General features: G+C 71.0%; 92 protein-coding genes and 2 pseudogenes (1 of these 94 running past the window's edge). 70 read left to right on the top strand and 24 right to left on the bottom strand.

What is annotated here, in order from left to right:
- On the top strand, positions 1–23 hold the 3' portion of the coding sequence (locus AQJ27_RS34850) for a diacylglycerol/lipid kinase family protein (RefSeq protein WP_067377487.1). The gene continues 1,321 nt to the left of window position 1, outside the view; the window shows 23 of its 1,344 coding nt (coding positions 1,322–1,344); the start codon falls outside the window, past its left edge; the stop codon is at positions 21–23.
- A 118-nt stretch (positions 24–141) separates the two neighbouring features.
- Here the strand turns inward: AQJ27_RS34850 and AQJ27_RS34845 are convergent, their stop codons facing one another.
- Positions 142–369: a DUF5133 domain-containing protein gene (locus tag AQJ27_RS34845; RefSeq protein ID WP_067377485.1), complete on the bottom strand. Its 228-nt coding sequence runs from the start codon at positions 367–369 to the stop codon at positions 142–144.
- Between the two features lie 270 nt (positions 370–639).
- Here AQJ27_RS34845 and AQJ27_RS34840 point away from each other — a divergent pair, with 270 nt between their 5' ends.
- Positions 640–1,161 (top strand): DinB family protein, encoded by a 522-nt coding sequence (locus AQJ27_RS34840; protein WP_079065476.1) that lies wholly within the window; start codon positions 640–642, stop codon positions 1,159–1,161.
- 87 nt (positions 1,162–1,248) lie between these two features.
- Positions 1,249–1,731, top strand: coding sequence for a helix-turn-helix domain-containing protein (locus tag AQJ27_RS60220; protein ID WP_067377482.1), 483 nt, complete (start codon positions 1,249–1,251; stop codon positions 1,729–1,731).
- Between the two features lie 69 nt (positions 1,732–1,800).
- Here AQJ27_RS60220 and AQJ27_RS34830 read toward each other — a convergent pair whose 3' ends face one another.
- The 3 genes from AQJ27_RS34830 to AQJ27_RS34820 form a co-directional block, all read right to left on the bottom strand.
- On the bottom strand, positions 1,801–2,403 hold the full coding sequence (locus AQJ27_RS34830; protein WP_067377479.1) for a ClpP family protease: 603 nt from the start codon (positions 2,401–2,403) through the stop codon (positions 1,801–1,803).
- Position 2,404: 1 nt separating this feature from the next.
- Positions 2,405–3,058 (bottom strand): ATP-dependent Clp protease proteolytic subunit, encoded by a 654-nt coding sequence (locus AQJ27_RS34825; RefSeq protein WP_054233834.1) that lies wholly within the window; start codon positions 3,056–3,058, stop codon positions 2,405–2,407.
- Between the two features lie 232 nt (positions 3,059–3,290).
- Positions 3,291–4,517: an epoxide hydrolase family protein gene (locus AQJ27_RS34820; protein WP_067377476.1), complete on the bottom strand. Its 1,227-nt coding sequence runs from the start codon at positions 4,515–4,517 to the stop codon at positions 3,291–3,293.
- Positions 4,518–4,676: 159 nt separating this feature from the next.
- Between AQJ27_RS34820 and AQJ27_RS34815 the strand changes: the two genes are divergently transcribed.
- Positions 4,677–5,159, top strand: a complete 483-nt coding sequence (locus tag AQJ27_RS34815; RefSeq protein ID WP_067377473.1) for a VOC family protein — start codon at positions 4,677–4,679, stop codon at positions 5,157–5,159.
- Between the two features lie 51 nt (positions 5,160–5,210).
- Here AQJ27_RS34815 and AQJ27_RS58990 read toward each other — a convergent pair.
- Positions 5,211–5,497, bottom strand: a pseudogene (locus AQJ27_RS58990) (ABC transporter ATP-binding protein); the annotation flags it as partial.
- A 285-nt stretch (positions 5,498–5,782) separates the two neighbouring features.
- Here AQJ27_RS58990 and AQJ27_RS34805 point away from each other — a divergent pair.
- The 9 genes from AQJ27_RS34805 (at position 5,783) to AQJ27_RS34765 (ending at position 16,469) form a co-directional block, all read left to right on the top strand.
- Entirely contained in the window at positions 5,783–7,366 is a 1,584-nt protein-coding gene (locus AQJ27_RS34805; RefSeq protein ID WP_067377467.1) for an ABC transporter substrate-binding protein, read from the top strand.
- 3 nt (positions 7,367–7,369) lie between these two features.
- Positions 7,370–8,326: an ABC transporter permease gene (locus AQJ27_RS34800; RefSeq protein ID WP_067377464.1), complete on the top strand. Its 957-nt coding sequence runs from the start codon at positions 7,370–7,372 to the stop codon at positions 8,324–8,326.
- A complete protein-coding gene (locus AQJ27_RS34795; protein ID WP_067377461.1) occupies positions 8,323–9,216 on the top strand; it encodes an ABC transporter permease in 894 nt (297 codons plus the stop codon). Before AQJ27_RS34800 ends, AQJ27_RS34795 begins: the two co-directional genes overlap by 4 nt.
- Positions 9,216–10,943, top strand: a complete 1,728-nt coding sequence (locus AQJ27_RS34790) for a dipeptide ABC transporter ATP-binding protein (RefSeq protein WP_067377458.1) — start codon at positions 9,216–9,218, stop codon at positions 10,941–10,943. Before AQJ27_RS34795 ends, AQJ27_RS34790 begins: the two co-directional genes overlap by 1 nt.
- Positions 10,940–12,946: a CocE/NonD family hydrolase gene (locus tag AQJ27_RS34785; RefSeq protein ID WP_067377455.1), complete on the top strand. Its 2,007-nt coding sequence runs from the start codon at positions 10,940–10,942 to the stop codon at positions 12,944–12,946. Before AQJ27_RS34790 ends, AQJ27_RS34785 begins: the two co-directional genes overlap by 4 nt.
- Positions 12,943–13,584: a TetR/AcrR family transcriptional regulator gene (locus tag AQJ27_RS34780; RefSeq protein ID WP_235613693.1), complete on the top strand. Its 642-nt coding sequence runs from the start codon at positions 12,943–12,945 to the stop codon at positions 13,582–13,584. The genes AQJ27_RS34785 and AQJ27_RS34780 overlap by 4 nt, the downstream gene beginning before the upstream one ends.
- Before the next feature lie 55 nt (positions 13,585–13,639).
- Positions 13,640–14,035, top strand: a complete 396-nt coding sequence (locus tag AQJ27_RS34775) for a nitroreductase/quinone reductase family protein (RefSeq protein ID WP_067377897.1) — start codon at positions 13,640–13,642, stop codon at positions 14,033–14,035.
- Positions 14,036–14,404: 369 nt separating this feature from the next.
- Positions 14,405–15,934: an MFS transporter gene (locus AQJ27_RS34770; protein ID WP_067377450.1), complete on the top strand. Its 1,530-nt coding sequence runs from the start codon at positions 14,405–14,407 to the stop codon at positions 15,932–15,934.
- 106 nt (positions 15,935–16,040) lie between these two features.
- Complete coding sequence (locus tag AQJ27_RS34765) at positions 16,041–16,469, top strand: winged helix-turn-helix transcriptional regulator (protein ID WP_079065458.1); 429 nt, start codon at positions 16,041–16,043, stop codon at positions 16,467–16,469.
- Positions 16,470–16,475: 6 nt separating this feature from the next.
- On the opposite strand, the gene AQJ27_RS34760 is transcribed toward AQJ27_RS34765, so the two are convergent.
- The 3 genes from AQJ27_RS34760 to AQJ27_RS34750 form a co-directional block, all read right to left on the bottom strand.
- Positions 16,476–17,417, bottom strand: a complete 942-nt coding sequence (locus AQJ27_RS34760; RefSeq protein WP_067377447.1) for an SGNH/GDSL hydrolase family protein — start codon at positions 17,415–17,417, stop codon at positions 16,476–16,478.
- A gap of 96 nt (positions 17,418–17,513) precedes the next feature.
- Entirely contained in the window at positions 17,514–18,740 is a 1,227-nt protein-coding gene (locus tag AQJ27_RS34755) for a PP2C family protein-serine/threonine phosphatase (protein ID WP_067377444.1), read from the bottom strand.
- Positions 18,741–18,804: 64 nt separating this feature from the next.
- Positions 18,805–19,821: a zinc-binding alcohol dehydrogenase family protein gene (locus AQJ27_RS34750; protein ID WP_067377890.1), complete on the bottom strand. Its 1,017-nt coding sequence runs from the start codon at positions 19,819–19,821 to the stop codon at positions 18,805–18,807.
- 145 nt (positions 19,822–19,966) lie between these two features.
- Between AQJ27_RS34750 and AQJ27_RS34745 the strand changes: the two genes are divergently transcribed.
- The 5 genes from AQJ27_RS34745 to AQJ27_RS34725 all read left to right on the top strand — a co-directional run bounded on the left by AQJ27_RS34745 (position 19,967) and on the right by AQJ27_RS34725 (position 25,960).
- A complete protein-coding gene (locus AQJ27_RS34745) occupies positions 19,967–20,764 on the top strand; it encodes a VOC family protein (RefSeq protein WP_067377441.1) in 798 nt (265 codons plus the stop codon).
- A gap of 176 nt (positions 20,765–20,940) precedes the next feature.
- The gene (locus tag AQJ27_RS34740) at positions 20,941–21,996 is read left to right on the top strand and encodes an ArsR/SmtB family transcription factor (protein ID WP_067377439.1); all 1,056 of its coding nucleotides are present in this window, start codon (positions 20,941–20,943) and stop codon (positions 21,994–21,996) included.
- Entirely contained in the window at positions 21,977–22,696 is a 720-nt protein-coding gene (locus tag AQJ27_RS34735) for a ribonuclease H family protein (RefSeq protein WP_067377436.1), read from the top strand. The genes AQJ27_RS34740 and AQJ27_RS34735 overlap by 20 nt, the downstream gene beginning before the upstream one ends.
- Before the next feature lie 160 nt (positions 22,697–22,856).
- Positions 22,857–24,929 (top strand): outer membrane protein assembly factor BamB family protein, encoded by a 2,073-nt coding sequence (locus AQJ27_RS34730; protein ID WP_235613692.1) that lies wholly within the window; start codon positions 22,857–22,859, stop codon positions 24,927–24,929.
- 65 nt (positions 24,930–24,994) lie between these two features.
- Entirely contained in the window at positions 24,995–25,960 is a 966-nt protein-coding gene (locus AQJ27_RS34725) for a hypothetical protein (protein ID WP_067377433.1), read from the top strand.
- A gap of 87 nt (positions 25,961–26,047) precedes the next feature.
- On the opposite strand, the gene melC2 is transcribed toward AQJ27_RS34725, so the two are convergent.
- Together melC2 and melC1 are read right to left on the bottom strand one after the other, a co-directional pair.
- On the bottom strand, positions 26,048–26,872 hold the full coding sequence (melC2, locus tag AQJ27_RS34720) for a tyrosinase MelC2 (protein WP_067377430.1): 825 nt from the start codon (positions 26,870–26,872) through the stop codon (positions 26,048–26,050).
- 34 nt (positions 26,873–26,906) lie between these two features.
- A complete protein-coding gene (gene melC1, locus AQJ27_RS34715) occupies positions 26,907–27,296 on the bottom strand; it encodes an apotyrosinase chaperone MelC1 (RefSeq protein WP_067377427.1) in 390 nt (129 codons plus the stop codon).
- 339 nt (positions 27,297–27,635) lie between these two features.
- Between melC1 and AQJ27_RS34710 the strand changes: the two genes are divergently transcribed.
- The 3 genes from AQJ27_RS34710 (at position 27,636) to AQJ27_RS34700 (ending at position 30,980) form a co-directional block, all read left to right on the top strand.
- On the top strand, positions 27,636–28,838 hold the full coding sequence (locus tag AQJ27_RS34710; RefSeq protein ID WP_201264385.1) for an FAD-dependent monooxygenase: 1,203 nt from the start codon (positions 27,636–27,638) through the stop codon (positions 28,836–28,838).
- Between the two features lie 100 nt (positions 28,839–28,938).
- Positions 28,939–30,384, top strand: coding sequence for an MFS transporter (locus tag AQJ27_RS34705; RefSeq protein ID WP_067377420.1), 1,446 nt, complete (start codon positions 28,939–28,941; stop codon positions 30,382–30,384).
- Positions 30,381–30,980 carry a TetR/AcrR family transcriptional regulator gene (locus tag AQJ27_RS34700; protein WP_067377884.1) on the top strand — a complete coding sequence of 200 codons (600 nt, stop codon included), beginning with the start codon at positions 30,381–30,383 and terminating at the stop codon, positions 30,978–30,980. The genes AQJ27_RS34705 and AQJ27_RS34700 overlap by 4 nt, the downstream gene beginning before the upstream one ends.
- Positions 30,981–31,019: 39 nt before the next feature.
- On the opposite strand, the gene AQJ27_RS34695 is transcribed toward AQJ27_RS34700, so the two are convergent.
- Together AQJ27_RS34695 and AQJ27_RS34690 are read right to left on the bottom strand one after the other, a co-directional pair.
- Positions 31,020–31,646: an alpha-ketoglutarate-dependent dioxygenase AlkB gene (locus AQJ27_RS34695; protein WP_067377416.1), complete on the bottom strand. Its 627-nt coding sequence runs from the start codon at positions 31,644–31,646 to the stop codon at positions 31,020–31,022.
- A 43-nt stretch (positions 31,647–31,689) separates the two neighbouring features.
- A pseudogene (locus AQJ27_RS34690) lies at positions 31,690–32,574 on the bottom strand (aminoglycoside phosphotransferase family protein).
- Between the two features lie 292 nt (positions 32,575–32,866).
- Here AQJ27_RS34690 and AQJ27_RS34685 point away from each other — a divergent pair.
- From AQJ27_RS34685 to AQJ27_RS34675, 3 genes are all read left to right on the top strand, one after another.
- Positions 32,867–33,925, top strand: coding sequence for a tetratricopeptide repeat protein (locus AQJ27_RS34685; RefSeq protein WP_067377413.1), 1,059 nt, complete (start codon positions 32,867–32,869; stop codon positions 33,923–33,925).
- Entirely contained in the window at positions 33,922–34,977 is a 1,056-nt protein-coding gene (locus AQJ27_RS34680; protein WP_096240173.1) for a polyprenyl synthetase family protein, read from the top strand. The genes AQJ27_RS34685 and AQJ27_RS34680 overlap by 4 nt, the downstream gene beginning before the upstream one ends.
- A 201-nt stretch (positions 34,978–35,178) precedes the next feature.
- Positions 35,179–36,954 carry a M4 family metallopeptidase gene (locus AQJ27_RS34675; protein WP_067377411.1) on the top strand — a complete coding sequence of 592 codons (1,776 nt, stop codon included), beginning with the start codon at positions 35,179–35,181 and terminating at the stop codon, positions 36,952–36,954.
- A 118-nt stretch (positions 36,955–37,072) separates the two neighbouring features.
- On the opposite strand, the gene AQJ27_RS34670 is transcribed toward AQJ27_RS34675, so the two are convergent.
- Together AQJ27_RS34670 and AQJ27_RS34665 are read right to left on the bottom strand one after the other, a co-directional pair.
- The gene (locus tag AQJ27_RS34670; protein WP_067377408.1) at positions 37,073–37,750 is read right to left on the bottom strand and encodes an AIM24 family protein; all 678 of its coding nucleotides are present in this window, start codon (positions 37,748–37,750) and stop codon (positions 37,073–37,075) included.
- Between the two features lie 132 nt (positions 37,751–37,882).
- The gene (locus AQJ27_RS34665) at positions 37,883–38,446 is read right to left on the bottom strand and encodes an NAD(P)H-dependent oxidoreductase (RefSeq protein ID WP_067377405.1); all 564 of its coding nucleotides are present in this window, start codon (positions 38,444–38,446) and stop codon (positions 37,883–37,885) included.
- A 128-nt stretch (positions 38,447–38,574) separates the two neighbouring features.
- Between AQJ27_RS34665 and AQJ27_RS34660 the strand changes: the two genes are divergently transcribed.
- Entirely contained in the window at positions 38,575–39,234 is a 660-nt protein-coding gene (locus AQJ27_RS34660; protein ID WP_067377878.1) for a TetR/AcrR family transcriptional regulator, read from the top strand.
- A gap of 14 nt (positions 39,235–39,248) precedes the next feature.
- Here AQJ27_RS34660 and AQJ27_RS34655 read toward each other — a convergent pair whose 3' ends face one another.
- Positions 39,249–40,445 carry a glycoside hydrolase family 64 protein gene (locus AQJ27_RS34655; RefSeq protein WP_067377402.1) on the bottom strand — a complete coding sequence of 399 codons (1,197 nt, stop codon included), beginning with the start codon at positions 40,443–40,445 and terminating at the stop codon, positions 39,249–39,251.
- 1,095 nt (positions 40,446–41,540) lie between these two features.
- Here AQJ27_RS34655 and AQJ27_RS34650 point away from each other — a divergent pair.
- From AQJ27_RS34650 to AQJ27_RS34550, 21 genes are all read left to right on the top strand, one after another.
- Positions 41,541–43,040, top strand: coding sequence for a sugar transferase (locus AQJ27_RS34650; RefSeq protein ID WP_079065456.1), 1,500 nt, complete (start codon positions 41,541–41,543; stop codon positions 43,038–43,040).
- Between the two features lie 70 nt (positions 43,041–43,110).
- On the top strand, positions 43,111–44,427 hold the full coding sequence (locus tag AQJ27_RS34645) for a nucleotide sugar dehydrogenase (protein ID WP_067377398.1): 1,317 nt from the start codon (positions 43,111–43,113) through the stop codon (positions 44,425–44,427).
- Positions 44,417–45,682, top strand: coding sequence for a glycosyltransferase family 4 protein (locus AQJ27_RS34640; protein WP_067377395.1), 1,266 nt, complete (start codon positions 44,417–44,419; stop codon positions 45,680–45,682). The genes AQJ27_RS34645 and AQJ27_RS34640 overlap by 11 nt, the downstream gene beginning before the upstream one ends.
- Positions 45,679–47,049: a Wzz/FepE/Etk N-terminal domain-containing protein gene (locus AQJ27_RS34635; RefSeq protein ID WP_067377392.1), complete on the top strand. Its 1,371-nt coding sequence runs from the start codon at positions 45,679–45,681 to the stop codon at positions 47,047–47,049. Before AQJ27_RS34640 ends, AQJ27_RS34635 begins: the two co-directional genes overlap by 4 nt.
- A complete protein-coding gene (locus tag AQJ27_RS34630; RefSeq protein WP_067377389.1) occupies positions 47,046–48,566 on the top strand; it encodes a Wzz/FepE/Etk N-terminal domain-containing protein in 1,521 nt (506 codons plus the stop codon). The genes AQJ27_RS34635 and AQJ27_RS34630 overlap by 4 nt, the downstream gene beginning before the upstream one ends.
- Before the next feature lie 3 nt (positions 48,567–48,569).
- On the top strand, positions 48,570–50,504 hold the full coding sequence (gene asnB / locus AQJ27_RS34625; protein WP_067377386.1) for an asparagine synthase (glutamine-hydrolyzing): 1,935 nt from the start codon (positions 48,570–48,572) through the stop codon (positions 50,502–50,504).
- A gap of 15 nt (positions 50,505–50,519) precedes the next feature.
- Positions 50,520–52,712 (top strand): bi-domain-containing oxidoreductase, encoded by a 2,193-nt coding sequence (locus tag AQJ27_RS34620; protein ID WP_067377383.1) that lies wholly within the window; start codon positions 50,520–50,522, stop codon positions 52,710–52,712.
- Complete coding sequence (locus tag AQJ27_RS34615; RefSeq protein ID WP_067377381.1) at positions 52,709–54,661, top strand: alginate lyase family protein; 1,953 nt, start codon at positions 52,709–52,711, stop codon at positions 54,659–54,661. Before AQJ27_RS34620 ends, AQJ27_RS34615 begins: the two co-directional genes overlap by 4 nt.
- Before the next feature lie 8 nt (positions 54,662–54,669).
- Positions 54,670–56,220 carry a right-handed parallel beta-helix repeat-containing protein gene (locus tag AQJ27_RS34610; RefSeq protein WP_067377377.1) on the top strand — a complete coding sequence of 517 codons (1,551 nt, stop codon included), beginning with the start codon at positions 54,670–54,672 and terminating at the stop codon, positions 56,218–56,220.
- Positions 56,213–57,502 carry a hypothetical protein gene (locus AQJ27_RS34605; RefSeq protein WP_067377875.1) on the top strand — a complete coding sequence of 430 codons (1,290 nt, stop codon included), beginning with the start codon at positions 56,213–56,215 and terminating at the stop codon, positions 57,500–57,502. The genes AQJ27_RS34610 and AQJ27_RS34605 overlap by 8 nt, the downstream gene beginning before the upstream one ends.
- A gap of 2 nt (positions 57,503–57,504) precedes the next feature.
- Positions 57,505–58,743 carry a glycosyltransferase family 4 protein gene (locus AQJ27_RS34600; protein WP_067377374.1) on the top strand — a complete coding sequence of 413 codons (1,239 nt, stop codon included), beginning with the start codon at positions 57,505–57,507 and terminating at the stop codon, positions 58,741–58,743.
- Positions 58,740–59,975: a class I SAM-dependent methyltransferase gene (locus AQJ27_RS34595; protein WP_067377371.1), complete on the top strand. Its 1,236-nt coding sequence runs from the start codon at positions 58,740–58,742 to the stop codon at positions 59,973–59,975. Before AQJ27_RS34600 ends, AQJ27_RS34595 begins: the two co-directional genes overlap by 4 nt.
- 13 nt (positions 59,976–59,988) lie before the next feature.
- The gene (locus tag AQJ27_RS34590; RefSeq protein WP_067377368.1) at positions 59,989–60,783 is read left to right on the top strand and encodes a glycosyltransferase family protein; all 795 of its coding nucleotides are present in this window, start codon (positions 59,989–59,991) and stop codon (positions 60,781–60,783) included.
- Positions 60,780–61,427, top strand: a complete 648-nt coding sequence (locus tag AQJ27_RS34585) for a PIG-L deacetylase family protein (RefSeq protein ID WP_067377366.1) — start codon at positions 60,780–60,782, stop codon at positions 61,425–61,427. Before AQJ27_RS34590 ends, AQJ27_RS34585 begins: the two co-directional genes overlap by 4 nt.
- A 3-nt stretch (positions 61,428–61,430) precedes the next feature.
- Complete coding sequence (locus AQJ27_RS34580) at positions 61,431–62,456, top strand: NAD-dependent epimerase/dehydratase family protein (RefSeq protein WP_067377364.1); 1,026 nt, start codon at positions 61,431–61,433, stop codon at positions 62,454–62,456.
- Entirely contained in the window at positions 62,453–63,727 is a 1,275-nt protein-coding gene (locus AQJ27_RS34575) for a DUF4910 domain-containing protein (RefSeq protein ID WP_201264384.1), read from the top strand. Before AQJ27_RS34580 ends, AQJ27_RS34575 begins: the two co-directional genes overlap by 4 nt.
- Positions 63,724–65,031, top strand: a complete 1,308-nt coding sequence (locus AQJ27_RS34570; RefSeq protein ID WP_235613691.1) for an MATE family efflux transporter — start codon at positions 63,724–63,726, stop codon at positions 65,029–65,031. Before AQJ27_RS34575 ends, AQJ27_RS34570 begins: the two co-directional genes overlap by 4 nt.
- Positions 65,028–65,975, top strand: coding sequence for a glycosyltransferase family 2 protein (locus tag AQJ27_RS34565; RefSeq protein WP_067377354.1), 948 nt, complete (start codon positions 65,028–65,030; stop codon positions 65,973–65,975). Before AQJ27_RS34570 ends, AQJ27_RS34565 begins: the two co-directional genes overlap by 4 nt.
- Positions 65,972–67,204, top strand: a complete 1,233-nt coding sequence (locus tag AQJ27_RS34560; protein ID WP_067377350.1) for a polysaccharide pyruvyl transferase family protein — start codon at positions 65,972–65,974, stop codon at positions 67,202–67,204. Before AQJ27_RS34565 ends, AQJ27_RS34560 begins: the two co-directional genes overlap by 4 nt.
- A complete protein-coding gene (gene rfbC / locus AQJ27_RS34555) occupies positions 67,201–67,752 on the top strand; it encodes a dTDP-4-dehydrorhamnose 3,5-epimerase (protein ID WP_067377347.1) in 552 nt (183 codons plus the stop codon). Before AQJ27_RS34560 ends, rfbC begins: the two co-directional genes overlap by 4 nt.
- 6 nt (positions 67,753–67,758) lie before the next feature.
- Positions 67,759–69,084 carry a glutamate-1-semialdehyde 2,1-aminomutase gene (locus AQJ27_RS34550; protein WP_067377338.1) on the top strand — a complete coding sequence of 442 codons (1,326 nt, stop codon included), beginning with the start codon at positions 67,759–67,761 and terminating at the stop codon, positions 69,082–69,084.
- Positions 69,085–69,096: 12 nt separating this feature from the next.
- On the opposite strand, the gene AQJ27_RS34545 is transcribed toward AQJ27_RS34550, so the two are convergent.
- Positions 69,097–69,783, bottom strand: coding sequence for a phosphatase PAP2 family protein (locus AQJ27_RS34545; protein WP_067377335.1), 687 nt, complete (start codon positions 69,781–69,783; stop codon positions 69,097–69,099).
- Positions 69,784–70,267: 484 nt separating this feature from the next.
- Here AQJ27_RS34545 and AQJ27_RS34540 point away from each other — a divergent pair, with 484 nt between their 5' ends.
- Positions 70,268–71,629: a beta-1,3-glucanase family protein gene (locus tag AQJ27_RS34540; protein WP_067377332.1), complete on the top strand. Its 1,362-nt coding sequence runs from the start codon at positions 70,268–70,270 to the stop codon at positions 71,627–71,629.
- A gap of 73 nt (positions 71,630–71,702) precedes the next feature.
- On the opposite strand, the gene AQJ27_RS34535 is transcribed toward AQJ27_RS34540, so the two are convergent.
- Complete coding sequence (locus AQJ27_RS34535; protein ID WP_067377329.1) at positions 71,703–75,974, bottom strand: discoidin domain-containing protein; 4,272 nt, start codon at positions 75,972–75,974, stop codon at positions 71,703–71,705.
- Positions 75,975–76,515: 541 nt separating this feature from the next.
- On the opposite strand from AQJ27_RS34535, the gene AQJ27_RS34530 reads away from it, so the two are divergent.
- From AQJ27_RS34530 to AQJ27_RS34515, 4 genes are all read left to right on the top strand, one after another.
- On the top strand, positions 76,516–77,202 hold the full coding sequence (locus tag AQJ27_RS34530; protein ID WP_067377325.1) for a FadR/GntR family transcriptional regulator: 687 nt from the start codon (positions 76,516–76,518) through the stop codon (positions 77,200–77,202).
- Positions 77,199–78,581, top strand: coding sequence for a hypothetical protein (locus AQJ27_RS34525; RefSeq protein ID WP_096240171.1), 1,383 nt, complete (start codon positions 77,199–77,201; stop codon positions 78,579–78,581). Before AQJ27_RS34530 ends, AQJ27_RS34525 begins: the two co-directional genes overlap by 4 nt.
- The gene (locus tag AQJ27_RS34520) at positions 78,578–80,413 is read left to right on the top strand and encodes a GMC family oxidoreductase (protein ID WP_067377315.1); all 1,836 of its coding nucleotides are present in this window, start codon (positions 78,578–78,580) and stop codon (positions 80,411–80,413) included. The genes AQJ27_RS34525 and AQJ27_RS34520 overlap by 4 nt, the downstream gene beginning before the upstream one ends.
- Before the next feature lie 97 nt (positions 80,414–80,510).
- A complete protein-coding gene (locus tag AQJ27_RS34515) occupies positions 80,511–81,146 on the top strand; it encodes a hypothetical protein (RefSeq protein WP_067377311.1) in 636 nt (211 codons plus the stop codon).
- A gap of 57 nt (positions 81,147–81,203) precedes the next feature.
- Here AQJ27_RS34515 and AQJ27_RS34510 read toward each other — a convergent pair whose 3' ends face one another.
- A complete protein-coding gene (locus tag AQJ27_RS34510; protein ID WP_067377308.1) occupies positions 81,204–83,312 on the bottom strand; it encodes an alpha-galactosidase in 2,109 nt (702 codons plus the stop codon).
- A gap of 183 nt (positions 83,313–83,495) precedes the next feature.
- On the opposite strand from AQJ27_RS34510, the gene AQJ27_RS34505 reads away from it, so the two are divergent.
- From AQJ27_RS34505 to AQJ27_RS34475, 7 genes are all read left to right on the top strand, one after another.
- Positions 83,496–84,674: an ROK family transcriptional regulator gene (locus AQJ27_RS34505; RefSeq protein ID WP_067377305.1), complete on the top strand. Its 1,179-nt coding sequence runs from the start codon at positions 83,496–83,498 to the stop codon at positions 84,672–84,674.
- A 122-nt stretch (positions 84,675–84,796) separates the two neighbouring features.
- The gene (locus AQJ27_RS34500) at positions 84,797–86,110 is read left to right on the top strand and encodes an ABC transporter substrate-binding protein (RefSeq protein ID WP_067377303.1); all 1,314 of its coding nucleotides are present in this window, start codon (positions 84,797–84,799) and stop codon (positions 86,108–86,110) included.
- A gap of 26 nt (positions 86,111–86,136) precedes the next feature.
- Entirely contained in the window at positions 86,137–87,075 is a 939-nt protein-coding gene (locus AQJ27_RS34495) for a carbohydrate ABC transporter permease (RefSeq protein WP_060900619.1), read from the top strand.
- The gene (locus tag AQJ27_RS34490) at positions 87,072–87,998 is read left to right on the top strand and encodes a carbohydrate ABC transporter permease (RefSeq protein ID WP_096240169.1); all 927 of its coding nucleotides are present in this window, start codon (positions 87,072–87,074) and stop codon (positions 87,996–87,998) included. Before AQJ27_RS34495 ends, AQJ27_RS34490 begins: the two co-directional genes overlap by 4 nt.
- 36 nt (positions 87,999–88,034) lie before the next feature.
- Entirely contained in the window at positions 88,035–89,852 is a 1,818-nt protein-coding gene (locus tag AQJ27_RS34485) for an alpha-galactosidase D (protein WP_067377300.1), read from the top strand.
- 211 nt (positions 89,853–90,063) lie between these two features.
- Positions 90,064–92,481 carry a glycosyl hydrolase family 95 catalytic domain-containing protein gene (locus AQJ27_RS34480; protein WP_067377869.1) on the top strand — a complete coding sequence of 806 codons (2,418 nt, stop codon included), beginning with the start codon at positions 90,064–90,066 and terminating at the stop codon, positions 92,479–92,481.
- Entirely contained in the window at positions 92,478–93,728 is a 1,251-nt protein-coding gene (locus tag AQJ27_RS34475) for an SGNH/GDSL hydrolase family protein (RefSeq protein WP_067377297.1), read from the top strand. The genes AQJ27_RS34480 and AQJ27_RS34475 overlap by 4 nt, the downstream gene beginning before the upstream one ends.
- Before the next feature lie 22 nt (positions 93,729–93,750).
- On the opposite strand, the gene AQJ27_RS34470 is transcribed toward AQJ27_RS34475, so the two are convergent.
- The gene (locus AQJ27_RS34470) at positions 93,751–95,559 is read right to left on the bottom strand and encodes a coagulation factor 5/8 type domain-containing protein (protein ID WP_067377294.1); all 1,809 of its coding nucleotides are present in this window, start codon (positions 95,557–95,559) and stop codon (positions 93,751–93,753) included.
- Between the two features lie 309 nt (positions 95,560–95,868).
- On the opposite strand from AQJ27_RS34470, the gene AQJ27_RS34465 reads away from it, so the two are divergent.
- From AQJ27_RS34465 to AQJ27_RS34450, 4 genes are all read left to right on the top strand, one after another.
- A complete protein-coding gene (locus AQJ27_RS34465; protein ID WP_067377291.1) occupies positions 95,869–96,909 on the top strand; it encodes a LacI family DNA-binding transcriptional regulator in 1,041 nt (346 codons plus the stop codon).
- Between the two features lie 110 nt (positions 96,910–97,019).
- Entirely contained in the window at positions 97,020–97,892 is an 873-nt protein-coding gene (locus AQJ27_RS34460; protein WP_067377289.1) for a universal stress protein, read from the top strand.
- 238 nt (positions 97,893–98,130) lie between these two features.
- Complete coding sequence (locus AQJ27_RS34455; RefSeq protein ID WP_067377286.1) at positions 98,131–99,126, top strand: LacI family DNA-binding transcriptional regulator; 996 nt, start codon at positions 98,131–98,133, stop codon at positions 99,124–99,126.
- A gap of 177 nt (positions 99,127–99,303) precedes the next feature.
- A complete protein-coding gene (locus tag AQJ27_RS34450) occupies positions 99,304–101,187 on the top strand; it encodes a discoidin domain-containing protein (protein WP_067377284.1) in 1,884 nt (627 codons plus the stop codon).
- 92 nt (positions 101,188–101,279) lie between these two features.
- Here the strand turns inward: AQJ27_RS34450 and AQJ27_RS34445 are convergent, their stop codons facing one another.
- Positions 101,280–101,633, bottom strand: coding sequence for a hypothetical protein (locus tag AQJ27_RS34445; RefSeq protein ID WP_067377281.1), 354 nt, complete (start codon positions 101,631–101,633; stop codon positions 101,280–101,282).
- Positions 101,634–101,740: 107 nt separating this feature from the next.
- Here AQJ27_RS34445 and AQJ27_RS34440 point away from each other — a divergent pair, with 107 nt between their 5' ends.
- Complete coding sequence (locus AQJ27_RS34440; protein ID WP_067377277.1) at positions 101,741–102,409, top strand: NUDIX domain-containing protein; 669 nt, start codon at positions 101,741–101,743, stop codon at positions 102,407–102,409.
- 58 nt (positions 102,410–102,467) lie between these two features.
- On the opposite strand, the gene AQJ27_RS34435 is transcribed toward AQJ27_RS34440, so the two are convergent.
- A complete protein-coding gene (locus AQJ27_RS34435) occupies positions 102,468–103,385 on the bottom strand; it encodes an alpha/beta hydrolase (RefSeq protein WP_067377274.1) in 918 nt (305 codons plus the stop codon).
- Positions 103,386–103,613: 228 nt separating this feature from the next.
- On the opposite strand from AQJ27_RS34435, the gene AQJ27_RS34430 reads away from it, so the two are divergent.
- Positions 103,614–104,501, top strand: coding sequence for a helix-turn-helix domain-containing protein (locus AQJ27_RS34430; protein WP_067377271.1), 888 nt, complete (start codon positions 103,614–103,616; stop codon positions 104,499–104,501).
- A gap of 10 nt (positions 104,502–104,511) precedes the next feature.
- Here the strand turns inward: AQJ27_RS34430 and AQJ27_RS34425 are convergent, their stop codons facing one another.
- Positions 104,512–107,055, bottom strand: coding sequence for a SpoIIE family protein phosphatase (locus AQJ27_RS34425; protein WP_067377266.1), 2,544 nt, complete (start codon positions 107,053–107,055; stop codon positions 104,512–104,514).
- 256 nt (positions 107,056–107,311) lie between these two features.
- Positions 107,312–108,220, bottom strand: a complete 909-nt coding sequence (locus AQJ27_RS34420) for a LysR family transcriptional regulator ArgP (protein WP_067377264.1) — start codon at positions 108,218–108,220, stop codon at positions 107,312–107,314.
- Positions 108,221–108,286: 66 nt separating this feature from the next.
- Here AQJ27_RS34420 and AQJ27_RS34415 point away from each other — a divergent pair, with 66 nt between their 5' ends.
- Together AQJ27_RS34415 and AQJ27_RS34410 are read left to right on the top strand one after the other, a co-directional pair.
- Positions 108,287–108,898, top strand: a complete 612-nt coding sequence (locus AQJ27_RS34415; RefSeq protein WP_067377263.1) for a LysE/ArgO family amino acid transporter — start codon at positions 108,287–108,289, stop codon at positions 108,896–108,898.
- 37 nt (positions 108,899–108,935) lie between these two features.
- Positions 108,936–110,339 (top strand): MFS transporter, encoded by a 1,404-nt coding sequence (locus AQJ27_RS34410; RefSeq protein ID WP_067377260.1) that lies wholly within the window; start codon positions 108,936–108,938, stop codon positions 110,337–110,339.
- Between the two features lie 16 nt (positions 110,340–110,355).
- Here the strand turns inward: AQJ27_RS34410 and AQJ27_RS34405 are convergent, their stop codons facing one another.
- On the bottom strand, positions 110,356–111,252 hold the full coding sequence (locus tag AQJ27_RS34405) for a Gfo/Idh/MocA family protein (protein ID WP_067377866.1): 897 nt from the start codon (positions 111,250–111,252) through the stop codon (positions 110,356–110,358).
- A 180-nt stretch (positions 111,253–111,432) separates the two neighbouring features.
- On the opposite strand from AQJ27_RS34405, the gene AQJ27_RS34400 reads away from it, so the two are divergent.
- From AQJ27_RS34400 to AQJ27_RS34385, 4 genes are all read left to right on the top strand, one after another.
- On the top strand, positions 111,433–111,888 hold the full coding sequence (locus AQJ27_RS34400; RefSeq protein WP_067377257.1) for a MarR family winged helix-turn-helix transcriptional regulator: 456 nt from the start codon (positions 111,433–111,435) through the stop codon (positions 111,886–111,888).
- Positions 111,885–112,805: an ABC transporter ATP-binding protein gene (locus tag AQJ27_RS34395; protein ID WP_079065455.1), complete on the top strand. Its 921-nt coding sequence runs from the start codon at positions 111,885–111,887 to the stop codon at positions 112,803–112,805. Before AQJ27_RS34400 ends, AQJ27_RS34395 begins: the two co-directional genes overlap by 4 nt.
- A complete protein-coding gene (locus AQJ27_RS34390; protein WP_067377254.1) occupies positions 112,765–113,625 on the top strand; it encodes an ABC transporter permease in 861 nt (286 codons plus the stop codon). The genes AQJ27_RS34395 and AQJ27_RS34390 overlap by 41 nt, the downstream gene beginning before the upstream one ends.
- 239 nt (positions 113,626–113,864) lie before the next feature.
- Positions 113,865–115,229: a M1 family metallopeptidase gene (locus AQJ27_RS34385; protein WP_096240165.1), complete on the top strand. Its 1,365-nt coding sequence runs from the start codon at positions 113,865–113,867 to the stop codon at positions 115,227–115,229.
- Positions 115,230–115,343 lie beyond the last annotated feature (114 nt).

Genomic DNA, 115,343 nt, shown 5'->3' with positions numbered 1-115,343 from the left:
AGAAGGACCAGTGGCTGCGCTGAAGGGGCTGAAGGGGCTGAAGGGTCGGGAGGGCTCGCTCGCGGGCCCGCCCGACCCGGCTCGGATCACTCACTGAGTTCGGACATCAGGGCTTCTCGGGCACCAGGTCCGCGCCTCGGGTCAGGTGGTGAGGGCGGAGTCGTCCGTCGTCCGAGCACCGGGCAGCCGGTGGCGGGCCGCGACGAGCGCCGCGTCGACGTCGCTCGTACCGGTCGAGACGCACAGCGTGTAGGCCACGTCGTCCATGCGCCGCCGGACTTCCGTGTCGCCGTCCTCGGCGTGGAGCGTGCGCAGGGTGACGTACTGCTCGACGAGGTTGCGCAGTACCGCGGGGTGGGCCATCAGCACGGGAGTCCTCCGGTGGGGTGAGCCGACCGGTCGGTCGTGACCGGTGATCGTTCCTGACCCCGGCTACCCGGTTTCTCCCGATCTACGCGGGCCGGGTCTCGTCCCGACTCCGGGGCACGGCGGGTGACTTGACAGCGTTTCGGGGCGGTGGAAAACCGGTGGCGGATCGCGGTCGGGGCGCCGATGCTCGTAGGCATGGCCGACCCCACACTTCCCCAGCCTCCCCAGTCCGGGAACACCCCGTCCGAGCGGAGCTTCGGGTGGTGGGACATGTTCGTGCACCCGGACGACGATCCGCGCTCCGACGGGGGGTTCGTGGGGGAGCGGGACACGCTCGTCGGGTATCTGCGCGACCAGCGGCTGACGTTGGAGATGAAGTGCGCGGGTCTGGACGCCGAGGCGATGGCCTGGCGTTCCGTCGAGCCCTCGAACATGTCGCTGCTCGGGCTGGTGCGTCATCTGGCGGGGGTCGAACAGGCCTGGTTCCGCGGGGTCCTGGCCGGCCAGGACGCGCCGCGGCACTACCGCTCGGACGGCGACCCGGACGGCGACTTCAACGGCGCGGTGCCCGACCCCGAGGTGGTGGCGGATGCCTGGGACACCTGGCGCTCCGAGGTGGCCTTCGCCGAGCGGTTCGTGGACGAGGCCCGCGACCTCGACATCACCGGCACCCACGACGACGAGCCGATCGCGCTGCGGGAAGTGCTGGTGCACCTGATCGAGGAGTACGCCCGGCACAACGGCCACGCGGACTTCCTGCGCGAGCGGATCGACGGGCGCGTCGGGCAGTGACGCGCGTGTGGTGCGGCTCGATTTCCCCCAGAGCGGAATGCCGAGCCGATCCCTTCCCTCGCGGCTCGGCGCTTCTAGGCTGAAGGGGTGAGCAACCAAGCGCCGAACGAAGCCCGCGTCATTCCCCTCCGCCCGGCGACCGCACCGGGTCCGGCCACCGGCCCGGCAGCCCGTCCCACCGGTCCCGCCGCCCCCGTGGCCGACGTGCCCCAACGGCCCCGCCCGGCCCTCGAGCCCCGGCAGACGCCACCGGCGCCCAGGCACAGGGAGCCGCTGTGGCGCGACCTGGTGGGTGACGTCCTGCGGCGCGAGCGGCTCGCGCAGGAGCGGACGCTCAAGGACGTGGCCGACGCGGCCCGGATCTCGATGCCCTACCTCTCGGAGCTGGAGCGCGGACGCAAGGAGGCCTCGTCCGAAGTCCTCGCGGCCGCCGCGCGCGCCCTGGGCCTCGGGCTCACCGATCTGCTCTCGCTGGCCCAGGGCGAGCTCACGCGCCTCGCCGAGGTGCGGCCCGCCCGCCGCCGCACCCCGTCGGCCTCGCGCCACGACGGCATGTGCCTCGCCGCCTGACCGGGCCGACCGGCCAGGGCCTGCCCGGCGGACCACGCCGCAGTCGCGGGCCCTGGCGGTGGTCCGGTCTCAGACCATCGCGAGCCGTCGGCTCAGGACCTCGTCCGCGAGCCCGTACGCCACGGCCTCCTGTGCGGTGAACACCTTGTCGCGGTCCATGTCCGCACGCAGGGTCGGCACGTCGTGGTGCGTGTGCCGGGAGAGGACCTCCTCGACCTGAGCGCGGATACGGAGCATCTCCTTGGCCTGGAGGGCGAGGTCGGACACCGTCCCCTGCCGGCCGCCGCTCGCGGGCTGGCCGAGCAGCACACGCGCGTGCTCCAGCACGAACCGCCGTCCGGGATCGCCGCCGGCCAGCAGCACCGCCGCCGTGGAGGCCGCCTGGCCGACGCAGAACGTCGAGATCGGCGCCTGTACGAACGTCATCGTGTCGTAGATCGCCATGAGCGAAGTGAACGACCCGCCGGGCGAGTTGATGTAGATCGCGATCTCGCTCTCCGGGTTCGACGACTCCAGATGGAGGAGTTGCGCGATGACGACGTTGGCGACCCCGTCGTCGATCTCGGTGCCGAGAAAGATGATCCGCTCGGACAGCAGCCGGCTGAAGACGTCGTAGGACCGCTCGCCCTGCGGGGTCCGCTCGACGACGTTGGGAATCGTGTACGTACCCATGTCAGAGCCCCATCCGTCGCCGTGACGCGGCCGGGCGGACGTCGTCGAGCGACTCCACGACCCGGTCCACCATGCCGTACTCCTTGGCCTGCTCGGCCGTGAACCAGCGGTCGCGGTCGCCGTCCCGGGAGATCGTCTCCTCGCTCTGGCCGGTGTGCTCCGCGGTGATCCGCTCGATGGCCTGCTTCGTGAACTCCAGGTTCTGCGCCTGGATCTCGATGTCGGCGGTGGTGCCGCCGATGCCCGCCGACGGCTGGTGCATCATGATCCGCGCGTTGGGCAGCGCGTAACGCTTGCCGTGGGTGCCGACGCTGAGCAGGAACTGCCCCATGCTCGCGGCGAATCCCATGGCGAGGGTCGAGACGTCGTTGGGGATCAGCCGCATGGTGTCGTAGATCGCGAGCCCCGCGGTCACCGATCCGCCCGGACTGTTGATGTACAGGCTGATGTCGGTGCGCGGGTCCTCCGCCGACAGCACGAGCAACTGGGCGCAGACCCGGTTCGCGGACACCTCGTCGACCTGGGTGCCGAGAAGGACGATCCGCTGCGCGAGCAGCTGCGCGGCCAGATGGTCGTCGAAGCGGGTCGCGGGGGTGTCGCCGTCCTCGGCGCGCGGTGCGTGGGCCGGGTACCGGCCGGTGATGAGTGGAGTCATCGGTCCTCCTGGTGGTGGCGCGGCTGTCGTCGCCGCGATCCCCACTCTCGGACCGAAGGCCCTTGCGGATCAGCTTTCTCGGCCCGCAGCAGATTCGCCACGGGCAGAGGGGATACGGGGTTGCCGCCACCGCCACCGCCACCGCCACCGCCACCGCCACCGACGCCACGGACGGCCCCGGCGTCACCGACGGCCCCGGCGGGGGACCGGGGCCCAGATGTCCGGCCCGTGCTCAGGCGTCGGTGCGCAGGTCCCGGAAGAAGGACCGCACATCCTCGACCAGCAGCGCGGGCTCCTCCGCCGCGGCGAAGTGTCCGCCCCGGTCGAATTCCGTCCACCGCACGATGTTGTTCGTACGCTCCGCGACGTGCCGCAGCGGTACGAGGGGCTCGTGCGGGAAGACGGCCAGCGCGGTCGGCGCCGTCGACGGCTCGGGCGCGGTGCCCCAGTAGTCCGCGTGCGCCCGCTCGTAGTAGATGCGGGCGGAGGACCCCGCCGTGGCGGTCAGCCAGTACAGCATCACGTTGGTCAGCATCAGGTCCCGGTCGACGGCTTCCTCGGGGCGGTCCTTCGCATCCGTCCACGCCCTGAACTTCTCGGCGATCCAGGCGAGTTGACCGACGGGGGAGTCCGTCAGCGCGTAGGCCAGGGTCTGTGGCCGGGTGCCCTGGAGCTCGGCGTACCCGGCCTCCTCGCGGCGCCATTCCAGACCCCGCCGCCACGACAGCAGCGCGCGCTCGCGCTCCTCGGGGCTCAGCGCGGCCAGTTCCTCGGGAGTCGGCTCGGTGGCCGCGGACGATCCGGGCAGCAGGTTCAGGTGGACGCCCACGAGCCGCTCGGGGTACGCCCGGCCCAGCTCCCGGGAGATGGCCCCGCCCCAGTCACCACCCTGGGCGCCGAACCGCTCGTAGCCGAGCCGTGTCATGAGCTCGGCGAAGGCGGCGGCCACCCGTTGGAACTCCCAGCCGGTGTCCCGGGTGGGCCCGGACAGCCCGAACCCGGGAATGCTCGGTACGACGAGATGGAAGGCGTCGGCCGGATCGCCGCCGTGTGCGCGCGGGTCGGTCAACGGGCCGACGACGTCGGTGAATTCGACGATCGAGCCGGGCCAGCCGTGCGTGATGACCAGCGGGGTCGCGTCCGGCTCCGGGGAACGGACGTGCGCGAAGTGGATCCGCGCCCCGTCGATCTCCGTCGTGAACTGCGGCCATGCGTTCAACCGCGCCTGCGCCGCCTGCCAGTCGTAGTCGTGCCGCCAGTACCGTACGAGTTCGCGCAGGTACTCCCGCGGGACGCCGTAGGCCCAGCCGACCCCCGGCAGTTCGTCGGGCCAGCGGGTGCGGTCGAGGCGTTGGTGCAGGTCGTCGAGGTCGCTCTGCGGGAAGTCGATACGGAACGGCTCGATGCGCGCGCTGTCCGAGGCGGAGGAAGGGCTGGAGGACTCAGCGGAGGAAGTCATGTCCGCGCATGCTATAGCGCCCCTTGAGGGGGCTCGAGGAACGACGCGATCGGCCGCCACCGCCCCCTCCGCGCAAGGATCCCGCGCGACGCCGATGAGTTTTGGGACGACGATCGGTCAACAGAGGTGACGAAACTCTTCCCGCCGCAGGAGGTACGTATGTCCGCCGACGGATTCACCACGTGTCTGTGGTTCGACGGTCAGGCCGAGGAGGCCGCGCACTACTACGTCTCGATCTTCAAGAACTCCCGGCTCGGCAGGATCGCCCGCTTCTCCGAGTCCGAGCACGGCACCGCCGGTTCCGTGATGGCCGTCGACTTCGTGGCCAACGGACAGAAGTTCGTCGCGCTGAACGGCGGCCCGCAGTTCACGTTCGACGAGGCCATCTCGTTCCAGATCCACTGCGACGACCAGGAGGAGGTGGACCACTACTGGGACAAGTTCGTCGAGGACGGCGGCGAGGCGGGCCCTTGCGGCTGGGTCAAGGACCAGTACGGCCTGTCCTGGCAGGTCGTCCCGAGCAGGCTCATCGACCTGATCAGCGACCCGGACACCGAGAAGGCGGCCCGGACGGCCCAGGCGATGTACAAGATGTCCAAGCTGGACATCGCGGCCCTGGAGAAGGCGTACGCGGGCGAGTAGCGGACCGCCGGCACGACGGCCGGCCCGCGTCTCATCGCCCCGGGGGGATCGGGCGAGCCGGCCGCTGTGCAGCGCCGTGTGCGCGTCACCCCGGCGCAGCGACCTCGCGCGAGCCGACCCTCCGGAGGCCTCCGCGCGCGTGTCCAGGGCTGGAGGTGGCCTGGCGCAGGCCCAGGCCCCGGGGGCCACGGATCGGTCCCCGTGATCGCGAGCCGCCGCCGTTGTCCTACGGAGAGCCGGGCACCGTGCTCGCCCACCCGGGTGTCGAGCCCCTGCGGCAGCCGGTCCACGAAATCCAGCGCGTCGGCGTCCCGCAGCGCCGCCCGCACGGCGGCGTCCCGAACGGCACACAAGTCCCGAACGGCACACCAGCGGAGCGCGTGCCGCTCCCCAACGGCGCGAGCCTGTCCGCCCAGGGCCTCGGGGTGACTTGATCCGGTCCGCCCGGCGCCCCCGAACGGCCCGAGTCTGCGGGTTCGACATCCTCACCCACCCCGTAACGAGTGGGTTTCCGAGGTTAATTTCCGGGTTCCAAGGGTTGGCGTGGAACCATCTCCTCGTTATCGTTCACGCACTTCACTCAATCGTTCCGCTGAACGAATAGCGAGAAGGACGGTCGGTCCATGTCCGACATCCACCACCCGGGACGGCGATCGGTCCTCGCCGCGGGAGCCGCGAGCGCCGCGGCGCTCGGTGCGTCCTGGCTGCTCACCGGCTGTTCGGGTCCCGCCGCGGCACCCGTGCTGCCCGCGGCGGCGAAGAAGGGCGCCCCCGACCGCGGCGGCACCCTCCGTATCGCCCGGCCGCCCGCCTCCGAGGCCGAGACGCTGGATCCGGCCAGCGCGCTTTCCGCGTACGAATACCTCGGTGCCCTCTACAACCGCCTCGTCCGGGTCGACGCGAACGGCGACCTCGCCCCCGACCTCGCCGAGTCCTGGGAGCCCGACGCCCAGGCCCGCACCTGGACCTTCCGCATCCGCGAGGGCGTCACCTTCCACGACGGCCGAAGGCTCACCGCCGCGGACGCCGCGTACACCCTGCGCCACATCCTCGACAAGGCGACCGCCTCGCCCCAGGCCGCCGTCCTCGCCCCGCTGATCGACCCCAAGACGCTCCGCACTCCCGACGAGCACACCCTCGTCGTGCCGCTGAAGACCCCCAACGCGGAGTTCCCGAGCCTGCTCACGCACTACAACTGCTACGTCGTGCCCGACGGCAGCGCCCGTTCCATCGGGCGGACGGGCATCGGCACGGGCCCCTTCAAGCTGGAGTCCTTCGCCCCGGCGGGGCCCGGCCGTGTCACCGCGTACACGGACCACTGGCAGGGCCGCCCCGTCCTCGACGCGATCGCCTTCTACTCCGTCGCCGACATGTCCGCCCGCTCGAACGCACTGCTGGCGGGGCAGGTCGACCTGCTCTCCCAGACCAATCTGGACTTCGCGACCGCCCGGGTCGTCGCCGCCTCCAGCCGGGCCACCGTGGCCCGCGTGAAGAACGCCCAGTGGTACGTGCTCCCGATGCTCACCACGGAGAAGCCCTTCACAGACGTACGGGTGCGGCAGGCGATGAAGCTCGCCTACGACCCCGAGCACGTCGTGAAGGTCGCGCTCCAGGGCGCGGGCACCGCCGGCTGGGACAACCCCGTGCCGCCCAGCGACCCCGCGCACATCGCCGCGCACCCCGCGCACGACCCGGAGAAGGCCAGGTACCTGCTGAAGCAGGCCGGACACGAGGGCCTCGCGACAGACCTCTACACCTCCTCGTACGACCCGATCTTCACGCCGATGGCGCTCGCCTACCAGGACTCGGCCAAACGCGCGGGCATCCGGATCAAGGTGAAGACGGCCGCGGCGGATTCGTACTACACCCAGATCTGGATGAAGAAGCCGCTCATGGCGACCTACTGGTACACCGGCAGACCCGTCGACCAGCTCTTCACGCAGGTCTTCCGCGGCGGCTCCTCGTACAACGAGACCGCCTGGTCCGACAAGGACTTCGACGCCCTGCTCGACCGGGCGCGACGGGAGACGGACGACAACCGGCGGCGCGAACTGTACGGCGAGGCGCAGACCTTCGTCGTCGAGAAGGGCGGGGCGATGACCCCGATGTTCGCCGACCGGCTCGTGGGCCTGTCACGCAAGGTGCGCGGATACGCCGAGCACGGCTTCGAGTTCGACTACCTCGGCATCGGCCTGAAGGGAGCCTGAGCAGTGGTCTCCTTCATAGCCCGCAGGGTGGCCGCCGCCCTCGGCACCCTCTTCCTCTCCTCGGTCCTCGTCTTCCTCGCCGTCCAGGCCCTGCCCGGCGACGTCGCCACCCAGGTCCTCGGCAAGGACGCCACCCCGGACGCCGTCGCCGCGCTGCGCGAGAAGCTGAGCCTCGACCGGCCCGCCTGGGAGCGCTACACCGACTGGGTGCGCGGCGCCCTGCACGGCGACTTCGGCACTTCCCTGGTCTCCGGGAAGGCGGTCGGCAGCGAGGTCTCCATGTACCTCGGCAACTCCGCGCTGATCGCCCTGATCACCGTCCTGTTCGCCGTGACCGGTTCGATCGTGCTCGGCATCCTCGCGGGCCTCTACCGCGACCGCTGGCCCGACCACCTCATCTCGACCGTCAGCCTCGTCGGCATGAGCGTCCCCGAGTTCGTGGTCGCCACCGTGCTGGTGCTCTGCTTCTCCGTCGCGCTGCCGTGGTTCCCCGCGGTCGTGCTCTACGGCCCCGACGCGAGCGTCGGCCAACTCCTGCCCGCCGTCTGGCTGCCCGCCCTCGCCCTCGCCGTCGTGATGGCCGCGTACATCGTGCGGATGGCCCGGACCTCCGTCATCGACGTGATGGCGAGCGAGTACGTCACCACCGCCCGGCTCAAGGGCCTGTCGACCTGGCGGGTCGTCACCCGGCACGCCCTGCCCGGCGCCATGCTCCCGACCCTGCACGTCATCGCGCTGAACGTGGCCTGGCTGGCCGGCGGGGTCGCCGTCGTCGAGAACGTCTTCAACTACCCGGGCATCGGCAAGCTGATGCTCTCCTCCGTGCAGAACCGCGATCTGCCCGTCATCCAGGCCATCGCCCTCATCAGCGCCGTCGTCTACGTCGTCTGCAACCTCGCCGCCGACCTCGGCGCCATGGCCCTCAACCCCAAGCTCCGTACGCGCGGGAGGACCCGATGACCACGCTCGACACCGCCCCGCCGGCCCCACCCGCGACCGCTCCGGCGCGCGCCGCCCGCGCCTGGCGCACCCTGCGCTCCTCGCGCGCCGCCGTGATCGGCCTCGCGATCGTCGGCGTCCACGTCCTGATCGCCGTGCTCGCGCCGCTCCTGACCTCCTACGACCCCATCGCCAACGACTCCTCGCACGCCCTGCTCGGACCCGGCTGGGACCACTGGGCGGGCACGGACCAGTACGGGCGCGACGTCCTCGCCCGGGTGCTGTACGGCGGCCGTTACGCGCTCGGCGTGTCCGTCGCCGCGACCCTGGTGACCGTCGCCCTCGGCACGGTCGTGGGCTGTGCGGCCGCCCTGCGCGGCGGCTGGTTCGACGACGTCCTGGGCCGGGTCCTCGACGCGGTCCTCGCCGTGCCCTCGATCCTGGCCCTGCTCGTCGTCGTCACGGCGCTCGGCACCGGCCCGGCGGTCATCGTCCTCGCGATCGCGGTGGTGTACGTGCCCCAGGTCGTACGGGTCGTACGGGGCGCGGCACTCGCCGTGGTGCCCGCCGACTACGTCACCGCGGCCCGGGCCCGGGGCGAGAGCACCTGGTCGATCCTGCGGCGCGAAGTCCTGCCGAACATCACGGACGTCGTGTGCGTGGAGTTCGCGATGCGGGCGTCATGGGTCGTGCTGCTCATCAGCTCCCTCTCCTTCCTCGGCTTCGGCGCCGATCCGCCCACCCCCGACTGGGGGCTGATGGTCGCCGAGAACCGCACCGCCATCACCGTCGTCCCGATGGCGAGCCTCGCGCCGATCATCGCCCTGGCCACGCTCGTGGTCGGGCTCAACCTCGCCGCCGACGGCCTGTCCAAGGCGTGGGGCGTCGACCGGATCAGGGAGGGCTCCTGATGACCTCGATCGTGTCCGTGAACTCGTTGTCCGTGGCCTACCGTTCGGGCGGCCGTGACGTGTCCGTCGTGCACGAGGTGTCCTGGGAGGTGGCCGAAGGGCGGACGCTCGCCCTCGTCGGCGAGTCCGGCAGCGGCAAATCCACCGTCGCCGCCACTCTCCTCGGACATCTGCGGCACGGCTCCCGGATCACTGCGGGCTCCGTCCATGTCGACGGCTCGGACGTCTTCTCCCTTCCCGCACGGGAGTTGAGGCGGCTGCGCGGGAACACGGTCGCCATGGTCGCGCAGAACGCCGGCCACGCGCTCACGCCCTCCATGCGCATCGGCCGGCAGATCGCCGAGGCCGGCGGTGACGTGCCCGTCGTCGACCTGCTCGAACAGGTCCGGCTGCCCCGCCCCGCCGAACTCGCCCGCCGCTACCCGCACGAGCTCTCCGGCGGCCAGCAGCAGCGCGTCGCCATCGCCATGGCCGTCGCGGCCCGCCCCAAGGTCCTCGTCCTCGACGAACCGACGACCGGGCTCGACGTCGTCACCCAACGCGGCGTCCTCGACCTCATCGGCGCCCTGCGCGACGAACTGGGCCTGGCCGCCGTGCTGGTGAGCCATGACCTCGGGGTCGTCGCGCACATGGCCGACGAGGTGACTGTGCTGCGCTCCGGTCGCGTCGTGGAGTCCGCGCCCACCAGGCAGCTCTTCGCGATGCCCCAGGACCCGTACACCAGACGCCTGCTGGCGAGCGTGCCACGGCTCGACGACGCCGGTCTCGCGCTCGTCGGCGAGGCGGGCGAGCGGGAGGTGCGGCCCAAGGCACACGTGCCGGACACCGCTCCGGTGGCGGTCTCGGCGCGCGACCTCACCATCGACTACGGATCCTCGCGCGCCGTGCACGGAGTGTCCTTCGACGTCCGGCGCGGCGAGGTCCTCGCGCTCGTCGGGGAGTCGGGAAGCGGCAAGTCGACGCTGGCCTGGACGCTGGCCGGCCTGCGCACCCCGTCCGGCGGCACGATGACCCACGACTCCGGCGACCTCGCGCGCCCCGCGCAGAAGCGGCCGCTCGCCCTGCGCCGCCGGGTACAGCTGGTCTTCCAGAACGCGGACACCTCGCTGAACCCGCGCCGCTCGGTGGGCGACGCGGTACGCCGTCCGCTGCGCTTCTTCGGCACGGCCGCCACACGGACACAGGCGGCGGACCGTGCCCGGCGGCTCATCTCCGACGTACGGCTCGACCCGGCCCTCGCCGACCGGCTGCCCGCCCAGCTCTCCGGCGGCCAGCGGCAGCGCATCGGCATCGCGCGGGCGTTGGCGGGCGAGCCGGACGTCCTGATCGCCGACGAGATCACCACCGCCCTCGACGTCTCCGTCCAGGCCGACGTGCTGCGCCTCCTGGACGACCTGCGCCGGGAACGCGAACTGGCCTGTCTGTTCATCAGCCACGACCTCGCGGTCGTCCGGGGCATCGCGGACCGGGTCGTCGTGCTGCGCCACGGGGTCGTGGTCGAGGAAGGGCCCACGGACGCCGTGTTCGCCTCGCCCGGACACCCGTACACCCGCCGGCTGATGGCGGCCGCCCTCGAACCCGACCCGGACGCGGCGCCGTTCGTCGACGGCGCCGTGGACTGGAGCGACGCCGCCGAACCCGACGACCTGTGGACGGACCACGGCCCGGGACACCGGGTGCGCCGCTGGCGTCCGGCAGACCGGCTCACCACCGAGGGAGTTTCGTGAAGTACCGCGAGCAGTTCGAGCGCCAGGTCGTCCGCGAGGACGTCTGGATCCCCACCCGGGACGGGAACACCCGCCTGCACGCCCGCGTCTGGCGTCCGGTCGACGCGGACACCGACCCCGTCCCCGCGCTCCTCGAATACCTCCCGTACCGCAAGAGCGACTGGACCGCGCCCCGGGACGCCCAGCGCCACCCCTGGTACGCCGGGCACGGCTACGCCTCCGTCCGCGTCGACATCCGCGGCCACGGCGACAGCGAGGGCACGCCCGGCGACGAGTACGACGCGCAGGAACTCGCCGACGGCGTCGACGTCGTCAACTGGCTCGCCGCGCAGCCCTGGTGCACCGGCAAGGTCGGCATGTTCGGCATCTCGTGGGGCGGCTTCAACTCCCTCCAGATCGCCGCCCTCGCCCCCGAGCCGCTGAAGGCGATCGTCACCGTCTGCTCGACGGACGACCGTTACGACAACGACGTCCACTACACGGGCGGCGCCCTGCTCGGCATCGACATGCTCGCCTGGGCCGGCACCATGCTCGCGTTCGCCTCCCGGCCGCCGGACCCGGCGAGTGTCGGCCACGACCGCCTGCTGCCCATGTGGCGCGAGCGCCTGGAAGCCCTCGAACCCTTCCTGCACACCTGGCTCGCCCACCAGCAGCGCGACGACTACTGGCGCCACGGCAGCGTCTGCGAGGACTACGACGCCATCGACGCGGCCGTCCTCGCGGTCGGCGGCTGGCACGACCCCTACCGCGACACCGTGCTGCGGCTGGTGGAGCATCTGCCGGGCGACCGCGTACGGGGGCTGATCGGCCCCTGGTCGCACCAGTACCCGGACCGTGGGCTGCCCCCGGGCCCCGCGATCGGCTTCCTCCAGGAGACCCTGCGCTGGTGGGACCAGCACCTGAAGGGCATCGAAACGGGCATCATGCGGGAGCCGCTGCTCCGCGCCTGGATCAACGACCCGGTCCCGCCCGCCACGTCGTACGACGTCATGCCGGGGCGCTGGGTCGGTGACGCGAACTGGCCCTCCCCGTCGGTCACTTGGGACGAACAGATCCTCGGGGCGGGCGAGGCTCCCGTCCTCGTACGGTCGCCCCAGCACACCGGCCTCGACGCGGGCCGCTTCTTCCCCTTCGGCAACGCGAGCGACCTGCCGCCCGACCAGCGCGAGGAGGACGGTCGCTCGGTCTGCTTCGACTCGGCGCCGCTCACGGAGCGCGTCGAGATCCTCGGCCGCCCGCGTGTCCGGCTCCGGCTCGACAGCGCGACCCCGCGCGCCAACGTCGTCGCCCGCCTCTGCGACGTCGCCCCCGACGGCTCGTCCACCCTCGTCACCCGCGGCGTGCTGAACCTGCTCTCCCGGCACGGGCGGGACAGGGCCGTGGAGTGGACGCCGGGGACGTACGAGGACGTCGAGTGCGAACTCAGCGGCATCGGGTACGCCTTCCCGCCCGGCCACCGCCTCCGCGTCGCCGTCTCCGACGCCTACTGGCCGTGGGTGTGGCCGCACGGCGAACGCGGCGAACTGAGCGTCGTACCCGCGCGCAGCTCGCTGCTGCTTCCCGTGCGGGAGCCGGGGGACGAGCCGCAGATTTGCTTCGAGGAACCCGAGCAGGCACCGCCGCTCCCGGTGACCTACGACGAGCCCGCCGCACCGAGGCCCGAGCGGCTGGTCACGCACGACGTGGCCACGGGGGAGTGGACCCTGGAGGTCGACCCCAACTACGGGGGATCGCGGACGTATCCCGACGGATTGCGCTACGAGGAGAGCGCCCGGGAGACCTACCGCATCCGCCGCGACGATCCGCTCTCCGCGTCCGCGGTCTCCGAATGGACGATCCGGCTGACGCGCGGGGAGGATGGGGACGCGGAGATCGTGACGCGGACCGAGCTGCGCGCCACGGCCGCGGACTTCATCATGGACAGCCACATCGAGGCACGGGCGAACGGAGAGACAGTGGCCAAGCGCGCATGGCACCGCACCACCCCGAGGACGTCGGTATGAAGGCCGCCAGGACCCCTCGCCGTGCCGTCGCCGCCGCCGACCGCACCCGCCAGCCCACCGAGGTGCGCCGCCGCCTCATCGTGGAGGCCGCCCTGCCGCTGATCGCCGAGCGTGGCTACGGGTCGGTGGGGGTGCGTGACGTCGCCGCCGCGGCCGGGGTGTCCGTCGGCACGGTCACGTACCACTTCGGGAGCGTGCAGGAGATCCTCTCCGAGGCGATGGTGCTGCACATCGAGCGGTACTACGCGGCGCTGAGCGAGGCCGCCGCGCAGGCGGCCGGCGCGGCCGAGGCACTGCGGCTGCTCGTCGACGCGCTGTTCACCGAGGACACCGACCGGCACTGGCGGATGTGGTTCGACTACTGGAACGCGGGCGACCAGGACCCGGACCAGGCCTTCGCCCGCGGCCAGGCCGAGCGCTACGAGGCCTGGCACACCCAGATCCGCGAACTGGCCGAACGAGGCGTCGCCGAAGGGGAGTTCAGCTCCGAGGACCTGAACGGCTTCACGGTACGCTTCGCCGCCCTCGCCGACGGCCTCGCCCTGCAACGGCTGCGGCAGGCGCCCCCGCTGAGCACCGAGGACGCACGCCGCCACCTCAACCGCCTGATCGAGACGGAACTCCGACGGCGGTCGTGAGACGGTCGCCGGGCCCCGCACAATGGTGCCCGGCACCGAACAGGAGGACCCCCACATGTCCCGCAACCCCGAACGGAAATACCGCGTCGTCACCTCGTTCCAGCGGCGGATCGGCAATCCGCTCCTCAAGCGCCTGCCGATCCAGACCCTGCTGGAGACCACGGGACGCAAGTCGGGGCTGCCGCGCCGGACCCCGGTCGGCGGACGGCTGGTGGGCCGGGAGTTCTGGTTCGTCAGCGAGTACGGCGGGCGTTCGCAGTACGTGCGCAACATCCAGGCGGATCCGCGGGTCCGTGTCCGCGTCCGGGGCCGCTGGTACACCGGGACCGCCCATGTGATGCCCGAGGACGACGCCCGCGCGCGACTGAGGACCCTGCCGCGGTTCAACAGCGCCGCGGTGCGGGCGATGGGCGCCGGTCTGACGACCGTGCGCGTCGATCTCACGGACTGATCCCCGGCGCACCGGGAATTGCGCACCGGACGTTGAATTCGCATTTGCCTTTTCCCGAAAAGTGTGGGCACGCGCTTGTGTACCTTTCCCGTGCCCACACTCCGCGGCGGTTCGTCAAGTGCGATATCGACAACATTCAAAGGGATCGAACGCGCCCCGAATGGTGCTGAAAGAATGCTACGGTTGAGCCTCGTCCCGAGTCCGGATCGCGTGCCGTATCGGCACCCTGGCCTCGGATTGCACAGCGAGTGTTCCGTTTCATCAGACTCCGTTCACTCTTTCTTTTCCCCGATTGCGACACCGGCATTTCATGTCTGTGGCGTGGTCGGGGAGCACTGTTTCCTGCGCACTCCCTGGAGTACTTGATTCATGTCTGCTGAGAGCGTGACCGCTGTTGCCCCCGCGGGGCCGGACACATCCGGCTCCTCGTCCGGAGGCAGGCATCTCGGCCTGGCTCTTTTCGTGATCGCCGCGGCCCAGTTGATGGTCGTCCTGGACGCCACGATCACGAATATCGCCCTGCCCGCCATCCAGACCGACCTGGGCGTGTCCGACGCGAACCTCGCCTGGATCGTCAACTCCTACGCGCTGGCCTTCGGCGGCCTGCTCCTGCTCGGCGGGAAGGCGGGTGACCTCTTCGGCCGGCGGAAGATGTTCCAGGTCGGCACAGCCGTCTTCACCCTCGCCTCCCTGCTGGGCGGACTCGCCCCGAACGAGAGCCTGTTGATCGGCGCGCGCGTCCTGCAGGGCGTCGGTGCCGCACTCGCCGCACCCAGCGCCCTGGCACTGATCACCACGACGTTCCCGGCCGGAAAGGCGCGCAACACCGCGATGGGCGTGTACGCGGCGATGGGCGGCGTCGGCGCCACCGTCGGCCTGCTGCTCGGCGGCGCGCTCACCGACGTCCTGGACTGGCGCTGGGTGTTCTTCGTCAACATCCCCATCGGCCTGGCCGTCCTCGCGGGCACCCGCACCCTGGTCGAGGCGGAGCGTCACCCCGGCCGCCTCGACGTCCCCGGCGCGATCACCGGCACCGGTGGCCTGATCGCCCTGGTCTACGGCATCACCCGGGGCGGCGAGCACGGCTGGACGGGCGGCGTCACCCTCGTCGTCTTCGCCGCCGCGGCCGTACTCCTGGCCGCCTTCCTGTACCTCCAGGCCCGTACCATCGACCCGATGATGCCGCTGCGCCTCTTCAAGGACCGCACCCGGTCGGGCAGTTACGCCACCATGCTGTTCATCGGCGCGGGCATGTTCGCCACGTTCTACTTCCTGACCCTCTACATGCAGCTGATCCTCGGCTACAGCCCCGTCAGGACCGGCTTCGCCTACCTGCCGTTCAGCTTCGGCATGGCGATGGCCGCGGGCGTCAGCTCCAAGCTGGTCACGCACCTCGCGCCGCGTCTGATCGCCGGCCCCGGCCTGCTGGTCGCGGCCGTGGGCATGTTGTGGTTCGCCACCCTGGAGCCGGACTCCTCCTACACCGCGCATCTGATGCCGGCGATGTTCGTGACGGCCCTGGGCCTGGGCATGAGCTTCGTCCCGATGACCCTCGGCGCGGTCAGTGGTGTCTCCCACCAGGACACCGGCGTCGCCTCCGCACTGCTCAACACCGCCCAGCAGATCGGCGGCGCGCTCGGCCTCGCCATCCTCTCGACGATCTCCACCTCCGCGGCCGACGACAAACTGCCCGAGGCGGCCGGCTCCCTCTACCGGGGCCTGGCCACCAAGGACTTCGCCCTGGTGGCGAAGGCGGGCGACGCGGTGACCCACGGCTACACGATGGCCTTCGTCGCCGCCGCGGCCATGTTCCTGGCCGGTCTGCTCGTCACCGGGTTCGCCATCAACGCGGGCAGGCAGCAGCACACCGAAGGCGCCGCCCCGGTCCACATGGGCTGACGCCCACCCCCGGCATCACCACGACGGACGGGCAGGGAAGACCGTGCCCGCCCCGCGGTCACGCGGCCGTGGGGCGGGCACGGTCCTCCCGCCGCTGGAGCGCACCATGACGAACCCATCCGCTCAAACGGACCCCCAGGACCCCGAACCCTCCCCGACCATCCGCGCCCTGACCCACGCCTTCGCCCTGCTCGGCAAGCGCTGGAACGGCCTGGTCCTCGCCGCACTCGCCCAGGGCCCCGCCGGATTCGGCGAGGTGCGCGAGCGCGTGCCCGGCATCAGCGACCGCATGCTCGCCGACCGCCTCCACGAACTGGCCGTCGCCGGACTCCTCAACCGGACCGTCGACCACGGTCCACCGCTGCGCTCCCTCCCCCACTCTCGGCTTCGCTCGAGCGGGGGGACCCCCATCGCCCTCACCCCGCACGGCAACGCCTTCCTTATCCCTCTCGCCGCCCTGGCGGTCTGGGCCGAGGAACACCTGCCGCCGCACCCCGACCGACCCCGCCACAAGACCCCGGCAGGGCAGCCCTGAGGACCGTCAGCCGACGTGATCCGCTATCACCCGGGTGATCTCGCGCGTGATCCGCGCGATGCCCGGGGAGCGGACCGGGCAGGGCTTCGGCGTGGACGTGGTCGACGCCAGGCAGAAGTGCAGATAGTCGTCGTCGCGGTGGAGGGCGGTGCGGTCGCGGCCCGGTTCGGTGCAGTACGACGGATGGTCGTGCTCGTACGCGGTGCACGGCAGGTACTGCGCCCATGTGTAGCGGGCCGTCGCGGGGCTCACCGTCCTCCCGGCGTCGGCGAGCAGGTCGTGGGAGGCCGCGGCCCGTACCTCGTAGAGCGCGTTCACGGTCCGGATCCGCTCCGGGGTGATCGGGTCCGGGCCCTGCGACACCCAGACGATCCGGGGCCGTCGCCCGCCGCCCGCGTCCGCGATCTGTTCCGTCAGCCGCTTCATGTCCGCCTCGTACCGCTTGAAGTACGTGGCCGGTTCCTTGTCGTACGTGATGCCGTCCATGCAGGGCGTGTAGCCCCAGGAGTTGCCCCAGAACTGGAGCACCACGAAGTCCGGCCGCAGCGAGCGCACCAGCGCGGCCGCCTTGTCCGCGGGCGGTACGAGGGATCGCTCCCCGGTCCCCTCCAGGTAGTCGCAGAGGGTGGTGCCGGAGTAGGGGGCGCTCGTGTAGCGGGCGTTCACCTCCTCCCGGAGCGACTGTCCGAGCACCTTCTGGCTCTCCATGGCGAGCGAGTCCCCGAGGTAGACAACGGTGGGCGCCTTCGCCGCCGCGTCAGCTGTCATGGGAGTCGTGGGAGTCGTGGGTGAGGCGGCGGGGCGCTGGCGGGTGGTCGTGGTCGGTGACGGAGCGGCCGTGGGCAACGCGGGATCCGGCGGCGACTGCTCCGGCCCCGACGCGGGATCCCCGCACGCGCCGAGCAGCAGCCCGGCCAACAGCACCCCCACGATCCACGGCCTCCGCATGAAGCAACTCCCGCCCCGCCCGCCGAAAGGGGTCCCCAGGCAAGCACAGCGGGGCAGAAGGGGGAAGACGTACGTCGGTCACGGCGGCGTCGGGCCTCAGGCCGGCGGACGGTGGCGGATGCGGGCTGCCAGCACCGCCACGTCGTCCTCCGCGTGCCGGGCGTCGAGCCCTGCGAGGACCCGGTCGAGGGCCGCGTCGACACTGGTCCCGGGAGGCAGCCGCAGCCCGGCCAGCCGGGCCAGCGAGGCGTCGATGTCCTCGCCGCGCCGCTCCACCAGACCGTCGGTGAACATCATCAGGGTGTCCTCGGGAGCGAGCGCGCGCGAGACCGCCTCGTAGCCGCCCACGCCGGTGCCCAGCGGCGGGCCGACCGTCAGTTGCAGGAGTTCCCCGGTGCCGTCCCCGGCGAACACGACCGGCGGCAGATGCCCGGCGCTGGCCAGCATGGCCGTGCCCCGGGCCGGGTCGACCTGGACGAGCAGAGCGGTCGCCGGACGCCGGGCGCTGTCCTCGGACACGGCCGCGTCCAGGCGGCGCAGCACGCGGTGCGGCGGCAGATCCGTCGAGGCGATGTAGCGCAGCATGGAGCGGTACGCGTTCATGTCCACCGCGGCGTCCAACCCGTGCCCCATGACGTCGCCCATCACCAGCAGGGTGCGCCCGAAGTGCAGCCGGACGGTCTCGAACCAGTCCCCGCCCACCAGGACGCTGCTGCCGGACGGGAGATAGCGGGTGGCGAGGTCGAGGTTGGGATGCGGGCGACCCGGTTCGGACAGCAGCGCCCGCTGCAGCGAGAGCACGGTGTCGCGTACGGCGTCGTGCTGCCGTGAGTGGCCGAGGTGGACGGCCGTGAGCCGTGCCGCGTAGTGCATGACGGCGGTGCCCCGGTCGCTGAAGGCCCGCCCCTGCCGGACGGCCAGCAGCACTCCGTACAGGTGGCCGTGTGCCAGCAGCGGCACCGTCATGACCTCCCGGGGGACCGTGCCGGACAGGTCGAGCGACGCCGTGATCGGAAGCCCCTCGTCGAGCGCCTGGACGGACAGCGGGCGGGCGCCCTGCGGGGTCCAGGGGGTGAGCAACTCGCTCCGGCCGCCCGTGGCGACACGGGTCAGGTTCGGCTCGTGCGAGTGCTGTGCGGCCGGGATGTCCGTGGGCAGCAGATCCACCGCGGCGGCGTCGCAGACCTCCCGGCACACGAACTCCGCGAGCTCCTCACAGGTGATCCGCTCGTCGAGGGTGGTGCCGATCGCCTCGACGGCGTCCTCCATCGCGGCGAACGGCGCCCCCGCCCCCGTAGCGTCGTCACCGCCTCGGCCCGTCATGCCACCTCCACCGTCGCACACACGTCTGGTTCCATCCACGCACGCGCGTCGCGGGCGCGCATGCTCACGTGCGCGCCGGAAAGTCGTTCACCAGCACGGCCGCCCCGTCGAAACGGCCGGCCTTGAGGTCCCGCAGGGCCCGCAGCGCCTCGGACAGCGGGTACGTGTGCGTCGTGGCACGCACGCCGTGGCGGGCCGCCAGCGCCAGGAAGTCCCGCCCGTCCCGGCGCGTGTTGGACGTGACGCTGCGCAGCTCCTTCTCGTAGAACAGGTCGCTCTCGTAGCGCAGCGGCGGGGTGTCGCTCAGATGGATCCCGGCGACCGACAGGATCCCGCCCCGGTCGAGGGCCCGCAACGCGACCGGGACCAGGTCGCCGACCGGAGCGAACAGGATCGCGCTGTCCAGCGGCTCGGGCGGCTCGTCGTACGCGCCCCGGGCGGACGCGGCCCCGAGTTCCAGCGCGAGCCGCCGGGCCGCCGGGTCACGCGTCAGTACGTGCACGGTGGCGCCCTGTGCGAGGGCCAGCTGCGCGCACAGGTGGGCGCTGCCGCCGAACCCGTACAGGCCGAGCCGCCCGGCGTCCGGCAGCGCGGCCCGCAGCAGCGCGCGGTATCCGATGATGCCCGCGCACAGCAGCGGCGCCAGCGCGACGTCGTCCACCTCGCCGGGCAGCCGGTAGGCGAAGGCCGCCGGGACGGTCGTGTACTCCGCGTAGCCGCCGTCGGCGTCCCAGCCCGTGTACTCGGAGGCCGGGCAGAGGTTCTCGGACCCGCGCGCGCAGTACCCGCACGTGCCGTCCGTACGCCGCAGCCAGGCGACGCCCACCCGGTCGCCGACCGCGTGGTCGAGCACGTCCTCGCCCGTCGCCGCGACCACGCCGACGACCTCGTGGCCGGGCGTCACGCGGGGCCGGCGCACCGGCAGGTCTCTCTCGCTGACGTGCAGGTCGGTGCGGCACACCCCGCACGCGCGCACATGGACGAGCAGCTCGTCGGCCCCCGGCACCGGGATCGGCCGCTCGACGAAACGCAGCGGCTCTCCCTCGACGGGCCCGGGCCGGACCACTTCCCACGCGTGCATCATCCCGTGTCCCCGTCCCGTCGACGACCACCCGAGCCCTCTCTCCAGTGTCGTCCAGGGCGTCCCGCTCGGCGCGCGGCCCGGACGGAGGCTGGCTAGCGTGAAACCGGAACGAATCGTAACGAAACGGGAAGAGTGGAACGCCATGGCCGTACAGCCCGAGGGAACGCCCTGCTGGGCGGACGCGATGTTCAGCGACGTCGAGGGAGCGAAGAGTTTCTACGGTGAGGTGCTCGGCTGGACGTTCGGCGAGTCGTCCTCGGAGTACGGCAACTACACCCAGGCCTACGCGAACGGCAAGGCGGTGGCCGCCGTCGTCCCGCCGATGCCCGGCCAGGAGGGCCAGTCCGCCTGGTGTCTGTACCTCGCGTCGCCCGACGCCGCCGCCACCGCCCAGAAGATCCGGGGCGACGGCGGCGAGGTGCTGATGGAGCCGATGCAGGTCGGCGACTTCGGCACGATGGCGATCGCCCGGGACCCGAGCGGGGTCGTCTTCGGCGTCTGGCAGCCCGGCCGGCACGAGGGCTTCGAGGCCCGGGGCGTGCCCGGCGCGTACTGCTGGGCCGAGGTCTTCACCCGTGAGCCCGAGAAGTCGGACGCCTTCTTCTCGGCCGTCTTCGGGTACCGCATGAAGCAGCTGGACGACGACGCCGTCGACTTCCGGCTGTACGACCTCGGCGAGGATCCCGTCCTCGGCCGGATGCGGATGACGGACGACTTCCCGCCCGAGGTCCCGTCGTACTTCAACGTGTACTTCACCGTCGAGGACTGCGACGCCGCGGTCGCGAAGGCCACCGAACGGGGCGCGATTCTCCGCTTCGGGCCGATGAGCAGCCCGTTCGGCCGCTTCGCCGCGCTGAGCGACCCACAGGGCGCGGCGTTCTCCGTGATCGACGTCAAGACGACCGAGGGCGCGATGCCCAAGGCGACCGACGTCTCCTGAACGGATCACGGATCCCCCGCGGACCGGCCCCCCGGAGAATGGCGGAATTCCTCCGGGGCGGACCGGGCCTTTTGCCTCCGGGGCAACCATGCGCATGCGGTACTCGTCCCCTCTTGTGGTTGCGGCACGTTCGAACGGCCGAACCCCCCACAAGGATTGCGAGCGAAAGAGACCTCATGCTCCGCATTCACTTCACTTCGGACGACCTGCAGAACATTCGAGTGGCCCGGCAGCCTGATCCCCTCTGGGAACTGATGTGCAGTGTCTGCCGTCTGGAAACCGGCCAGGGACCGCTGGAATTCGGACCTTGGCGTCGCTCGGCGCGGCAACGATTCTCCGGCGACTCGAACCTGGTCCGCGCGCTGCGCCCACTGCGCGCCCTGATTCCCGCCACCGGCTATATTCCGGACTTCCTCACCCCACCGGTCACCGGCGGCGGTCTTTCCGCCGGACTCGACCAACTGCTGCGCACACCGCGTGTGCAAATGGTCCGCGAACTGTCGCGGCTGGCCGAGTCGCGTCCGGTCCCGAACTGGGCCGCCTCGCTGGGCCGACCGGGCAGCGACGGGCTCAAGGTGCTGGCGAACTCCCTGGGCATCTACTTCCGCGGTCTCCTGGAACCGCACTGGCCGCACATCCGTACGGCGGTGGGCAACGATGTCGGGGTGCGCGCCCGAGCCCTCCTCGACGGCGGCACCCAGGCACTGCTGGAGAGCCTGCGCCCGGTCGCGCGCTGGAGTGCCCCGGTGCTCGAAGTGGACTATCCCGTCCAGCGCGACCTGTATCTGGAGGGCCGCGGACTTCTCCTGCTGCCCTCCTACTTCTGCTGGCGCAGACCGACCGCGCTGGCGGACCCCGGTCTGGATCCCGTGCTCGTGTACCCGGTGGCGAAGACTCCGCTCGCCGTCGCGGACGGTACCGACGGCGGGGTCGAGCGCCTGCTCGGCCGCACCAGGGCCGCCGTACTGACCGAGGTCGCCGGACAGAGTGCCCGCACCACCTCCGAGGTGGCCGAGGCCGTGGGGATCGCGCTGCCCAGCGCCAGCTACCAGATCGGCGTGCTGCGCGAGGGAGGACTGGTCGCCAGCCACCGTGACGGCAAGTACGTCCTGCACACGGCGACGCTGCTGGGTCTGCGGCTGCTCGGCACCAGCCCCCGGATGCGGGAGAGCGTGCTTCGGCCCGTGCGGGGAGCCGCCGCCGGACCGTGGCATGATCGGGGACATGCTTGAACGTGTGGTGGCCGCCTGTGACGGGGCTTCGAAGGGAAACCCGGGACCGGCCGGATGGGCGTGGGTCGTGGCCGACGGCGCGGAGACGCCGACCCGCTGGGAGGCGGGAGCGCTGGGCACGGCGACGAACAACGTCGCCGAACTCACCGCGCTGGAGCGCCTGTTGACAGCGATCGCGCCGGACGTCCCGCTGGAGATCCGGATGGACTCCCAGTACGCCATGAAGGCCGTCACGACCTGGCTGCCCGGCTGGAAGCGCAAGGGCTGGAAGACGGCCGCCGGAAAGCCGGTCGCCAACCAGGAGCTGGTCGCGCGCATCGACGAACTCCTCGACGGCCGCACCGTGGAGTTCCGCTACGTCCCCGCCCACCAGGTCGACGGCGACCGGCTGAACGACTTCGCCGACCGCGCCGCGAGCCAGGCCGCCATCGCCCAGCAGCCGGCCGGCAGCGACCTCGGCTCCCCGGAGCCCCCGCCGTCCCCCGACACCCCGGCCCCCTCCGGCGCCGGCCGGCGACGCACCACGGCCACCGCCTCCGCCAAGACACCCCGGCAGGGCACGTCGGCCCGCACGATCAAGGCCAAGTTCCCGGGCCGCTGCGTCTGTGGCCGCTCCTACGCGGCGGGCGAGCCCATCGCCAAGAACGGCCAGGGCTGGGGGCACCCCGAGTGCCGTACGGCCGAGCCCAGCAACGCCTAGTACTCACCCTGCCTCGGTCTCCTTCGGGGGCTGTCCGCCGAACACTCGGCGGACAGCCCCCGAAGTGCGTGGCGGACACTGGTGCGAAGACGGGGCGCGTCGGGGAGGATGTGGGATCTTCGGCACCGGCCGGGGGCGTGGGGGCCTTGCAGGGGGTTGCGTGGAGGCGTTCGAGGCGCTGGAGGCGGGGGACCCGCGTCAGGTGGGGCGCTACCGGATCGTGGCGCGGCTCGGCGCGGGCGGGATGGGGCGCGTCTACCTGGGGCGTTCGCCAGGAGGGCGGGCGGTCGCGGTCAAGGTGGTGCGTCCGGAACTGGCGGACGACGGTGACTTCCGGCGCCGGTTCACCCGGGAGGTCGCCGCGGCCCGGCGGGTGAACGGCGTGTTCACCGCGGGTGTCGTCGACGCCGATCCGGACGGGTCGCCCGCGTGGCTGGCGACCGCGTACGTGCCCGGGGTCCCGCTGGGTGATGCCGTGGCGGCGCACGGGCCCTGGCCCGAGGGCCCGGTGCTGGCGCTCGGCGCGGGACTTGCCGAGGCCCTGGAGGCGATCCACGCGGCCGAGGTGGTCCACCGGGACCTCAAGCCGTCGAACATCCTGCTCGCCCCGGACGGACCGCGGGTGATCGACTTCGGGATCTCGGTGACCGGGGAGGCCAGCGCGCTGACCCGGACCGGCGTGGTGGTGGGCACGCCGGGGTTCATGTCTCCCGAGCAGCTGACCGGCAAGCCGGTCGGGCCGGCCAGTGATGTCTTCTCCCTGGGTGCGGTCCTGGCCTTCACCGCCACCGGGGCCGGGCCGTTCGGGACCGGTTCGGCGCACGCCCTGAGCTTCCGTGTCGTCTACGAGGAACCCGACCTGCGCCGACTCCCGTCCGACGTACGGGACTTGGTGGCGGAGTGCCTCGCCAAGGAGCCCGGCGCACGGCCCACCGTGCCCACGTTGCTGGACCGGCTGGCCCGAGCGACCGGCGGCGTACCGGCCGTCAACTCCGCCCCGTCGCAGGCCGGTTGGCTGCCCGAGCCGGTGACCGTCGCCGTATACACCCGCAGAGCCACGCAGCCCTCGCCCGAGCCGTCGGCGCGGGTGGTGCCGCCCCGGACGGGGGAGAGGCCCGACGGTGACCGGCCGCCGTCCGTCGATGCCGCGGGTGGGCCGGTGGGGCCGTCGCGCCGACGGGCCCTGCTCGGCGTGGGGGCCGGTGTCGCGGGTCTCGGGTTCGGCGGCTGGAGCATCTACGACAACAGGTCCTCCGCCACGCGAAGACGCGAGGCCGGGCCAGGCGAGCGGCGCTGGCGGTTCCAGGTCGGTGGCCTGGTGTACGCGTCGCCGGCCGTGGCGGACGGTCTGGTGTACATCAGCAGCAGCCGCAACCTGTGCGCGGTGGACGCCTCCACCGGCGAACAGCGCTGGAAGCGCCCCAGGACCGGTGTCGGGTATTCGTCACCGGTCGCCGCCCGGGGGACCGTCCTCCTCAGCGGCGTCGACGAGAACCTGTACGCACTGGACGGCGCCACCGGCAAGGAACAGTGGAGGTTCCACCTCGGCAGCGTCGGTTCCCAGTCGCCCACCGAGGCCGGTGGGGTCGTCTATATCGGCGGTGAGAACGGCAACCTGCACGCCGTGGACATCGCCGACGGCAGCGAGACGTGGCACTTCTTCGCCGGTGGCGTGGTGTCCTCGTCTGCGACGGTGGCGGACGCGGTGGTCTACTTCGGCAGCTACCACAGCCTGTTCGCGGTGGACGAGGCCACCGGTGAGCGACGGTGGAAGACCACCACCGACGGCAGCGTGTTCACCCGCCCCGCCGTGGTCGACGGCGTGGTCTACGCCGGTTCCGAGGGCGGCACGCTCCTCGCGGTGGACGCCGTGACGGGCGAGCGGCGATGGAAGACAGCGGTCGGCGGTGTCGTGTCCTCGTCGCTGACCGTGTCCGACGGGGTCGTCTACGCCGGGAGTGACGACGGCAACCTGTATGCGGTGGAGGCCGCCACGGGCAAGCAACGATGGAAGTTCCCCATCGGCCGACGCGCGCTCTCCTCGCCGACCGTGTCCGACGGGGTGGTGTACGTCGGCGGTGGCGACCGCCACCTGTACGCGGTGAACACCCCGACCGGCAGACAGCGGTGGAAGTTCGCCACCGGCGGCGCCGTGTACTCCACGCCCGCCGTGTCCGACGGGGTGGTGTACGTCGGCAGCGAGGACGGCTACCTGTACGCGGTGACACGGTAGCGACGGACTCGGGTGGGCGATGGGGGACGGGGGATGGGGGATGAAGCATGGGGGGTGGGGACGAAATGGGGCACGAAGAACTACTGACCGCGGACGTCGAGGCCCGCGTGCTCGCCGAAGCCGACCGATGGCTGCGGGCGGGGCTGAGTACCGAACCCTGCGACCGGCCGAGGGCCGAGGCCTCGGTCGCCGCCGTGTATCGCGCCCATGGTCTGCCGGTTCCGCGGACCGTCGTATGGATGGACTCCCCGCTGGGCGGCGCGCCGGCGTCCTGGGTACTGCGCCACGGGCGCGAGGACCGGCTCGACGGGACACTGTTCACCGACCTCGCCGCCGGTCCGCCGCTGCGGCTCTCGCCGGAGTTCGCGCGGCGGGCGGAGGAACGGATGCGCGACCAACTCCCGGCGGCGGGTGACGGCCGGCCGCCGGCCGGTCGCGCGAGAAGGCCGTTGACGGGCACCTTCTGGGACACCTCCGAAGCGAGGACACGACTGGTACGGGCCCTGGGCGAGCCCCTGTACGACACGCTCGGCCTGCACTGGGAGCGCGGTGAGTCCGGCGCCTACGAACTGGAGGAGGAGATGAGCCGGGTCCTTTCCCGGTCGACGGACCCCGCGCCGGGGCGCTTCGGCGGGCTGGTGCGGCGCCGCCTTCAGGACAGGCTCCGCGGTCCGGTGCCGGGGCACATCGTTCGGCCCGTCCGCGTCATGGACGTGATCACCCCGCCACCGCCGCCGAGCCGGGAGGAGATCTACTTCCGGCAGGAGTTCGGCGGCAGGCTGGACAGCTGGTCCGCCGCAGGGGAGTTGATCCACTGGCGCAGCATGCTCGCCGCCGCCGGGCTGCCCGGCTCGCCCGCCCTGGAAGCCCTGCAGGAGGCCTTGTACCAGGTGGGCGCCTGGTGGCCGCTGGAGGACGCCGTCGTCCTCACCGAGCGCCCCGTCGTCCTGCTGCACCAGGACGGGACGGACACCACCGCGCCGCACGTACGGATCGGGTACGCGGACGGCTGGCAGGTGGAGGACGTCTAGTGGAGGACGTCTAGACGAGCGGCGTGAGGCCCCGCCGGCCCCTCCCGATGAGGAGGGGCCAGCGGGGCCGGACCTGTGAACGCGCGGTCAGACGGTGTCGAAGGTGTAGAACGCGGTGTGGTCCAGCAGGTCCACCGGTTTCACGTCGTTCCACGGCTTCATGGTCTCGTCGAGGTCCACGACGTCGGGGGTGCCGGAGAGCGGCAGATAGCCGGAGGCGGGGTGGCGGCGCTGCCAGTCGGCCCAGAGCTTGTCTATGTAGGCGTGGTGCAGCCAGAAGACGGGGTCGTTGGGGGAGACACCGGTGGCCATCTGGCCGCCGACCCAGACGTGCACCCGGTTGTGGAGGTTGACGCCGCGCCACCCTTCGAGGTGATTGCGGAAACCGTCCGAGGAACTGTTCCAGGGCGCCATGTCGTACGTCGCCATGCCGAGCACGGAGTCCACCTCCGCGCGGGTCGGCAGCTCACGGACCCCGCTGCCGAGGGATCGCCGCAGATACGTACGGCCGTCGACACGTACGCTGATCGGCCAGTTGCCCGCGGAGGCCGCGAAGGGGCCGTCCATCACCCGGCCGTCCAGGCTGCGCCCGGTGCCGCCGAGGAAGTCGGGGGCCCACAGGGTGGAACGGGGCGAACGGTCGGTGCTCCAGTCCCAGTACGGGAGGGCGACGGAGGCGTCCACGGACTGCAGTGCCCGCTCGAACTCCAGCAGGAATCTGCGGTGCCAGGGCAGGAAGGAGGGCGAACGGTGGCCCGTCCGTTCGCCGTTGTCCGTGTCGCCGAGGATGAACGCGTTGTGCGTGGTGACGAAGGCGTCGTACCGGCCACTGCGCTTCAGCTGGAGGAGCGCGTCGACGAAACGCCGCTTCTCGTCGGCGGTCAGGTTCGCCTGGTTCTTGCGTACGGTCATGTGCGGGACTCCACGGTGTGCTGACGGGGCTGGGTCACTGCTGGGGCATGGGCATGGGCATGCCGAGGGGGACGAGCGGTGCCCCCTGGAGTTCCACGACCGCGGCGCGGGCGGCGGCGCGCGGGGTGGGCACCGGGTCGTAGTGGCTGACGACGCTGATCCAGCTGCCGTCGGCGTTCTGCATCACGTGCAGCTCGACCCCGTCGATGAACACGGCGTACCCGGCGCCGTGTTCGTGATGGTGACCGCCGCCGTCGGCGGCGCGGCCCGTGATGCGTCGGCCCCGGTAGACCTCGTCGAAGGCCTCGGGCCCGCCGTGGTGTCCGGTGTCCGCGGCCCGGGCCGCGGCGACGGTCTGGGTGCCGGCCGCGGCGGCGAGGACGGCCGCGGCCCCGAGGGCACGGCGACGGGTGAGTTCCGGCATGCGGAGACCTCCTGCGATCAAGCTCGGTAGATGACCCGATATGCCTATCGGTTCGTCGGAGAGCGGGAGAAATCGCCGGATGTCGGTTGGCCGCGATCAGGACAATTAAGTAAATGTCGTGCAAGGTTGAACGAAGATGATCTTGCTGTGCGGGTGTCCGTGATCGGCCGGAAGGCGGAATTCCTCCGGTGGGCGAACGCTCCGCCGATGATCTTCCCGGGCCGGCCGGTGGCGGGTGGCGCGGCTCACGCCCGCAAGCTGGCGCGAACCGCGGGGGTCGCACCTGCCTGCTACTCTACGTGATCAATTGACCGCTTTGTGTGACGAATTGGAGTGCGCGTGAAGATCGCGTGCGTCGGTGGCGGACCCGCGAACCTGTACTTCTCGATCCTGATGAAGCGCCAGGACCCGTCCCACGACATCGCCGTCTACGAACGGAACCCGGCCGGATCGACCTACGGCTGGGGAGTGACGTACTGGGCGGGCCTGCTCGACAAACTCCACGAGAGCGATCCCGAGTCCGCGCGCGCCGTCCGTGACCACTCGGTGTGCTGGAGCGACGGAGTCGCCCACGTCGGCGACCGGACGACGGTCCACCACGGTGACGAGGGGTTCGGCATCGGCCGTCGGCACCTGCTCGACCTCCTCGCGCAGCGGGCCCGATCCCTGGGCGTACGCGTCGAGTTCGAGCACGAGGTCACCGCGGACCGGCTGCCCGAGGCCGATCTCGTCGTCGCCGGCGACGGAGTCAACAGCGCGCTGCGCGCCCGTCACGCCGACCACTTCGGCAGTGACATCACTCTGGGCCGCAACCTGTACATCTGGCTCGGCACCACCAAGGTCCTCGACTCCTTCACCTTCGCCTTCGTGGAGACGGATCACGGCTGGATCTGGTGCTACGCCTACGGATTCAGCGCCCGACAGAGCACGTGCGTCGTCGAGTGCGCCCCGGAGACCTGGACCGGTCTCGGGCTCGACCGGGCGAGCGAGGCCGACGGCCTGGCGCTGCTGGAGAAGCTCTTCGTCGACCTCCTCGGGGGACACGGACTGATCGGTCGGGCGCACGCCGACGGCAGCGCGCAGTGGCTGAACTTCCGCACCCTGACCAACCGCACCTGGAGCCGCGGCAACCTCGTCCTGCTCGGCGACGCCGCCCACACCACGCACTACTCGATCGGAGCGGGCACCACCCTCGCCCTGGAGGACGCCATCTCCCTGGCCGGAGCCCTGGGCGGACACCAGGAACTGTCCGCCGCCCTCGCCCACTACGAACAGGAGCGCAGGGCGGCGCTGCTGTCGGTGCAGAGCGCCGCCCGGCACAGCGCCCAGTGGTACGAGAACCTGCCGCGTTACATCCGTCTTCCCCCGGCGCAGATGTTCGCCCTGCTCGGCCAGCGGCACTCACCACTGCTCCCGTACATCCCGCCGCAGCTGTACTACCGGATCGACCGCGCGGCCGGACAACTGGAGGCACTGCGCCGGTTCAAGCGCTGGCTGGGTCCGCGCGTGGCGCGCACGGTGCAGGCCCGCTCGCGCCGGTAGCACCCCCCCCGAAGTAGGGCGCCCATTGGGTGAATAGCAATTCACCGGCTAAGGTGAATTGCTATTCACCCCCTTCTTCGCGCCGACTTCTGGAGAGTTCATGGTGGCACTGCGTGACCGACTGACGGTCCCGGTCCTCGCGCTCGGCGGGAGTCTCATGGCCGTCATGCAGGTGGTGGTGGTGCCGCTGCTGCCCGACCTGCCGCGGCTGACGGGTGCGTCGGCGGGTGCCGTGTCCTGGATGGTGACGGCGACGCTGCTGACCGGCGCGGTGCTCAACCCCGTGCTGGGCCGCGCCGGCGACATGTACGGCAAGAAGAAGGTGCTGCTGATCGCCCTCGGGATGATGACGGTCGGCTCGCTCATGTGCGCCCTCACGTCCGACATCCGCATACTCATCGCGGCCCGCGCCCTGCAAGGGGCCGCGGCCGCCGTCGTACCGTTGTCGATCAGTCTTCTGCGGGACGAACTGCCGCCCGAGCGCACGGGTTCCGCGGTGGCGCTGATGAGCTCCACCGTCGGGATCGGCGCCGCCCTCGGCCTGCCGATCGCCGCGATGGTGGTGCAGTACGCGAGCTGGCACGTCATGTTCTGGGGGACGACCGCGGTCGGCGCCCTCGGGACGGCGCTGGCCTGGTGGGCGGTGCGCGAGTCGCCCGTCCGCGAGCCGGGCCGCTTCGACATGACCGGCGCGCTGGGCCTGGCCCTGGGGCTCTCCTGTCTGCTGCTGGGGGTGTCACAGGGCGGTCAGTGGGGCTGGACCAGCCCCCGGATCCTCGGCCTGTTCATCGGGAGCGTCTGCGTCCTCGGCCTGTGGTGGGCGCAGCAACTGCGCGCCGCACGCCCCCTGGTCGACCTGAAACTGGCGACCAGCCCCCGCGTCGCCCTGCCTCATATCGCGGCGCTCCTGACCGGCTTCGCCTTCTACGCCAACTCCCTGGTGACGGCGCAGCTGGTGCAGGCGCCCAAGGCGACCGGCTACGGCCTCGAGCTGTCCATCGTGGCGACGGGCCTGGTCCTGCTGCCCGGCGGAGTGATCATGCTGCTGCTGTCGCCGGTCTCGGCGCGGATCTCGGCGGCCCGCGGCGCCAGGGTGACGCTGGCCCTCGGCACCCTGGTCATCGCCGCCGGCTACGGCATACGCATCATCAACAGCCACAGCCTGCTGGTGATCCTGCTGGGCTCAGCGGTCTGCGCGATGGGAACGGCGTTCTCCTACTCGGCGCTGCCCACCCTCATCCTGCGCGCCGTGCCCGCCGGACAGACCGCGTCCGCGAACGGCGTCAACGTGCTGATGCGCACCGTCGGCCAGGCCGTGAGCAGCGCCGCCGTCGCCGCCATCCTGGTCCACCACACCAGCCTCGTCGGCGGTGCCCCGATCCCCACGCTGCACGGATATCTGCTGGCCTTCGCCATGGCGGGTACGGTCGCACTGGTGGCCTGTGCCGCCGCCCTCGTCATACCCGCCGACCCCACCCTCCGCGACACCCGACGGGCCTCCAGCAGTGCGGACGCACCCCGGGACGAGGCATTCGAAGGAGCCTGAGCACCGTGTCCACTCCGCCCCCCGGCCTCAGCGCGACCCCGATCGCCCCACCGCGGCGCGACGCCGAGGCCACGAAGGCGGCCATCCTCCGCGCGGCCCGCCATCTGATGGCCCGGCACGCCCACGCGGACATCACGCTCAAGGCGATCGCCGACCGCGCGGGGGTGAGCGCCCCGCTGATCCTCAAGTACTTCGGGAACAAGGACGCGCTCTTCGGGCGCGTGATGTCCTTCGAGGCGGATGCCGCCGCCCTCCTGGACGCACCCCTGGACCGACTCGGCCCCCACATGGTCCGCCAGGTGCTCGTCGGCCAGACCGAGCGCGGAGCCGACCCCGTGCTGCGGATCATCTTCGCCCCGCGCCAGGGCGACCAGGGCGACATCATGCGCGCCAACTTCCGCACCCAGGTCAGCGACCGCCTCACCCTGCGGCTGAGCGGCCCCGACGCGGACCTGCGCGCCGAACTCGCCGTCGGCACACTGCTCGGGCTCGGCGCGATGTACGGCATCGCCCGCGGCACCCGGCTGCGCGCCACCCCGATCGAGGACATCGTCGACCGGTACGGCCCCACGGTCCAGGCACTCCTGACGCCGTGAGGCGAAGGGCGCTGCCGGACCGGAACACCCGCCCGCGTCTCAGTTCACGCCGTCCGGACGGAACTGGACGCTGATCCGCGGCCCCGCCGCCCGCGCCGTCTTGGGAATGGCGTGCTCCCAGGTGCGCTGGCAGGAGCCGCCCATCACGATCAGGTCGCCGTGTCCGAGCGGGCGCCGTACGGTCTCCCCGCCGCGGCGCGGGCGCAGCAACAGGTCGCGCGGAGCGCCCACGGAGAGGATCGCGACCATGGTGTCCTCCCGTGCGCCCCGCCCGATCCGGTCCCCGTGCCAGGCCACGCTGTCGCGGCCGTCCCGGTAGTAGCACAGGCCCGCGGTGGTGAACGGTTCGCCCAGCTCACGGGCGTAGTGCGCGGACAGCGCCTGTCGTGCCTCGTCGAGGACCGGGTGCGGCAGCGCGTCGCCCGCCCGGTAGTACGCGAGCAGCCTCGGTACGTCCACCACGTGCTCGTACATCTGCCGTCGCTCCGCCCGCCACGGCACCTCGTCGACGAGGCGTGCGAACAGGGCGTCGGCGCCGCTGAGCCATCCGGGCAGCAGGTCGATCCAGGCCCCGTCGCCCAGGACCGTCCGGTGCGTCGCGTTCAACTGACTGAGGTGGAGCTCGTCGGTCTGGTCGAACAGCGAGCCCTGGAGGTGCGTGGACATGCCTCCAGCGTACTCCGTATTCGAATATGCGTTCCATTGTGTCTCAGGACCTGGCGTCGGCCTCCGTGAGGACCGCGTGGATGACGTGCTCGGCGTTGGCGGCGATCACCGGATTGGTGACGCGGTAGTACGGGAGCTGGATGAGTGCCATGGACAGGGCCCAGCCGCGCCCTCGCGCCCAGGTGGCGTCGTCGGCGCCCGCCGCCTGCCGGAAGGTGTCCCGCGCCTCGGCGGGGAGCAGGTTCCAGGCCGGGATGAGATCGCAGGCCGGGTCGCCGACGCCGACGGTGCCGAAGTCCAGCACGGCGTCGAGCCGGCCCCCGCGGGTGAGCAGATTGCCGGGCATCAGGTCGGAGTGGACCCATAGGGGCGGACCGGTCCACGCGGGCGCGGCGAGCGCCGCCTCCCAGGCGGCGGTGGCGGCGGAGGTGTCGACCGTGCCGCGCAGCTCGTCGAGCGCGGCGCGCGTCATGGCATCGGCGGTGGACAGGGGTACACCCCGGTAGGCGGTCGGACCGTCGGGCAGCCGGACCCGGCGCAGCGCGGCCACGAAGGCGCCGACGTCGGCGGCCAGGAGCAGCGGATCGGTGAGACGGCCGGCGCGCGGGGGTTCGCCGTCGAGCCAGCGCTGCACCATCCAGGGCCACGGGTAGCCCTCGCCGGGTGTGCCGGTGGCGAGGATCTCGGGGACGGCGGCCGGGAGCAGTGGGGCGAGCCGCGCCACCCAGTGCGCTTCCTTGGCCACGTCCTCGGCGCCCCCTTCGATCCGGGGGAGACGTACGGCCAGGTCGTCGCCGAGCCGGTACAGGGCGTTGACGGTACCCGCCGACGGGAAGCGCTTCAGCGGCAGCTCGGCCCACCGTGGGAACTACGCGGCCAGCAGTCGTCGCACGAGCGAGGCGTCGATCGGGAACTCGCCGGGACGCATCGGGCCCTCGGGGATCGTTTGCGCTTCTGTCTCTGTGTCTGACACGGGGCCCAACTATGCCCGGGGCGAAGGAGGTTCGCGCTTCTTTTTCGCGACAGGCAACCTGGCGCACGCCGTCGCCGTCTTGATCGACAACGGGTGGGCGGCGAGACGACCGCGGTACGGCAGGGATTCCCGAGTGGAAATCCAGCACACTATACTCTCCATGTATACAAGGCGTGTATACGTGAGATGTATAGCCGAGCCGTCGGGTGCCGCCGATCCGTGCACGTGAGCCGATCGAAAGGGATCCATGTACGGCAAGGCTTTCGCCCCGGAGTACCAGGGCGCTTTGACGACCCTATCCGTGAACTCCTCGCTGACCGATGTCCTGGCGGCGGGTACCGAGCAGCTGCGCGCCGCCGAGCGCGTGGGCGCCCGTGCCGAGGCGGCCCGTTCGGGCCTGGCGGTCGCCGAGGCGCACCGCAGGCTCGGGCAGGTGGCCGACGCCGACCGGGCGTGGAAGGCGAGCTACCGCACCGCCCGCGAGGCCCGGGACACCGGCGCGATGGCGTGGGCGCTGTGGAGCGGCGGCACCCTGGCCCGCCAGCGCGGGGCGTTCCCGCTGGCCTGGCGGCTGCTGCGACTGGCCGCCGAACTCGGCAAGCAGTCCGGGGACGTCGTCGTACGCGGCTACTCCCTGGCGGGCATGGCGGAGACCGGCCGTATCCAGGGCGACTACGCCGCCGTGACCGCTTTGCACGAACAACTGCTGGCCGAGGCCCGTAAGCGCGGCGAGGCCCGCCACACCGTGTGGGCCCTGGAGGGCATCGCACAGATACACCGCAACACCGGCGCCTACGACACCGCGTACGCCATGTTCGAGGAAGCCGCCGAGATCGCCGCGCGCGCCGAGGACCGGCGCGGCCACGCCTGGGCTCTGCGCGGCCTCGCGGACATCGTCTCCGTACGCGACCGGGACCCGGACCGCGCGCTGGCACTGCTGAGCGAGGCGGAGGTGTCCTGCCGGGCGATGAACCTGTCCGGGGCGCTCGCCTACAACCACAAGATGCGCGGCAACGTCCTCTACCGGGCCGGGCGTTATGAGCGGGCCCGGGACCTCTACGTGCAGGCACTGGCGGAGTTCGAGGCGATGAGCGAGCCGCGCGGCCGGGCGCTGTCCCGGCTCGGGCTGGTCAAGTCCCTGGCCAGGCTCGGCCGCGACCGCGCCGAGACCGCCGCCGAACTCACCGAACTGGCCAGCGTGTTGGAGGGCATCGGGCTGCGACACGCCCGGGAGATGGTCGAGCGGGCACGGACGGAACTCGGCCTCACCCCGGCGGAGGGCGCGGACACGGAGGCGGCCCGATGACCTCTCCCCGTACGGCCCTGACGGCGCCGCCCGCCGCCCCGGAGATCCTGGAGCGCTGCCGCGAACTGGTCGCCCCGGCCCTCGCGGAGGCGATCGACGGGCTGCACCCCTGGGTGGCGGAGATGGCCGGCTACGCGTTGGGCCGCTGTGAGGTCGGCGGCGCCCCAGCGACCCACCGCCAGGGCAAGGGCGTACGACAGGCACTCGCCGTGCTCGGGGCCGAGGCGGCCGGAGGTTCCGCCGAGGCGGGCGTGCCGGGCGCGGTGGCGGTGGAACTGCTGCACACCTTCTCGCTCCTGCACGACGACATCATGGACGGCGACGCGCTGCGCCGCGGCCGCCCCGCCGTGTGGAAGGCATATGGCACCGGCCCCGCCGTCCTCACGGGCGACGCGCTCTTCGCCCTTGCCGTCGAGACCCTCACCGCGGCGCCCGCGACCTCCCACGCCGCGGCGGCCGTGCGGCGGTTGACGCGGGCCTCGCGCGACCTGGTCCGCGGTCAGGCCGACGACCTGCTGTTCGCCCACCGCCCGTGGACCGGCCCCGACGCGGTGAGCGCGGGGGAGTACGAGGCGATGGCGGAGCACAAGACCGGTGCCCTGCTCGGCTGCGCGCTGGCCCTCGGGGCCGGGCTTGCGGGCGCGCCGCGGGAGACCGCCGCCGCCCTGGACCGCGCCGGACGGCATCTCGGGGTGGCCTTCCAGATCGCCGACGACCTGCTCGGCATCTGGGGCGATCCGGCCGTCACCGGGAAACCGGTGCACGGTGATCTGCGGCACGGGAAGAAGACCCTCCCTGTTCTCGCCGCCCTGGCCGCGCCGGGCGGCTCCCCGCTCGCCGAACTCCTCACCTCCACCGCCGTCCTCGACGACGGCGCCGTACGCCGGGCGGCGACCCTGGTCGAGCGGGCCGGCGGCCGCTCGGCGGCCCTGGGCGCGGCGCGCCGGCATCTCACCGCCGCGGACACCCTGCTGGCGGGAGCCTCCCTGGCCCCGCGTCCCGCCGCGGACCTGCGGACGCTCCTCTCCTCGCTCGCCCACCGCACCATCTGACACCTGCGCGCCTCCGGCTCCCCCGCTGTGGGCCGGAGGCGCTGCGACCTCGATCACATGTGCGGGTTGGTGGACCTCGTCGGGCAACCACCGCCCCCCTCCTCGCATCTGTCGGGAGGGCCCGACAGCCTCCACGGCGTTCAACGACGCCGTGCCTCAAGGCGGTTGGCGATGCCGGCCGCCCCTGTTCGAAGGAACTCAGTGCGTAGACCCCACATACGCCGCGTGGCGATCGCCGTCGCGGTGACGACGGCGGCCACGCTTCCGGCGGGCCACGCCCTCGCGGCGCCCGACTCGCCCGTCCGTGCCGCGACTTCGGCCTCCTCGCCGGTGGAGGCCGCCCGGGCCGCCGCGTTCGCCCACGCCCCGGCCACCGGTGTTGGTCCGGGTGACACCCTGCGGGCCACGGACGTCATGACGGACCCGGACGGCACGCAGCACGTCCGCTTCGTCCGCAGCCACCAGGGGCTCCCGGTGCTCGGCGGCGACCTCGTCGTCCACCTCGGCAAGCAGTCCGCCTACCTGGGCGTGACCCGGGCCGCCGACCACACCGTCAAGCCGGCCACGACCGAGGCGAAGCTGACGCCCCAGCAGGCCGAACAGAAGGCCGCCGCGGTCGCCCAGGGTGACGCGGGCAGCGCCGAACTCGTCGTCGACGCCCGCGACGGTGCCGCCGCCCTCGCCTACCAGGTGCGCGTGACCGACAGCGACACCACCGAGGCCGGTGGCTCCCGCACGGTCGTCGTGGACGCGCAGAGCGGCCGGATCCGCAGCAACACTCCCGACAGCGACGAGTTCTTCTCGCCGCACCTGGAGAAGACGCTGCGCGAGAAGGGTGAGACGGCGAGCCCGGTGACGGGCGTGGCCACGCAGCCGGCCGGCCTCCTCGCCGCGACGACGGCCGCCCGCTACCCGGTCAAGGCCACCGGCAGCGGCGCCTCCCTCTTCGCCGGCAAGGTGACGCTGACCACGACCCGGACCGCGCGCACCAGCTTCCTCCTCAAGGACCCCACCCGGTGGAACACCGAGACCCGGGACGCCAAGGGCGCGGAACTGGAAGCCTTCTCGCGCGGCACGAAGTTCACCAGCACCACCAACAAGTGGGGCACCGGCACCACCGCCAACCGGACCACCACCGCGGTCGACGCCCAGTACGGCATCACCCAGACGCTGGACTTCTACAAGAAGACCTTCGGCCGCAAGGGCATCAAGAACAACAGCACCGGCGCCCGCGCGATGGTCCACTTCGGCCGCAAGGTCGGCAACGCCTTCTGGGACTCGACGTGCGGCTGCATGCTCTACGGTGACGGTGACGGCGACATGTTCAAGAAGCCGCTGGTCGTCCTGGACGTCACCGGCCACGAGCTGACCCACGGCGTCGTCGACGCCACCGCCGCCCTCGAGCCCACCCGGGTGGACGCGGACGGCAACCAGTACGGCGAGCCGGGCGCACTCAACGAGTCACTCGCCGACATCTTCGGGTCCAACGTCGAGTTCTCGGCCAACAACCCGAAGAACCCGCCCAACTACCTCATGGGCGAGAAGCTGGGCCTCGCCCAGAAGTTCCTGCGCCGCCTCGACCACCCCTCCCTGGACAAGCTGGAGGGCACCATCGACTACTGGTCGCCCGCGGCGTACGACACCGAGGTGCACGCCGGTTCCGGCGTCTCCTCGCACGCGTACTACCTGCTCGCCGAGGGCAGTGGCCGCAAGACGGTCGGCGGTGTGAAGTACGACTCGCCGACGTACGACGGCTCGCGGGTGACCGGCATCGGGCGTGCCAAGGCGACCGCGATCTTCTACCGCGCGCTGACCCGCTACATGGTCTCCACGACCGACTTCCACGACGCGCGGACCGCGACCCTCGAGGCCGCCGCCGACATGTACGGGGCGACCAGCGCCGAGTACCGGGCGGTGGACGCGGCGTGGGCCGCCGTGAATGTCACCACCGCCAACACCCCGGCCGCCGGACGCTGACGGACGGCACGTGAAGGACTGCACGAGCAGGACGGCACGTGAAGGACTGCACGAGCAGGACGGCGCCAGAAGAAGGGGCCCCGCCAGTGGCGGGGCCTCTTTCGCCGTTCCCCCGGCGTCAGTGCTGCTGTGCCTTCTGCGGAGTCGCCTCACTCGGCCGTACGACGACCAGGCCGTCGCCCTCCAGCTTCAGCTGCACGGCCTCGCCCGAGCCGCCGCGGATCATCGAACCGATCGACTGCGAGCGGTGCAGCGAGGTGTGGAGCTGCGCGGTCCAGCCGACGACCGCGTCCGTGTCGACGTACACCGGCTGCTGCGGCGAGACGGGTATCACCAGCGGGTTGCCCTCGCAGATCAGCCCCAGTCTGCCGTGACCGCTGAAGACGCTGTTGAAGATGCCGCCGCCGGTGACGCCCGCGCCCTTCACGGTCTTTATCTCGTACGACAGCGTGGAGTCGAAGCACAGGACGTTGCGCCCGTTCACGGTGAACAGGTCGCCCGGCTCGATGTCGATGATGAAACAGTTCTGCGCCTCGTGCGCGAACCAGGCCTCGCCCTGCCCGCGCACCGTCATCAGTGGCAGTCCCTCGCCGGTGACCGCCCGCTTGAGCATGCCGCCCACGCCCTGGCCCTTGCGCTCGAACTGCAGATTCCCCCGGTAGGCGATCATCGCCCCCTGGCGCGCGAGCATGTCGCCGTTGACGGCGTACTTGATCGACTTGGCGTTCTGGATGGTCATGCCCGGCGTGACGGCGGGCTGCACCATGTGGTCACTGGAAAAGAGATCACCCTTCATGCGGGCATCTTGGCCCGGAGGGTTTGGTTCCGCCAAGATCGCCGACATCAGGGGACGGCTGGGGGCCGTCGGCGACTGCCGGGAACGCGCGAAGGGCCGGTCCGGCGCACCGGACCGGCCCTGGGGGAGTCGTCAGGAGGCGCTGGCGGTGCCGACCTGGGTGTGCAGGCGGGCGACGACCTCGGTGAGCTGGGCGGCGACCTCGGCGTCGTCGACCGGGTGGGTCTCGGCGAAACGGGTCACGGAGCCGGGAACGGAGAGCTTGACGTCCTCGAGGACGGTGGCACCCGCGATGCCCAGGGCCTTGCGGGCCTCGTCCTGCGCCCAGACGCCACCGAACTGACCGAACGCGGTGCCGACCACGGCGGCGGCCTTACCGGTGAAGGCGCTGGCACCGTACGGACGCGACAGCCAGTCGATGGCGTTCTTCAGGACGGCCGTGATCGTGCCGTTGTACTCCGGCGAGAAGAGCAGGAAGGCGTCGGCGCGGCCCGCGGCCTCGCGCAGGGCGATGGCGGCGGCCGGCACCTTGCCCTCGACGTCGAGGTCCTCGTTGTAGAACGGGACCTCGGCGAGTCCCTCGAACAGCTCGATCTCCGCGCCCTCGGGGGCGAGCTTGATGGCCGCCTCCGCGAGCTGGCGGTTGTGGGAGCCGGCGCGAAGGCTGCCGACGAGCGCGAGGATGCGTACGGACATGGGGAACTCCCGGGGACGAAACATTGCGGCAATAAAGCGGACCGAGGTCCGCTTGCTGGTCTGTTTAATGTTGTAGCAGCTAAACGGACCAGGGTCCAGTTGTCCCCGTCTGCCGTTACGCTGTGTTCATGTCCACCCCACTTCCGCCCTTCCCGAGGGGGCAGGAACCCTCGGGAGCCCCGGTTCCGCTGGAGCTGACCGTCGGGCCCGCCGCGCCGCAGCTCCGCGCCGATGCCGCACGCAACCGCGCCCGGCTGCTGGAGGCCGCCACCCGTCTGGTGGAGGAGCACGGGGTCGCCAATGTGACCATGGAGGCCGTCGCCGTCGCGGCCTCGGTGGGCAAGGGGACCGTCTTCCGGCGCTTCGGTGACCGCACCGGCCTGCTGATGGCCCTGCTCGACCACACCGAGCAGCAGTTCCAGGCCGCCTTTCTCAGCGGCCCGCCACCTCTCGGCCCCGGCGCGTCACCGGCGGACCGCCTGCACGCCTTCGGCTGCCGGGTCCTGCGCGAGATCCACGACCGGCTCGACCTGTACATCGCCGCCGAGCCGGACGCCTCCCGCCGCTTCAGCTCCGCCCCGTACCGCGTCCGCTTCACCCACGTCGCCATGCTCCTGCGCGAGGCCGTGCCCGACGCGGACGGCGTTCTCCTCGCCCAGACCCTCATGGGCTACCTGGAACCCGCCCTGATCCACCACCTGACGCGGCAGTGCGGGATGCCCCTCGAACGCCTGGAGTCCGGCTGGCACGACCTCGTGAAGCGGACCACCTGCCCGGTGTCCGACTAGCCTTTGGGCATCCGTCAGTTGAACGGGTCCAGGGTGACGTAGGCCTGTTGGGGGTTGCCGTCGTGGACCAGGGACTCGTAGTTGCCGACGTCGTCGAAGGCGAACGCGTAGGCCTTGCCGTCGGCCATCTGCGCGTGGATCTTGCGGGCGTACTGGTTGGTCACCGTGTCCTGGTAGAAGCTCGCCGAGCTCGTGTCCGGCTGGTTGGGGTTGGTGAGAAGGGTCGAGCGGTTGAAGCCCGCGCACAGGGTCCGTGAAATGGGGCCGCGTACCAGGTCGTTGGGGGCGTCCAGCCGCTTGTAGCAACCGAAGATGCTGTCCGAGTCGGGCTTCTGGAAGCTGGTGACGACCGCTCCGGCGCTGTTGGTGAAGTTCATGACGTCACCGGAGACCCGCCCGAAGTACTTCGTGTTCGGCTGATCGGTGAACGGCGTCACCGTCAGCGTCGACGAACTGTACTTCTGCCACACGCGGTTGACGTAGTCGTCCATGACGGTGCCCGGCAGCGCGCCCGCCTCGATGCCGTGGCCGGGAGCCAGCGCCCGCAGGACGGTGCCGTCGGAGCGGGTCTGGATCAGATTGGCCCAGCCACCCGGCTGACCGCGCAGGGCGTTGAAGAACCCGGTGTAGCCGCCCGTTTTGAGGTGGCCGGTGTTCTTTGTGCTCCCGTCGGCGAGCTGGACCCCGACGGCGTAGGGGGCCGAGAACATGTCGACCTGGGTGCTGTTGATCCACAGCCCGGAGTCGTTGAGCGTGTACTCGGACCAGTTGAAGAGGATGTTGCGGTTGGGGTCGCTCGGGTTCTGCACGGCCGGCTGCACCAGGCCGCCGGTGGTCAGGCGGAAGTCGAGTTTCTGGCCGTAGGAGAAGTAGATCCGGCCGGAGAACTTGGGCATCCGGATCGTCATCGACTGGCCGTTGGCCGGTCCCGTGATCGAGGCGTCGGGCGCGGGCGTCGGCGGATTGCCGCCGGCGGGCCAGGCGTGGAACGTGCCGTTCGCGTCGGCCCAGCCCTGCTGGCCCGTCGAGAGGAGTGTTCCGAGGTCGTAGATGTAAACGGGTTCGCTGCGGCCTGAGTTGTTCGTGAACTTCAGGGGGATCGTGGTCGGGACGGCCGCGTTCGCGTCGGAGGGGGCGCCGAACGTGAGAAGCGCCGTGGTGGCGGTGGCCGCAGCCACCGCCAGGGCATGCCATTTCAGCCTTCTGGGCACTCGCTCTCTCCTTGGGTGGGGGGATTCCAACGAGGTGGATTCCGGCGGAGTGGAGCCGTCCGGTTCTCGTTGAGAGCGCTCTCAGAATTGCGGCGGGTGACGTGCGTGTCAACGATTCGGACAGAATTGGTCTGGTCCAACTGGGCCTGGGGCGGCGGCACATGGTGGTGTTCACGGCGGATCCGACGGGTGGCCGGCGGGAGTGGTCACCCATACCGGTGGGAGCGCGCTGAGCTGCTGCTCGATGGTCGCGCGGCCATCGTCGCCCACTCCGTCGGACTCCCGCCGGTGCAGCTGAAGCCGCGGGGCCCGGTGAGTTGCCCTGCGGTCGCGTACCTGGAGCGGGTGTCCGTGAGGTGTGGTTGGCGTCCCCCTGGGCAGGAACGCCCCAGGGGGAGGGGTGCGTCTCGTGGTGATCGGCTCGGGCTGGAGCGTGACGTGGGAGTGCTGGCGTCTGTGACCAGGTCTGATTCAGACACTTGTTGACCTTTTGCTGACGCTGCTGACAAAAAGTCAGATAATCCGGCAGTGCCCGCGTGCACGCCGGGCCTGGCCTTGTGTGGCTGTCCTTGCGTTACCGGAACGGTCGTGAAGAGGCAGGTCAGGACATCTTTCGTCGCCAAGACACCCGCAGGCGGTCACCGATTCGTGGATCCAGCTTCAAATCTTGAGCACAAATTCCACACGCCCCTCTCTTCAGACGGGCCCCGATGGTCTAGATTGACCGTGCTTCGCATGCTGGGACACGAGGCGACAAATGATGATCTATGGGTCCGGCGATGCAGACGGTCAGCAGCCGTGTCTCTGAGACCCGACGTGGGGGTGATCGATTCTTGGAGCCCGAGACGGGCTTCGGGTGCGGGGAGCATCCGAGGTTTCGACGGGTTCCCGCGCACCTCATGAGCCTGGCAGGACATGCAAGTCTGCTGCCGCCAGGGTGGGTTGTTCACGTAGCTCTGAAACAGCCGGGATGTCATGCGCGGGAGGCGGGGGCCTCCCGAGGGGGGAACAGCCGGCGGGAGGCGGGGGCCTCCCGTAAGGGGCGAAACAGTGTGAGGCGAACACGTCGAACCACTGGGGACCTTGGGGGGTTCTGTGCGGCAGGGGGGAATAGTCGGCCCTTTTCCGTCGGCGCGCGGGCGTCTGGCGGACGGGGCAATCAGCCAGCCCGCGATCGAATGGGAGCAGCGGTACAGACGTACCGTGATCATCAGTGACACCGTGGCCACCGCCTTCGTAGTGGCGGCGATCGGCGACTTCTTCGGGGCCCGGGACGCGGCCAACTGGCATGAGAAGTGGGGCATTCTCGCCTTCGGCACTCAGGTGCTGGTGCTGGGCGCGCTCGCGGTGAGCCGCTCATGGTCTCCGGCCGTGCTCGGCCAAGGCGCCGAGGAATTCCGCCGGTTGGGACGTTCACTGTTCACGGCGACCGTCGTCCTGGCGCTCGGCGGGATCGCTCTGACCTCGCGCAACATCAAGCTCTGGATCTTCGTCGCGATCCCCGCGATCGCGCTCGTCACCATGACCGAGCGGTATCTGCTCCGCCTCTGGCTGCACAAACAGCGCAACGAAGGACGCTGCCTGAGACCGGTGCTCGCTGCCGGGAGCCCGGCCACCGTGCGTGACCTGATCAACCGAACCCGCAAGCTCCCGCACCTCGGCTGGCGGGTGGAGGCGGTGTGCACGACGGACGGTCGCGGGCTCGACGGCGAGCAAGGCGGCCTCGACGGTGACCAGTTGGACGGAGTGCCGGTCATCGGCCTGCTTGAGGACGTCGCCAAGCACGTCCGCCACGACGGCTACCGCGTCGTCGCGGTCACACCGGACCCGCACTGGTCACCGGACCGGCTGCAGCGGCTGGCCTGGAACCTCGAAGGCAGCGACGCCGAGATGATCGTGGCCCCCGTGCTGATGGAGGTGGCCGGCCCGCGGCTGCACGTCGACGCGGTGCTCGGGATACCACTGCTGCGGGTCAGCATGCCGACCTTCACCGGAGGCCGCCGGGCGATCAAGGGGGTCGTCGATCGGATGGGCGCGGCGATCCTGCTGATGCTGTTCGCGCCGCTGATGGTCCTCGTCGGGCTGCTCGTGCTGGTGGACAGCCGGGGCGGGGTGTTATACCGCCAGCGCAGGGTCGGCAAGGACGGCCGCGAGTTCACCATCGTCAAGTTCCGCACCATGGTCGCCGGGGCCCACGGGGCACGTGCCCAGTTGGCCGACCACAACGAAGGCGCGGGCCTGCTGTTCAAGCTCCGCCGGGATCCGCGAGTGACCCGGGTGGGAGCAGTGCTGCGCCGGTACTCGCTCGACGAGCTCCCACAGCTCTTCAACGTGCTGACCGGATCGATGTCGCTCGTCGGACCGCGGCCTCCGCTGCCGGAGGAGTGCGCCGCGTACGACCCGGACATCCGGCGGCGGCTGCTGGTCAAGCCCGGGCTCACCGGCCTGTGGCAGATCAGCGGACGCAGCGACCTGCCGTGGGAGGAGGCGGTCCGCCTCGACCTGCGGTACGTGGAGGACTGGTCGCTCGCCCTGGACACAGTGATCTTGTGGAAGACGCTGCGTGCCGTGCTCCACGGGCAGGGGGCCTACTGATGCGCGGGGGTCGTCCGACCGGCGCGTGGACCGCAGGCCGCAAGGGCCTGCCTGGGGGGAGAGACCGGTCATGAGAGTCAGCGTTTTCGGGCTCGGCTACGTGGGCTGCGTATCGGCCGCGTGCCTGGCCAGCATGGGGCACGAAGTCATCGGGGTGGACGTCAACCAGGTGAAGGTCGACCTGGTCAACGACGGCAAGGCTCCGGTGGTGGAGGAACGTATCGGCGAGCTCATCGCCGAGGTCGTGCGAACCGGAGCGTTGCGCGCCACCGCCGACGTCCGCGAGGCGATCACGGACAGCGAGGTGTCGCTGGTCTGCGTGGGTACGCCGTCGGAGCCCAACGGCAGCCTGTGCACCACGTACTTGGAGCGGGTCACCGAGCAGATCGGCGCCGCGCTGGCCGAGCGGGGCGGGCGGCAGACCATCGTGTTCCGCAGCACCATGCTCCCGGGCACCTGCCTGAACCTGCTGGTACCGATCCTGGAGAAGAACGTCGGCGGCACGGCCGGGGTGGACTTCGGGGTCGCGGTCAACCCGGAGTTCCTGCGCGAGGGCACGAGCGTGCAGGACTTCTTCGACCCACCCAAGACCGTCATCGGCGAGCTCGACCCGGCAAGCGGCGACACGGTGACGGCGCTGTACGACGGCCTGCCCGGCGAGGTGTTCCGGGTGCCGGTCCCGACCGCCGAGGCGATCAAGTACGCGGACAACGCGTTCCACGGCCTCAAGATCGGCTTCGCGAACGAGCTGGGCGCGGTGTGCCAGGCGCTCGGGGTGGACTCGCACCAGGTGATGGACGTGTTCCTGGCCGACCGCAAGCTGAACATCAGCCCCGCCTACCTGCGGCCCGGCTTCGCCTTCGGTGGCTCCTGCCTGCCCAAGGACCTGCGCAGCCTGGTCCACGCGGCGCAGCGGGCCGACGTCTCGGTGCCCATCCTCTCCCACGTGCTGGCCTCCAACTCCGACCATCTGCAGCGCGCGGTGAACCTGGTCGAGCGCACCGGAAAGCGCCGGGTGGGCCTGTTCGGGCTGTCCTTCAAACCCGGCACCGACGACCTCCGCGAGAGCCCGCTCGTCGAGCTGGCGGAGAGGCTCTTCGGCAAGGGCTACGACCTCAAGATCTACGACGCCAACGTGAGCCTCTCCCGACTGCTCGGCGCGAACCGCGAGTACATCGAGAGCCGGCTGCCGCATCTCGCGCAGCTGCTCGCGGACTCCGTCGACGAGGTGCTCGAGCACGCCGAGGTGTGCCTGGTCGGGACCAGGGATCCGGCCGTGCTGTCGGCGCTGCCCCATGCGGACGGACCGTTGATCGTCGACCTCATCCGCCTTCCCGACGCCGAGGCGCGCCGGGCCGAACCGGGGTACATGGGCCTTGCTTGGTAACGCAACCGGCGGCGACGGTCCGGACCGTCGCGCGCTGATCCTGGTGGAGAACCTGTCGGTGCCTTTCGACCGGCGGGTGTGGCAGGAGTGCACGACCCTGCGCGACGCGGGCTGGGAGGTGCACGTCATCTGTCCCCGGGGGGAGAGGCGGGACACGGAGCTGGAGACGGTGATCGACGGGGTGCGGATCCACCGCTACCCGTTGCGCGCGGCCACCGGAGGGCCGGCCGGCTACCTGCGGGAATACGGATCGGCGTTGTGGCACACGGTCCGGCTGGCCCGCAAGGTCGGCCCGGTCGACGTGGTCCACGCCTGCAACCCGCCCGACCTGCTGTTCCTGCCGGCCCTGTGGATGAAGCGGCGCGGCGCGCGGTTCGTCTTCGACCAGCACGACCTGGTACCCGAGCTGTACCTCTCCCGGTTCGACCGCGGCGAAGACCTGCTCTACCGCGCCGTGTGCGCGCTGGAACGCCGGACCTACCGGGCCGCGGACATCGTGCTCGCCACGAACGAGAGCTACCGGGACGTCGCGCTGCGCCGTGGCGGCCGGCGGCCGGAGGACGTCTTCGTGGTGCGCAGCGCGCCCGCGACCGACCGGTTCCAACCGGTGCCCCCGGAGCCGGAGTTGAAGCGCGGCAAGCCCCATCTGCTGTGCTACCTCGGAGTCATGGGCCCTCAGGACGGCGTCGACTACGCCCTGCGGGCCCTCGCGAAGCTGCGCGACGAACTCGGGCGGACCGACTGGCACGCGGTCTTCGTCGGGGCCGGCGACGCCTTCGACGCGATGGTGGAGCTGTCCGGGCGGCTCGGTCTCTCCGAGCAGGTGCAGTTCACCGGGCGCATCCCGGACGCCGACCTGGTGCGCTACCTGTGCACCGCGGACGTGTGTCTCTCCCCCGACCCGCACAATCCGCTCAACGACGTGTCGACCATGAACAAGGTCCTGGAGTACATGGCGATGGGGCGGCCGATCGTCTCGTTCGACCTCCGGGAGGCGCGCGTCTCCGCCGGTGACGCCGCCGTCTACGCGCCCGCCAACGACGAGGCCCAGTTCGCCAAGCTCATCGCGCTGCTCCTCGACGATCCCGAGAAGCGGGCCCGGATGGGAAAGATCGGCCAGGAGCGGATCAGCGGGCCGCTCTCCTGGCGGAACTCGCAAGCGTCACTGCTCGCCGCCTACGCCGCCGCCTGCCGGGACCATGCCCCGGTGTCGGCGGGCGGGCCGGTCCGTACGGGGAAGAGGCCGCACCATTGAATGACGACACGATCCGCCTGGTCACGATCGGACGGATTCTCCGTCGGCGGTGGCGGCTTCTTGCCGTCCTCGCCGTAGTGGGCGCGCTCTTCGGCTACGGCACCTCGGTGCTGCTGCTTCCGCCGCGGTACACGGCAGAGGCATCGGTACTGCTGCCGGGGCAGTGGGAAGAGCGCGAACTGCTGACCCAGGTGGACATCGCGACCAGTTCGGCGGTGGTCGACCGCGCGGCCGCCACGCTCGCCTGGAAGGGCGTCGACGGCACCGAACTGCGGGACCAAGTGAGCGCCAAGGCGGACGACGGGAACATCATCAAGATCTCGGGTACGGCCGACACCCCGGAGCGCGCCCAGCGGCTCTCCGACCAGCTGGCCCAGCAGTTCGTCACCTTCGCCACCCGCATCGCGGGCGGCAGCACCGACCCCGCGGCGGACACGGCGACGGAGGCGCTGCGGAAGCAGGTGGCCGAGACCAACCGCCGTATAACGGACCTGGCCGACTCGGCAGATCCGGGGCAGACCGTGGAGGGCGTGCAGGCCCGCACCGAGCTCGAGGGTCTGCGCACCGGGCTGCAGGACGCCATGAAGAAGCTGGAGGAGGCCAACCCGACGACCGCCAAGGCCGGCATGGTCGTCATGGGGCCGGCGCCCCGACCCGCCGGCGCGGCGGCACCGACGAGGATGCAGCTCATCGTCGCCGGGGCGCTGCTGTTCGTCCTGCTCGCGGTCATCGGCCATCTCGCCGCCGCACGGGTGAGCCGCCGACTGCGCACCGAACCGGAGATCGCCGCAGCGCTCGGTTCGCCGCTCCTCGGCACCGTCGACGTGCCCGGTGAACGGCGCGGTCACCGGCCCGAGAGCCATGGCTCACGGGCCCGGATCCGCCGACTTCTCGGCATCGACACCCGGTGGGACATACCGACCCCGCAGAGGTCCGGCGACGAGGCCGAGAGGCGGATCCGCTACCGGCGGGTGTGCGCTCGCCTCCGGGACCAACTGCCCGCCCCCCGGCGGCTGCTGGTCGTCGTCCCGGAAGGCGATGAGGTCGCCCGGCTGGCCGCCGGACAGCTCGTCGCCGAGGCCACCAGTGATCCGCAGCTGCGGGTGGTGGAGGTCTCGGTGGACCGGCCGATCGTGCCGGACCGCGACACCGAGTCCGGTGCCCTGGCCGTCCTCAGCGCGGGCAGCTGGACCGCCGAGGAACTCGCCGGCATCGCCGAGGCGTGTGCGGACGGCGGGCACGAGGTCGTCGGCGTCGTCGTCGCCGGCACGGTCCGCACCCGCCCGGAGCGGACTGCCGACCGCCCTTCTGACGAGGCCACCCTGGCGCTCGCGGTTCACGGCCACGCGACAGGAGATTCAGCGTGACGACGAGCACGACTTCGGAGTCGTCGGCCGCCACTCCGCTCCTCGACCTGCAGGCGCTGGTGGTCGCGGTCCGCAGACGCCGCCGGCTGTGGGGCGCCATGGCGCTGCTCGGACTGCTGATGGGCGCGGCCGTGGCGGTCCTGCTGCCGCCGGCACCGGCCGCCGTGACCAAGGTGCTGGTCGCGCATCAGGAGGACCAGCCGAACGACACCGGAACGCTGATCCGCACCGACGCCCAGCTGCTGGCGACCTCGCGGATCGCCGGCCAGGCCCTGCGGATCCTCAAGTCCCCGGAAATGCCGGAGGACCTCATGCGGGACTACCGGGGCACCGGACTGACCAACAACGTCCTCCAGATCGATGTGACAGGCAAGACCGACGCGGAAGCGGTGGCCCGGGCCAAGGCACTGGCCGAAGCGTTCGTCGCGGACCACGCCAAGCGCATCCAGGCCATCGCCAACGCCAACGCCAAGGGCCTGCTCGATCAGCGTGACCGCATGCAGACGGAGCTCGCCGACGTCAACAAGGCGATCGGCGGCCGGTCGCCCGACACCGACCCGAAGGACGCGGCGAACCTCGAGTCGCTCTTCGCCCGGCGGGCCGAACTCACCTCACAGATCTCCGACTTCGGCCAACGTGCCGAGGAGGCGCGCGTCGGCGCGCCCCAGCTCGTCGCCGGCACACAGATCGTGGACGCCCCGCGCGCGGTGCGGCACTCCCTGCCCAAGGCCGCCGTCACCAACGCCGTGATCGGACTCGTCCTCGGGCTCTTCCTCGGGCTCGCGCTGGCCGCGGTCGGCGCGGTGGTGGCGGACCGCCCCGTGCTGCGCCGGGACATCGCGGCGAACCTGGGCGCCTCGGTCATCGCGGAACTGCCCCGCCGGTCGGGCAGGCTGTGGCAGCGCCGACGGACCCGGGTGGCGCGCGAACGGCTCACCACGACCCTTGCCCGCACCGCGCGCGGCTCCGCGGAACCGCTGTCGCTGCTGGAACTGGGTTGCGCGCGCAGCACGAGCGTGATCGCCCTGGGCCTCGCCCGGGCACTGGCGGAGGACGGGCCAGTGGTCGTCATCGACGGTCTCCCCCGCCCGCGGCTCGCAGGCCGCCGCCCGAAGCCGGGAGACCCCACCGTGGTCAGCGGCGAACGCGCCGCGGCCGTGTCGCCTCAGGAGCACCGGATCGGCGTCGGCTCGGTGGCGCCCGGCACGGCGTGGACCGACCTCCAGTACCTCGGCACCCAGACCCTGCTCGTCGTGCGTGCCGGGCACGGCAGCGCCGCATGGCTGCACACAGTGGCGCGGCAACTCGCGGACCAGCGCATCCCGGTGATCGGTGTGGTGCTGATCGACCCCGATCGGCGCGACCGGACCGACGGCACGCTGTGGGACGGGCTGGCCAACGCGCTGCGCGGCCGGACCGAGCGGCCGACCTGGCAGAACGCGACGGGCCGGCGGCTCACCGAACGCCAGCCGATACGGGCCGCACGGGTCCCGGACAACGACCAGGAGGTGCGGTAGGACGTGTGTGGCATCGCAGGCACTTACCGATGGCCGGACGGCAAGGTCGTGACCGACCGGCTCACCGACACCCTCGCCCACCGCGGCCCGGACGGCGCGGGCCGCTACGGCCACCCTCTCGGTGACGGCGAAGTGCAGCTCGGGCACCGCCGGCTGGCCATCATCGACCTGTCCGAGACCGGCGCCCAGCCGATGGTCTCGGACGGCCTCGCCCTGACGTACAACGGCGAGCTGTACAACGCGCCGGAGCTGCGTGCCGAGCTGGCGGCCACCGGGGTGCGCTTCCGCGGTACCTCCGACACCGAGGTGGTCCTGGAGGCCTGGCGGCGCTGGGGCACGGACTGCCTGCCCCGGCTGCGCGGCATGTTCGCGTTCGGCATCTTCGACGAGCGAACCGGTGACCTGGTGCTCGCCCGCGACCAGCTCGGCATCAAGCCGCTGTTCCTGCTCCGGCGCGGCGCGGGCCTGATGTTCGCCTCCGAGCTCAAGGCGCTCGCCGCCGCGACCGGCGGGTCGCTGGAGGTGGACCAGGCGGCACTGGTGGCCTCACTGCTGTACTACTGGGTGCCGGACTCGCGCTGCGCGTTCCGCGAGGCGGAGAAGCTGCCGCCGGGGAGCTGGCTGAGGTGCCGGCCCGACGGCCGGGTGGAGCGCGGCCAGTACTGGAACCTCCGCGACATCGCCGCCGAGGGCCGGGAGCGGGCCCAGGCCGGTGAGCAGCCGGACCTGGCTGCCATCGTCGAGGAGTCGACCCGGCGCCACCTGCTCTCCGACGTACCCGTGGCGACCTTCCTCTCCGGCGGCCTCGACTCCAGCTACCTGACCGCGCTCGCCGCCCGCCACCAACCCGGGATCTCCGCCTACACGATCGGCTTCCGCGCCGAGGACGCCAAGTTCGAGGCGATGCCGGACGACCTGCGCTACGCCCGGCAGGTGGCCGAGCGGTTCGGCGTCGACCTGCACGAGATCGAGATCGCCCCGAACGTGCTCGACCTGCTGCCGCAGATGACGTACCACCTGGACGAGCCGATCGGCGATCCCGCCGCGATCAACACGTACCTGATCTGCACGGCCGCCCGCGAGGCCGGGGTCAAGGTGATGCTCTCGGGGATGGGTGCCGACGAGCTGTTCGCCGGGTACCGCAAGCACCTGGCCAACCTGCTCGCGCTGCGCTACCAGCGCGTGCCGCGACCCCTGCGGCGCGGGGTGTCCGGGGTCGTGGACCGGCTCCCGGTCGCCACGTCCCGCCGGGGGTACCGTTCGGTGCGCTTCGCGAAGCGGTTCCTCTCCTTCGCCGATCTGCCGGAGGAGACCGCGTTCCGGCGCAGCTACACCATGTACGACCAGGACGAGCTGCTAGCCCTTCTCGATCCGGACCTGGCCGGGACGGTCGACGACGTGCTGACCGAACACGCGGACGTCTACCAGGACAACGACCTCGACGACTTCGTCAACCGCATGTGCCTCACCGACGCCCGGATGTTCCTGCCGGGCCTGAACCTCGCCTACACGGACCGGTCGAGCATGGCCGCCTCGACCGAGGTACGGGTGCCGTATGTGGACGTCGAAGTGGTGAAGGCGGCCTTCGCCGTGCCCGGCGATCGCAAGATCGTCGGACGGCAGGGCAAAGCCGTCCTCAAGGAGGCGGCCACCTCGGTTCTGCCCCGGGAGATCGTCTACCGGCCCAAGGGCCTGTTCAGCGCCCCGCTGCGCGCCTGGATGAGCCGGGACCTGGCACCGCTGGTGCGCGAGGTCGTCAACGACGGCGAGCTCGTCCGTTCCGGGCTCCTGCGCCGCGACGCGCTGGCGCGGATGGTCGCCGAGGACGCCGCCGGGCAGCGGGACTTCTCCAAGCATCTGTGGCACGTACTGACCCTCGAGTACTGGTATCGCGACGCGACCTCCGGGTCCGGCCAGAGCACTCGGTTGACGGTTTAGGAATCAGGAGTTCGGGTGAAGCAGGTCGTACAGAACTACAAGAGCGGCGAGCTGGCGGTGCTCGACGTTCCGGTGCCGGGGTGCAAGCCGGGCGGTGTGCTGGTGCGCAGCGCCTTCTCGCTGATATCCACCGGGACCGAGCTCATGAAGGTCTCCGAGGCCGGCATGTCGATGCTGGGCAAGGCCCGATCCCGCCCTGACCAGGTGGCCAAGGTCATGCAGAGCGTGGCCACCAACGGGGTGCCCGCCACCTACCGCAAGGTGATGGGCAAGCTGGACTCCTACACGCCGCTGGGCTACTCGCTGTGCGGGGTGGTCGAGCAGGTCGGCGCCGGGATCGACGATGTGAAGGTCGGCGACCTCGTGGCCTGCGCCGGCAATGAGCACGCGCTGCACGCCGAGCTGAACTGGGTGCCGAAGAACCTCTACTCCCCGGTCCCCGACGGCCTCGCCCCGCGGCACGCGGCCTTCGGCACCGTCGGGTCGATCGCGATGCAGGGCGTCCGCCAGGGCGAGCCGCAGCTCGGCGAGGTGGCGCTGGTCATCGGCCTCGGCCTGATCGGGCAACTGGTGGTGCAGCTCCTCACCGCCGCGGGAGTCCGCGTGGTCGGAGCCGACCCCGACCCGGTGCGCTGCGAGCTCGCCGAGCGCCTGGGCGCCGCGGCCTGCGGCGATCCCGCGTCCGCGGCCGTGGAGGCCGCCGTCGCCGAACTCACCGGCGGTCACGGCGTGGACCAGGTGTACCTGGCCGCCGGCGGCGGCAGCAACCAGCCCGTCGAGCTGGCCGCGCGGCTCTGCCGGGACCGCGGCCGGGTCGTCGACATCGGCAAGTGCCGCCTGGACCTGCCGTGGAACGCGTACTACGAGAAGGAGCTCGACGTCCGCTTCTCGCGCTCGTACGGCCCCGGGCGCTACGACCCGGAGTACGAGCTCGAAGGGCGGGACTACCCGATCGGCTACGTGCGCTGGACCGAGCGCCGCAACCTGGCGTGCTTCCTCGACCTCGTCGCCCGCGGCAGCGTCGACGTGGAGCCCCTGGTCTCCCACATCGCCGACTTCGACGACGCGGTCGAGACGTACCAGCGACTGAAGGACGGCGAGCTGAAGGCCGTGGCCGTGCTGTTCCGGTACCCCGAACACGCGGGGGAAGCGGAGGAAGCGGGGGCCCCGGCGGTGGCCGTGCCCGCGGTGAAGCGACCCGGCGGCGGAGTCTCCACGCCGGCCCGGGCCGCCAAGACGCCGGTGCGTCTCGCGTTCATCGGCGCGGGAAACTACGCGACGTCGATGCTGCTGCCGCACCTGGCGCAGCGCGAAGGCGTCGAGCTGTCGGCCGTCGTCACCACGACGGCGCTGTCCGCGGCCAACGCGCAGCGGAAGTTCGGCTTCGCCCAGGCGACCACGGACCTGGACGCCGTGCTTGGCGACACGTCGATCGACGCGGTGTTTGTGGCCACCCGGCACAGCTCGCACGCCGAACTGACCCGGCAGGCACTGCTGGCCGGCAAGACGGTGTTCGTGGAGAAGCCCCTGGCGCTCACCGAGGACGAGCTGGCCGACGTACTCGCGGCGGTGGAGGAGTCCGGCAACGACCGGCTGCAGGTGGGCTTCAACCGCCGGTTCGCGCCGCTGCTCCAGGAGGCCAGGAAGCGGTTCGGCGCCCGGACCGGTCCGGCGAGCCTGCGCTACCTGGTCAACGCGGGCAAGCTGCAGCACGGCAGCTGGTACCTCCAACAGGGCGCCGAGGGCTCGCGGTTCGCCGGCGAGGGCGGCCACTTCATCGACACGGCGAGCTGGCTGCTCGAAGCCGACCCGGTCTCGGTGTACGCGACAGCCGCGCCCGGCAACGAGGACCTCCAGGTCGTCCTGCGCTACCCGGACGGATCCACCGCCACCATCAGCTACGTCACCACCGGCGCGCCCGGCTTCCCCAAGGAGACGCTGGACCTGGTCGCGGACGGCAAGGTGCTGCGGCTCGACGACTTTGTCCGTGCCTCGGTCTACAGCCGCAAGAAGTGGGTCAGTTCACGGCTGCCCAAGGCCCGGGACAAGGGCCAGAACGCCGAGCTGGCCGCGTTCATCAAGGCCGTGCGGACCGGCGGGCCGATGCCGGTGCCGCTGGAGTCGCTGGTCGCCACCACCTCGGCCACCCTCGCCGTGCAGGCCGGCCTGGCCGGCGGTGCGCCGGTGACGTTGGCGAGGACGCGATGACGATGAGCGCGGGCTGGTACCTGCGGCGGCTGTCCCGGATGGGCCCGCGCGAGGTCGCGGGCCGGGCGGGTGACGCGGTGCGCAGGCGGCGGTGGCGGTCGGCGCGGCCCGACTGCCCGAGCGTGACCGGCGCCCGCTTCACCGCCGTCCTGCCCGCGGGGACGGTCGCCGAGGTGCCGCCGGACGCCGTGAAACGGCTCGTCGCCGAGGCGGACCAACTGATGGCCGGGCACGCTGAGTTCTTCGGGGTGGTCCGCGACGACCTCACCGACCCGGACTGGTCGTACGACCCGAAGACCGGGCGCCGGGCCCCGTCGGGCTACGCCTTCGACGTGCCGTACCGGAACGAGGACGTGGCCGGGGACATCAAGCAGATCTGGGAGCCCTCGCGGCACCAGTACCTCACCGTGCTCGCCGCCGCCTACGCGGTCACCGGGGACGAGCGGTATGCCGAGCGCGTCGCCGAGCATCTGCGGTCGTGGTGGGCGGCCAACCCGCCGCTGCAAGGCGTGCACTGGATCAGCGGCATCGAACTGGGCATCCGGCTGCTGTCCTGGGTGTGGATCCGTCGGCTGCTCGACGGCTGGCCGGGCGCGGCCGAGCTGTTCGAGGACAACCGGGTCGCGCTGAACCAGATCTGGCACCACCAGCGCTGGCTGGCCGCCTTCCCCAGCCGGGGGTCTTCGGCGAACAACCACGTCATCGCCGAGGCCGCCGGGCAGTCCGCCGCGGCCTGCGCGTTCAACTGGTTCCCCTCGTCGGCGCGTTGGCGATCCGAAGCGCTGCGCTCGCTGGAGCGGCAGCTGCGCGCCAACACCTTCGACTCCGGCCTCAACCGCGAGTTGGCGACCGAGTACCACGGACTCGTGCTGGAACTCGGCCTGGCCGCGGTGGCCGAGGCGGATGCCGCCGACGTGCCGGTCCCCGCGTCGCTCCGGCTGGTGCTGCTGCGGATGACCGACGCGCTCGCCGCCGTAGTGGACAACCGGCTGCGACCGCCCCGCCAGGGGGACGCGGACGACGGCTACGGCCTGATCCTGGATGGCGAGGGCACAGACCGCTGGGGCTCGCTGCTGGCCACCGGCGACGCCGTGTTCGGCCGGCTCGCATGGTGGCCGGCGGTGACCGGCACCGATGTACGCACCCCGCTGCTGGCCGCGCTCATCCGGCCGTACCCGGAGAACGGAACGGCCGTCACCCGCCCGGCAAGCCGACCGGCTCACTTCGCCGACGCGGGGCTCACCGTCCTGCGCGGTCCGGGAGAGATCTGGTGTCGCTGCGACGGTGGTCCGCACGGCTTCCTGTCCATCGCCGCGCATGCCCACGCGGACGCGCTGTCCGTAGAGGTCCGGCACGACGGTGTCGACGTGCTCGCCGACCCGGGGACGTACTGCTACCACGGGCAACCCGAGTGGCGGCAGTACTTCCGGTCGACCCTCGGCCACAACACCCTGCAACTGGACGGCACCGACCAGTCCGTCTCCGGTGGCCCGTTCCTGTGGACCCGGCATGCCCGCACCCGCGTCCTGGACGTGGACAACTCCGGTGAAAGGGCGGCCCGTTGGGTCGCCGAGCACGACGGCTATCAGGGTTCGGTGCACCGCCGCCGGGTGGAACTGACGGCCGCGGGCCAGGAGTTGAGGATCGTCGACGAGGTGCTTGGCCCACGCCGGGCCGTGCACCTGGCGTTCCACCTCGGCCCGGCGATCGCCGCGGACCTGGCGGACAACCGGGCAGTGCTCACCTGGACCCGCGACGGCGAGGACCGCTCCGCGGTGCTCGACCTGCCCGGGCAGCTGTCCTGGCGGGCGCATCGCGGCGAGAGCGACCCGCCGTTGGGCTGGTACTCCGCCGGCTTCGGGCGCAAGGAACCCACCACCACGCTGGTCGGCACCGGCTTCGCCGACGGCGCCGAGGGGTTCACCACCGTCCTCAGGTTCCGCGGCTAGGGGGGCGAGTGGGGATCAAGAGTCGGCACTGGGCGTTGGCGGCGGCACCGCTGGCGCTGGCCCTGCTGGCGACGACCGGCTGTGAGAGCACTTCGGGAAGCAAGGCGGAGTCGAAGGCCGCGCCATCCACGTCCGCCACGTCCGCGGCCCGATCCGTGACCCGGGTGTGCGCCGAGCCCGCGGCCGGGCCGTCGAAGGCACCGGCGGGCGCGGTGACGGTCGACCCCGCGGTGGTCGGTGACCTGGCAGCGAAGACCAAGAGCAGCCCACCGAACACCACGTTCTGGCTCAAGCCGGGCAAGCACAGGCTCGACCCGGACCGCTACGCCCAGGTCATCCCCAAGGAGGGGGACCGCTACCTCGGTGCGCCGGGCGCCGTGCTCGACGGCCGGAAGAAGAACCAGTACGCGTTCGCCGGCAGCGCCCGCGACGTCGCCATCCGCTACCTGACCGTGCAGCGTTTCGCGGCGCCGCCCGACGAAGGCGTGGTCAACCATGACTCGGCCGACGGGTGGGTGATCGAGCACACGACGATCCAGGACAACTCCGGCGCCGGGCTGATGGCCGGTGCCCGCCAGCAGGTCCGCGCCAGCTGCCTGCGCGACAACGGCCAGTACGGCATGAACGCGTACAAGGCCGGCGGCCCCATCACCGGCCTGGTGGTCGAGGGCAACGAGATCGTGGGCAACAACACCGGCGACTGGGAGCGGCGGCGAAAGGGCTGCGGCTGTACCGGAGGCGTCAAGTTCTGGGCCGTCAACGGCGCCGACGTACGCGGCAACTGGGTGCACGACAACCGCGGGACCGGGTTGTGGGCGGACACCAACAACAACGACTTCCGCATCGAGAACAACGTGATCGAGGACAACGACGGGGCCGCGCTGATCTACGAGATCAGCTACAACGCGGTCATCCGGAACAACACGATCCGGCGGAACAACTGGGTCGAGGGACGAAAGGGAGCCGACAGCGGCGACACCTTTCCGTTCGCGACCGTCTACCTGTCCGAGTCCGGCGGCGAACCACGGATCCGAGCCCGCACCAACAAGATCGAGATCTACGGGAACGTGTTGGAGAACAACTGGTCCGGGATCACCCTGTGGGAAAACGCCGACCGGTTCTGCAACAGCCCGGCCAACACCTCGTCCGGTGACTGCACGTTGCTGGTGAAGAAGACCAGCAGCTGTGTGAGACCGGCGATCGCCAAGGCGCCGCTCTACTCGGACTGCCGGTGGAAGACCCAGTGGGTGGACATCCACGACAACCGCTTCGTGCTCGACGAGTCCGTCGTCAAGTGCACGGAGATGTGCGGCCGCATGGCGGTGCTGTCCAACTACGGCACCTATCCGGACTGGTCCCCGTACCACGGCGAAGGGGTGGCCGACGCCATCACCGAGCAGCAGCACAACCGCTGGCACGACAACGTCTACGTCGGGCCGTGGAAGTTCGTCACCGAGGACCAGAGCCGGGTGCTCGACTTCGGGCAGTGGCAGGCGACGCCGTACCAGCAGGACAAGGGCAGCACCCTCGACCTACAGGCCGGTGGTCGAGATGGGTGAGAACCTGACGCGCGGACCGGACACGGCGGGGACGCTGCCCGGCGCCGAACCGCGCCCGGCCGGCACACCGAAGACCGTCGGGATCGTCTGGGGGCTGCTGGTCCTCAACACGCTCGGCTCCGCCGGGGCGAAGACCATCGTCCCGCTGCCCCGCTCCCTCATCCAGATGGTCACCATGGGCTCGCTGGTCGCCGCGTTCGCGCTGGCACTCGTGGTCAACCAGCGGGTGCGCATCAGAGCCAGCGCCTACGTGCTGCTGCTCACCCTGCTGCTGGTGTCCAGCGTGATCTCCAGCGCGAGCCTGGAGTCCGGGACGGGCGCGCTGTTCCGCTGCTTCCGGCTGACTCTCTTCGTCGGCACCCTGTGGCTGCTCAGCCGCTGGTGGGACGGCAGCCTCACGTTCGTCCGCTACCACATCCGGGCGTACTTCGCGGTCCTCGGCTCGGTGGCCCTCGGCCTGGTCGTCTCCCCGGGCAAGGCCCTGCCCGGCCTCTACGGCGGACGCCTCGTCGGCGCGCTGTGGCCGCTCACCCCGCCACAGATCGGGCAGTACGCGGCGGTGATCATCGGGCTCACCGTGCTGCTCGTCATCGGCAGGCGGACCGACCGGACCAGCGCCGTGCTGGTCATCGTGCCGTCGCTGGTGCTGCTCGCGCTGACCCACACCCGGACGGCCACGCTCGGCCTGCTGCTCGGGCTGGCGCTGGCGATCGGCTCGCTCGTCCTGACCAGCGCCGCGGCCCGCCGGTTCTTCACCTGGGCCGTGCTGTGCTCGGTGGTGGCCGCGGTCGGCTTCGCCTCCGTGCTGCAGACCTGGTTCCTGCGCGGACAGAGCCAGGAGAACTTCTCCAGTCTCACCGGCCGGGCCAAGGTCTGGAACGCCCTGCTGGCTGCGCCCCGGTCCACCTCGGAGAAGCTGTTCGGAGTGGGCCTGGGCGACAAGTCGTTCGGCGGGCTGCCGATCGACAACAGCTGGCTGGCCGTCTACAACGAGCAGGGTCTGATCGGCGTCACCCTCGTCGCGGCGATCATCATCGTGCTGGGCGGCGTCGCGTTGCTGCGGCCACCGTCGCTGCAGAGGGCCTGCGCGATCTTCCTGATCAGCTACTGCGCGATCGCGTCGTACACCGAGGCCGGTCTCGGCGACGCCTCGCCGTATCTGCTGCATCTGGCCCTGGCCGCCTCACTGCTGGCGGCACCTGTCGCGGCCACTCCGCTCCCGACGCCCGCAACCCCTCGACGACGCATCCCGCGATGGGCCCAGAGATCGGAGGTGACCTGACCATGCACGTCCTCGTGGTGCACAACCGCTACGCCTCGGCGCAGCCGAGCGGGGAGAACAAGGTCGTCGACCAGGAGGTGGAGCTGCTGCGCGCGGCCGGCCACCGGGTCGAGGTGTTCGAGCGGCGCAGCGACGACATCGGCGCCCGGTCCCTCCTCGGCAAGGTCGCGGTGCCGCTCCTGGTGCCGTGGAACCCGGCGGTGCGCACGGAGCTCGCCGCCCGGCTGCGCGCCGAGCGGCCGGACGTGGTGCACGTCCACAACGTCTTCCCGCTCCTGTCGCCCGCGGTGCTCGCCGCCTGCGCCGACGCCGGTGTGCCCGCCGTCGCCACGCTGCACAACTACACCCAGGTCTGCCCTCCCGGCACGCTGCAGCGGGACGGCCGGCCATGCACCGAGTGCGTCGGATCGGCGCCGCTGCCCGCCGTCCGGCACGGCTGCTACCGGAACTCCCGCCTCGCCACGGTGCCGCTCGCGGTCAGCCTGTCGGTCAACCGGCGGCGGTGGTGGTCCGGCGTGGAGCGGTTCTTCTGCATCTCCGCGGCGCAGCGCGACGTCCTGGTGCGGTCCGGGATGCCGGCCGAGCGGCTGGCGGTGAAGCACAACTTCGTGCCCGAACCGGACACGCGCCGGGAAGGCGGGGGAGAGCAGCTGCTCCATCTCGGCCGGCTCGCGGAGGCCAAGGGCGTACGGCTGCTCATGGCCGCGTGGGACGAGATCGTGGCGAGCGGCGGTGTGGGCGTCCCGCTCGTCATCGCGGGCACGGGGCCGCTGGAGCGAGAGGTGACCGCCTGGGCGGCGGGCCGCGACGACGTGCGTTACGTCGGCCTGTTGGACACGGCGGAGTGCCGAAAGGCCATCGCGCGGTCGGTCGCCGTGGTGGCGCCCTCGACGTGGCTGGAGGCGTTCGGCCTGGTGGTCGTGGAGGCGATGGCGGCCGGGGTCCCGACCGTCGCCGCCGGTCACGGCGCCTTCGTCGAACTCGTCGAGGACGGCGTCACCGGGCTGCTGCACCAGCCGGGCGAGCCCGCCTCGCTCGCGTCCTGCATACGCCGGATCGCGGCCGAGCCGGCCCGCAACCGGGAGATGGGCCAGGCGGCCCGGCGCCGTTACGAGCAGGGGTTCAGCCCGGCCGTCGGCCTGGAGCGCCTGGTGGAGGGGTACCGCACCGCGATCGCGGGTCGGTCAGCACTGGCTCGCGGTGGGGACACCCGCGCGAGCAGGGATGGGGGCAGTAGATGACACGATGCCGACTCTGCGGCTCGGCGACGCTGGCGAGCGTCGTCGATCTGGGGGCGACCCCGCCGTGCGAGAGCTTTCTCGCCGCGGACCAACTGGACCAGCCGGAACCGGCGTACCCGCTGCACCTGCGCGTCTGCACCGACTGCTGGCTCGCGCAGATCCCTCCGCTGATCACGCCGGAGGAGACGTTCAAGGAGTACGCGTACTTCTCCTCCTTCTCGACCTCCTGGGTGGAGCACGCGCGCACGTTCGTCGACGGCGCCGTACAGCGCCTCGCCCTCGGTCCCGACGCCTTCGTGGTCGAGGTCGCGAGCAACGACGGGTACCTGCTGAGGCATGTGGTGGACCGCGGGATCCGCTGCCTGGGCATCGAGCCCTCGGTGAACGTCGGCGCTGCGGCGCGGGACGCGGGTGTGCCCACGCTCACGGAGTTCCTGAGCCCCGACACCGGCTCGGCCGTCCGCGTCGAGCACGGCCCGGCGGACCTGGTCGTGGCCAACAACGTCTACGCGCACATCCCCGACGTGGTCGGCTTCACCCAGGGGCTGCGCGCCCTGGTCGCCGACGACGGCTGGGTCTCCATCGAGGTGCAGCACCTGCTGACCCTGATCGAGGAGAACCAGTACGACACGATCTACCACGAGCACTTCCAGTACTACACGGTCGCGTCCGCGATCCGGGCCCTGGCGAGCGGCGGACTCGCGCTCGTGGACGTCGAGTTGCTGCCCACGCACGGTGGCTCGATCCGGCTGTGGGCCCGGCCGGCCGAGGTGGCCGGCGAGCCGACCCAGCAGGTGGCCGACGTGCTGGACCGCGAGAAGGCCGCCGGGCTGCAGGAGCTGTCCGGCTACACCGAGTTCTCCGCTCGGGTCGCCAAGGTGCGCCGGGACCTGCTGCGCTTCCTCATCGACGCGGCTGAACGGGACGAGACGGTCGTCGGCTACGGCGCCCCGGGCAAGGGCAACACCCTGCTCAACCACTGTGGTATCCGGCCCGACCTGCTCGCGTACACGGTCGACCGCAACCCGTACAAGCACGGCAGGTTCACCCCGGGCACCCGCATCCCGATCCTGCCGCCCGAGCAGATAGCCGCCGACAAGCCGGACTACGTCCTCGTCCTCCCGTGGAACCTGCGGGACGAGCTGGTCGAGCAACTGTCCTTCGTGCACGAGTGGGGCGGCCGGCTGGTCTTTCCGATCCCGGAACTGAGCATTGTCGAGGTCGCGTCTTGAAAGAGGTCACAGCATGAAGGTCGTTCTGTTCTGCGGCGGTTACGGGATGCGCATGCGCAACGGAACCTCCGACGACGTGCCCAAGCCGATGGCGATGGTCGGGCCGCGACCGCTGATCTGGCACGTCATGCGCTACTACGCGCACTTCGGGCACACGGAGTTCATCCTGTGCCTCGGCTACGGGGCTCACCACATCAAGAACTTCTTCCTCAACTACGAGGAGACGGCGTCCAACGACTTCGTGCTGCGGGGCGGGCGGACCGAGCTGCTGTCCACCGACATAGCCGACTGGACGATCACGTTCGCGCAGACCGGCATCGAGTCGCCGATCGGGGAGCGGCTGCGCCGGGTGCGGCACCATCTGGACGGCGACGAGATGTTCCTCGCGAACTACGCCGACGTGCTCACCGACGCCCCGCTGCCGGAGATGATCGACCGGTTCGCCGGGCGCGACGCCGGTGCGTCGATGATGGTGGTGCCGCCGCAGTCGTCGTTCCACTGCGTGGACCTGGGCGAGGACGGCCTGGTGGGGGGCATCACCGCGGTGAGCGACATGCCGCTGTGGGAGAACGGCGGCTACTTCGTGCTCCGCCAGGAGGTCTTCGACCACATACCGGAGAACGGGGACCTGGTCGCCGACGGATGCGCCCAACTGGCCAAGCGTGGGCGGCTGGTGGCGCATCAGCACCGCGGCTTCTGGAAGCCGACCGACACCGTGAAGGAGCGGGCCGCGCTCGACGAGGCCTACGCGCGCGGCGACCGCCCGTGGGCCGTGTGGGAGCGGGACAGTGCCGGAGCCAGAGCGTGATCCGGCTCGGGGCCGGGCCCCTGGACCGGATCGTCGCGGTGGGCGCGCACTGCGACGACATCGCCATCGGTGCCGGCGGCACGCTGCTGACGCTGTGCCAGGCCAGACCGGGTGTCCGCGTCGACGCGCTGGTGCTCTCCGGCGGCGGCAGCGATCGGGAGCAGGAGGAGCGGGCCGCGCTCACCGCCTTCTGCCCGGGCGCCGATCTGCGGCTGACCGTGCTCAAGCTGCCGGACGGCCGGATGCCCGCGCACTGGGAGGAGGCCAAGGCCGCGGTCGAGGAGCTGCGTGGGCAGACGGAGCCGGATCTGGTCCTTGCCCCGCGTACCGATGACGCGCACCAGGACCACCGCGGCCTGGCGCAGCTGCTGCCCACCGCGTTCCGCGACCACCTCGTGCTCGGCTACGAGATCGTCAAGTGGGACGGCGATCTCGGCCGTCCGGCGGCGTACCAGCCGCTGTCACCTGAGATCGCCGAACAGAAGGTGCGGCTGTTGCAGGAGCACTACCCCTCGCAGCGGCACCGGCCCTGGTACGACCGGGAAGCCTTCCTCGGTCTTGCACGGATCCGTGGCATCGAATGCCACGCGCGCTACGCCGAGGCGTTCGCCGTCACCAAACTCACGCTCAACCTGGGGGATTGAACCTTGCGCGTACTGCTGACTGGACACCAGGGCTACCTGGGCACCGTAATGGCCCCGGTGCTCACGGCCGCCGGACACGAGGTCGTCGGCCTCGACGCCGGCCTGTTCGCCGACTGCGTCCTCGGCCCGGCACCCGCGGACCCGCCCGGGCATCGGGTGGATCTGCGCGACGTCACGGCCGAACACGTGGCGGGGGTGGACGCCGTGATCCACCTGGCCGCGCTGTCCAACGACCCGCTCGGCTCGCTGGCGCCGGACCTCACCTACGACATCAACCACCACGCGTCCGTGCGGCTGGCCCGGCTGGCCCGCGACGCCGGAGTACGGCGCTTCCTGTACGCGTCGACCTGCTCCGTCTACGGCGCCGCCGGCGGCGACGACCTGGTGGCCGAGGACGCCCCGCTGCGCCCGGTGACGCCGTACGCGGAGTCCAAGGTGCGGGTGGAGGACGACCTGCACGCGCTGGCCGACGGCGACTTCACCCCGGTGTTCATGCGCAACGCCACCGCCTTCGGCTACTCGCCCCGGCTGCGCGCCGACATCGTGCTCAACAATCTTGTCGGCCACGCGCTCCTTTCCGGCGAGGTGTTGGTGCTCTCCGACGGCACCCCCTGGCGCCCGCTGGTGCACGCCGCCGACATCGCACGCGCCTTCACGGCCGCGCTCACCGCGCCGCGCGAGGCGGTGCACGACCGGGCGTTCAACATCGGCAGCGAGATCAACAACGTCACCGTCGCCGAGATCGCCGAGCAGGTCGCCGAGGCGGTGTCCGGCGCGAAGGTGGTGATCACGGGCGAGAACGGTGCCGATCCGCGGTCGTACCGGGTGGACTTCTCCCGGTTCCGTGCCGCGATCCCCGGCTTCGACTGCGAGTGGACGGTGAAGCAGGGCGCGCTCGAACTCGCCGACGCCTACCGGGAGTTCGGGCTGACCCGGGAGGCCTTCGAGCAGCGCTTCACCCGGCTTGCCGTGCTGCGCGCGGCGTCCGACGCCGGTGCCGTCGACGACACCCTGCGGTGGCGCCGATGACCGCAGTCGGCGAGGAGATGCACGCGCTGGTGGAGCGGCTGTACCCGCTGTGCCGGAGCATCACCGGCGACGGTGTGCGCGCCACCCTGGAGATCGTCGGCGAGTACGTCCCGTTGCGGGTGCACGAGGTGCCGACCGGGACGCAGGTGCTCGACTGGACGGTTCCGCAGGAGTGGAACATCCGGGACGCGTACATCGCCGACACCGCCGGCCACCGGGTCGTCGACTTCGCCGAGTCCAGCCTGCACGTGCTCGGCTACAGCGTGCCGGTGTCGGCGACCATGCCGCTCGCCGAGCTCCGCGAACACCTGCACACCTTGCCGGACCACCCGACCTGGGTGCCGTACCGCACCAGCTACTACAAGCCGGAATGGGGGTTCTGCCTGGCCCAGGACACCTTGGACGCGCTGCCGGACGGCGAGTACGAGGTGCGCATCGACTCCACGCTCGAAGACGGCCACCTCACCTACGCCGAGCATGTGATTCCCGGTCAGGTCCCCGACGAGGTCATCGTCTCCTGCCACGTCTGCCACCCGTCGCTGGCCAACGACAACCTGGCCGGCATCGCGGTGGCGACGTTCCTTGCCCGGGCGCTGGCGCAGGAAACGCCGTACTACACCTACCGGTTCATCTACGCTCCCGGCACCATCGGGGCAATCACCTGGCTGGCCCGCAACGCCGAACGGATCGAGCAGGTCAAGCACGGCCTGGTGCTGGCCTGCGCCGGCGACTCGGGCCGACTGACGTACAAGCAGAGCAGGCGCGGCGACGCGGAGATCGACCGGGTGCTGCGGCATGTGCTGACCGCATCCGAACGCCCGCACCACGTCACCGAGTTCACCCCGTACGGATACGACGAGCGGCAGTACTGCTCACCCGGGTTCAATCTGGGCGTGGGCTCGCTCAGCCGGACCCCGTACGCCGGGTACCCCGAGTACCACACCTCGGCGGACAACACGGACTTCGTCTCCCCGGAGGCGATGGCGGACACCCTGGCGGTCTGCCGCGAGGCGTTCGCCGTCCTCGACCGCAACCGGCGGTATCTCAACCTCAGTCCCTACGGCGAACCACAGCTGGGCCGGCGCGGGTTGTACGACGCGCTCGGCGGCCGCAGCGACACCAAGCAGGCCCAGATGGCCATGCTCTGGGTGCTCAACCTCTCCGACGGCGAGCACAGTCTGCTGGACGTCGCCGAACGGTCCGGGCTGCCCTTCGAAAGCGTCGCCGGCGCGGCCGACGCCCTGCACGAGGCCGGGCTGATCAAGACATGACACCGATGACCACCGACGGGGAGAATCCTCAGACAACGGCGAGGCCGGCCCGGTCCGCCAAGCGGGCCCTCGTCGGACGGCTCTCCTGGGGACTGGCCGACCAGGCGGCCTCCAGCATCAGCAACTTCGCGGTGGGCATCTACGTGGCCCGCTCGCTGGGGGTCACCGCGTTCGGCGTGTTCAGCCTCGCCTGGGTCACCTACGGCGTGGTCCTCAACGTCTCCCGCGGCCTGGCCACCGACCCGCTCGTGGTCCGCTTCAGCGGAGTGGCGGAGGCGTCCTGGCGCGGGGCGGTGGCCCGCTCGACGGGCACCGCGCTCGGCGTCGGCACGGCCCTCGGAGTGCTGTGCCTGGCCGCCGGACTCGGCCTCGGCGGCCGGGTCGGGCCCGCCTTCGCCGCCCTCGGTCTCATGATGCCGGGGCTGCTGCTCCAGGACGCCTGGCGGTTCTCGTTCTTCGCCGCCGGCAACGGGCGGAAGGCGTTCGTCAACGACATCGTGTGGGGCATCGCGCTGATCCCGGCCATGGTGGTGGCGGCCCACGTGGGCAGCGTGGCCGCCTTCGTGCTCGCCTGGGGCGCGTCCGCCACGGTGGCGGCCGGGTACGGCTGCGTCCAGTCCGGCATCCGGCCCCGGACGGCACAGGCACGCGGGTGGCTGCGCGAACAGCGTGATCTCGGCTACCGGTACCTGGTCGAGAACGTCAGCCTCAGCGGCGCGAGCCAGCTGCGGGCGTACGGGCTCGGCGCGATCGTCGGAGTGAGCGCGGTGGGCGCGGTGCGGGGCGCCGAACTCCTGCTCGGCCCGTTCCTCGCCGTGCTGATGGGGCTTTCGCTGGTCACCGTCCCGGAGGCGGCACGGGTGCTGCGGCAGGCCCCGCATCAACTGGGCAGGTTCTGCCTCCTCCTTGGCGGGGGGCAGGCCGCCGGAGCGCTGCTCTGGGGCTCGGCGCTGCTGCTGATGCCGGGCCGGCTCGGCGAGCTGGCGCTCGGCGACGTCTGGCACTCCTCCTCGCAGCTCATCGTGCAGATCACCCTCAGCGTCGCGGGAGCGGGCCTCGGCACCGGCGCGGCGGCCGGGCTGCGCGCGCTCGGCGCGGCCCGGCGCAGCCTGCGCTGCCAGCTGTTCGCCTCCGCCTGCTACGTCGGCGGCGGGCTCGGCGGGGCGGCCCTCGGCGGCACGGCCGGCTCGGCCTGGGGCGTCGCCGCCGCGACCATCAGCGGCTCGGCCGTGTGGTGGCTGCAACTGCGCTCCGCCCTGCACGAGCGCCACCGCGATCCCATCCCCGAAGTGAGGACCTCATGACCGACCGACCGAGGCTGAGCATCGGCCTGCCCGTGTACAACGGCGAGGAGTACCTGGCCGAGTCGTTCGACGCGCTGCTCGGCCAGACCTACGAGGACTTCGAACTGGTCGTCTCCGACAACGCCTCGACCGACGGGACCGAGGACATCTGCCGCAAGTACGCCGCGCAGGACTCACGCATCCGGTACCACCGCCTGCCCCGGAACATCGGCGCCACTCCGAACCACAACCATGTGTTCGCCGAGTCCCGCGGCGAGCTGTTCAAGTGGGCCTCGCACGACGACCTCTACGGCCGGGACCTGCTGCGGCGCTGCGTGGAAGCGCTGGACGAGCGGCCGGACGTGATCCTCGCGCACACCGACCAGGCGGTCATCGACGGCGACGGCCAGGTGACGGTGCCCTACGAGTACACGCTCGCCACCGACTCCCCGCACGCGCCGGAGCGCTTCCGCAGTCTGCTGTTCGAGCCGGGTGGCGACGACTTCTACGGGGTGATGCGGGCCGACATGCTGCGCCGGGTGAAACCGATGGACAGCTACCACCACGCGGACCGCACGTTCGTCGCCGAGATCACCCTGCACGGACGCTTCCACCAGGTGCCGGAGCTGCTGTACTTCCGCCGCGACCACCCCACCCGCGCCGAGCGGGCGAACCCCTCCAAGCGCTCCCGGTGCGTCAACCTGGACCCGCGCCGGGCCGGCGCGCTGCACCCGACGCCCCGGCTGCTCGCCGAGTACATCTGGGGCTTCGCCTCGGCGATCCGGCGGGCGCCGTTGTCCCCGGCCGACCGGCGCGCGTGCTACCGCCACCTGGCCTCCTGGATGACCAGCCGGGTCCGGCCGGGCGCCGGCGAGCGGGTCGAGGACCGCGCCCCGGTCGACCCGGCCCAGCTCACGGTCTCCGTCGACGCCCTCGTCGCCGGCCGCGAGGGGAGGCGGGCATGACGTCCGCGCACGAACGGCCGGTGCGCGTCGGGGTGTTCGGCCTGCTCGGCTCCGGCAACCTCGGCAACGACGGGTCGCTCGAGGCCGTCCTCGGCTACCTCCGCGCCGACCACCCGGACGCGGTCGTGGACGCCCTGTGCGGCGGACCCGAGGCCGTGACGGCCCGGTTCGGGATCCCCGCGACACGGCTGCACTGGTACCGCGGGGAGTACCGCACCGCGTCACGCGTGGGCTCGATCGCGTCGAAGGGGCTGGGCAAGTTCGTCGACATCTTCCGCACCGCCGCCTGGGTACGCCGCCACGACGTGGTGATCGTGCCTGGCATGGGCGTCCTGGAAGCCACTCTGCCGCTACGGCCCTGGGGCTTCCCGTACTCCCTGTTCCTGCTCTGCGCGAGCGGCAGGCTGATGCGCACCCGGGTCGCGCTGGTCAGCGTCGGCGCCGCCGAGATCCGCAACCGGCCGACCCGCGCCCTGGTCCGCTGGTCGGGGCGCCTGGCCGCCTACCGGTCCTACCGGGACGCCCAGTCCAGGGACGCGATGCGGGCGATGGGCGTGGACACCGCGCGCGACGAGGTCTACCCGGATCTGGCGTTCGCCCTGCCGACACCGCAGGCGAGCGCGCCCGCGGGCTCGCCGGGCCCGGTCTGCGTCGGCGTCATGGACTTCCACGGCGGCAACGACGATCGCGCCCGGGCCGACGAGATATACCGGCGCTATCTCGACGGGACGATCCGGTTCGTCCGCACGCTGGTCGAGGAGGGCAGGCCGGTCCGGCTGCTCACCGGTGACGAGTGCGATGCCTCGGTCGTCACCGCGATCCTCGACGCGGTGGACTCACCGCTGGTCACCGCCGCTGAACCGGCCTCCCTGGCCGACCTGATGAAGGAGATGGCGGCTGCCGACACCGTGGTGGCGGTCCGCTACCACAACCTGATCTGCGCGCTGAAGACCGGTACGCCGGTGCTCGCTCTCTGCTACGCGGCGAAGAGCGACGCGCTCATGGCGCGGATGGGCCTCGGCACGTACTGCCACCCGGCGCGCGAGGTCGACGCCGACCGGCTGCTCGAGCAGTTCCGTGCGCTGGAGAAGCGTTCGGCCGAGCTGCGGCAGACCCTCACCGAGCGGAACCTGGCCGCCGCACGCCAACTGGAAGACCAGTTCCGCTCGTTGACCACGGCCGTGTTCCCCGCGACCCACCACACCCACGCCCGGCGGGAGTCTCCATGAAAGCGACCGAAGTCCCGGAGATCGCCGGCGCGTACCTGTTCGAGCCGACGCCGTACGCCGACGAACGTGGCTTCTTCTGCCGCACCTTCGACGCCGACGTGATCCGCTCGGTGGGCCTCGACCCGGACGCCTTCATCCAGGACAGCGTGTCCCGCTCGGTCCGGGGCGTGCTGCGCGGCCTGCACCTGCGCTCCGGCGCGGGCGAGGCCAAGCTGGTGCGGTGCTCGTACGGGAGGATCTTCGACGTCGTCGTGGACCTGCGGCCGGATTCTCCTACCTATCGCAACTGGGCCTCCTTCGAACTCACAGGAGAAACACAGCCAACTCTTTACATTCCCGCGGGATGCGCGCACGGTTTTCAGGCACTGACCGACACCGCCGACACCTCGTACCGGATCGACCGCCCGCACGATCCGGCCGAGGACGTGACGATCGCCTTCGACGACCCGGAGCTCGCCATCCCCTGGCCGCTGCCGGTCGCCCTGATGTCCCAACGGGACCGAGAGGCGCCCAGCCTCGCCGAGGTCCTGAAGCACAGAGAAAGTTGAGGTCCCGTGGACACCGAAGTGCTTGACCTGCCCCTGTCGCGGACAGCCAACGAGCGGCTGCATGCCATGATCCCCGGAGGCGCTCACACCTACGCCAAGGGCGACGACCAGTACCCCGAGAACCTGGCCCCGGTCATCAGCCACGGCCGCGGCGCCCACGTGTGGGACGTCGACGGCAACCGCTACATCGAGTACGGGTCAGGCCTGCGGTCGGTCAGCCTCGGCCATGCCCACCCGCGCGTGGTCGAGGCGGCGCGGCGGGAACTCGACCGCGGCAGCAACTTCGTCCGGCCGTCCATCGTGGAGGTCGAAGCCGCGGAACGCTTCCTGGCCACGGTGCCGACCGCCGAGATGGTGAAGTTCGCGAAGAACGGCTCCGACGCCACCACCGCCGCGGTGCGCCTGGCCCGCGCCGTCACCGGGCGCACGCGGGTGGCCCTCTGCGCCGACCATCCGTTCTTCTCCGTCGACGACTGGTTCATCGGCACCACGCCGATGTCCGCCGGCATTCCGGCGGCGACCAACGAGCTCACCGTGGCGTTCCCTTACGGGGACCTGGCCGCCACGGAAGAGCTGCTCACCCGGTACCGGGACGAGGTCGCCTGCCTGATCCTCGAACCCGCCACCCACACCGAGCCGCCGCCCGGGTACCTCGCCGGCCTGCGCGAGCTGGCCGACCGGCACGGCTGCGTACTGATCTTCGATGAGATGATCACCGGCTTCCGCTGGTCCGAGGCGGGCGCCCAGGGCCTGTACGGCGTCGTCCCCGACCTCTCCACGTTCGGCAAGGCGCTGGGCAACGGATTCGCCGTCTCCGCGCTGGCCGGGCGCCGCGAGGTGATGGAGCGGGGCGGACTGCGTCACTCGGGCGAGCGGGTGTTCCTGTTGTCCACCACGCACGGCGCGGAAACGCACTCCCTGGCAGCCGCCATGGCCGTGCAGACCATCTACGCCGAGGAGGGCGTCACCGCGCGGCTGCACGCCCTCGGTGAGCGGTTGGCCGCCGGTGTCCGCGACGCCGCGGCCGGCATGGGCGTCGGCGACCACATCGTCGTCCGGGGCCGGGCCAGCAACCTGGTCTTCGCCACCCTCGACGAGAACCTGCAGCCGTCTCAGCAGTACCGCACCCTGTTCCTGCGCCGGCTCCTCGCGGGCGGGGTGCTGGCCCCGTCGTTCGTGGTGAGCAGCGCGCTCGACGACGCCGACATCGATCACACCGTCGACGTGGTGGCCCAGGCATGTGCGGTGTACCGGAAGGCACTGGACGCCGCTGACCCCAGCCCCTGGCTGGCCGGACGACCGGTGAAGCCCGTATTCCGCCGCCTGGCGTGACGTGACGTGACGTCAGCGACGCTCCCGCGGACCGGCGTCGGCCGTCCGATCGGCCAGCCGGTCAGCCATCCGGTCGACCAGCCACGCGGTCGCCGGTATCACCGCCAGCGCGGTGCACCAGCCGCCAAGGACGTCGGTCGGGTAGTGCGCGCCCAGGGCGACCTGAGCCCAGCCCATGACGGCGCCGGCAACCAGCGCCGCGGCGAGCGCGAGTAACGTGCCGCCCGTCCTGCCGAGGCCGAGCCGGCCGGTCGTGAGCAGCGCCGCCATGAGGGCGAGCGCGGTGAAGAAGGCAGTGTGTCCACTCGGGTAGGACAGGTTGCCGTCGCCGTGGATGGTGCGTCCCACCAGGTGCTTGAGCAGCGTGGTCGTCCCCACGGCCATGCCGACGCCGGCAACGACGAGCACCGCCGCGCGGGGACGCCGAAGCAGCAGGCAGCCCGCCACGCCGACCACGATCAGCATCGTTGATCCCGCGGGTTCCCCCAAGAAGTCCAAGGCCAGAGCGACGTGCCGCCACGGCGGCGGCACACTGTCAGCCGTCGGCCGGATGATCCACCTGTCCACCCTGCCGGGCTCGCCGTGGCCGGCGTACAGGACCCCGAGCGCGACGACCACCAGGGCGGCGAGGGCCGCGATCAGTCCGAGCCACGGGCGCAGCGACGGGGGCAGCACCGCGGGCGCCGGCCGCCCGGTCACACGTTCACCGCGTCCGGTCGACCTGCGGCAGTGACGTCCAGGTCCTCTCCTGCCAGGTGATCCAACGCGAGCCCCTCCGTCGTGTCCGATTCACCCTCAAACGACCGTGACCGCCCCGCGGACACCAGCTCCTGGCCTGTACACCTCCGAGGGAGCCGTCAGCACCTTAACCCCAATCCGGTCGCGGCAAACCGCCGTCGGGCAGTCTCGGACAAACTGGCGCGGCAGCGTGTGGTCGTTCAAGTGATGGAGGAACAGGTCGGGCCGAGGTGAGGCCCGCGGTCGGATGCTGAACGGATCGCCAGGGCGGCGCGCGGAGTTGTCCAAGCCGTCCACCTTTTGTTGCCCCGCATCGATGAACTCCCGTGGATTCGGCTTCAGTTGTTGACGCCGGGCAGGGGCGGGGCTACAACCCGGAGAGAGCGCTCTCACACCTGCTGTTGCTCGTACCCCCGCACGCCGAACCGGCTTGAGGAGACCCCCCATGCAGACTTCCGCCGGCGTATCCGGCACACCTGGCAGACCTTCGTCCGGTGCCGTACGCTCCCGCACCGCTCTCGGTCTGGTCGTCGTCCTGATAGTCGCCTGTTTCGCCGCCCTGACCCCCTCGCCCGCCCGCGCTGCCGACCAGTTGCTGTCCCAAGGGCGGCCCGCCACCGCGTCCTCGACCGAGAACGCGTCCTTCCCCGCGAGCGCGGCCGTCGACGGCGACACCGGCACCCGCTGGTCCTCGGCCTTCGCCGATCCGCAGTGGCTGCGGGTGGACCTCGGTTCCACGCAGCAGCTCACCCGCGTCTCGCTGAACTGGGAGGCCGCCTACGCCACCGGCTACCAGATCCAGACCTCGACCGACGCGAACACCTGGACCACCGTCTACTCCACCACGACCTCCACCGGCGGCACCCAGAACATCAACATCACAGGCAGCGGGCGCTACGTCCGGGTATACGGCACCGCACGGGCCACCCCGTACGGCTACTCGCTGTGGGAGTTCCAGGTCTACGGTCCCGGGAGCACCACACCGCCGGACGACTTCTGGGGCAGCACCAGTGACATCCCCGCGGCGAACAACGCCGTAGAGGTGAAGATCCTGAACCGCACCAACGGCAAGTACCCCGACAGCCAGGTGTATTGGAGCTTCAACGGGCAGACACACTCCATCGCCGAGCAGCCCTACCTGGACATGCCGGCCAACTCCGCGGGCCGTATGTACTTCTACCTGGGCTCGCCCAACGGCCCCTACTACGACTTCATCGAGTTCACGGTCGGCAACAACGTCTTCAACGGCAACACCACACGGGTCGACGCCTTCGGCCTCAAACTCGCCATGCGCCTGCACAGCAAGGACGGTTACGACACCGAGGTCGGCGAGAACCGGGCGACCTTCGCCGAGGACCGCGCCACCACCTTCCAGCGCTTCACCGACGCGGTTCCGTCGCAGTTCAAGGTGCTGGCCCAGACCCAGGCTCCGTACCGGATCATCGCACCCGGTAGCGACCCGAGCTTCCGCGCGGGCGGCGCCAACGCCAACTACTTCACCTCGTACGCCCAGTCGGTCGGCGTGAACGCGGCCACCTCCGACATCTTCGGCTGCGCGGCCGCGCTGGCCGCCAACCCCGACATGTGCGCGGCCCTCAACCGCCACGTGGCCACCCTGCCCGCGTCGCAGCAGTCCGACCCGGCGCAGTTCTACAAGGCGGCGCCCGCGAACTACTACGCCAAGTTCTGGCACGACAACGCCATCAACCAGCTCGCCTACGGCTTCCCTTACGACGATGTCGCGGGCCAGTCCTCGTTCATCTCCCACGCCAGTCCGCAGTGGCTTCTGGTCGCCGTCGGCTGGTAGGCACGGACGCACAGCGAAACGGGGCCGCCCCTGTCAGGTGGGGCGGCCCCGCTTCATGGGGTGATGGTCGGAGTTACTGGACGTTGATCGTGAAGGTGGATGTGGTGTTGCGGATGTCCTGGGCGTTGCCGCTCATCCGCAGGTTGACGAAGGTGGCCGAACCGACGGCCGGTCCCTGACCGGGTTCGGGCAGCTCATTGGCCCAGATGCCCCACCCGGACTTCGCGTCGAACGCGTCCCCGCTCTTCTTGGAGTTGGTGATGGAGATGTCGGTGAAGATCGTGTCCTTCACCGGGAACTGCGGCTGGCCGCCGACGTAGTTGGTCTGGAACATCACGCCTCCGTAGGTGGAGTCGTCGATGTCGACGTCGTTGACCCGGATGCCCTGGAAGACCTTGGAGGCCGAGAACGCCCAGATGGCCGGGAAGACCTGCGAGCCCCAGAAGTGGCCGCCGGTTCTGTCCAGGGAGACGTTCTCGATCGTCGTCGGATCGGTCCCGAAGCCGTTCATCGGGTAGCCGAAGTCCAGCGAGGAGATCGTGATGCCGGAGTAGACCAGGGTGTCGGCGACCCGGATGTTGCGGAAGGTGTTGTTGTAGCCGCCGTAGACGGCGATACCGGCCGCGCGCCAGGTGAGTGTCGACGTCAGGTTCTCGTAGAGGTTGTTCTTCTCGTCGGCGCCGCCCGCGTCGATCGCCGAGAAGAGCGCGAAGCTGTCATCCCCCGTGGCCCGGGCGTCGTTGTTGACCACGTGGTTGTCCGTGGAACCGTTCGTCATGTTGATGCCGTCGGCGAACGTGTCGCGGATGCGGGAGTTCTTGATGGTCATGTTGTCGGTGTTGGCGCCCCAGTACATGCACACCATGTGCTCGACCCAGATGTCGTCGATGGTGATGTTGGAGACGTTGGAGAAGTCGAACACCTTGCCCGGACCGTCGATGCGGGACGTGTAGTTGCCGAAGTAGGCGAAGCCGGTGAACGACGAGCCGTTGGCGGTGGCCTCGGCCCGGAAGCCGACGTCGGTGTTCTCCTGCGAGGCGGGTGCGTGGAAGCGGGTGAACCACGGCCCGGCTCCGAGAACCTTGACCGCCTTGCCGTAGACCTGGAACTTGCTGGAGGTCTCGTAGTCGCCGGCGGGCAGGTAGACGCCGACGAGCTTGCCCGTGGTGTCCATGCGGACCTTGTCGAGCGCGTTCTGGACGTCCTGGTGGGAGAAGCCGGCCGGGACCGTGTAGGCGGCCGGGTCCGGGTTCGGGACCGCCGTCGCCTGCTCGGTGTTGATGAAGTCGATGGCGTAGGTGGAGGTGTTGGCCGCGTCCTTCTGGAGCCGGATCTTGGAGCCGGCCGGAACGGTCTTGCCGAGCTGCAGGTTCGCCTCGTCGTAGATGTGGCGCGGGGCACCGGAGCCGGGCGAGTTGCCCGGAGAGGTCTCGTTGCCGTAGAGCCAGGCGTACTTCGACGTGAGGTCGATCGGCTTGAGGAACTGGCCGTCCACGTAGACATTGAGCGTCGTGTCGGTGCCGTCCGGGATCTCGAAGCGGGTCACCAGGGTGTTGGTGGCCGCCCGGGTGGTCCACTCGACGTACTGGCCGGTCCCGGTGAGGGTCACCGCCTTGCGGCCGCTCGCCTCGCCCGCGATGTCGCCGATCGTGCGGTTCGGGCCGACGACCTTGGCGCCGCCGCCGACGGTGCCGTCCTCGGCCTCGTACATGTCGTACGGCATGTCCGCGCCGCGGCCGACGAACAGGTTCTGCGTGGTGGTGTTGTTGGTCCGCTTGACCGGCAGTTCGTTGGCGTCGTCGGCGATGACCGTGGTGACGCTGAACTTGCCGTTGGCCGCCGTCCACGAGCCGAGGGCGACCGGTGCGGTCGTCTGGCCGGCTGCGATGGTGCCGTTGTAGGTGCCGGTGAGTGTCTTGACGGTGGCGCCGTTCGCGTCCTTGACCGTCAGCGTGACGCCGTGGGCGCCGGAGGCCGAGGCCACCGAGCCCTGGTTCTTGATCGCCACGGTGAACGAGACGTTGTCACCCGCGGAGGCGCTGGACGGGGACCAGGCGACCGGTGCCGCGACCAGGTCGGAGCTGGAGACCGGCTTGACGACGAGGGCGTCGGAGCGGGTGAAGACGTTGTTCGCCTCGTTCTGCTCGATGACCTTGTTCGTCGGGTCCACCTCGGCGCCGACCGGGTAACTGCCCGCGTCCCGGGTGCCGATGCTCGCGGTGACCGTCGTCGACTGGCCGGCCGCGAGAGCCGGGACGTCGGCCGTGGCCACCTTCGTGCCGCCGAGCGTGAAGTTCAGGTCGGTGGCCTTGGCCGCCTTGCTGCCGCTGTTGGTGACGGTCGCCGTCAGGCTGATGGCATCCGACTCGACCGGTGCCGCGGGCGAGTTGGTGATGCCGGTGACCTTGAGGTCCGGGTTGGCGGCCGGAGTGCCGATCACCTGGAGCTCGGCGACCTGCGCGCCGGGGGCGCCGGTGTTGGAGGCGAACTTGAGCTGGATGTCGGCCGCGGCGCCGGAGACCGGGATGGTCACCGTGTTGCCGCTGGACGGGTTGAACGTGTAGTCCTTCGCCGCGGCGAGACTCGTGAACGCGGTCGCGTCCTGGTCGCGGCCGAGCACCTGGATGTTCTGGGTACGAGTGGACCAGGCGGCGTCCGGGTTGAGCTTGACGACGACCTGGCTCAGGTCGGCGTTGGCACCCAGCTTGGTGGTGAGGGTGGCCGGGTAGGCGCCGCCCCCGCTCTCCCAATAGGTCGCGATCTGGCCGTCGTTGGCGTTCGCGGCGACATAGGTGAAGGTGTACGAGGAGGCCTCGATGGGCTTGCCCTGGGCGAGGTCGGAGCCCGCACCGTTGCCGGCCCGCGTGACGCTGTTGCTCGCCACCGACACGTTCCCGGCGGCGTCCTTCGCCTTCACGGTGTAGGTGACCGTGGCTGACGGCGACGGGGTGTCGGTGTAGGTCAGGACGTTGCCCGCCACGGAACCGACGACCTGCCCGCCCGCGTAGACGTCGTAGCCGGTGACCTGGACGTTGTCGCTCGACGCCTGCCAGGTGAGCTTCACGTCGTTGCCGGACTGCGTGTAGGCGAGGTTGCCCGGCGCGGTGGGCGCCTGGGTGTCGCCGCCCGATCCCGCGCGGGTGACGCTGTTGCTGTTGGCGGAGACGTTGCCCGCCGCGTCCTTGGCCCGCACGAAGTACGTGATGTCGGTGGAGGCTGGCTGCGTGTCCGTGTACGTCAGGACGTTCCCGGCGACGCTCGCCCTCAACTGCCCGTTGGCGTAGACGTCGTAGCCGGTCACGGCCGTGTCGTCGGTGGCCGCGCTCCAGTTCAGCTTGATCTGCCCGGTGGCCGGCTCGGTGTAGCTCAGGTTGGTCGGCGCGGTGGGCGCCTGCGTGTCACCGGTCGCCGGTCCGTAGACCTCCAGCTCGGACAACTGCCCCGCGGGCCAGCCGGTGTTGGCGGTGATCAGCACGCGTACGTACCGCGTGGTGGTCGTGTCCAACGCGATGGTCGTCGACTGGTCGTTGGAGCTGTCGAAGGTGTACGCCTTCGAGGCCGTCAGGTCGGTGAAGTTCTGGTTGTCCGTCGAGCCCTGGATCTTGAGGGTCTCGCTGCGGCTCGGCCAGCCGCTGGGCAGCCGCAGTGTCACCTGGTTGATCTGGACCGACGAGCCGAGGTCGACCTGGAGCCACTGCGGGAAGGCGTTGTTCGTGCTCTCCCAGTAGGTGTTGCGGTTGCCGTCACCGGCGTTGGCCGCGCCGTAGACGTCGGCGTGCCCGCTCTCGCTGAAGGGTTTGCCCTGCGCGAGGTTGGGGGTCGAGGCGGCGGTCGTGAGGACCTGCATCTCGGCGAGCTGGGCGGTGCCGGCGATCGAGTTGGCGCTGAAATCGGCCCGTACGTACCGGGCGAGGGTCGCGGGGAAGGAGACCTTCACCGTGTTGTCGTTGCCGGGGCTGAAGGCGTACTGCGCCGACGACTTGAGCGTGGCGAAGCTCTTTCCGTCGGCGCTTGCCTGGAGCGCCAGCGTCTGCTTGCGGGTCTGCCAGTGCTCGGGCAGACGCAGCACGACCTGGCGGACGCGCTTGGTCCGCCCGAGGTCGGTCTGCACCCACTGGGCCGACTTCTTTCCGGCCTGCCAGTAGGTGTCGGTGTCGCCGTCGGTGATGTTGGCGGCGGTGTGTGCGCCACGGGTGCTGCCCGCCGTGGTCCTGGCGTCAGCAGCGGCGTTGGGGCCGCCGGCCGCGTGTGCGCCGACGGCGGGCAGGCCCAGAACCATGACGGCGGCGGCGAGTGCGGCGGTCGCTGTGCGCCGCCTTGGGGATCTCTGCTTGTGTCGAGTCATGCGGGGTCGCTTCCTGCGGAGGCTCGCGCGCCGGTGGGGCGGCGAGGGCGGCTCATTCCTGGCGGAGTGGTGCAGAAAGGTGCAGGACGATATTTTGCGTTGTTTCATCGAAATATTGCAGAGCAGCATCAGCGGGTCTACAGCCGGAACGGCACAATATTCACCAGAAGCACCCATCACTCAGGAGTGATGACGGCGCGGGCGCCACTTCCGAGCCGCTGCAGCGGTCAAATCGCAGGCATCGGGGCCAGCTTTACGGGCCCGCACCGTCCGGTCCGTGACTCGGCTGCGGTTGCGGGCTTGCGCTCCGAGACCGCAAGTGAACGCAAGATGCGCAAATTCTTGCGCGATTCTACGTCATGAGCGATGGGTTGCCGACGGGCGAACTCCTCGTTGCCGGCCTCAGGGCCGGCGGTGACTGCCCGCTGAAGCGGCCGTCAATGGCCGCTTCCCGTCGAGGGGTTGACCATGGAACACCTTCACTGGTTCAGTGGATCAGCCACTCAACCACTCATCTCATCCACTCGCCGGAAGGGGAACCGTGGAGGCACTGCCCCGCGAGACCATCGTGGACGTCCTGGAAGACCGGCTGCGGACGGACATACTCAACGGCCTTCACCCGGCCGGGAGTTATCTGCCGCCCGAGCGCCAGCTCGCCGACGGCTACGGCATCACCCGCACCACGCTGAAGCACGCCTTCGGGCGGCTGGTCCAGGCGGGCCTGCTCGAAACCCGGCACGGCGTCGGCACCCGGGTGCGCGACTACGCACGTCTGGGCGGCGCCGATCTGCTGCCCATGCTCGTGCGGCACGACGCGAAATGGGTCCATGAGATCTTCGAAGTGCGGCGCGGAGTCGGCGCGTTGATCGCCGAGCGGGCTGCGACCCGAGCCACTCGGAAGCAACACGCGGAACTTCGCGCGCTGTTGCAAGCCGTGCGGGAGGCGGATGGTCCCGACGCGGTACAGCTCGCCGACATCGAGGTGCACCGTGCCCTGGCCCGGGCCACCGGCAACCGTGTCTACGTCCTGCTCACCAACACGCTCTTCAACGCCTATCTGCCCGTCCGCTCCCTGCTCAAGGGCCCCTTCACGGACCCTGCGGCCGCCTGCGAACGGCTGGCCCCGGTGGTGGAGGCGGTGACGGACGGAGACGCCTGCCAGGCGCACGCGGCGGCCGACGCCTACCTGCGGGCCACCGAACGCATCATGCTGGACGATCTCGCATGAGGGGCACCGTGTTCACGGAGACGATGCTCGGCACGGTCCGGCTCGACACCGAGACGACGGAGCGCCGCGTACGCCTCGACCTGCGCGCCGAGGCCGACGAGGTACTGCGCCCGCATCGCACGACCCGAGCGCGCCTGACCGGCCGGGTGCGGATCGCCGGATTCGCCGACGACCCCGGCGCGGAAGGTGAGCTGGAGGTGTCGCCGATCGCCCGGCGGCGCATCCGCTATCAGCTGGCGTTCACCGGAGACGGCCGCCGCCTCGTCCTGGACGGCTGGAAATCCGTCACCGCGCGCCGCCCCCTCGCATCGATGACCGTCCTGCCGTTCACGCTGTACGAGGGTGACGCGCGGGTCGGTGAAGGGGTGCTGCGGTTCCCGGCGGCGACCCGTCTCGTTCCGTTCCTCCTCAGCTTCCGCTTCCCGCGCCGCGAGGACCGTGCCCAGCACTTCCCGCCGCGCTGGGACGGCACACCGGGCCGCACCGAGGTCTGGTACACCACGCTGACCGATCCGACGACCGGCACCGGCATCTGGCTGCACCATGAACTCACCGTGCCCGCCGACGGTTCCGATCCGTTCGCCCACGGCTGGGTCGCGGCGTTCCCCCGCGACGGAGAGGTCCGGCACGCTCGCTTCGGATCCGCCCCCTGGACCCGGCCCGCAGACGGGTTCGCGGGAGACAAGGTCACGGCCACCCCCGGACAACTGGCGGGCGGCGCAGGCGAATTCCGCTGGGAGCTCACCGAACGCCCGCAAGGGCCACCCCTCTTCACCTTCCCACGCTGGTCCTGGCGTCGGCCGCTCCTGCCCGCCGCCCAGATGCTCCCGGCCGCGCGGGCCACGTACGACGGCGAATTCTCGTACGGAGAACACTCCTTGACCCTGAGCGGCGCACCCGGCGCCTCGGCCCGCATCTACGGGCACGGCAACGCGCACCGGTGGACCTGGCTGCACGCGGACCTGGGCGGTGGTGACGTCCTGGAGATCGTCGCGGCCGTGTCCACCCGGCCGGGTCTGCGGCGGCTGCCTCCGCTGGTCTTCCTGCGCCTGCGCCGCGGTGGCCGGACCTGGCCGCGGCGGGCCGAACGGTCGGCGGTCGGCTGGCTGGGCGTCGGACGGTTCCGGGCCGGATTCGGGCTGCCGCAGTGGACGGTGACCGGCCGGACGGCGTTGCGCCGGATCCACGTCGAGGTCGACCAGCCGGCCGAGCGGACCCTCACCCTGGAGTACCGCGACCCGGACGGCGCCCGCGCGGTATGCCGCAACAGCGAGTCGGCCGACGCCCGGATCGTGCTGGAGCGCTGGTGGGGCCGGTGGCGCCCGGAGGCCTCCTGGGTTCTGGACGGCACCGCGCACGCCGAGGCGGGCGACCGGTGACCGCCGAGGGACTTGTCGCCGCACTGCTCGCCGACACCGGCGACGAGGACTGGCCCGCCCGCGTGCCGAACCGGCTCGACTCGGTGCTCGCCGCGCTGCCCCGGCCCGCCCGGGCCGGGGTGCACACCGCCGTCGCGGCCCTGGAGACGTACGCAGTCCTGCGCACCGGACGACGCCTGGCGGCACTCGACCCCGACGCCCGCGAGAGCCTGCTCGGATCGCTGGCCGCACGCCCCCGGCTCGTCCCGCTGCTCGACCTCCTCAAGGTGCCCGTGATGCTCGCGGCGGGCACCGAGCGGATGCCGACCGCGCCCCTCGCTGTGACGGCGCCCGAGGACCCGCCGCTCGACTGCACTCCGGCGCAGGAGTGGCCGACCCGTTCCACCGCCGACGTGGTGGTCGTCGGGTCCGGCGCGGGCGGTGCCGTGGCCGCCCGGACGTTCGCGCGCGCCGGACTGAGCGTCGTCGTGCTGGAGGAGGGCGCACACCACTCGACCGCTTCCTTCGGACGCCGGGCGCCGCTCGACCGTTTCACCGAGCTGTACCGGGACGGCGGTGCCACGGTGGCCGTGGGCAACCCACCACTCCTGCTGCCGGTCGGTCGCGCGGTCGGCGGGACCACCGTGGTCAACTCCGGTACCTGCTACCGCACTCCGGAGCCTGTGCTGGGCCGATGGAGCAGTGTGTACGGGTTCCACCTCGCCGAGAGCTTCGGGCCCCGGCTCGACGAGATCGAGCGCACCCTGCGCGTGGCCACCCAGCCACTCGACGTGCTCGGGAACAACGGCCTGCTGGCACTCGCCGGCGCCGAACGGCTCGGCTGGCGGGCCGGTCCGCTGCGCCGCAACGCGCCCGGCTGCAAGGGCTCGTGCCAGTGCGTGGTGGGCTGCCCCACCGGCGCCAAGCAGAGCGTGCAGCTGTCCGTCCTGCCCGACGCCTGCGCCGCAGGAGCCCGGATCGTCACGGGCGCACGGGTCCGCCGCATTCTGCTGGACCACGACGGACCGGGAGCGCCGCGCGCCGCCGGCGTACGGGCGCGGCGGCCCGACGGCAGCGAACTGGAGATCCTCTGCCCGCTCGTCGTGACGGCCGCGGGAGCGCTGCAGACACCACCGCTGCTGCGCCGCTCGGGCCTGGGCGGACATCCGCGCCTGGGCCGCAACCTCAGCGTGCACCCGGCCACGAGCGTCGCGGGGCGCTTCGCCGAGCCCGTCACCGCCTGGAAGGGTGTGCTCCAGAGCGCCGGAGTCGAGGAACTGCACGACCGCGGTGTCCTCATCGAGGCGACCGCGAGCCCGCCCGGCATGGGCAGTTTCGTCCTCCCCGGCCTGGGCCGCGAACTGCGCGGTGAACTGGAGGAAGCGGACCACCTCGCGACCCTCGGCGCCATGATCGCCGACCGCCCCTCCGGGCGGGTCCAGGGCCGCGACCGCACCCTCGTGCGCTACGACCTGGACCCACGTGACGGCGACAGGCTGATGACGGCCGTACGTGCCATGGGCCGCCTGCTCCTCGCGGCGGGCGCCGAGGAGATCCTCACCGGCCTGCCGTTCGCCCCGCGCGCCCGCTCGCTCGATGAACTCGACGAACTGCTCACCCGAACGACCGCCCGCAACCTGCACCTCTCGGCGTTCCACCCGACCGGCACGGCCGCCGCGGGTGCCGATCCCCGGCGCGCCCCCGCCGACCCCAAGGGCAGACTGCGCGGCGCCCACGGAGTACTCGTCGCGGACGGCTCGGTCCTGCCCAGCTGCCCGCAGGTCAACCCGCAGCTGAGCATCATGGCGGCGGCTCTGGCGATCTCGGAGACCTGGGTGGAGAGGGAGGGCTGATCCCGCGGCTACTCCAATGGGTCAGTGCGGTTCGCGGACACCGCGCCCGGCACGGAGCATGAGGGTGACCGGTACGCCAGGCAGAGGACGAGCCCGCATGAGCACACGTATCCCCGACGACCAGGTCCACTCGCGTCGATCTCGCCGCATCGGCGCCCTCCTGGCCACGTGCGCGTGCGGCTCGCTGCTCGTCTCGTGCGGCTCGGACAACAACGCCGGCGGCGGTGTTTCCGCCAGCGTCCGTCCGACCGCGCCCAACGAGTCCAACTTCTCCGGCACGGCGCCGTCCGCCCTGTCCTCGGCCGCCTCCTCGATCATCGGCTCCGCCCGGGCCTCAGCCTCGGCGGCGGCCTCCTCGCTGTCCGCCGCGGCCTCGGAGTTCGAGGCGTCCGTCTCGGCCGACACGGCCCGCGCGAGCGCGCAGGCACAGGCGGAGCTGAAGAAGGTGCAGGGCCCCGGGAACGCGCGGTCCGACGTCGCCATGACCGGCCTGCCCAGGGCGAAGACGGGCGGCCTGCTCGCCGTGCTCGTCAACATCACCAACAACACCGATCGCACGGCCTCGTACGCCGTCCAGGTCGACTTCAAGAACCCCGACGGCAAGGTCGTCGAGACCAGGTTCGTGGGCGCGGAGAACCTCAAGCCGGGGCAGCGCGCCCAGCCCGTCGCCATCAGCAGACAGCCCACCCAACCCCAGCTGACCCCGGTCCTGGCGAAGGCCCAGCGATACTGACGGGCGCCCGCCGGACGAGAACGACATCGGGCGGCCCACCAGCACACTGACGGGGTGTCAGTCCTCCCGGACGAGGTGCACGGTCGTGCTGGACCAGTCGCCCGCCGGCAGGTCGACGTCGAGACCGTACTCGCCGAGCACCGTGGAGTGGTGCACGGCGCCGGTGCGCGCGTCGCGGTAGCGGCCCCCGGGGGTCAGACCGCGCGGCCGGACCGGCAGCCTCGGCGCGCCGTGGCGGGAGACACGCCGGTAGGCGAGCAGCAGGGTCTCCGAGGCGTCCGCGGCGGTGTACTGCACCACGCAGACCGAGTCCTCGGCGGGCGGCGACAGCCGGTCCAGCCTGCCGTGCTGGACGAGATGGCGGACCTTCTTGTACGTGGCGACCAGGTCGGCCCCCTCCCGCAGTTCCTCCTCGGACCAGCGGGTGAGATCGCCCCCGATGCCGAGCGCCCCGGCCATCGCGACATGGAAACGGAAGCGCAGCGGGACCGTACGGCCGGTGAGCTGGTTGGGTACGTCGGTCACCCAGGCGCCCATCGTGCGGGCGGGGTAGATCTGGCCGTAGCCCTGCTGGATCCCCATCCGGTCGGCGGCGTCGGTGTTGTCCGACGCCCAGGCCTGGTCCGTGCGGGCCAGAATGCCCAGGTCGACCCGGCCGCCGCCACCGCTGCACGTCTCGATCCGCAGCGCCGGATGGTCCGCGCGCAGGCGGTCGAGGACGCCGTAGAGATTGCGCACGTACGCGGGGCCGAGGCGGTCGGTGCCGTCCTCCCGGTCGGGCCAGCCGGCCTCGCTGAACGCGCGGTTCATGTCCCACTTGAGGAAGTCGATGCCGTGGTCGCCGACCAGCCGGGTCAGCCAGCCGTGGGCCCAGTCGGCGACCTCGCGGCGGGCGAAGTTGAGGACCAGCTGATTGCGCAGCTCGGAGCGGGGGCGGCCGGGGAAGTGCAGTACCCAGTCGGGGTGTTCGCGGTACAGGTCGCTGTCCGGGTTCACCATCTCGGGCTCCACCCAGAGGCCGAAGCGCATCCCGAGCCCGTGCACCGCGCGGACCAGCGGGCCCAGTCCGTCCGGGAAGCGGTCGGACGCCGGTGTCCAGTCGCCGAGGCCCGCCCGGTCGCTGCGGCGCGCCCCGAACCAGCCGTCGTCGACGACGTAGAGCTCCACTCCGAGCGCCGCCGCCCGCTCGGCGAGCGCCTTCTGCCCGACCTCGTCGACGTCGAAGCCGGTCGCCTCCCAGGAGTTGTAGAGCACCGGGGCGAACTCGTCGGCATGGGGCAGGACATGGGCCAGGACGTACGCGTGCCAGGCGCGGCTGGCCGCGCCGAAGCCGCCGTCGGTGCACAGTCCCGCGAACGGGGGAGTGGCGAACTCCTCGCCCGGCGCGAGCGGCACGGTCGTGCCGTCCCGGCCGGGGCCGCCGGTGAATCCGGCCCGCCCGTCGGGGGTGCGCTGCACGGTGACGCGCCAGCTCCCGCTCCACGCGAGGGCGGCGCTCCACACCCGCCCGTGCTCCTCCGTCGCCTCACCCGCGTCGAGCATCAGCCACGGGTTCGCGTGGTGGCTGGTGATCCCGCGACGGCTGGTCAACACGGTTTCGCCGTACGGCAGTCGGTCCCGTCGCAACTGGCTCTCGGCGGACCACTGGCCCGTGACATGACTGAGCCGGTAGTCCCGCTCCGGCGGCAGGGTCCAGGCCGCGGAGTCGGCACGCAGCAGGGTGACGGGCTCGTCGCCGTCGTTGCGGACGACGGTCCAGCGCTCGATGACGTCCGTGTCCTCGCGCACCCGGTAGTGGAGCGCCACCCGCAACGGGTAACGGCGGTCGCGGAACGACAGGGTCAGCTCGCCCTCGTCGACCTCGTGACCGGTCGGCTGCCACTCGAAGGCGCGGGCGCCGTCCGCGAACCTGACCTGCAGTGACGGCGGTCCGTAGCGCGTGCCGCCGTCGACCGGCAGCTCCTCCCCGACGGTCGGCCTGCCCTCGAAGCTGCTGGCCTCGGGCGCGGGTGGCACGGCGAGCTCCTCGGCCTCCGCCGGCGTCAGTCGTGGACCCCACGCGACATGGCAGGGCGCTCCGGTCTCGTCGATCCGCAGCGCGTACGAGGTGCGCGGTGTGGACAGCAGCCAGACCCCGGTGTCCGGGGCGAAGGAGATCGGCGACATGAATCCTCGCGTTCAGGTGGTGCTCACGTACGAGACAAGGAAAAGCCAACCCTGACCTTGGATCACGTGTCAATGCTTGCTCGCATTCTGGAATTCACAGGTCACAGGTACCTCCTGGAGCATCCTCAGGAGAATCCTGCTTCTTTCATTGACAGCAGAAAATAAGGGCCTTAGGTTCCGGCCATGCGTTCGACCTCTCTCACCGAGGCGTTCCCGGCCCACACGCCGGCCGCTTCCCAGATCTTCACCACCGTGCTGTCCCACGGCCCGCTCACGCGGTCGGAGATAGCAGGGCGGACCCAGCTGTCGGCGGCGGCGGTCACCAAGGCGGTCCGGCCGCTGATCGAAGCCGGCTACCTAGTGGAGGACGTTGCCGAGGACGCACGGCAGCCCGTCCTCGGGCGGCCCGCCAACCCGGTGCGGGTCGACGGCGGGCGGGCCCTGTTCCTGGGGATCAAGGTGACGGGCGACGAGCTCATCGCCGTACTCACCGACCTCTGCTGCCGCATCCGGGTCGCCCGGCGCGTTCCGCTCACCTCCCGCGAACCCAAGGCGGTACTGACCTCCGTCGCGGGACTCGTACAGGAACTGCTGACCGAGGCGGACGGCTTCGGGGTGCAGGTCCGGGGGCTCGGCATCGCCGTCTCGGGAGACGTGGACCGGGCGGCCGGGGTGGTGCGCTACTCGCCGTTCCTGGAGTGGCGCGACGTTCCCCTCGCCGAACTGGCCGCGACCACGACCGGACTGCCGGTCACCCTCGACAACGACGTTCGGGCGCTGACGGTGGCCGAGCAGTGGTTCGGGGCCGGGGTGGGGCTGTCCGACTTCGCGCTGGTGACCGTCGGCGCGGGCATCGGCTGCGGTCTGGTGGTGCACGGACAAGTGGTGGCGGGAGCGCACGGCGTGGCCGGTGAGATCGGGCATGTGGCGATCGACCCGGCCGGCCCCCGCTGCCACTGCGGCAACCGTGGCTGCGTCGAGGCGATCGCCTCGGACCCCGCGATCGTCGGCCGGATCCGGGAGGTCACCGGCGCGAGTGTCGCCGACGCCACCGCGGCCCTGGCCCTCGCCCACGACGGCGACCCCGGCGCCCGGGAGGTGTACGCCCGGGCGGGAGCGGCGATCGGCCGGGGCATCGCGACCGTGGCCAACCTCCTCGGCCCCGAGCGCGTGATCATCTCCGGTGAAGGCCTAGCCGCCTACGACCTGTTCGCCGAGCAGATCCGTGACGCGTTCGCCGCGGCCGCGTTCGGTTCGGCCGCGGACTGCGACGTACAGACCCGGCCGCTGCCCTTCGAGGAGTGGGCGCGTGGCGCGGCGGCCACCGCCATCCAGTCCTTCACCACCTCGGACGCGCGCTGAGGAGCACGACGCCCTGAGGGGCGAGCACGCCCCGACGAGCACACCACGCACCGACCAGCACGTACTGAAGCACAGCCATGCACTGAAGATCAGACATGTACGGACACGCGTGAGGAGCAACAATGACGCAGCAGAGCCGCAATCCCCTGGCTGCGCGTGACCCGGGCCGCCGCAGAGTCGTCGGCGGACTGTTCGGACTCGGCGCCGCCGCACTGGCCGCGCCCGTTCTGACCGCTTGCGGCGGGGGAGCGGGGGCCGACCCGAAGACGGTCACCTTCGGATCCAACGGCGGCGACGCCACGCCCAAGAAGGCCTACGCCTCCGTCACCGGAGCGTTCGCCAAGGACAGCGGTCTGACGGTGAAGACGAACACCGTCGACCACGACACCTTCCAGAAGAGCATCACCAGCTATCTGCAGGGCACCCCCGACGACGTCTTCACCTGGTTCGCCGGCTATCGCATGCAGTACTTCGCCAAGAAGAAGCTCTGCAGCCCCCTGGACGACGTCTGGGACAAGATAGGCGCCGACTTCAGCGACGCCACCAAGCAGCTCTCGCGCGGCGAGGACGGCAAGTACTACTTCGTGCCGCTGTACAACTACCCGTGGGCGGTCTTCTACCGCAAGAGTCTCTTCAAGGAGCGCGGCTACCAAGTCCCGCAGAAGTGGAGCGAGTTCATCGCGCTCTCGAAGCAGATGAAGAAGGACGGGCTCTCCCCGATCGCCTCCGGCTACGGCGGCGGCGACAGCTGGAGCATCCTCGGCGCCTTCGACTACGTGAACCTGCGGACCAACGGCTACGACTTCCACATGTCGCTGATGCGCGGCAAGGTCTCCTGGACCGACAAGCGGGCCCTCGCCACCCTCGACCACTGGCGCGAACTCGCCCCCTACTACCAGCAGGGTGCCGCCGGCCGTTCCTGGCAGGACGCCGCCCAGTCGCTGCTCGACAAGAAGTCCGGGATGGCCGTCATCGGCCTCTTCCTCGGACAGCAGATCACGGACGAGAAGGTACGCGCCGACATCGACTTCTTCCCCTTCCCCGAGATCGACGCCGCGCACGGTCAGGACGCCGTCGAGGCACCCACCGACGGCTTCATGCTCAGCCGCCGGCCCAAGAACGAGGCCGGTGCCAAGAAGTTCCTGGAGTTCCTCGGCGGCGCCCACACCGAGGAGCTGTACATGGGCGTCGACCCGAGCAACCTCGCCGTCAACGACAAGGTGAGCACCGGCTCGTACAACGCGCTCCAGAAGAAGTCCGCCGACCTCATCGCCTCCGCCAAGCAGATCAGCCAGTTCGCGGACCGCGACAGCGACCCCGGCTTCATCTCCACCGTCGTACTCCCCGGCCTGACCGAGTGGCTCAGCCACCCCGACGACGGCTCGGGAACGCTGACGAAGATCGAGTCCCAGCGCTCGCGCTTCTTCACGGCCTGACCAGGACCGGAAAGGTCTCACGCACCGTGTCCTCCGCGCCCACCACGCCCCCCGCCCCGCGGGGCGCCCGCCCGCGCCGCCTCGGCACCGGCGACCGGATCTTCCTCACCGTCATCATCGGCATCCCGCTGGCGGCCCTGCTCTTCTTCGTCTGGCTGCCCGCACTGGCCTCCCTGGGGCTGTCCTTCACCACCTGGGACGGCATCGACCTGGCCGACATCCACTGGATCGGCCTGGACAACTACAAGGAGATCTTCACCAACTACCCGCCGTTCTGGCCCGCGGTGCGGCACAACGTGATCTGGCTGCTGTTCACGGCCCTGCTGCCGACCCCGTTCGGCATCTTCCTCGCCTACCAGCTCGACCGGAAGATCCGCTTCACAAGGATCTACCAGACCGCCATCTTCCTGCCGATGGTGCTCTCCCTGGCCGTCGTCGGCTTCATCTGGGAGATCATCTACAACCCCGACACCGGGCTCCTCAACGGCATCCTGGGCGCCGCCGGATCCAGCCACCACATCGACTGGCTGGGCAACCCCGACCTCAACCTGTGGGCCGTCCTGGTCGCCTCCAGCTGGCGGCACACCGGATACATCATGATCCTCTACCTGGCCGGCCTGAAGGGCTTCGACCCGGCGCTCAAGGAGGCCGCCGCGCTCGACGGCGCCAATGGACGCCAGACCTTCCTGCGGGTGGTCTTCCCGGCCCTGAAACCGGTCAACGTCATCATCCTGGTCATCACGGTCATGGAGTCCCTGCGGTCCTTCGACGTCGTCTACGTCCTCGGCGGCGGCGTCGGAAGCAAACCGGGCATGGAACTCCTGTCCCTGCTCATCACCGACAACATCATCGGCGAGTCCAGTCACATCGGTTACGGGTCCGCCCTCGCGGTCGTCCTGCTCGTGGTCTCCCTTGCCGCCATCGGGACCTTCCTCGTCCAGAACTTCCGCAAGGAGGACCAGTGACCACGACCGTGCCGCGCCCGGCCTCCCGACCGCGGACCCGGCGCGCACAGCAGACGCCGAAGACCCCCTCCGGGCCGCGGCGCCAGACGGGCCGTCATCTGATGCTGGGCGGCATCGCCCTGCTGTGGCTCGTCCCGCTGCTGTGGGCCATGTACACCTCGCTGCGGCCCTATTCGGACACCGCGAAGCACGGTTATCTCTCCTGGCCCCACAGTCTCAGCCTCGGCAACTTCAGCGACGCCTGGAGCCAGTCCGGGATGCCGCACTTCTTCTGGAACTCCGTCCTCATCACGGTGCCGGCCGTCCTGTGCACCCTGCTGTTCTCGGCCGCGGTCGCCTTCTTCGTCTCCCGCTTCGACTTCCGCTGGAACATCGTCCTGCTGATGCTGTTCACCGCGGGCAACCTGCTCCCGGCACAGGTCCTCATCACCCCCCTGTACCGCCTCTACCTCCTCATCCCGCTGCCGCAGTGGATGAGCGACTCCCTCCTCCTCTACAACTCGGCCTGGGGCATCATCGCGATCCACATCGCCTACCAGTCCGGGTTCTGCACCTTCGTCCTCAGCAACTACATGAAGACGATCCCGAAGGAGATCTCCGAGGCGGCGCTCGTGGACGGCGCCCCCGTCTGGCGCCAGTTCTTCCAGATCATCCTGCCGCTGTGCCGCCCCGCATTCGCGGCCCTCGCGACCCTCGAGTCGATCTGGATCTACAACGACTTCTTCTGGCCGCTCGCGCTGATCGAGAGCGGCGACAAGCGCCCGATCACCTCCGCCCTGGCCAACCTCCAGGGTGCGTACTTCACCAATCCCAACCTCATCGCGGCCGGTGCCCTGATGACCGCGATCCCCACTCTCCTGGTGTACTTCGCGCTCCAGCGCCAGTTCATCAGCGGACTCACCATCGGCTCGGGCAAGGGCTGAGCCGCCCCAACCCTGACCCCACAGGAGGCACGACCCATGCGGTCATCCTCGTATTCCGTCCTGCCCGCACGCACCCTGAGAGCCGTGGTGGTGTTCGCCCTCACGGCAGGACTCGCGACGACCGTCCCGGCCGCACAGGCCAAGACCCCGGTGCCGCGCGAGACCACCGCCACGACCCCCGTCGCCGCCAAGCCGTACATGGGCTGGTCGAGTTGGAGCATGCAGTCGTCGAAGTACCCGGGCCTCAACCCGGACGGCGACTACAGCTACCTCACCGAGGCGAACGTCCTGAAGCAGACGGACGCCCTCGCCGCCAGGCTGAAGAACTACGGCTACGACCATGTCAACATCGACGCCGGCTGGTGGATGGACAAGACCTGGAAGACGGGCTTCGACCAGTACGGTCGCCAGACACCCGACCCGGTCCGCTTCCCCCACGGCATGAAGTCGGTCGCCGACCACATCCACTCCAAGGGCCTCAAGGCCGGCATCTACCTGCCCGTCGGCCTGGAGAAGGGCGCGTACGGCGACGGCAGCACGCCGATCTGGAACGCCCCCGGCTGCACCACCACCGACATCGTCTACCCGGACCTGCGCACCACCAACGGCTGGGACAACGCCTACAAGATCGACTTCGACAAGCCCTGCGCGCAGAAGTACATCGACTCGCAGGCGCAGCAGTTCGCCGACTGGGGCTACGACTTCCTCAAGCTCGACGGCGTGGGCCCGGGCTCCTTCAAGTCCGGTGACAACTACAACAACGTCCCCGACGTCGCCGCCTGGCAGCAGGCCATCGCCACCGCCGGGCGCCCGATCCACCTCGAACTCTCCTGGTCGCTCGACATCGGCCACGCCGCCGACTGGAAGAAGTACTCCAACGGCTGGCGCATCGACACCGACGTCGAGTGCTACTGCAACACCCTTGTCACCTGGGAGAACTCGGTCAACGACCGGTGGGACGACGCCCCCGCGTGGAGCCGGAAGGCGGGCCCGGGCGGCTGGAACGACCTGGACGGCATCGACGTCGGCAACGGCGAGATGGATGGCCTCACCAAGGCCGAGCGGCAGAGCTACATGACCCTGTGGGCCATCAACAAGTCGCCCCTGTTCACCGGTGACGACCTCACCAAGCTGGACAGCTACGGGGTCTCCCTGCTGACCAACAGGGAGGTCATCGCCGTCGACCAGAACGACTCGCCCGTGGCGCGTCCGGTCACCCCCGTCGGTGACCAGCAGGTCTGGGGCACCAAGAACGCCGACGGCAGCTACACCGTCGCCCTGTTCAACCTCGCCGACTCGCCGGCCTCCGTCACCGCCCAGTGGGCCTCCCTCGGATTCACCGGAAACGCCTCCGTGCGCGACCTGTGGAACAAGGCGAACCTCGGGACCTACAAGAACAAGATCACCGAGGCGCTGCCCGCCCACGGCTCGCGGCTGTTCACCGTCAAGCCCGGCGGCGGCACGCTGACCACCACGAGCTACGAGGCCGAGTCCGACGCCAACACCCTGTCGGGCAACGCCTCGGTCGCCGGCTGCGACGCCTGCTCCGGCGGCAAGAAGGTCGGCAACCTCTACACCGGCGGCAAGCTGCGGTTCAACGACGTCACGGTGAAGAAGGACGGCATCTACACCGTCCAGGTCGCCTACGTCAGCGGCGACCCCCGCTCGGTGACCGCCTTCTCCAACAGCGGCAACGGCACCAGCGAGAAGTTCCCCTCCACGGGCGACTGGAGCACGGCCGAGACGGTCAGCGTCCAGCTGGCGCTGAAGGCGGGCTCCAACACGATCACCTTCGACAGCGGCAGCGGATACGCCCCCGACATCGACAGGATCGTCGTTCCGCAGTCGGTCTGAGTTCCGTAGTCGGTTTCCTGGTCCAGCAGCCGGTACTCAGTTCAGCGGCCGGTTCTCGGTCCAGGGGTCGGTTCTCAGTCAGGCAGTCCGTCCGACCCGCTTCCCGCGGGGCCCGGTGACACGACCCGGGCCCCGCGGGGACCTGCAGCACGCCGACGGTCCGCAGCCGTCGTTCCCGCATGAGCAGCTCCCGGATATGGAGTGCAACACCGTGGACGTTCAGCACACCGCAGCACGCGACAACACCCCCAGCCGCAGAGGCTTCCTCGCCCTGGCCGCCGCAGCAGGCGCGGCCACCGCACTGGGCGGTCTGCCCGCCTTCACCGCCTCGGCGGCCCCCCTGCGCCCCACCGCATCGCCCATGCTGTCCGCGGCCGACGCCGCGAAGAACCAGCTGTGGTGGGCGGCTCCCGGCTCCGCCAAGTCGATGATCGAGCAGGGGCTGCCGATCGGGAACGGGCGCCTCGGGGTGCTCGCGAGCAACGACCCCGCCGACGAACTCCTGATGATCACCGACGCCACCCTGTGGACCGGAGGTCTCAACGACAAGCTGCAGAGCGACGGTCAGTTCCCCTACGGCCGAGACGACTTCGGCTCCCTGACGATGCTGGCCCAACTCACCGTCGCCCTCCCCGACCACGACCTGGGCAACGTCAACAACTACCGTCGCACCCTCGACCTGGCCCAGGGCCTGATCAGCACCTCGTACGACATCTCCGGCGTCACCTACCGGCGGCAGATCTTCGCCAGCCGCCCCGACGACGCCATCGTCCTGTACTTCTCCCAGCAGGGCGGCGGCTCCTACACCGGTACGGTCTCCCTCGCGGGCACCCACGGCGAGTCCACCACCGCAAGCGGCGCGGGCCGTTACGCGTCGTTCGGCGCCTCCTTGGCCAACGGCCTGAAGTACGGCGCCGCCGTCACCGCGTACAGCGGTTCGGGCAGGGTCCGCGTCGACGGTACGTCGATCGCGTTCAGCGGCTGCAGGGACCTCACCGTCGTCGTCAGCGGTGGCACCAACTACGTGCCCGACGCGGCGACGAAGTTCCGCGACCCGTCCCTGGCCCCGGAGCGCCTCGCCAGGACCAAGGTCCTGAACGCGGCCGGCCACTCGGCGAGCACCCTGCTGCACACGCATGTCGCCGACTTCCGGGCCGTGTTCGGACAGCTGGACATCGACCTCGGCACGTCCTCCGCAGCGCAGCGCGAACTGGACACCCTGGAGCGGCTGCGGGCGCGCCACCGGGACGACATCCCCGACCCGGAACTCGAGGCCGCCTACCTGCAGTTCGGCCGCTACCTCATGATCTCCGGATCCCGGGGCAGCCTGCCGATGGGCCTCCAGGGCCCCTGGCTGGACGGCAACGACCCGGACTGGATGGCCGACTACCACACCGACGTCAACCTCCAGATGAACTACTGGATGGCCGACCGGGCGGGCCTGTCCGACTGCTTCGACGCCTTCGCCGACTACTGCCTCGTACAGCTGCCCGACTGGACGGAGGTCACCCAGCGGCTGTTCAACGACTCCACCAACCGGTACCGCAACTCCAGCGGAAAGATCGCCGGCTGGACCGTGGCGATCTCCACCAACCCCTATGGCGGGGGCGGCTGGTGGTGGCACCCGGCCGGCAACGCCTGGATCTGCCAGAGCCTGTTCGAGCACTACGAGTACACGCAGGACCGCGCCTACCTCAAGAAGATCTACCCCCTCCTCAAGGGCGCCGTGCAGTTCTGGGAGGCCCGCCTCATCACCACGACCGTCACCGACGCGTCGGGGGCCGAGCGCGAGGTCCTCATCGCCGACAGCGACTGGTCGCCCGAGCAGGGTCCGCTCGACGCCAAGGGCATCACGTACGCCCAGGAACTGGTGTGGAACCTCTTCGGCAATTACCACACCGCGACCGAGGCGCTCGCCAAGGACGCCGCCTACCGCAAGACCGTCGACGGTCTGCGGGCGCGCCTCTACCTGCCCGTGGTCAGCCCCAAGACCGGCTGGCTCGAGGAGTGGATGTCGCCCGACAACCTCGGCGAGACCACCCACCGGCACCTCTCCCCGCTCATCGGCCTCTTCCCCGGCGACCGGATCCGTCCGGACGGCTCCACGCCGAAGGACATCCTCGACGGCGCGACCGCCCTGCTCACCGCGCGCGGCATGAACAGCTTCGGCTGGGCCAACGCCTGGCGCAGCCTGTGCTGGGCGCGGCTGAAGAACGCGGAGAAGGCCTACCAGCTGGTCGTCAACAACCTGAAGCCGTCGGTCAACGGCAGCAACGGCAGCGCGATGAACCTCTTCGACATCTACGAGGTGGAGACGGGCCGGGGCATCTTCCAGATCGAGGCGAACTTCGGCACCCCCGCGGCGATCGTCGAGATGCTGGTCTACTCACGGCCCGGACACATCGAGCTGCTGCCCGCCCTGCCCGCCGCCTGGGCGGCATCCGGCTCGGTGTCCGGCGTGGGCGTCCGCGGCGGCTTCGTCGCCGACCTCAGCTGGAAGAACGGCAAGGTGACCCGGGCCACCCTGAAGAGCGTCGGCGGCCGCGAGACGACCGTCGTCGCGGGCGGCGCCTCGCGCAAGGTCAGCCTCAAGCCCGGTGAGTCCGTCACCCTGAGGGGCATCGGGTGAGCGGCGCCCGGTTCCGACGCCGCGCCGTGGGCGTCGTGTCGGCGCTGCTCCTCGCGGTCTGCGGACCCCTGACCGCCTCGGCGTCGGCGCAGCCGGGGGCCTCGTCGGGCACGCCGGTGACGCCCGCCGTCGAGGCGCGGGCGAAGCACTCCGTGGTCACCTGGGGCGCAAGCGCCGACCGGCAGGGGGCGGGACCCGCCGACCGCAGCTACCGACTGGTCGTGCGCACCAGCGTCGGCGGCACGAACCTGCGGATCCGGCTGTCCAACGCCTTCGGCGAGCACCCGGTGACCTTCGCGAGCGCGTACGCCGGGCTGCGGAAGCAGGGTGCGGAGCTGGTCCACGGCTCCAACCGGCGACTGTCCTTCGGCGGGGCCGCGTCCGTCACCGTCCCGGCCGGCGAGACCGTGCTCAGTGATCCGCTGCCCGGAACACTGGCCGCTCAGAGTGACCTGGTCATCAGCCTGTACGTGACCGGCGCCCAGGGACCGACGACCGGCCACGGCATGGCCATGCAGACCAACTACGCCACCGCGGGCGACCACGCGGCCGAAGAGGGCGCGGCCAACTGGACCGATCCGATGGGCTCCTGGTACTGGCTGGACGCCGTCGACGTGGAGACGTCCGCCGCGGTCGGCTCGGTGGTGACCCTCGGCGACTCCATCACCGACGGCTGGGCCTCGACCACCGACCAGAACCGCCGCTGGCCCGACTATCTGTCCCGGCGGCTCCAGGCCGCGTCCGGGCTCACCGCGAAGGGAGTGGCGAACGAGGGGATCTCGGGCAACAAGGTGCTCGCGGACGGCGCCGGGCAGGCCGCCCTGAACAGACTCCAGCGTGACGTCCTCTCCCAGCCCGGGGTCCGTACGGTCTTCCTCTTCGAAGGCATCAACGACATCAAGGCCCATTCCGGTGTCACGGTGGACGACATGATCGCCGGCTATCGGCAGATCATCGACCGGGCGCACGCGGCGGGCAAATGTGTCGTCGGCGCGACCGTCATGCCGTTCAAGGGCTGGTCCGAGTACGACGCCGCCTCCGAGGCCGTGCGCCAGGGCGTCAACGACTGGATCAGGAACAGCGGCGCGCTCGACGCCGTGACGGATTTCGACAGGATCACGCGCAATCCGTACGACCCGCAGTTGATCCTGCCGTTCTTCGACGGCGGCGATCACCTGCACCCCAACGACAAGGGGATGCAGGCGATGGCCGACGCCGTGGACCTCGGGAGCCTGACGTCCTGCTGATCCGGGGCGCCGCGCGGGGCGGTCAGGGGTACGAGACCACGGTGGACGGCACCGTCGAGGTGCCCGACGTGGGTGCGCCGGTCTCGTTGACGACGTGCTCGTACTGACCCTGGCCGCCCAGCGAGACGACCAGCAGGTCGTGGAACTTCACGCCCGGTGTGTTCGGCGCGGCGAAGCCGTTGTGCTGGACGATCGTCGGGTCGACGTTGTAGTAGCAGTAGCTGCCCAGGCCCCATCCCTCGTGCGTGGTCACGGAGTCGGCGACCTTGTAGGCCGCGTACCCCTTGACGCTTCCGTTCTGGATGGCGGCCTGGTTCGGCGCGTCGTACGCCTTCTCGTTCTGGAAGAAGATGGTGCGCCCGCGCTGGCCGTACCACTGGACGTCGTACTTGTTGAAGTGCTCGACGAACAGACCGGTGGCCAGGACGTCGTCGCCGTTGACGCGGATGCCGTAGTCGGCCCGGTTGGTCTCCCAGCCGACTCCGGTGCCGTGGTCGGCGCGCCAGACCCAGGTGTGGTCGATGATCGTGTCACGGCTGTTGATCACCATGCTGGTGGTGGCCTTGCCGGCGCCCGCGCCGCCGATCCGGATGAAGACGTCCTGGACGGTGGTCGGGTTGGCGGAGTGGCTCGCGGAAGCCCCTGTGGGGCCCACCTCGAGCAGCGTCGAGGAGTTCACGGGACCGGCGTCGATGAGGAATCCCGCGAGCCGCACCCCGTCGACGTCGGCCGTCCTTAGCGCGGTGACGCCGTTGTCCGGGATCAGGGTGGCATAACCGAGGCCGAGGACCACGGTGCCCGCGCGGTTGACCTGGATCGGCTGGTCGAGGTGGTAGATCCCCGGAGTCAGCAGCAGATGGAGGCCCTGGGTGAGCGCGGCGTTCAGGGTGGCGGCGGTGACGCCCGGCTTGGCCACGTAGAACTGGGTGAGCGGCAGCGACGTGCCACGCGGGGTGCCGCTGCCCCAGGTGGTGCCGCGGGCGTTGGTGCGCCGCTCCGGAAGGAACACGCGGTACTCGCTGCCGTTGAGGTACAGGAACGGCTTCTCCCGGGACACCGGTGTGGTGTCGAGGGTGGTGTAGGGCGGGTTCGGGAAGGACTGCGCGGGTGCGCCCTGGACACCGGAGAAGACCATGTTCCAGACGGCGTTGGCCCAGCCGCCCACCGAACTGTCGCGGGTGTACCACTGCTGCTGCGAGTACGGTCCGACCGAGCCGTCGATGCGGCTGTCGGCGATGTAGCCGCCGCTGGCCCAGCCGTAGCCCGTGGGGGCGAGGTTGAGACCGCCCCTGACGTGCATCCGCCGGAAGGGCGCTGCCTGGGCGACCGCCCACCGGTTGGTCCCGCTGACCGGGGTGAGGGCGAGATTCTCCGCCGAACGCCAGAAGTTCTGGGTGGCGTTGCCGTTGAACCAGCCCGCGTCGACCGTCACATCGCCGTTGATCGCCGTGTCGTCCGGCGACAGGCCGAGGCCCGCGATCGATGTGTAGAAGCCGAGTTGGGCGTTGAGCCCGTTGTAGGTGCCCGGCTTGAACAGCAGCGCGTAGCGGCCCGTGCCGAACTGGGCCGACTCCTGCTGTCGGAACACCTCGTCCAGCTTGGCCTGGATGCCGGAGGTCGAGGGATCGAACACGATGACGTTCGGGCCGAGATCGCCGCCGCCGGGCAGGGCTCGCGGCTGCGCGACGGGTGCGGCGGGCGCGGCGGACGCCGGCGAGGACAGGCCGAGCAGCGCGGGCGCGGCCGCGGTGGCGGCCATCGCTCCGAGGACGGACCGTCTGGCGGGAAGGGACCGGACGGAGTCCGGGGAATCCGTGGGGAGGTGAGGCATGGGGGCGACTCTCCTGGTTCAGAAAGTGAACGGTTGGAGGTGCTGGGAGCGCTCTCTTGCCGATGCATGCTTCATCCGCGTGAACACAGCGTCAAGAGTTGTCACACGAGTGCCGTGGATTGTTTCTCGATGTGACGCCAACAGGCGGATGTTTTGGGGTAGTTCGGTGATGTCTGGACTCCGTCGAGGCCGCCGGCTCGCGGGTGATTGTGTTCAAGAGGTGCGCTCACGAGGGTGGGTGTGTCGCCGGCGCAGTGGTGCGAGAGAGCGCTCTATGCCCTCGTCGCGCCCGGCCGATAGGCTGCGGACATGAGCCGACGGGCCCCCACGCTTGAGGACGTCGCGCGGGAGGCCGGCGTGTCGCGCGCCACCGTCTCCCGCGTCGTCAACGGCGTCCAGAGCGTCGATCCCGCCCTTCAGAACGCGGTCCGCCAGGCCGTCGAACGGACCGGATACGCCCCCAACCGGGCCGCCAGGTCGCTGGTGACACGGCGGACCGAGACGGTCGCGCTCATCGTCTCCGGCGCGGGCGACGTGTCCGGCGAGGAGCGGAACGCCTTCACGGCACGGGTGCTGGCGGACCCGTTCTTCGGCCGGGTCGTCACCGGAGTGGTGGACTACCTGCGTCCCCGGTCGATGCATCCGCTGCTGATGTTCGCCGACTCCGCGCAGACGCGCCAGCAGGCGCTGAACGATCTGCGGCAGGGCAGCGCGGACGGCGCGCTCGTCGTCTCCACCCACGCCGACGACCCGCTGCCTGCGCTGCTCGCCGACGCCGGTCTGCCCGCGGTGCTCTTCGCCCGGCCGTCGCGCCCGGTGCCGCTCAGCTATGTCGACCTGGCCCACCGGGACGGCGCCCGCATGGCCGCCCACCATCTGCTGGACCGGGGCTGCCGACGGATCGTCACCGTCACGGGGCCACTGGGCGTCTACGCCAGCCAGGACCGGCTCGCCGGGTTCCGCGACACGATGGCGCGCAGGGGACATCCGTACGTACCCGTCGCCGAGGGCGGTTTCACGCTGGACAGCGGCATGGCCGCGATGTCCGGACTGCTGGCCGAACACCCCGACGTGGACGGGGTGTTCGCGGCCAACGACCTGATGGCCCAGGGGGTGTGCCAGGTGCTGCGGGAACGGGGCAGACGGGTGCCGGACGACGTCGCCGTCATCGGCTTCGACGACTCCAGCGCGGCGACGGCCTGCCGTCCACCGCTGACCACCGTGCGCCAGCCCGTCGAGGAGATGGCCTCGGTGATGGCCCGACTCCTCGACGAGCACCTCCGGGGCGCGCGCACCGAGCCCACCTCGGTGATCTTCGATCCGGAACTCGTGGTGCGCGAGTCGGCGTAGGCGGCGCCCCGGGCCCTGCGCGTCCCGGCGGTGGCGGTGACCGACACTGGACGGGTCAGCAGGATCGAGGGCCGGCAGAGCGGGCGAGCCGGCGACGGAGAGGCAGGCGCATGACCGACAGGATCACCGTGGGCGTGGACGGATCCCCCGAGAGCCGGGCCGCGCTGGCCTGGGCGGGCAGGGAAGCCGTCCGCCGCGGGCTGCCCCTGCGCGCGGTGTACGCCTGGCAGTGGTCCCACCACGAACTGCTCGGCGGCGCGGACCGGGACGAGCAGGCGCGCTGGGCACGGGACATGGTCGAGGACGCGGCCCGCACCGTCACCGACCGGCACCCGGACCTGCCGGTGACGACCGAGGCACTGGACGGCGGCGCGGTCGACGCGCTGCTGGCCGAGGCCGCGGCGGCCGGGACGCTCGTCCTCGGATCCCGCGGACACGGCACGATCGTCGGCTTCCTGCTCGGTTCCGTCGCCCAGCAGGTGATCGCCGAGGCCCCGTGTCCCGTTGTCCTGGTGCGGGCCGGTGACCGCGCCGCGTCCGAAGCGGGCGGCCGGGAGATCGTCGTGGGCCAGCAGGGCGGTCCGGACGACAGCGCGGCCGGCCTTCGGTTCGCCTTCGAGACCGCGGCGGCGCGTGGTGCCGGGGTGCGCGCCGTACGGGCGTGGAGCCTGCCGCCGGTGTTCGCCTACAGCCCCGGCTCGCTGAAGCTGCTGGACGAGGCCGGGGGCCTGGAGCCGTACGAGAAGAAGGCGCTCGCCGAGGCGCTCCAGCCGTGGCGGGAGCGCTTCCCCGACGTGCCCGTCACCCAGCACGTCGAGATGGGCAGCGCCGGGCAGGTCCTGCTGTCGCTGGCCGACCGGGCCCAGCTGATGGTCGTCGGTCGCCGCGCACACCACTCGGCGGTAGGGGCACGGATCGGTTCGGTGACCCACGCGGTGATGCACCACGCGTCCTGCCCGGTGGCGGTGGTTCCGCACTCCTGAGCCAGGGGTACGCGCCGACCCCGCGCCGGCACGGGCGGAGCCTTCGGGATCGTTCAAGTCCCGAAGGCACGGCCGGGTTCGGGGTTCGGGCCGGGCAATCTCGACGTGAAGTATTGACGGCATCATGACAGTCCGGTTGACTCCCCGCCCAGCGCCGGAACCGGTTCTGGTACCGCTTCCGGTACCGGTTGGGCCCCTGGCGCGTGAAGCCGCGATCCCCGTGTGCCGGGAGGCAGTTGTGGCCGTGACCATCGTCGATGTGGCCCAGGCGGCCGGCGTGAGCAAGACGACCGTGTCGCGGGTGCTGAACACCCGTGGCGAGGTCGACGCGTCGACTGCCGCCCGCGTCCGCGAGGTCATCGACCGTATGGGCTATGTACCCAGTTCGGGTGCTGTCGGGCTGGCCCGCGGCAGCAGCCGGACGGTGGGCATGCTGGTGCCCTCACTGACCTGGCCGTGGATGGGCGAGGTACTGCAGGGCGTCGTCGACACGGTGGAGGCCGCCGACTTCGGGTTGTTGCTGTTCACCTGCAACCGGGGCGCCGAGTCCGTCGCCCGCTTCACCGGCCAGGTGTCGGCGCGCGCCTTCGACGGGCTGCTCGTGGTGGAGCCGGAGAACACCCTCGGGATGTTGACGGCGCTGCACCGCGACGGTCTGCCCGTCGTCCTCGTCGACGACCGGGGACACCACCCGGAGTTCCCGTCCGTCACGGCCGCCAACACCGAGGGCGGAGCGGCGGCCGCACGTCACCTGCTGGCAGGGGGCCGGCGCAGGCCGCTGGTCCTCACCGGGCCCGCGCGTTTCGGTTGTGTACGCGACCGGCTCGCAGGGTTCCGAGCCACCTGCGCCGAGCACGGCGTGGGGCTCGAACTCGTCGTCGAGGGCGACTTCACCGAGGCCGACGGGCGAGCGACGGTGCGTCGACTGCTCGCCGAGGGGCGGGAGTTCGACGCGGTCTTCGCACACAACGACCTCGCCGCGGTGGGCGCGCTGGGCGCCCTGCGGGACGCCGGGATCCGGGTGCCCGAGGACATCGCGGTGATCGGCTTCGACGACATTCCGGTGGCCCGCCACACCGAGCCCTCACTGAGCACCGTCCGCCAACCCATGCGGGAGATGGGCGAGACGGCCGCCCGCCTCCTCCTGGCCCGCCTCGCCGGTCAGGAGCCGCCGACCACCCCCGTCGTCCTGCCCACGCACATGATCGCGCGCCGGTCGACGCCGGCGCTCTAGAGCTTGCGTTCGGGAGGCTCCGGAGCCTGTCTTCGGGAGTCTTTGGAGTCTGTCTTCGGGATCGGATCGCTTCAGGAAACGGCGCTCGATCGGCGCCGGAGCACCCGGACGTCACCGCGTGACCAACCCGCACATCAGCACGGAACCGGCACCCCCAACCTCCCTCAGGAGAGCCGCATGCCATCCCGCACCCACCGCACGCTGATGATCGCCCTCGCCACCCTGTCACTGCTCTCGCCGGCACCGGCCTTCGCCGTCCGGGCGCCCGAGCGCGTCGCCGCGGCCGCCGACGCCACCTGGGACACCGACCGGGCCGCTGCCGCCTACACCGCGAACCCCGGCGCCGTGACCGCCTCGGGCAGCGAGAACCCCGGCACCACACCGGGCCTCGCCTTCGACGGCGACGCCTCGACCCGCTGGTCGAGCCAGTTCGCGGACGACGCCTGGATCCGTATCGACCTGGGTGCCACCCTGCGCATCGACCGGGTCGTCCTGGACTGGGAGGCCGCCTACGGCAAGCGATACGTCCTGGAGGCGTCCAGGAACGGCACCGACTGGACGCCGTTCTTCACCGAGACCAGCGGCTCCGGAGGCTCGGTCACCGCCCACACCTATCCGCAGGAGGTCACCGGCCGCTACGTACGGCTGCGCGGCATCGAACGGGCCACTCCGTACGGCTACTCGTTGTACTCCTTCAAGGTCTACGGCGGCGAACCGGCCCCGGCCTCGACGACCCGCACCAATCTCGCGCTGAACCACCCGGCCTACTCCAACCTCTACCAGCACGCGGGCAATTCACCCGCCTTCGTGACCGACGGAGGCTGGCCGGCCGACCTCAAGGCCGACTCGACCCGCTGGTCCAGTGACTGGAACGCCGACCGGTGGATCTCCGTCGACCTGGGCGCGACCTCGACCATCAACACCGTCGACCTGTACTGGGAGGCGGCCTACGCGGTCGACTACCAACTCCAGGTCTCCGACGACAACAGAACCTGGCGCACCGTCTACCAGCCGTCGGCCGCCGAGGTCGCCGCCCGCCGCGCCGACGTGAAGTCCCCCGCGGACGCGGTGGGCCGCCACGACTCCGTCACCCTCCCGCAGCCCGTGACCGGCCGCTATGTGCGCATGCTCGGCAAGGAACGCCGGTCCTTCTACAACCCCGCGCCCGCGACGGCCCAGTTCGGCTACTCCCTCTACGAGTTCCAGGTCTGGGGTACGGGAGGCAGCGCCGCGGCCGCGTATCCCGCTCTGCCCGGGGAACAGTCGGGCACGTACCGGACGACGTTCTTCGACGACTTCACGGGCACGAGTCTCGACCGCTCCAAGTGGCGGGTGGTCAGAACCGGACAGGAGATGGGCCCGGTCAACGGGGAGTCGCAGGCGTACGTCGACTCCACCGACAACATCAGCACCGAGAACGGGAGCCTTCTCCTGAAGGCCAAGTACTGCAAGGGCTGCACCCAGGCCGGGGGCGGGACCTACGACCTCACCTCCGGGCGGATCGACACCCACACCAAGTTGGACTTCACCTACGGCCGGGTCAGCGCCCGGATGAAGCTGCCGGTCGGCGACGGCTTCTGGCCCGCGTTCTGGCTGCTGGGCAGCAACGTCGACGACCCGTCCGTCTCGTGGCCGGCTTCCGGCGAGACGGACATCATGGAGAACATAGGCTACGGGGACTGGACCAGCACGGCCCTGCACGGCCCCGGCTACTCGGCCGACGGCAACATCGGCGCCCGGCAGACCTACCCCGCGGGGGGCCGTGCCGACCAGTGGCACACGTACGCCGTGGAGTGGACACCGACAGCCATGCGCTTCTACGTCGACGACGCCCTGGTCCAGGAGACGACGCGCAACAAGCTGGAATCGACCCGCGGCCAATGGGTCTTCGACCACAGCCAGTACGTCATCCTCAACCTCGCCCTGGGCGGCGCCTACCCCGCGGGATGGAACAAGGTCACCACTCCGTACTGGGGGCTGCCGCAGTCAAGTGTCGACCAGGTCGCGGCCGGGGGAGTGCGGGCCGAGGTCGACTGGGTGCGCGTGGAGCAGAAGAGTTGACCGGCGCCCGGGCGTTCCGCACCGAGGAACGCCCGGGCCCGGAAACCCTCGCGCCGGCCTCACTCCCGGGATCGGGACAGCCCTGACAGGTCCTAGGAGTTGTCGGCCCTCGACATGCGCAGGGCGAGGTCCTGGAGCAGGTCGGCCGTCTTGACGTCGGTGCGTCCGGAGTCGTGGAGGTCGGCGAGTTCGGAGAAGAGGAACGCGAAGGCTCCCACGAGCGAGATGGTGGCGGGGAGGTAGGCGTCCGCGACGGCCTGCCCTGCCTCCGCGGGACCGGCGTCCCCTGGCACCTCCACCCTGGGGAACACCTCCGTGACGAGCGCGCCCAGTTGGGTTTCGGCCGAGTCGACCTCGGCGTTCTCGTCCTGGGCGATCCTGCGCACCATCGCGTTGGTCTCGGTGAGCACGCCGATGGCGCGCAGGATGATCTCCGTCTGTTCCATGCCGTGAGCCTAGACGGGCGAAGCCCCGCTGTGGCCTCGATGTTCGGGCCGGGATGGTAGACAGTGGTCATGAACCACTTCTCCCGCCCCCGTCCGGCCCGCACACGATGACCGCGGGAATCGACACCCCGGACCGCCGGGGCCGTACCGGACTCGACCGCGTCGGCCGCGATCTGACCGGCAACCCCCGGGTCAAGGTCCGCGAAGTCACGCTCCTGTCCAGCCACTGGTACGTGGAGCGCACCACCACCTTCGACTTCCAGCACGCCGACGGCACCTGGAGCACCCAGGAACGCGAGACGCACGACCGCGGCAACGGAGCCACCCTCCTGCTGTACGACGCCGAGCGCGAAACCGTGCTGCTGACCAGGCAGTTCCGCTACCCCGTGTACACCAACGGCCACCCCGACGGCATGCTGGTCGAGACCCCGGGCGGCCTGCTCGACGAGGACGACGAGCATCCCGAAGTCGCCGTGCGGCGCGAGGTCATCGAGGAGACCGGGCACACCGTCGGCGCCGTGCAGCATGTCTTCGACGTCTACATGAGCCCGGGCTCGGTCACCGAGCGGGTCAGCTTCTACGCCGCCACCTACGGCCCGTCCACCCGCACCCACGAAGGCGGCGGCCTCGACGAGGAGGGCGAGGACATCGAGATCGTCGAGCTGCCCTTCCGCACCGCACTGGCCATGATCCGCTCCGGGGAGATCGCCGACGCCAAGACGATCATGCTGCTGCAGTGGGCGGCTCTGGAGGGACCGTTCAAGGCCCTGCGTTGAAGTGCGCTTCAAGTCCCACGAGACCGGCGCCGAGCGGTCCGTGCCTGAGGGCGCTTTGTCACCCAGCCAGGTGCTTGCCGAAGAATTCGGTGAGCTTGGCGACGGCGGGGGTGACGTACTCGTCCTTGTCGTACAGGTCGATATGGGTGGCGCCGTCGATGACGAACAGTTCCTTGGGCTCGGCCGCCTTCTCGACCGCTTCCCGGCTGAAGTAGCCGCTCTCCGCCTGCGAACCGGCGATCATCAGCAGGGGACGGGGCGAGATGAGCCGGATCATCGCGTACGAGTCGTACTGGGCGATCAGGTCGATGCTGCGCAGTACCCATCCCTGGTTCGCCCGGGGGTGGTGACCGCGCGGGGTGCGGTAGAACTCGAACGTCTCCCGGAACTGCCTGCCGGCGGTCTCCAGCAGCTCCTCGGCGTTGTCGGGAATCCATGCCTCCAGATACGGGGCCGCGCCGCGTGCTTCCGCGGTGCGCAGGGCACCTGCCTGGTCGAGCAGGGCCTGGAGGATCGCCGGGTCCTGTGTGCGGCCCGGTCCCTCACGGAACACCGACCCGAGGTCCACGGCGCTGACCGTGGCGACGCTCTTGATGCGGTGGTCGGTCTGCGCGGCGTAGGGGACGTAACCGCCGGACGCGCAGATCCCCAGAGCCCCGATACGGTCCGGGTCGATGTCGTCAAGGGTGGTCAGACAGGTCACGGCGGACTTGATGTCCTCGGCCCGCTGGAAGGGGTTCTCCAGACCTCGCGGCTCACCCTCGCTCTCGCCCTGGTGGGCGGCGTCGAAGACGAGCGCGGCGAACCCGGCACCGGCCAGGCGCTCGGCGTAGACACTCGGGCTCTGCTCCTTCACGCCGCCTCCCGGATGGGAGATGACAACGGCCGGCAACCTGCCGTAGATGTGGTCGTCGGGGGTGAAGAGGATCCCGGCGAGGGCGAGACCGCTGCTGGGAAAGGTGACGCTGGTCTTCATGGTGCTCTGTGTCTCCTGGCGCAGGTGAGAGAGAGTGCCGTGACCGTGGACAGGAGGGATTCGTCCGGGAAGGCCTGCCGCTTCGGGGCGGCCGTCCTCCGGTCACATCACCGACACTCGCACGCAGTGCGCGGGCGGGTAAGAGGCGTCCTGTGTCCCCGGACAGCGCTGTCCTGGGACAGACCAGGCCCCCTGTCACGGTCAGGGCGCGCTGCAAGACTGGTGCCTATGAGCAGCAGCAACGCGGACCACGGCGAACTGGGCGCCTTTCTCAAGGCTCGGCGCATGGAGCTGAGCCCGGCCCAGGTCGGGCTGCCCGATTCGGCCGGCGGTAGACGCAGGGTCAAGGGTCTGCGCCGGGAGGAAGTGGCCCTGCTGGCATCGATCAGCCCCGACTACTACACGCGCCTGGAGCAGGGCCGCCGCCAGGCTTCCGAACCGGTGCTGGACACTCTTGCGCGTGTTCTCCGGCTCGACGACGGCGAGCGTGCCTACATGTTCGAACTGTCAGGCCGGGACGCCGCCCGGCCCCGTCGGCGCACCACGCAGAAGGTCCAGCCGGAGCTGCGGCGGCTGCTGGACGACCTGTCCACCACGCCGGCCGTCGTCCTGGGCCGGCGCACGGACATCCTCGCCTGGAACCCCATGGCCGCCGCCCTGTTCACCGACTTCGCGCGGATCCCGGAAAGGAAGCGCAACTTCGTACGGCTGGTCTTCTGCGAACCGGCCATCAGAGCGCTGTACCCGGACTGGGACCGGGTGGCACAGATCAGCCTGGCACAGCTGCGCATGGCGGCCGCCCGGGACCCGAAGGATCCACGGCTGGCAGAACTGGTGGGCGAGCTGTCACTTCAGGACCCCGACTTCCGCCGGTGGTGGGGCGCCCATCGCGTCGCCGTCCAGGGCAGGGGCACGAAGGTCCTGAACCATCCGATCGCCGGGCAGCTCACCCTGGACTGGTCCTTCCTCACCTGCACCGCCGACCCCGACCAGCAGCTCATCACCCTGACCGCCGAGCCCGGCACACCCAGCCACGACCGTCTGCGCACCCTCGCCTCAGCGGATCATGCCGGAGAAGCGGGATGCTCAACTGCTGCCGGGGGAGCACGCTGGTGAGCTCGCCGGGTCACTGGCGGACCTCGCGCGTGGAGCGGCGGGTGGTGAGCAGGAGCGCGATGTCGTCGGGGCGCTCGGTGGCCTGCCGGGCCTCCGCGGTCAGCAGGTCCGCGGTGCCGGACAGGGAGGAGGCGCCGGGCCGGGCGTGCGGGGTGCCCGCGCGGGACAGCGTCGCGCGGATCTTCTCGATCCCGTCGTCGATGTCGGCCCCGGCGCGCTCGACCAGCCCGTCCGTGTAGAGGGCCAGCACGGCGTCGGGTTCCAGCAGCAGGTCCGTCACCGGGTAGCGGGCCCGCGGGGCCACGCCGAGCACCACGCCACCGGGCAGGTCGAGGAGCTCGGTGCGGCCGTCGGGGTGGCGCAGCAGGGGCTGCGGGTGACCGGCGCGGGCGGCCCGGGCGACTCCGGTCACCGGGTCCAGCCTCACGTAGCAGCAACTGGCGAACTGGCCCGGGTCGAGGTCGATGAGCAGCCGGTTGGTATGGCTCATCACCTCGTCCGGAGGGTGGTCGCTGAGCGCGAACGCCCGTACCGCGCTGCGTAGTTGACCCATGGTGGCCGCTGCCTGGACGCCATGGCCCTGGACGTCGCCGATGACCAGGGCCAGCGCGTCACCGGCCTCCACGACGTCGTACCAGTCGCCGCCCACGTCCATCCCCTTGGTACCGGACAGATAGCGCCCGGCTGTCTCCACCTGCGGGTGCGACGACAGCCGGTGCGGGAGCAGAGCCTCCTGGAGGCCACGGGCGAGGGCGGCCTCGGAGTCGTAGCGCCGCGCTCTCTCCAGGGCCTGTGCGATGAGTCCGGTGAGCGCCGTCAGCACGGAACGTTCCTCCGTGCTGAAGCCGCGCGAACGGTCGAAGCCGAGGATGCAGGAACCGACCGGCCGCCCCGAGGCGATCAGCGGCAGGAAGGCCCGGGCACCCTCCGTCGCGTCCAGCGGGATGCCGGGGTAGGCGGCGGCCAGTTGGGGCATCGACTCGAAGAACAGCGGGCGGCCGGTGGTGAGTGTCTCCACCCCGGGCAGCTTGGCGTCCAGTCCCACCCCGTCGAAGGGCGCGAGGAACCCCTGCGGGAAGCCGGTCTCCCAGGCCAGGTACAGGCGCCGGTCCTGCAACAGGTAGATGGCCAGGCGCCGTCCGCCGAACGCGGGCAGCAGCTCCCGCATCACGGTCTCGGACACCTGCCGGGCCGTCACGGCCTCGGTCAGGGCCATGGCCAGGACGACGGGCCGGTACAGCGCCGTCGCGGTGATGCCGGTCGTGGGCTCGGTGATGCCGGACCCGTTCGCCACGGGCCGGCCGTGGAGCGGCGCGGCCTCGGGGGCCTCCGTGGTGTCCGCGACCCGCCCCATGGGGATCAGTTTGCAGGTCAGACTGCCGGGGCCGGGATACACGGACATCGTCAGCCAGGTGTCGCCGTGGGCCGCCGCGGGTGTCCGGCGGCCTCCGCTCGGGCGGGCGACCTGGAAGTGCACCGGGTCCGGTGACAGCAGCGCGCCGCGCAGATGATCCTCGTAGGACGGCTGGTTCAGCCAGGGCACGGCCTGCCACAGCGGTCGCCCCAGCAGTTCCGGCCGCGGCCGGCCGAGGAGCTCGGCGGCGCGCGGATTGACGTAGGTGATCAGCCCGAGCCGGTCCAGTGCGAACACGCCCTCGGGGAGCAGGTCCGCGGCACTGTCGGCCGCCGAGCCCGGGCCCGGATCGACGACCGCTCCGCCGACCGCGTACGGCGGCACGAGCGCGTTGCCCGAGGTCCACAACTCCAGTAGCCGCAGCCCGCCGTTGACCGTGTGCACGGGCAGCGGGTGGGCCGGGGGACGCCCCGCCGCGGTCTCGTGCAGCGCGGCCAGCAGCACATGCGGATCGTCGAGGGCCAGTGTGTGGGTGAGCGCCTGCGGCGTCCTGGGAGAGGCACCGGCGCCGGTGCCGAGCAGGGCCCACAGCGCGTCGTCCCCGGTGACCTCGCCCGTGACCGGGTCCCAGGTGAACCGCCCGGCATAGCGACGCGGCAGACCCTCGACGGGCGGCCGTACGCACATCGGCTCCCCGTCCCAGACGACCTCGGCACCGTCCTTCTCCAGGATCGACAGAGCCGCCCCCAGGTTCTCCGCCACCGCCGTCATCCGGTCACGGTCCGGCAGTACGTCGGTGGCGTCCGAGGCCGAGGGACGCAGCACCGTCAGGACCCCGAAGGACGAGGAGGCGCCCACGACGGGGACGTACAGCGAACCGAACTGGAACGGCAGCCCCGCCGCGAGCTGCGGATAGCGGCGCATCGTCTCGGTGGCGTCGGTGAGCAGCACCTCCATGCCCAGCCGATGGGAGTCGGCGGCCGGGAACGGCCGGTCCAGGGGCATGCGCCACCAGCCACGGAACAACTGTCCCGGCAACCCGGCCAGCACGGCCAGCCGCAGGAGTTCGGGGGAGCTGGAGCGCAGGTACACACCCCCCGCGAAGCCACGGGCCGCCCGGATCGCGTCCGCAACGGACCCGCTGAGCAGGGCGGCCAGGCTATTCAGCGCCTGGCCCTCACGCTCGGCGCTCCCAGTCATCGGTCTGCCCTCGTCCGCCCGCCGTCAGGGGGTTTCCACAGCAAGAATGCGCCTCACGGGTACCCACCCGCACCTCGACGTCTCAGCCGTGATGGTCGCTCGGAGTCGCACTCGGCCGCATCCGGCCGTGTGCGGCCGTACTCAGCTTCGCCCAGCGCGAAGATACCGCGCCCGCGCCCCGTCCAGGAGCCCCGCGCAGATGTTGCTTCACGGCGCCTTCGGGCCCGGCGGCTACGAATTCCGGCCATTTCGGTGCTCAGCGTCTCAAGGTCTCCGCGGCGACGGCCGCCACGGCCTCGGCCACCGCCGCGAGAGCCGGGAAGTCGAGTTTCCACTGCTGCCAGAAGAGCGGTACGTCGACGATCCGGTCCGGCGCGAGGCGGACCAACCGCCCGGCCCGCAGCAGCGGCTCGGCCTGCACCTCGGGCACCATGCCCCAGCCCAGTCCGGCGACGACGGCGTCCACGAACCCCTCCGAAGTGGGCATGAAGTGCCGCAGCGCGCTCGCTCCGGGACCGCCCCCAAGGCCCCGGACGAACTCGTCCTGGAGATCGTCGTTCCGGTCGAAGGCCACCACCGGAGCGGCGGCGATCAGCTCGTCCGGCGCCGCGTCCGTCCCCGCGCCGAGCCACCGCGCGGCGAAGTCCGGCCCGGCCACCGCGAGGTAGCGCATGCGGCCCAGGGCGCGCACGGAACAGCCCGCCACCGGGTCGGGCCACGAGGTCACCGCCGCCATCACCACCCCCTCGCGCAGCAGGGCGGCCGTGTGGTCCTCGTCCTCACGGCGCAGTTCGAAACAGAGCCGCAGCTCGCGCGGTACGCGGCTGAGCGCGGGCAGGAACCAGGTCGCCAGCGAGTCGGCGTTCACCGCGATCGACAGCCGCGTCGGCTCCCCTGCCTCGCTCATGCCGAGCTCGGTACGGGCGTCGCGCTCCAGCCGGGCCAGCCGGCGCGCGAACCGCACGACGACCTCGCCGGACTCGGTCGCACGCACCGGCTTCGTCCGCATCAGCAGGACCCGGCCGGTGCGCTGTTCGAGTGCCTTGACGCGCTGGCTGACCGCCGAGGGAGTCACATGCAGGGCGGCGGCCGCCGCGTCGAAGGTGCCCTCGTCGACCACCGCGAGCAAGGTGCGTACCTGGTCGAGAGGGAGATCCACCATCACGGGCGCTAATGATACGTAAGAATCTTTAGCTGTACTCTTGACGGCTGTGTTCCTAGCGTCTCTGGCATGAACAACGCTCTGACCGCCGCGGCCGCCGGGTTCGGCACCGGCCTCACCCTCATCGTCGCCATCGGCGCCCAGAACGCCTTCGTGCTGCGCCAGGGGATCCGCCGCGAAGCGGTCCTGGCGGTGGTGGGCATCTGCGCGGTGTCCGACGCGCTGCTCATCGCGCTGGGCGTCGGCGGGGTCGGCGCGGTGGTCGTGGCCCGGCCCGAGGCGCTCACGGCGGTCGGACTGATCGGCGGCGTATTCCTCCTCTGCTACGGAATCCTGGCCGCGCGGCGGGTCCTGCGGCCCTCGGCGCTGGAGGCTGCGGCCGGTGCGGCGGGCTCCCGGCGGCAGATCGTCCTCGCCTGTCTGGCGATGACCTGGCTCAACCCGCACGTCTATCTCGACACTGTGTTCCTGCTCGGCTCCCTCGCGGCCGACCGCGGCCCGCTGCGCTGGACCTTCGGGCTCGGGGCCGCCCTGGCCAGCCTGTGCTGGTTCGCCGCGCTGGGCTTCGGCGCCCGGCTGCTCGGCCGCTTCCTCGCCCGGCCGTCGTCGTGGCGGGTCCTGGACGGTCTGGTCGCCGCGACGATGATCACCATGGGCACCCTGCTGATCGCCGACGCCTGAGACGGCGTACGCGATAGTGAACCCTGACAACGGAAAGATGTATCGAGCAGCCAGGACGGTCGTGGACACGAGCAGGAGCAGTACGGACGGGACGGACAGTGGGACCGACGGCGGGGCGGACAGCGGGACCGACGGCGGAGCGGACGGCGGGGCCGGGAGCGGTTCGGCGGCCGGATCCGCCGAACACGACGGAACGGCGGGAGCGGACCGCACCGGCTGGCGCCGCTGGGCGATGGACACCCGCCCGCTGCGCCGCCCCGCGTACCGCAGGCTCTGGTCCTCCACCATCGTCACGGCGGTGGGCAGCCAGCTCACCGCCGTCGCCGTGCCCAAGCAGATCTACGACATCACCGGCTCCTCGGCCTGGGTCGGCTACGCGAGCCTGGCCGGACTGCTGCCGCTCGTGGTCTTCGCGCTGTGGGGCGGCGCGGTCGCCGACAGCATGGACCGGCGCAAGCTGCTCCTCATCACCAACACCGGCATAGCCGTCACCTCGGTGCTGTTCTGGATACAGGCCCTCGTCGGCCTCGATTCGGTGCTCGTCCTGATGGTGCTGCTCGCCCTCCAGCAGGCCTTCTTCGGACTGAACTCCCCGGCCCGCAACGCCTCCATCGCCCGGCTCGTCCCCGAGGACGAACTGCCCGCGGCGAACGCCCTCGGTTCGACCGTCATGCAGACGGGCCTGGTGGCGGGGCCGCTGCTCGCGGGTGCCCTGATCCCCGTCATCGGCCTGGGCGAGCTCTATCTGATCGACGCCCTGGCGCTGTGCGTCACCGTGTGGGCCGTGATGCGGCTGCCCGCACTGCCGCCCCTGACGGGCTCCGCGGCCAAACGGGCGGGCTGGCGCGAGGTCGTCGCCGGCTTCCGCTACATCGCGTTGCACAAGGTGCTGCTGCTGTCCTTCCTCGCCGACATCATCGCCATGGTCCTGGGCATGCCCCGGGCCCTGTTCCCGCAGCTGGCCGCCGAAACCTACGCGCCCTACGGGGAGGGGCTCGCGCTCGGCCTGCTGTTCGCGGCGATCCCGATCGGCGCGGTGATCGGCGGACTGATGTCGGGCACGTTCTCCCGGGCCCGTCGCCACGGGCTCATGGTGATCGTCGCCGTGATGGCCTGGGGAGCGGCGATCACCGGCTTCGGCCTGAGCACCAGCCTCTGGGTGGCCGTCGCGTTCCTCGCCGCCGCCGGGGTCGCCGACATGGTGTCCATGGTCTTCCGCGGCGCGATCCTGCTGTCGGCCGCCACGGACGAGATGCGCGGCCGGATGCAGGGCGTGTTCACCGTGGTGGTCGCCGGCGGTCCACGGCTGGCCGACGTCCTGCACGGAACGGCCGGCTCCGTCCTGGGCGCCCGCGCCGCCGTCGCGGGCGGCGGACTGCTGGTGGTCGTCGCCATGGCGATCCTCGCGGTCGCGGCGCCGGCGCTGCGACGCTACACGTGACCTTCCGTGCCGGGCGTCAGCTCTCCGAGGCCTGCGCCATCAGCCTCTGGAGGTGAAGTCCCCGGTGGACGTCGAGTTCGCCGGACACCCCGGTGCGTACGGCCGTGGCGAACTCCCGGCGCAGCACCGACCAGGTCTCCTCGTGGTCGAGTTCGGTGGCGTCGTAGACCAGCGGGGCCTGCGGACCGAAGAGTTCGATACGCGTGTTGCCCTGCTCGACGTGGACCGATCCGGACAGTGAGGCCTGACTGACGACACCGTTGGCGTGCTCGCAGGTCAGCTCGATCCAGCGGCGGGGGTCACCGGTGCCGCGGACCCGCACGATCGGTCCGACGGCGGCGTCCAGGAGATCCAGAAGATGGGGACCCAGGTCGAGCAGGGCGCCGTGCTCGAGCCGCCAGGTGGTGGCGAACTCGCCGCCCAGGAACGCCCCGTGCAGGAGACACGAACGGGCCCCGGTGATCTCCAGCTCCCGCGCTCTGGTCAGGAACTCCCGGGTGGCCGGGTGGTAGCGGTTGGTCAGAACGAGCTGGGAGACGACCCCGGCCTCGTCGACGGCGTCGGCGAGCCGCCGCGCAGACGCCAGATCCACGCCGAGCGGCTTCTCCAGGAGCAGTGCCTTGCCCGCCTTCGCGGCCAGCGGAGCGAGTTCCGCCTGCACCGCGGGCGGAACGGCGAACGCGACCGCCTCGCAGCCGTCGAGCAGCTCCTCGAAACGTGTGACCGCCGCGGCCCCGTGGGGCTCGGCCGTCTCCCGGGCCGCTTCGGCGCGCCGCGCCCACACCGCCGTCAGCCGTGTCTCGGGCCCGGCGGCGAGCACACGCGCGTGCACGGCCCGCGCCCAGGGCCCGGCACCGACCAGTCCCACCTTCACCGGGGGATGGGGCCACGGCAGTGCGGCATCGGTCTCGATCGCGGTCACGGAGGTCTCCTTCGACTGACGCCCGGAGTGGGCTGGGGAAACTCCATCACGCCGGCCGGGCTCTCTACCAGGGGGTGCGGTGCGCCGTTCCCCGGTGGGCGGGCCTGCCGGTGAGCGGTTCTTGACCCTCCCTTTCCCTCATTACCTCTGACACAGAGCTATTCTCGGAACGTGGAGTCCGAGAGCTTTCCCGAGGCACTGGCAGACGCCCTGGCCGGAGTGCAGCGACTGATCCGGCGGCGACTGCGCAGTGGCACGACCGCGCCGCGGCTGCGCGGCGCGGAGGTCGAGCTGCTGCGGCTGGTCGTGGCCCGCCCCGGCATCGGTGTGTCGGAGGCCGCCAAGGAGCTCTACCTGGCGGGCAATTCGGTCTCGACGCTGGTCAACCAACTGGCGCGGGACGGCTATCTGAACCGCGAGACGGACCCGGCCGACCGGCGGGCGGCACGCCTGCTGCCCACACCGGCGGCGGACGCACGACTGCGCGACTGGCGCGAGCGGCGCACGGCTCTCGTGCGCCGCCAGGTGGCCCGTCTCGACGAGGCCGAACGCGCGGCCCTGGAGGCGGCCCTTCCGGCCCTCCGCAAGCTGGCGGTGAACCTGCACGAGGAGGCCGAGGAGACATGACGCGGAACCCGACGGGCGGGGGAGACCCCACCGAGGAGACGGATACGGATTCGGAGACGGAGACCGTGGCGACGGCGGTGGCGGATGCCGGGACGGAGGCCGTCAGCTGTGCCGGGCTCGTCTACGCCTTCGGCGAGACCACCGCGGTCGACGGCCTCGACCTCTCCGTCCACGACGGAGAGGTGTTCGGACTGCTCGGGCCCAACGGCGCGGGCAAGACCACCGCGATCCGCTGCATCACCACACTCCTGCCGGTGCCCACCGGCATGGTCCGCGTCTTCGGGCACGACACCACCCGCGAACGCATGGCGGTACGCCGCCTGCTGGGCTACGTACCGCAGCAGTTGTCCGCCGACGCGGGGCTCACCGGCCGGGAGAACGTGGTCCTGTTCGCCCGTGTCTTCGACGTCCCCCGCAAGGAGCGCGCGGCACGCGTCGAACAGGCGCTCGCGGCGGTCGACCTCACCGACGCGGCCGACCGGCTCGCCAAGACGTACTCGGGCGGCATGGTCCGCCGCCTCGAACTCGCCCAGGCGCTGGTGAGCGCACCCCGGCTGCTGATCCTCGACGAACCGACCATCGGTCTCGACCCGATCGCCCGCACGAGCGTGTGGGAGCACATCAACGCCGTACGCGCGGCCACCGGAATGACCGTCCTGGTGACGACCCACTACATGGACGAGGCCGACCAGTACTGCGACCGGGTCGCGCTGATGCACCGCGGCCGCGTCCGTGCCCTGGGCACCCCCGACGAGCTGCGCAGGGGCCTCGGCGAGCGGCGCGGCGCCGGGAAGAACGGTGAACTGCCCACGCTGGAGGACGTCTTCCGCGACATCGCCGGCAGCGGCCTCGACGAACAGTCAGGAGACTTCAGCGATGTCCGAAGCACCCGTCGTACAGCGTCCCGTGTCGGCTGAGCGCATCCACCCGCGCGGCCTCGACCTGCTCGTCGTCCCACCGCAGGCCCGTACCGGTTGGCGGGTGCTGCCCGCCCGGGTCGGCGCCATGTGCGCGGTCGAACTGCAGAAGCTGCGCCACGACCGCACCGAGCTGTACACCAGGGCGGTCCAGCCGGCGCTCTGGCTGCTGATCTTCGGCGAGACCTTCACCCGGATCAAGGCGATACCCACCGGCGGCATCCCCTATCTCGACTATCTGGCGCCCGGCATCATCGCCCAGTCCGCGATGTTCATCGCCATCTTCTACGGCATCATGATCATCTGGGAGCGGGACGCCGGGATCCTCACCAAACTGCTCGTCACCCCGACCCCGCGTTCGGCGCTCATCACCGGCAAGGCCTTCGCCGCCGGGGTCAAGGCGCTGATCCAGGCGGTGGTGGTCATCGTCATCGCGGCGCTGCTCGGGGTCGCGATGACCTGGAACCCGCTCCGTCTGCTGGGCGTGGCGGTGGCCGTCGTCCTGGGCTCCGCCTTCTTCTCCTGTCTCTCGATGACCATCGCGGGCATCGTGCTCACCCGGGACCGGCTGATGGGTATCGGCCAGGCCATCACGATGCCGCTGTTCTTCGGCTCCAACGCCCTCTACCCGGTCGCGGTCATGCCCGGCTGGCTCCAGGCCATCAGCAAGGTCAACCCGTTGAGCTACCAGGTGGACGCGTTGCGCGGCCTGCTGCTCGGCACACACGCCCACCTGGCCCTCGACTACGGGGTCCTCGCCCTGGCCGCCGCCCTCGGTATCCTGTCCGCCTCGTCCCTGCTGGGCCGTCTGGCCCGCTGATCCGGGCACGGCCTCGATATTCCTGCCGGGTCCCTCCTGTACGACGGCGCGTGTGCACCGCCCCCGGCCGTGACTTGACCAGATGATGAGGGTCACCGGCCCGCGGGGCTCATAGGCTGTGCGCCATTGATCATCTGATCGCCCGATCACCTGATCGTCGTCGCACCGGAGGAGCCAACGTGACGCCACGTCCGCATCAGACCACCAGACGCACAACTGTCCTTCGAAGGGAGGCAGTTGTGGCAGCGGTTCCCGTCGCCGTCGCGGCCCTGCTGGTCGCGGCGGGCCCGGCGGCGGCCGGTACGGTGGGCTCGTCCGGTGCGGGGGACGCGTACTTCCCGCTCTCGGGCAACGGTGGCTACGACGTCCGGCACTACGACCTGACCCTCGGCTACGACCCCCAGAGCCGCCACCTCGACGGCAAAGCGGTCATCACGGCCCGGGCCACCCAGCGACTGACCCGCTTCGACCTCGACCTCAAAGGGCTGAAGGTCACCGGCGTCACCGTCGACCACGCCAAGGCGTCGTACCGCCGTGACGGCCAGGAACTGGTGGTCACCCCCCGCCACTCCCTCCGGCGGAACCAGGAATTCCGAGTCACCGTCACCTACTCGGGCACGCCCAAGCCGGCCACCGACCCGGACGGCTCCCCGGACGGATGGATCCCCACCGACGACGGCGCGTTCGTGGCGGGCGAACCGCAGGGCGCCATGACGTGGTTCCCCGCCAACAGCCACCCCAAGGACAAGGCCTCCTACGACTTCACCCTCACCGTCCCCAAGGGACACACCGCCGTGGCCAACGGAATCCTCCGCGGACAGTCGACCAGCCACGGCCATACAACATTCCGCTGGCGGCAGTCCGAGCCGATGGCGGCCTACCTCGCCACGGCGACGGTCGGGAAGTTCAAGGTCGAGCAGTACACCACTCGCGACGGACTCAAGGTCTACAACGCCGTCGACCCCCGTGAGGCGACCGCCGCGGCGCCCGTACTGAAGAAGCTGCCGTCCGTGCTGGCGTGGGAGAGCGGTGTCTTCGGGCCCTACCCCTTCCGGGCCGCCGGGGCCATCGTCGACCGGGCTCCGCAGGTCGGATACGCGCTGGAGACCCAGACGCGTCCCGTCTACGACTCCGCTCCCGACCTGAGCACCCTCGTCCACGAAAGCGCGCACCAGTGGTTCGGGGACTCCGTCAGCCTCACCGCGTGGAAGGACATCTGGCTCAACGAGGGCTTCGCGACGTACGCCGAGTGGCTGTACGCCGAGCAGCACGGTGGGAAGACGGCGCAGCAGACGTTCGACTCCCTGTACGCCAGTCCGGCCGGCAGCGGTCTGTGGGCGTTTCCGCCGGCGGATCCCGGGAGTGGGGCGCACATCTTCGACACGCCCGTGTACGCGCGGGGTGCGATGGCTCTGCAGAAGCTGCGTACGGCCGTGGGGGACGGGGTGTTCTTCCGTATCCTGCGGACCTGGGCCACGGAGCACCGTGGTGGACATGGCACCACCGCCCAGTTCGTCAGCCTCTCCGAGCGGTTGTCCGGGAAGGACCTCGGCGCGTTGTTCCACACGTGGATCGGCACGGCGGGCAAGCCGACCTCTCCCTGACCGGTTCCTTCGCCCCCGCGTTCTCTGGCGCGGGGGCGAGAACGCGTCACGTGGGGCGGAGCCAGATGGTGGCAAGCGGAGGGAGCGTCAGGCGCAGGCCGCCGTCGTGGGCCC

Source organism: Streptomyces olivochromogenes (genome assembly GCF_001514115.1).
Taxonomy (GTDB): Bacteria; Actinomycetota; Actinomycetes; order Streptomycetales; family Streptomycetaceae; genus Streptomyces; species Streptomyces olivochromogenes.
This window is presented reverse-complemented; position numbering and strand designations above follow the sequence as displayed.

Bases quoted from the DNA above. Each gene is read 5' to 3' on its own strand.
- AQJ27_RS34840 (WP_079065476.1), top strand. From the start codon at position 640: ATGTTCGTGCACCCGGACGACGATCCGCGCTCCGACGGGGGGTTCGTG.
- AQJ27_RS34830 (WP_067377479.1), bottom strand. From the start codon at position 2,403: ATGGGTACGTACACGATTCCCAACGTCGTCGAGCGGACCCCGCAGGGC.
- AQJ27_RS34825 (WP_054233834.1), bottom strand. From the start codon at position 3,058: ATGACTCCACTCATCACCGGCCGGTACCCGGCCCACGCACCGCGCGCC.
- AQJ27_RS34820 (WP_067377476.1), bottom strand. From the start codon at position 4,517: ATGACTTCCTCCGCTGAGTCCTCCAGCCCTTCCTCCGCCTCGGACAGC.
- AQJ27_RS34815 (WP_067377473.1), top strand. From the start codon at position 4,677: ATGTCCGCCGACGGATTCACCACGTGTCTGTGGTTCGACGGTCAGGCC.
- AQJ27_RS34805 (WP_067377467.1), top strand. From the start codon at position 5,783: ATGTCCGACATCCACCACCCGGGACGGCGATCGGTCCTCGCCGCGGGA.
- AQJ27_RS34795 (WP_067377461.1), top strand. From the start codon at position 8,323: ATGACCACGCTCGACACCGCCCCGCCGGCCCCACCCGCGACCGCTCCG.
- AQJ27_RS34790 (WP_067377458.1), top strand. From the start codon at position 9,216: ATGACCTCGATCGTGTCCGTGAACTCGTTGTCCGTGGCCTACCGTTCG.
- AQJ27_RS34780 (WP_235613693.1), top strand. From the start codon at position 12,943: ATGAAGGCCGCCAGGACCCCTCGCCGTGCCGTCGCCGCCGCCGACCGC.
- AQJ27_RS34775 (WP_067377897.1), top strand. From the start codon at position 13,640: ATGTCCCGCAACCCCGAACGGAAATACCGCGTCGTCACCTCGTTCCAG.
- AQJ27_RS34770 (WP_067377450.1), top strand. From the start codon at position 14,405: ATGTCTGCTGAGAGCGTGACCGCTGTTGCCCCCGCGGGGCCGGACACA.
- AQJ27_RS34765 (WP_079065458.1), top strand. From the start codon at position 16,041: ATGACGAACCCATCCGCTCAAACGGACCCCCAGGACCCCGAACCCTCC.
- AQJ27_RS34760 (WP_067377447.1), bottom strand. From the start codon at position 17,417: ATGCGGAGGCCGTGGATCGTGGGGGTGCTGTTGGCCGGGCTGCTGCTC.
- AQJ27_RS34755 (WP_067377444.1), bottom strand. From the start codon at position 18,740: ATGACGGGCCGAGGCGGTGACGACGCTACGGGGGCGGGGGCGCCGTTC.
- AQJ27_RS34750 (WP_067377890.1), bottom strand. From the start codon at position 19,821: ATGCACGCGTGGGAAGTGGTCCGGCCCGGGCCCGTCGAGGGAGAGCCG.
- AQJ27_RS34745 (WP_067377441.1), top strand. From the start codon at position 19,967: ATGGCCGTACAGCCCGAGGGAACGCCCTGCTGGGCGGACGCGATGTTC.
- AQJ27_RS34740 (WP_067377439.1), top strand. From the start codon at position 20,941: ATGCTCCGCATTCACTTCACTTCGGACGACCTGCAGAACATTCGAGTG.
- AQJ27_RS34735 (WP_067377436.1), top strand. From the start codon at position 21,977: ATGATCGGGGACATGCTTGAACGTGTGGTGGCCGCCTGTGACGGGGCT.
- AQJ27_RS34725 (WP_067377433.1), top strand. From the start codon at position 24,995: ATGGGGCACGAAGAACTACTGACCGCGGACGTCGAGGCCCGCGTGCTC.
- melC2 (WP_067377430.1), bottom strand. From the start codon at position 26,872: ATGACCGTACGCAAGAACCAGGCGAACCTGACCGCCGACGAGAAGCGG.
- melC1 (WP_067377427.1), bottom strand. From the start codon at position 27,296: ATGCCGGAACTCACCCGTCGCCGTGCCCTCGGGGCCGCGGCCGTCCTC.
- AQJ27_RS34705 (WP_067377420.1), top strand. From the start codon at position 28,939: ATGGTGGCACTGCGTGACCGACTGACGGTCCCGGTCCTCGCGCTCGGC.
- AQJ27_RS34695 (WP_067377416.1), bottom strand. From the start codon at position 31,646: ATGTCCACGCACCTCCAGGGCTCGCTGTTCGACCAGACCGACGAGCTC.
- AQJ27_RS34685 (WP_067377413.1), top strand. From the start codon at position 32,867: ATGTACGGCAAGGCTTTCGCCCCGGAGTACCAGGGCGCTTTGACGACC.
- AQJ27_RS34680 (WP_096240173.1), top strand. From the start codon at position 33,922: ATGACCTCTCCCCGTACGGCCCTGACGGCGCCGCCCGCCGCCCCGGAG.
- AQJ27_RS34670 (WP_067377408.1), bottom strand. From the start codon at position 37,750: ATGAAGGGTGATCTCTTTTCCAGTGACCACATGGTGCAGCCCGCCGTC.
- AQJ27_RS34665 (WP_067377405.1), bottom strand. From the start codon at position 38,446: ATGTCCGTACGCATCCTCGCGCTCGTCGGCAGCCTTCGCGCCGGCTCC.
- AQJ27_RS34660 (WP_067377878.1), top strand. From the start codon at position 38,575: ATGTCCACCCCACTTCCGCCCTTCCCGAGGGGGCAGGAACCCTCGGGA.
- AQJ27_RS34645 (WP_067377398.1), top strand. From the start codon at position 43,111: ATGAGAGTCAGCGTTTTCGGGCTCGGCTACGTGGGCTGCGTATCGGCC.
- AQJ27_RS34615 (WP_067377381.1), top strand. From the start codon at position 52,709: ATGACGATGAGCGCGGGCTGGTACCTGCGGCGGCTGTCCCGGATGGGC.
- AQJ27_RS34605 (WP_067377875.1), top strand. From the start codon at position 56,213: ATGGGTGAGAACCTGACGCGCGGACCGGACACGGCGGGGACGCTGCCC.
- AQJ27_RS34600 (WP_067377374.1), top strand. From the start codon at position 57,505: ATGCACGTCCTCGTGGTGCACAACCGCTACGCCTCGGCGCAGCCGAGC.
- AQJ27_RS34595 (WP_067377371.1), top strand. From the start codon at position 58,740: ATGACACGATGCCGACTCTGCGGCTCGGCGACGCTGGCGAGCGTCGTC.
- AQJ27_RS34590 (WP_067377368.1), top strand. From the start codon at position 59,989: ATGAAGGTCGTTCTGTTCTGCGGCGGTTACGGGATGCGCATGCGCAAC.
- AQJ27_RS34575 (WP_201264384.1), top strand. From the start codon at position 62,453: ATGACCGCAGTCGGCGAGGAGATGCACGCGCTGGTGGAGCGGCTGTAC.
- AQJ27_RS34570 (WP_235613691.1), top strand. From the start codon at position 63,724: ATGACACCGATGACCACCGACGGGGAGAATCCTCAGACAACGGCGAGG.
- AQJ27_RS34565 (WP_067377354.1), top strand. From the start codon at position 65,028: ATGACCGACCGACCGAGGCTGAGCATCGGCCTGCCCGTGTACAACGGC.
- AQJ27_RS34560 (WP_067377350.1), top strand. From the start codon at position 65,972: ATGACGTCCGCGCACGAACGGCCGGTGCGCGTCGGGGTGTTCGGCCTG.
- rfbC (WP_067377347.1), top strand. From the start codon at position 67,201: ATGAAAGCGACCGAAGTCCCGGAGATCGCCGGCGCGTACCTGTTCGAG.
- AQJ27_RS34540 (WP_067377332.1), top strand. From the start codon at position 70,268: ATGCAGACTTCCGCCGGCGTATCCGGCACACCTGGCAGACCTTCGTCC.
- AQJ27_RS34535 (WP_067377329.1), bottom strand. From the start codon at position 75,974: ATGACTCGACACAAGCAGAGATCCCCAAGGCGGCGCACAGCGACCGCC.
- AQJ27_RS34525 (WP_096240171.1), top strand. From the start codon at position 77,199: ATGAGGGGCACCGTGTTCACGGAGACGATGCTCGGCACGGTCCGGCTC.
- AQJ27_RS34515 (WP_067377311.1), top strand. From the start codon at position 80,511: ATGAGCACACGTATCCCCGACGACCAGGTCCACTCGCGTCGATCTCGC.
- AQJ27_RS34510 (WP_067377308.1), bottom strand. From the start codon at position 83,312: ATGTCGCCGATCTCCTTCGCCCCGGACACCGGGGTCTGGCTGCTGTCC.
- AQJ27_RS34505 (WP_067377305.1), top strand. From the start codon at position 83,496: ATGCGTTCGACCTCTCTCACCGAGGCGTTCCCGGCCCACACGCCGGCC.
- AQJ27_RS34500 (WP_067377303.1), top strand. From the start codon at position 84,797: ATGACGCAGCAGAGCCGCAATCCCCTGGCTGCGCGTGACCCGGGCCGC.
- AQJ27_RS34485 (WP_067377300.1), top strand. From the start codon at position 88,035: ATGCGGTCATCCTCGTATTCCGTCCTGCCCGCACGCACCCTGAGAGCC.
- AQJ27_RS34470 (WP_067377294.1), bottom strand. From the start codon at position 95,559: ATGCCTCACCTCCCCACGGATTCCCCGGACTCCGTCCGGTCCCTTCCC.
- AQJ27_RS34465 (WP_067377291.1), top strand. From the start codon at position 95,869: ATGAGCCGACGGGCCCCCACGCTTGAGGACGTCGCGCGGGAGGCCGGC.
- AQJ27_RS34460 (WP_067377289.1), top strand. From the start codon at position 97,020: ATGACCGACAGGATCACCGTGGGCGTGGACGGATCCCCCGAGAGCCGG.
- AQJ27_RS34450 (WP_067377284.1), top strand. From the start codon at position 99,304: ATGCCATCCCGCACCCACCGCACGCTGATGATCGCCCTCGCCACCCTG.
- AQJ27_RS34445 (WP_067377281.1), bottom strand. From the start codon at position 101,633: ATGGAACAGACGGAGATCATCCTGCGCGCCATCGGCGTGCTCACCGAG.
- AQJ27_RS34440 (WP_067377277.1), top strand. From the start codon at position 101,741: ATGACCGCGGGAATCGACACCCCGGACCGCCGGGGCCGTACCGGACTC.
- AQJ27_RS34435 (WP_067377274.1), bottom strand. From the start codon at position 103,385: ATGAAGACCAGCGTCACCTTTCCCAGCAGCGGTCTCGCCCTCGCCGGG.
- AQJ27_RS34430 (WP_067377271.1), top strand. From the start codon at position 103,614: ATGAGCAGCAGCAACGCGGACCACGGCGAACTGGGCGCCTTTCTCAAG.
- AQJ27_RS34425 (WP_067377266.1), bottom strand. From the start codon at position 107,055: ATGACTGGGAGCGCCGAGCGTGAGGGCCAGGCGCTGAATAGCCTGGCC.
- AQJ27_RS34415 (WP_067377263.1), top strand. From the start codon at position 108,287: ATGAACAACGCTCTGACCGCCGCGGCCGCCGGGTTCGGCACCGGCCTC.
- AQJ27_RS34410 (WP_067377260.1), top strand. From the start codon at position 108,936: ATGTATCGAGCAGCCAGGACGGTCGTGGACACGAGCAGGAGCAGTACG.
- AQJ27_RS34395 (WP_079065455.1), top strand. From the start codon at position 111,885: ATGACGCGGAACCCGACGGGCGGGGGAGACCCCACCGAGGAGACGGAT.
- AQJ27_RS34390 (WP_067377254.1), top strand. From the start codon at position 112,765: ATGTCCGAAGCACCCGTCGTACAGCGTCCCGTGTCGGCTGAGCGCATC.